Annotated in this window: 101 protein-coding genes (2 of these 101 only partly in view); 32 read left to right on the top strand and 69 right to left on the bottom strand. The window is 66.4% G+C overall.

All coding sequences use genetic code 11. The features are described from left to right. The 3 genes from ACIQF4_RS09675 to ACIQF4_RS09665 form a co-directional block, all read right to left on the bottom strand. A protein-coding gene (locus ACIQF4_RS09675; protein WP_400514847.1) for a thiolase family protein crosses the window boundary here: on the bottom strand, positions 1–493 show its start. 734 nt of this gene lie to the left of the window's left edge; the window shows 493 of its 1,227 coding nt (coding positions 1–493); the start codon lies at positions 491–493; the stop codon falls past the left edge of the window. A 144-nt stretch (positions 494–637) separates the two neighbouring features. Then, positions 638–1,315, bottom strand: a complete 678-nt coding sequence (locus tag ACIQF4_RS09670; RefSeq protein ID WP_400514849.1) for a pentapeptide repeat-containing protein — start codon at positions 1,313–1,315, stop codon at positions 638–640. Beyond that, positions 1,315–1,773, bottom strand: coding sequence for an SRPBCC family protein (locus tag ACIQF4_RS09665; protein ID WP_400514850.1), 459 nt, complete (start codon positions 1,771–1,773; stop codon positions 1,315–1,317). The genes ACIQF4_RS09670 and ACIQF4_RS09665 overlap by 1 nt, the downstream gene beginning before the upstream one ends. Positions 1,774–1,913: 140 nt before the next feature. On the opposite strand from ACIQF4_RS09665, the gene ACIQF4_RS09660 reads away from it, so the two are divergent. Further along, complete coding sequence (locus tag ACIQF4_RS09660) at positions 1,914–2,090, top strand: CsbD family protein (protein WP_350002805.1); 177 nt, start codon at positions 1,914–1,916, stop codon at positions 2,088–2,090. A gap of 173 nt (positions 2,091–2,263) precedes the next feature. On the opposite strand, the gene ACIQF4_RS09655 is transcribed toward ACIQF4_RS09660, so the two are convergent. The 9 genes from ACIQF4_RS09655 to ACIQF4_RS09615 form a co-directional block, all read right to left on the bottom strand. After that, positions 2,264–3,319 (bottom strand): DNA polymerase IV, encoded by a 1,056-nt coding sequence (locus tag ACIQF4_RS09655; protein ID WP_350003052.1) that lies wholly within the window; start codon positions 3,317–3,319, stop codon positions 2,264–2,266. A gap of 219 nt (positions 3,320–3,538) precedes the next feature. Next, positions 3,539–4,999: an amino acid permease gene (locus ACIQF4_RS09650; RefSeq protein WP_400514852.1), complete on the bottom strand. Its 1,461-nt coding sequence runs from the start codon at positions 4,997–4,999 to the stop codon at positions 3,539–3,541. Between the two features lie 175 nt (positions 5,000–5,174). Next, the gene (locus ACIQF4_RS09645) at positions 5,175–5,525 is read right to left on the bottom strand and encodes a Rieske (2Fe-2S) protein (RefSeq protein WP_400514854.1); all 351 of its coding nucleotides are present in this window, start codon (positions 5,523–5,525) and stop codon (positions 5,175–5,177) included. Next, positions 5,522–8,050, bottom strand: a complete 2,529-nt coding sequence (gene nirB, locus ACIQF4_RS09640) for a nitrite reductase large subunit NirB (RefSeq protein ID WP_400514857.1) — start codon at positions 8,048–8,050, stop codon at positions 5,522–5,524. The genes ACIQF4_RS09645 and nirB overlap by 4 nt, the downstream gene beginning before the upstream one ends. Further along, entirely contained in the window at positions 8,050–8,397 is a 348-nt protein-coding gene (locus tag ACIQF4_RS09635) for a molybdopterin oxidoreductase (RefSeq protein WP_350002811.1), read from the bottom strand. The genes nirB and ACIQF4_RS09635 overlap by 1 nt, the downstream gene beginning before the upstream one ends. Before the next feature lie 140 nt (positions 8,398–8,537). After that, a complete protein-coding gene (locus ACIQF4_RS09630; RefSeq protein WP_400514858.1) occupies positions 8,538–10,316 on the bottom strand; it encodes an ABC-F family ATP-binding cassette domain-containing protein in 1,779 nt (592 codons plus the stop codon). A 208-nt stretch (positions 10,317–10,524) separates the two neighbouring features. Continuing rightward, the gene (locus ACIQF4_RS09625; RefSeq protein WP_400514860.1) at positions 10,525–11,394 is read right to left on the bottom strand and encodes a metal ABC transporter permease; all 870 of its coding nucleotides are present in this window, start codon (positions 11,392–11,394) and stop codon (positions 10,525–10,527) included. A gap of 2 nt (positions 11,395–11,396) precedes the next feature. Further along, a complete protein-coding gene (locus ACIQF4_RS09620; protein ID WP_400514862.1) occupies positions 11,397–12,140 on the bottom strand; it encodes a metal ABC transporter ATP-binding protein in 744 nt (247 codons plus the stop codon). After that, positions 12,137–13,111 carry a metal ABC transporter substrate-binding protein gene (locus ACIQF4_RS09615; protein WP_400514865.1) on the bottom strand — a complete coding sequence of 325 codons (975 nt, stop codon included), beginning with the start codon at positions 13,109–13,111 and terminating at the stop codon, positions 12,137–12,139. The genes ACIQF4_RS09620 and ACIQF4_RS09615 overlap by 4 nt, the downstream gene beginning before the upstream one ends. Before the next feature lie 129 nt (positions 13,112–13,240). On the opposite strand from ACIQF4_RS09615, the gene ACIQF4_RS09610 reads away from it, so the two are divergent. After that, positions 13,241–14,002 carry a lysostaphin resistance A-like protein gene (locus ACIQF4_RS09610; protein ID WP_400514867.1) on the top strand — a complete coding sequence of 254 codons (762 nt, stop codon included), beginning with the start codon at positions 13,241–13,243 and terminating at the stop codon, positions 14,000–14,002. On the opposite strand, the gene ACIQF4_RS09605 is transcribed toward ACIQF4_RS09610, so the two are convergent. The 4 genes from ACIQF4_RS09605 to ACIQF4_RS09590 all read right to left on the bottom strand — a co-directional run bounded on the left by ACIQF4_RS09605 (position 13,999) and on the right by ACIQF4_RS09590 (position 19,001). Beyond that, on the bottom strand, positions 13,999–15,759 hold the full coding sequence (locus tag ACIQF4_RS09605; protein ID WP_400514869.1) for a hypothetical protein: 1,761 nt from the start codon (positions 15,757–15,759) through the stop codon (positions 13,999–14,001). The two genes, ACIQF4_RS09610 and ACIQF4_RS09605, sit on opposite strands and share 4 nt — an antisense overlap. 90 nt (positions 15,760–15,849) lie before the next feature. Beyond that, complete coding sequence (locus tag ACIQF4_RS09600) at positions 15,850–16,776, bottom strand: carbohydrate ABC transporter permease (protein WP_400514871.1); 927 nt, start codon at positions 16,774–16,776, stop codon at positions 15,850–15,852. Between the two features lie 2 nt (positions 16,777–16,778). Continuing rightward, positions 16,779–17,723 carry a carbohydrate ABC transporter permease gene (locus ACIQF4_RS09595; RefSeq protein ID WP_231453904.1) on the bottom strand — a complete coding sequence of 315 codons (945 nt, stop codon included), beginning with the start codon at positions 17,721–17,723 and terminating at the stop codon, positions 16,779–16,781. A 3-nt stretch (positions 17,724–17,726) separates the two neighbouring features. Continuing rightward, on the bottom strand, positions 17,727–19,001 hold the full coding sequence (locus tag ACIQF4_RS09590; RefSeq protein WP_400514873.1) for an ABC transporter substrate-binding protein: 1,275 nt from the start codon (positions 18,999–19,001) through the stop codon (positions 17,727–17,729). Positions 19,002–19,209: 208 nt separating this feature from the next. Between ACIQF4_RS09590 and ACIQF4_RS09585 the strand changes: the two genes are divergently transcribed. The 4 genes from ACIQF4_RS09585 to ACIQF4_RS09570 all read left to right on the top strand — a co-directional run bounded on the left by ACIQF4_RS09585 (position 19,210) and on the right by ACIQF4_RS09570 (position 22,774). Continuing rightward, the gene (locus ACIQF4_RS09585) at positions 19,210–19,650 is read left to right on the top strand and encodes a VOC family protein (protein ID WP_400514875.1); all 441 of its coding nucleotides are present in this window, start codon (positions 19,210–19,212) and stop codon (positions 19,648–19,650) included. Between the two features lie 22 nt (positions 19,651–19,672). After that, positions 19,673–20,626 (top strand): 1,4-dihydroxy-2-naphthoyl-CoA synthase, encoded by a 954-nt coding sequence (locus ACIQF4_RS09580; protein WP_231453907.1) that lies wholly within the window; start codon positions 19,673–19,675, stop codon positions 20,624–20,626. 13 nt (positions 20,627–20,639) lie between these two features. Further along, complete coding sequence (locus ACIQF4_RS09575) at positions 20,640–21,827, top strand: AMP-binding protein (RefSeq protein ID WP_400514876.1); 1,188 nt, start codon at positions 20,640–20,642, stop codon at positions 21,825–21,827. A 65-nt stretch (positions 21,828–21,892) separates the two neighbouring features. Further along, complete coding sequence (locus ACIQF4_RS09570) at positions 21,893–22,774, top strand: 1,4-dihydroxy-2-naphthoate polyprenyltransferase (protein ID WP_231453909.1); 882 nt, start codon at positions 21,893–21,895, stop codon at positions 22,772–22,774. A gap of 23 nt (positions 22,775–22,797) precedes the next feature. On the opposite strand, the gene ACIQF4_RS09565 is transcribed toward ACIQF4_RS09570, so the two are convergent. Next, positions 22,798–23,109, bottom strand: a complete 312-nt coding sequence (locus ACIQF4_RS09565) for a DUF4229 domain-containing protein (RefSeq protein WP_231453910.1) — start codon at positions 23,107–23,109, stop codon at positions 22,798–22,800. Positions 23,110–23,171: 62 nt separating this feature from the next. Here ACIQF4_RS09565 and ACIQF4_RS09560 point away from each other — a divergent pair, with 62 nt between their 5' ends. Further along, positions 23,172–23,564 (top strand): PLD nuclease N-terminal domain-containing protein, encoded by a 393-nt coding sequence (locus ACIQF4_RS09560; RefSeq protein ID WP_400514878.1) that lies wholly within the window; start codon positions 23,172–23,174, stop codon positions 23,562–23,564. Between the two features lie 34 nt (positions 23,565–23,598). On the opposite strand, the gene ACIQF4_RS09555 is transcribed toward ACIQF4_RS09560, so the two are convergent. The 10 genes from ACIQF4_RS09555 to ACIQF4_RS09510 all read right to left on the bottom strand — a co-directional run bounded on the left by ACIQF4_RS09555 (position 23,599) and on the right by ACIQF4_RS09510 (position 37,242). Next, a complete protein-coding gene (locus ACIQF4_RS09555) occupies positions 23,599–25,086 on the bottom strand; it encodes a dynamin family protein (RefSeq protein WP_400514880.1) in 1,488 nt (495 codons plus the stop codon). After that, the gene (locus ACIQF4_RS09550) at positions 25,083–26,966 is read right to left on the bottom strand and encodes a dynamin family protein (RefSeq protein WP_400514882.1); all 1,884 of its coding nucleotides are present in this window, start codon (positions 26,964–26,966) and stop codon (positions 25,083–25,085) included. The genes ACIQF4_RS09555 and ACIQF4_RS09550 overlap by 4 nt, the downstream gene beginning before the upstream one ends. Positions 26,967–27,020: 54 nt before the next feature. After that, complete coding sequence (locus tag ACIQF4_RS09545) at positions 27,021–27,782, bottom strand: IniB N-terminal domain-containing protein (RefSeq protein WP_400514884.1); 762 nt, start codon at positions 27,780–27,782, stop codon at positions 27,021–27,023. A gap of 149 nt (positions 27,783–27,931) precedes the next feature. Further along, positions 27,932–30,013 carry a LuxR C-terminal-related transcriptional regulator gene (locus ACIQF4_RS09540; RefSeq protein ID WP_350002838.1) on the bottom strand — a complete coding sequence of 694 codons (2,082 nt, stop codon included), beginning with the start codon at positions 30,011–30,013 and terminating at the stop codon, positions 27,932–27,934. A gap of 1 nt (position 30,014) precedes the next feature. Continuing rightward, entirely contained in the window at positions 30,015–32,123 is a 2,109-nt protein-coding gene (locus ACIQF4_RS09535; protein ID WP_400514886.1) for an Hsp70 family protein, read from the bottom strand. A gap of 152 nt (positions 32,124–32,275) precedes the next feature. Further along, complete coding sequence (gene ccsB, locus ACIQF4_RS09530) at positions 32,276–33,409, bottom strand: c-type cytochrome biogenesis protein CcsB (protein WP_400514887.1); 1,134 nt, start codon at positions 33,407–33,409, stop codon at positions 32,276–32,278. Further along, entirely contained in the window at positions 33,409–35,175 is a 1,767-nt protein-coding gene (locus tag ACIQF4_RS09525) for a cytochrome c biogenesis protein ResB (protein WP_400514889.1), read from the bottom strand. The genes ccsB and ACIQF4_RS09525 overlap by 1 nt, the downstream gene beginning before the upstream one ends. Then, the gene (locus ACIQF4_RS09520) at positions 35,175–35,930 is read right to left on the bottom strand and encodes a cytochrome c biogenesis protein CcdA (RefSeq protein ID WP_190613222.1); all 756 of its coding nucleotides are present in this window, start codon (positions 35,928–35,930) and stop codon (positions 35,175–35,177) included. The genes ACIQF4_RS09525 and ACIQF4_RS09520 overlap by 1 nt, the downstream gene beginning before the upstream one ends. A 14-nt stretch (positions 35,931–35,944) precedes the next feature. Beyond that, positions 35,945–36,559, bottom strand: a complete 615-nt coding sequence (locus tag ACIQF4_RS09515; RefSeq protein ID WP_400514891.1) for a TlpA family protein disulfide reductase — start codon at positions 36,557–36,559, stop codon at positions 35,945–35,947. A gap of 2 nt (positions 36,560–36,561) precedes the next feature. Beyond that, positions 36,562–37,242 (bottom strand): histidine phosphatase family protein, encoded by a 681-nt coding sequence (locus ACIQF4_RS09510; protein WP_400514892.1) that lies wholly within the window; start codon positions 37,240–37,242, stop codon positions 36,562–36,564. 212 nt (positions 37,243–37,454) lie between these two features. Between ACIQF4_RS09510 and ACIQF4_RS09505 the strand changes: the two genes are divergently transcribed. The 3 genes from ACIQF4_RS09505 to ACIQF4_RS09495 all read left to right on the top strand — a co-directional run bounded on the left by ACIQF4_RS09505 (position 37,455) and on the right by ACIQF4_RS09495 (position 39,513). Continuing rightward, positions 37,455–38,003, top strand: a complete 549-nt coding sequence (locus ACIQF4_RS09505; protein WP_350002851.1) for a YceI family protein — start codon at positions 37,455–37,457, stop codon at positions 38,001–38,003. Between the two features lie 141 nt (positions 38,004–38,144). Next, positions 38,145–38,612, top strand: coding sequence for a hypothetical protein (locus tag ACIQF4_RS09500; RefSeq protein WP_400514894.1), 468 nt, complete (start codon positions 38,145–38,147; stop codon positions 38,610–38,612). A gap of 109 nt (positions 38,613–38,721) precedes the next feature. After that, a complete protein-coding gene (locus tag ACIQF4_RS09495) occupies positions 38,722–39,513 on the top strand; it encodes a hypothetical protein (protein WP_400514896.1) in 792 nt (263 codons plus the stop codon). A 55-nt stretch (positions 39,514–39,568) separates the two neighbouring features. Here the strand turns inward: ACIQF4_RS09495 and ACIQF4_RS09490 are convergent, their stop codons facing one another. Both ACIQF4_RS09490 and ACIQF4_RS09485 read right to left on the bottom strand, forming a co-directional pair. After that, positions 39,569–40,273 carry a redox-sensing transcriptional repressor Rex gene (locus ACIQF4_RS09490; protein ID WP_350002856.1) on the bottom strand — a complete coding sequence of 235 codons (705 nt, stop codon included), beginning with the start codon at positions 40,271–40,273 and terminating at the stop codon, positions 39,569–39,571. Between the two features lie 119 nt (positions 40,274–40,392). Next, positions 40,393–40,647, bottom strand: a complete 255-nt coding sequence (locus ACIQF4_RS09485) for a glutaredoxin family protein (protein ID WP_350002858.1) — start codon at positions 40,645–40,647, stop codon at positions 40,393–40,395. A gap of 99 nt (positions 40,648–40,746) precedes the next feature. On the opposite strand from ACIQF4_RS09485, the gene ACIQF4_RS09480 reads away from it, so the two are divergent. Then, on the top strand, positions 40,747–41,565 hold the full coding sequence (locus tag ACIQF4_RS09480; RefSeq protein ID WP_400514898.1) for an HAD family hydrolase: 819 nt from the start codon (positions 40,747–40,749) through the stop codon (positions 41,563–41,565). 74 nt (positions 41,566–41,639) lie between these two features. Here ACIQF4_RS09480 and ACIQF4_RS09475 read toward each other — a convergent pair whose 3' ends face one another. The 10 genes from ACIQF4_RS09475 to ACIQF4_RS09430 all read right to left on the bottom strand — a co-directional run bounded on the left by ACIQF4_RS09475 (position 41,640) and on the right by ACIQF4_RS09430 (position 53,768). Beyond that, positions 41,640–41,738, bottom strand: coding sequence for a 30S ribosomal protein bS22 (locus ACIQF4_RS09475; protein ID WP_003792170.1), 99 nt, complete (start codon positions 41,736–41,738; stop codon positions 41,640–41,642). Positions 41,739–41,887: 149 nt separating this feature from the next. Beyond that, positions 41,888–42,100, bottom strand: coding sequence for a helix-turn-helix domain-containing protein (locus ACIQF4_RS09470; protein WP_066278759.1), 213 nt, complete (start codon positions 42,098–42,100; stop codon positions 41,888–41,890). Between the two features lie 143 nt (positions 42,101–42,243). Continuing rightward, positions 42,244–43,389: a 3-deoxy-7-phosphoheptulonate synthase gene (locus tag ACIQF4_RS09465; RefSeq protein WP_400514901.1), complete on the bottom strand. Its 1,146-nt coding sequence runs from the start codon at positions 43,387–43,389 to the stop codon at positions 42,244–42,246. 216 nt (positions 43,390–43,605) lie between these two features. Beyond that, entirely contained in the window at positions 43,606–44,934 is a 1,329-nt protein-coding gene (locus tag ACIQF4_RS09460) for a glycoside-pentoside-hexuronide (GPH):cation symporter (RefSeq protein ID WP_400514903.1), read from the bottom strand. Between the two features lie 54 nt (positions 44,935–44,988). Continuing rightward, positions 44,989–46,008 carry an acetylxylan esterase gene (locus ACIQF4_RS09455; protein WP_400514904.1) on the bottom strand — a complete coding sequence of 340 codons (1,020 nt, stop codon included), beginning with the start codon at positions 46,006–46,008 and terminating at the stop codon, positions 44,989–44,991. A gap of 3 nt (positions 46,009–46,011) precedes the next feature. Then, on the bottom strand, positions 46,012–48,573 hold the full coding sequence (locus ACIQF4_RS09450) for a glycosyl hydrolase family 95 catalytic domain-containing protein (RefSeq protein ID WP_400514906.1): 2,562 nt from the start codon (positions 48,571–48,573) through the stop codon (positions 46,012–46,014). 62 nt (positions 48,574–48,635) lie between these two features. Continuing rightward, positions 48,636–50,135, bottom strand: a complete 1,500-nt coding sequence (locus ACIQF4_RS09445) for a rhamnulokinase family protein (RefSeq protein WP_400514908.1) — start codon at positions 50,133–50,135, stop codon at positions 48,636–48,638. Next, the gene (locus tag ACIQF4_RS09440) at positions 50,132–52,168 is read right to left on the bottom strand and encodes a bifunctional aldolase/short-chain dehydrogenase (RefSeq protein WP_400514910.1); all 2,037 of its coding nucleotides are present in this window, start codon (positions 52,166–52,168) and stop codon (positions 50,132–50,134) included. Before ACIQF4_RS09440 ends, ACIQF4_RS09445 begins: the two co-directional genes overlap by 4 nt. 6 nt (positions 52,169–52,174) lie before the next feature. Further along, positions 52,175–53,341, bottom strand: a complete 1,167-nt coding sequence (rhaI, locus tag ACIQF4_RS09435; protein ID WP_400514912.1) for an L-rhamnose isomerase — start codon at positions 53,339–53,341, stop codon at positions 52,175–52,177. Positions 53,342–53,420: 79 nt separating this feature from the next. Then, positions 53,421–53,768 (bottom strand): L-rhamnose mutarotase, encoded by a 348-nt coding sequence (locus ACIQF4_RS09430; protein WP_400514915.1) that lies wholly within the window; start codon positions 53,766–53,768, stop codon positions 53,421–53,423. Positions 53,769–53,919: 151 nt separating this feature from the next. Between ACIQF4_RS09430 and ACIQF4_RS09425 the strand changes: the two genes are divergently transcribed. Continuing rightward, positions 53,920–54,933, top strand: a complete 1,014-nt coding sequence (locus ACIQF4_RS09425; RefSeq protein WP_350002875.1) for a LacI family DNA-binding transcriptional regulator — start codon at positions 53,920–53,922, stop codon at positions 54,931–54,933. Here ACIQF4_RS09425 and ACIQF4_RS09420 read toward each other — a convergent pair. Next, positions 54,930–55,304: an STAS/SEC14 domain-containing protein gene (locus tag ACIQF4_RS09420; RefSeq protein ID WP_400514917.1), complete on the bottom strand. Its 375-nt coding sequence runs from the start codon at positions 55,302–55,304 to the stop codon at positions 54,930–54,932. The genes ACIQF4_RS09425 and ACIQF4_RS09420 overlap by 4 nt on opposite strands. Before the next feature lie 184 nt (positions 55,305–55,488). On the opposite strand from ACIQF4_RS09420, the gene ACIQF4_RS09415 reads away from it, so the two are divergent. From ACIQF4_RS09415 to ACIQF4_RS09395, 5 genes are all read left to right on the top strand, one after another. Then, the gene (locus ACIQF4_RS09415) at positions 55,489–55,698 is read left to right on the top strand and encodes a hypothetical protein (RefSeq protein ID WP_400514919.1); all 210 of its coding nucleotides are present in this window, start codon (positions 55,489–55,491) and stop codon (positions 55,696–55,698) included. 3 nt (positions 55,699–55,701) lie between these two features. After that, positions 55,702–56,538, top strand: coding sequence for an aminoglycoside phosphotransferase family protein (locus ACIQF4_RS09410; protein ID WP_350002881.1), 837 nt, complete (start codon positions 55,702–55,704; stop codon positions 56,536–56,538). 22 nt (positions 56,539–56,560) lie between these two features. Then, entirely contained in the window at positions 56,561–57,625 is a 1,065-nt protein-coding gene (locus ACIQF4_RS09405; protein WP_400514922.1) for a spore photoproduct lyase family protein, read from the top strand. Positions 57,626–57,680: 55 nt separating this feature from the next. Beyond that, the gene (locus ACIQF4_RS09400; protein ID WP_400514924.1) at positions 57,681–58,535 is read left to right on the top strand and encodes a hypothetical protein; all 855 of its coding nucleotides are present in this window, start codon (positions 57,681–57,683) and stop codon (positions 58,533–58,535) included. Positions 58,536–58,699: 164 nt separating this feature from the next. After that, positions 58,700–59,722, top strand: coding sequence for a DUF808 domain-containing protein (locus ACIQF4_RS09395; protein ID WP_400514925.1), 1,023 nt, complete (start codon positions 58,700–58,702; stop codon positions 59,720–59,722). 5 nt (positions 59,723–59,727) lie between these two features. Here the strand turns inward: ACIQF4_RS09395 and ACIQF4_RS09390 are convergent, their stop codons facing one another. From ACIQF4_RS09390 to ACIQF4_RS09365, 6 genes are all read right to left on the bottom strand, one after another. Further along, positions 59,728–60,387 (bottom strand): DUF1961 family protein, encoded by a 660-nt coding sequence (locus ACIQF4_RS09390; RefSeq protein WP_400514928.1) that lies wholly within the window; start codon positions 60,385–60,387, stop codon positions 59,728–59,730. Positions 60,388–60,414: 27 nt separating this feature from the next. Further along, positions 60,415–61,119, bottom strand: coding sequence for a rhamnogalacturonan acetylesterase (locus ACIQF4_RS09385; RefSeq protein ID WP_400514930.1), 705 nt, complete (start codon positions 61,117–61,119; stop codon positions 60,415–60,417). A gap of 26 nt (positions 61,120–61,145) precedes the next feature. Further along, on the bottom strand, positions 61,146–62,018 hold the full coding sequence (locus ACIQF4_RS09380; RefSeq protein ID WP_066278800.1) for a carbohydrate ABC transporter permease: 873 nt from the start codon (positions 62,016–62,018) through the stop codon (positions 61,146–61,148). Continuing rightward, complete coding sequence (locus ACIQF4_RS09375) at positions 62,018–63,028, bottom strand: ABC transporter permease (RefSeq protein WP_400514932.1); 1,011 nt, start codon at positions 63,026–63,028, stop codon at positions 62,018–62,020. The genes ACIQF4_RS09380 and ACIQF4_RS09375 overlap by 1 nt, the downstream gene beginning before the upstream one ends. Positions 63,029–63,118: 90 nt before the next feature. Continuing rightward, entirely contained in the window at positions 63,119–64,648 is a 1,530-nt protein-coding gene (locus ACIQF4_RS09370) for an extracellular solute-binding protein (protein ID WP_400514934.1), read from the bottom strand. Positions 64,649–64,807: 159 nt separating this feature from the next. Further along, a complete protein-coding gene (locus ACIQF4_RS09365) occupies positions 64,808–65,491 on the bottom strand; it encodes a YesL family protein (RefSeq protein ID WP_400514936.1) in 684 nt (227 codons plus the stop codon). 243 nt (positions 65,492–65,734) lie between these two features. On the opposite strand from ACIQF4_RS09365, the gene ACIQF4_RS09360 reads away from it, so the two are divergent. Together ACIQF4_RS09360 and ACIQF4_RS09355 are read left to right on the top strand one after the other, a co-directional pair. After that, entirely contained in the window at positions 65,735–66,982 is a 1,248-nt protein-coding gene (locus tag ACIQF4_RS09360) for a Gfo/Idh/MocA family protein (RefSeq protein ID WP_400514938.1), read from the top strand. Then, complete coding sequence (locus tag ACIQF4_RS09355) at positions 66,982–70,416, top strand: family 78 glycoside hydrolase catalytic domain (RefSeq protein ID WP_400515177.1); 3,435 nt, start codon at positions 66,982–66,984, stop codon at positions 70,414–70,416. The genes ACIQF4_RS09360 and ACIQF4_RS09355 overlap by 1 nt, the downstream gene beginning before the upstream one ends. Positions 70,417–70,513: 97 nt before the next feature. Here the strand turns inward: ACIQF4_RS09355 and ACIQF4_RS09350 are convergent, their stop codons facing one another. The 6 genes from ACIQF4_RS09350 to ACIQF4_RS09325 form a co-directional block, all read right to left on the bottom strand. Next, positions 70,514–71,803: an ABC transporter substrate-binding protein gene (locus tag ACIQF4_RS09350; RefSeq protein ID WP_400514939.1), complete on the bottom strand. Its 1,290-nt coding sequence runs from the start codon at positions 71,801–71,803 to the stop codon at positions 70,514–70,516. A gap of 138 nt (positions 71,804–71,941) precedes the next feature. Next, positions 71,942–73,210 (bottom strand): MFS transporter, encoded by a 1,269-nt coding sequence (locus ACIQF4_RS09345; RefSeq protein ID WP_400514941.1) that lies wholly within the window; start codon positions 73,208–73,210, stop codon positions 71,942–71,944. Between the two features lie 49 nt (positions 73,211–73,259). Then, positions 73,260–73,889: a Poxvirus protein I5 gene (locus ACIQF4_RS09340; protein WP_350002902.1), complete on the bottom strand. Its 630-nt coding sequence runs from the start codon at positions 73,887–73,889 to the stop codon at positions 73,260–73,262. A 19-nt stretch (positions 73,890–73,908) separates the two neighbouring features. Further along, positions 73,909–74,826: a carbohydrate ABC transporter permease gene (locus tag ACIQF4_RS09335; protein ID WP_400514943.1), complete on the bottom strand. Its 918-nt coding sequence runs from the start codon at positions 74,824–74,826 to the stop codon at positions 73,909–73,911. After that, positions 74,823–75,776, bottom strand: a complete 954-nt coding sequence (locus ACIQF4_RS09330) for a carbohydrate ABC transporter permease (protein ID WP_400514946.1) — start codon at positions 75,774–75,776, stop codon at positions 74,823–74,825. Before ACIQF4_RS09330 ends, ACIQF4_RS09335 begins: the two co-directional genes overlap by 4 nt. A gap of 45 nt (positions 75,777–75,821) precedes the next feature. Beyond that, positions 75,822–77,114, bottom strand: coding sequence for an ABC transporter substrate-binding protein (locus tag ACIQF4_RS09325; RefSeq protein ID WP_400514947.1), 1,293 nt, complete (start codon positions 77,112–77,114; stop codon positions 75,822–75,824). Positions 77,115–77,288: 174 nt separating this feature from the next. On the opposite strand from ACIQF4_RS09325, the gene ACIQF4_RS09320 reads away from it, so the two are divergent. Next, positions 77,289–79,304, top strand: a complete 2,016-nt coding sequence (locus tag ACIQF4_RS09320; protein WP_400514949.1) for a beta-galactosidase — start codon at positions 77,289–77,291, stop codon at positions 79,302–79,304. A 152-nt stretch (positions 79,305–79,456) separates the two neighbouring features. Here the strand turns inward: ACIQF4_RS09320 and ACIQF4_RS09315 are convergent, their stop codons facing one another. Further along, positions 79,457–79,978, bottom strand: coding sequence for a hypothetical protein (locus ACIQF4_RS09315; RefSeq protein WP_400514951.1), 522 nt, complete (start codon positions 79,976–79,978; stop codon positions 79,457–79,459). Between the two features lie 645 nt (positions 79,979–80,623). Between ACIQF4_RS09315 and ACIQF4_RS09310 the strand changes: the two genes are divergently transcribed. Further along, a complete protein-coding gene (locus ACIQF4_RS09310; RefSeq protein ID WP_400514954.1) occupies positions 80,624–82,117 on the top strand; it encodes a DUF222 domain-containing protein in 1,494 nt (497 codons plus the stop codon). Between the two features lie 158 nt (positions 82,118–82,275). Here ACIQF4_RS09310 and ACIQF4_RS09305 read toward each other — a convergent pair whose 3' ends face one another. The 3 genes from ACIQF4_RS09305 to ACIQF4_RS09295 form a co-directional block, all read right to left on the bottom strand. Continuing rightward, positions 82,276–83,634 carry an ABC transporter substrate-binding protein gene (locus tag ACIQF4_RS09305; RefSeq protein ID WP_400514956.1) on the bottom strand — a complete coding sequence of 453 codons (1,359 nt, stop codon included), beginning with the start codon at positions 83,632–83,634 and terminating at the stop codon, positions 82,276–82,278. A 235-nt stretch (positions 83,635–83,869) separates the two neighbouring features. Further along, a complete protein-coding gene (locus tag ACIQF4_RS09300) occupies positions 83,870–84,811 on the bottom strand; it encodes a carbohydrate ABC transporter permease (protein ID WP_102975962.1) in 942 nt (313 codons plus the stop codon). Then, a complete protein-coding gene (locus ACIQF4_RS09295) occupies positions 84,801–85,745 on the bottom strand; it encodes a carbohydrate ABC transporter permease (protein WP_102975961.1) in 945 nt (314 codons plus the stop codon). Before ACIQF4_RS09295 ends, ACIQF4_RS09300 begins: the two co-directional genes overlap by 11 nt. A gap of 367 nt (positions 85,746–86,112) precedes the next feature. On the opposite strand from ACIQF4_RS09295, the gene ACIQF4_RS09290 reads away from it, so the two are divergent. The 4 genes from ACIQF4_RS09290 to ACIQF4_RS09275 are packed head-to-tail and all read left to right on the top strand — an operon-like array spanning position 86,113 to position 91,777. Beyond that, positions 86,113–87,381 carry an ABC transporter substrate-binding protein gene (locus tag ACIQF4_RS09290; RefSeq protein ID WP_400514958.1) on the top strand — a complete coding sequence of 423 codons (1,269 nt, stop codon included), beginning with the start codon at positions 86,113–86,115 and terminating at the stop codon, positions 87,379–87,381. Positions 87,382–87,433: 52 nt separating this feature from the next. Continuing rightward, positions 87,434–88,591: an acetylxylan esterase gene (locus tag ACIQF4_RS09285; RefSeq protein ID WP_400514960.1), complete on the top strand. Its 1,158-nt coding sequence runs from the start codon at positions 87,434–87,436 to the stop codon at positions 88,589–88,591. A gap of 10 nt (positions 88,592–88,601) precedes the next feature. Next, the gene (locus ACIQF4_RS09280; RefSeq protein ID WP_400514962.1) at positions 88,602–90,662 is read left to right on the top strand and encodes a DUF6807 family protein; all 2,061 of its coding nucleotides are present in this window, start codon (positions 88,602–88,604) and stop codon (positions 90,660–90,662) included. Further along, positions 90,659–91,777, top strand: a complete 1,119-nt coding sequence (locus tag ACIQF4_RS09275) for a M24 family metallopeptidase (protein ID WP_400514964.1) — start codon at positions 90,659–90,661, stop codon at positions 91,775–91,777. The genes ACIQF4_RS09280 and ACIQF4_RS09275 overlap by 4 nt, the downstream gene beginning before the upstream one ends. Before the next feature lie 227 nt (positions 91,778–92,004). Here ACIQF4_RS09275 and ACIQF4_RS09270 read toward each other — a convergent pair whose 3' ends face one another. Genes ACIQF4_RS09270 through ACIQF4_RS09250 form a run of 5 tightly spaced genes read right to left on the bottom strand, consistent with a single transcriptional unit; the run spans position 92,005 to position 97,966 of the window. Beyond that, positions 92,005–93,456 (bottom strand): aldehyde dehydrogenase (NADP(+)), encoded by a 1,452-nt coding sequence (locus ACIQF4_RS09270; protein WP_400514966.1) that lies wholly within the window; start codon positions 93,454–93,456, stop codon positions 92,005–92,007. A 51-nt stretch (positions 93,457–93,507) separates the two neighbouring features. Next, on the bottom strand, positions 93,508–94,611 hold the full coding sequence (locus ACIQF4_RS09265; protein WP_350002922.1) for a mandelate racemase/muconate lactonizing enzyme family protein: 1,104 nt from the start codon (positions 94,609–94,611) through the stop codon (positions 93,508–93,510). Continuing rightward, positions 94,611–95,516: a 5-dehydro-4-deoxyglucarate dehydratase gene (locus ACIQF4_RS09260; protein WP_400514968.1), complete on the bottom strand. Its 906-nt coding sequence runs from the start codon at positions 95,514–95,516 to the stop codon at positions 94,611–94,613. The genes ACIQF4_RS09265 and ACIQF4_RS09260 overlap by 1 nt, the downstream gene beginning before the upstream one ends. After that, a complete protein-coding gene (locus ACIQF4_RS09255) occupies positions 95,513–96,478 on the bottom strand; it encodes an NAD-dependent epimerase/dehydratase family protein (RefSeq protein ID WP_400514970.1) in 966 nt (321 codons plus the stop codon). The genes ACIQF4_RS09260 and ACIQF4_RS09255 overlap by 4 nt, the downstream gene beginning before the upstream one ends. Before the next feature lie 33 nt (positions 96,479–96,511). Next, positions 96,512–97,966, bottom strand: a complete 1,455-nt coding sequence (locus ACIQF4_RS09250; RefSeq protein WP_400514972.1) for a Gfo/Idh/MocA family oxidoreductase — start codon at positions 97,964–97,966, stop codon at positions 96,512–96,514. A 373-nt stretch (positions 97,967–98,339) separates the two neighbouring features. Between ACIQF4_RS09250 and ACIQF4_RS09245 the strand changes: the two genes are divergently transcribed. Then, positions 98,340–99,374 (top strand): LacI family DNA-binding transcriptional regulator, encoded by a 1,035-nt coding sequence (locus ACIQF4_RS09245; RefSeq protein ID WP_350002930.1) that lies wholly within the window; start codon positions 98,340–98,342, stop codon positions 99,372–99,374. Positions 99,375–99,454: 80 nt separating this feature from the next. On the opposite strand, the gene ACIQF4_RS09240 is transcribed toward ACIQF4_RS09245, so the two are convergent. Further along, the gene (locus ACIQF4_RS09240) at positions 99,455–100,165 is read right to left on the bottom strand and encodes a FadR/GntR family transcriptional regulator (protein ID WP_400514974.1); all 711 of its coding nucleotides are present in this window, start codon (positions 100,163–100,165) and stop codon (positions 99,455–99,457) included. A gap of 98 nt (positions 100,166–100,263) precedes the next feature. On the opposite strand from ACIQF4_RS09240, the gene ACIQF4_RS09235 reads away from it, so the two are divergent. Next, on the top strand, positions 100,264–101,598 hold the full coding sequence (locus tag ACIQF4_RS09235) for an alpha-hydroxy-acid oxidizing protein (RefSeq protein ID WP_400514976.1): 1,335 nt from the start codon (positions 100,264–100,266) through the stop codon (positions 101,596–101,598). Between the two features lie 13 nt (positions 101,599–101,611). Here ACIQF4_RS09235 and ACIQF4_RS09230 read toward each other — a convergent pair whose 3' ends face one another. Then, the gene (locus ACIQF4_RS09230; RefSeq protein WP_350002936.1) at positions 101,612–102,217 is read right to left on the bottom strand and encodes a metalloregulator ArsR/SmtB family transcription factor; all 606 of its coding nucleotides are present in this window, start codon (positions 102,215–102,217) and stop codon (positions 101,612–101,614) included. A 152-nt stretch (positions 102,218–102,369) separates the two neighbouring features. Between ACIQF4_RS09230 and ACIQF4_RS09225 the strand changes: the two genes are divergently transcribed. Continuing rightward, positions 102,370–102,873 (top strand): hypothetical protein, encoded by a 504-nt coding sequence (locus ACIQF4_RS09225; protein WP_400514979.1) that lies wholly within the window; start codon positions 102,370–102,372, stop codon positions 102,871–102,873. 11 nt (positions 102,874–102,884) lie between these two features. On the opposite strand, the gene ACIQF4_RS09220 is transcribed toward ACIQF4_RS09225, so the two are convergent. Beyond that, positions 102,885–104,096: an acetoin utilization protein AcuC gene (locus ACIQF4_RS09220; protein ID WP_400514980.1), complete on the bottom strand. Its 1,212-nt coding sequence runs from the start codon at positions 104,094–104,096 to the stop codon at positions 102,885–102,887. A 104-nt stretch (positions 104,097–104,200) separates the two neighbouring features. Here ACIQF4_RS09220 and ACIQF4_RS09215 point away from each other — a divergent pair, with 104 nt between their 5' ends. After that, positions 104,201–105,634, top strand: coding sequence for a TrkH family potassium uptake protein (locus ACIQF4_RS09215; protein ID WP_400514982.1), 1,434 nt, complete (start codon positions 104,201–104,203; stop codon positions 105,632–105,634). Further along, complete coding sequence (locus ACIQF4_RS09210) at positions 105,627–106,313, top strand: TrkA family potassium uptake protein (RefSeq protein ID WP_066278878.1); 687 nt, start codon at positions 105,627–105,629, stop codon at positions 106,311–106,313. Before ACIQF4_RS09215 ends, ACIQF4_RS09210 begins: the two co-directional genes overlap by 8 nt. A 72-nt stretch (positions 106,314–106,385) precedes the next feature. On the opposite strand, the gene proC is transcribed toward ACIQF4_RS09210, so the two are convergent. The 5 genes from proC to ACIQF4_RS09185 form a co-directional block, all read right to left on the bottom strand. Continuing rightward, positions 106,386–107,219, bottom strand: a complete 834-nt coding sequence (proC, locus tag ACIQF4_RS09205) for a pyrroline-5-carboxylate reductase (protein WP_350002943.1) — start codon at positions 107,217–107,219, stop codon at positions 106,386–106,388. Positions 107,220–107,509: 290 nt separating this feature from the next. After that, entirely contained in the window at positions 107,510–108,499 is a 990-nt protein-coding gene (locus tag ACIQF4_RS09200; protein WP_350002945.1) for a Ppx/GppA family phosphatase, read from the bottom strand. Positions 108,500–108,506: 7 nt separating this feature from the next. Beyond that, positions 108,507–108,926: an SseB family protein gene (locus ACIQF4_RS09195; RefSeq protein ID WP_400514984.1), complete on the bottom strand. Its 420-nt coding sequence runs from the start codon at positions 108,924–108,926 to the stop codon at positions 108,507–108,509. Between the two features lie 50 nt (positions 108,927–108,976). Continuing rightward, positions 108,977–111,703, bottom strand: a complete 2,727-nt coding sequence (gene topA, locus ACIQF4_RS09190) for a type I DNA topoisomerase (RefSeq protein WP_400514987.1) — start codon at positions 111,701–111,703, stop codon at positions 108,977–108,979. Positions 111,704–111,826: 123 nt separating this feature from the next. Next, positions 111,827–113,503, bottom strand: a complete 1,677-nt coding sequence (locus ACIQF4_RS09185) for a methyltransferase (RefSeq protein ID WP_400514989.1) — start codon at positions 113,501–113,503, stop codon at positions 111,827–111,829. Positions 113,504–113,567: 64 nt separating this feature from the next. On the opposite strand from ACIQF4_RS09185, the gene ACIQF4_RS09180 reads away from it, so the two are divergent. Together ACIQF4_RS09180 and ACIQF4_RS09175 are read left to right on the top strand one after the other, a co-directional pair. Further along, complete coding sequence (locus tag ACIQF4_RS09180; RefSeq protein ID WP_350002950.1) at positions 113,568–114,017, top strand: hypothetical protein; 450 nt, start codon at positions 113,568–113,570, stop codon at positions 114,015–114,017. A gap of 50 nt (positions 114,018–114,067) precedes the next feature. Further along, on the top strand, positions 114,068–114,309 hold the 5' end (the start) of the coding sequence (locus ACIQF4_RS09175; RefSeq protein ID WP_400514991.1) for a hypothetical protein. The gene runs 343 nt beyond the window's last position; only the first 242 of its 585 coding nucleotides appear in the window; the start codon lies at positions 114,068–114,070; its stop codon lies off the right edge, out of view.

Below are 114,309 nucleotides of genomic sequence, written 5' to 3'. Positions count from 1 at the left end.
GGGAAAGTTCTCCCTTCTGGAACAGCGGGTTGGCGAACCGCCAGCCGATGGATGTGTCGAAGATGGCACCGGGCTTTGCGAAGGCAGTGGCGGGTTTTTCCTGCACCCAGGGCGCGCGGCTCATTGATTCCACGCCGCCGGCTATGACGATGTCCGCGGCGCCCGACTTGATCATCTGGCTGGCCATGATGATGGCGCTCAGTCCGGACGAGCACAGCCTGTTGACGGTGATCCCCGGGATGTGGAGGGGCAGCCCGGCCAGCAGGGTGGCCATGCGGGCCACGTTACGGTTTTCCTCGCCGGCACCGTTGGCGTTGCCCAGGATGACCTCGTCGATGCTGTCCGGGTCCAGGCCCGCCCGGCTGACGGCCTCCCGGAGCACCAGGGCGGCGAGGTCGTCGGGACGAACGGAGGAGAGGCTCCCGCCGTACCTGCCCACCGGCGTTCGTACCCCGCCAACAAGGAAAGCCTGCGGACCTGCGGTTGCAGCCATGGAAACACCCTTCACGCGATAAACAGCACTGTCATCAGCGGCCGGCAGATTACCCACTTACCGACCGTTCGTTCTGTAAATAGTACACGGGAGGGTGTGCCGTGGATACGGGGACCTCCCGGGTACGGGGTCCCCTGGGCGGACTCAGAGGACCTTGAGCCCCAGATGGGCTGCCAGCAGGGGCGCCAGGAGGGCAAGCTGGACGTCGTCGATGACCACGCCGCCGAGACTGCCGAGTCCACTGATCCCCCTCAGTTCCGTGCCGCGAATATCAAAGTCCTGGAGCTTGGCCCCGGTGAAGTCCAGGGATCCGATGGTGCAGTTCTTTAATGCCACCCGCGTTCCAGTGGCCGAGCCGAGGTCCAGTTCGTTGATGATGCAGTCGCTGATCAGGACGTCGGTGAGTTTGGAACCCCGGAGGTTAAGGAAGTCGAGCTTGCCGCCGTCGATGCGGACCGACTGCCATCCGCTCTCATGCAGTTCGGCAGAACCCAGGCGGGCATTGCGGATCTCGACCTCCCGCCATGTGGAACGGGCGGCCAGGAAAACCGGCGCGTACAGTTCCTCCAGGATGCAGTCGCGGAACGTGGAACCGCGCAACTGGGCTTCATTAAAGACCGCTCCCTGAAACTCGCAGTCGATGAAGTCGGCGCCGCCCAGGTCCAGCCCCTCGGCCGCCACGCGGCTGTACCGCGCGCCGTCGTACCGCCCGCCGCGCTGGAAGTCCGGCTCAGCCACGTCCGTCAGGTTCTCGAGCCGGACGGGCGTAAGGCGTGGTGCGGTGACGCCGGAAGCTGCTGTCCGTGGGGCGCGCGGGGCCACTAGATGGATTCCGCCTTGGCCGCTATGTCCGCCAGGTCCCTGCGGAGCGCTTTCCGGGTGGCTGCCATAGCCATCTTGCCGAAAACTGCCATCATGATGCGGGTTGCGGCGCTGGGCTTGTGCATCTCTCCCCCGAACGTCACGCTGAGGTTTGTGCCGCCGTCGCGCGGGGAAAGGCTGAACCGGGTGCTGTAGTCGGCGCCGCCCTGGACGGCCTTCACGGTGGTGCCGTGCGGCGGCTCAGCCTCTGCCACCCACATCTCCACGGTCTCAGACCTTCCCATCATCTTCCGGGTCTCCTTCCAGCGCATTCCTTCCCCGTACGGGCCGTCCGTCAGCAGCTGGACGGACTCCACGCCGGTCAGCGTGGTGGCGGAGCCGGGAATGTCCGTTATGACGGACCATACTTTTTCCGGCGACGCATGGATGTGCTGGCTGAGGCTGATGCTGTGGTCCATGGCTTCGAGCCTAGCCGCGGAGCCGTGCAATCGACAGAACCCCGGTGCCACAGGGCAACTTGTGGGGGACTTGAATTAGTAAGCATGCTTCGTGTTAGTGTGAAAATGTTCGATCACCGGAAACGAAAGGAGCCACCATCATGGGCCTCGGAGACAAGATCAGCAACGCAGCGGAAGACATGGGCGGCAAGGCCAAGGAAGCGGCCGGCAATGCCACGGACAACGACCGGCTGAGGGCAGAAGGCCAGGCCGACCAGGTCAAGGCCGACGCCAAAAAGGTCGGCGAAAGCGTCAAGGACGAATTCAAGCGCGACTAGGTTTTCCTGCGCCATCCGGCTTGGCCGGGTTCCAGTAAGCAGGGCGAACGGCGGCGGATCCCTTTGGATCCGCCGCCGTTCTGCTTGTCCGCTGGCTTCCGCACCATTCTTCATCGATTGCTCCAATACTGCCGTTTTGGGGCAACGGCAGATAGCCAGCAACCGATGGAGCGTCACCATCCGCTGCGGGTGGGTGTGTGCCCCTGCCGGGAATCCTCGGGCATCGTCATTTCGGCGCGCAGCCCCAGGAGCCGGATAGGGCGGCCCGGCTCAATTTTCACCGCAAGGTCCAAGGCACGCGCCAGCACTTCGGCGGGGTCCGAGGTTTCCGGGATCTTCCGGGCGTAGGTCTTGGTCAGGAACGGCGCGTAGCGGACCTTGAGCGTCAGCCCGATCACCGGCCGCCCCTCGGCAGCGACATCTGTGAGGACGTGTGCCGCCAGTTCCCGGACGGCGGCCTCAATCTGGCCGGACCCGGTCAGGTCCTGCTGAAAGGTGGTTTCCCGGCTGTGCCCGCGCGCCACCCATGGAGTGTCATCGACTGTCCGCGAGCCGTCACCCCGCCCCAGCTGCGCATACCAGGGCCCCATCTTCGGACCGAACTCCGGAACCAGGTCATCGGGATTGGCCGCTGCGAGCTGGGCGACGGTCCCGATGCCGAGCTTCGAAAGCCGGGCCGACACCTTCGTCCCCACGCCCCACAGCTCGATCGTCGGCCGGCTCCCCATGACCTCCAGCCAGTTGCCCTCCGTCAGCCGGAAGACCCCGGCCGGCTTGCCAAACGTCGTGGCCACCTTGGCGCGGACCAATGTGTCGCCGATGCCCACGCTGCAGTGAAGCCGGGTTTCCTTCAGGACGTCGCCCTGCAGCCGGCGGGCATAAGCTTCCGGATCTTCGGCCTGGATCCCAACAAACGCTTCGTCCCAGCCGAGCACCTGCACCGTGGCGCCCGGTTGCGAGCGCAGCACCGCCATGACTTGTTCGGACGCCGCGAGGTAGGCCTCCTGGTCGACGGGCAGGATGACGGCGTCCGGCACTTTCCGTGCGGCGATGCGCAGCGGCATTCCCGAGCCGACGCCGAAGGCCCGCGCCTCGTAAGATGCCGTAGACACCACCGCCCGCTCAGTGGGATCCCCGCGCCCGCCGACAATCACCGCCTTGCCCGCGAGCTCCGGCCGCCGGAGCACTTCGACGGCGGCGATGAACTGGTCCAGATCCACATGCAGCACCCACGGTTCGTCCACAGGCCCAGTCTGCCTCCGCCGGCGCGCTCGGCACCACCCGTTGTAGACGCTCCAGCCCGGTTTTGCGCGGTAAAGCCGATGAAAGGGCAGGAGATATGCGGGACCGGCCGGCAAAAGTGGGCTGGCCTGGCCGGGAGACGCCGACGGCGGGACTCCCCTTCCAAGGGGCGTCCCGCCGTCGTCCGTACTGCTTGGGGCGGACCGTCAGCTGTACAGGGAGTTCTTCGGTTCGTTGGCCTTGACCTTCTGCCAGCCCAGCCACAGGAGCAGGGCGAAGAACGGGATGGTGGCCAGGGTCCACAGGCCCAGGTGGAAGACCTCACCGGTCTTGCTGGTCATGGTGTCGAAGCCGATGAGCACCGTGATGGCCAGTAGGGCAACCAGGCCAACCCAGCTGCTGGCAGCGCCGCCCGGCGCGGGCAGGGAGGAGACATTGCCCTTCTTCTTGCGCAGGGCGATCTGGCTGGCAAAGATGGCGCCCCAGGTGAAGATCACGCCGATGGATGCCGAGTTCAGCGCGAGGTCGAAAGCGTGCGAGCCACCCAGCCAGATGTTGAGCATGATGCCCGCCAGGTACACCGCGCCGATGGCCAGGATGGCGGCGTACGGCACGTGGTTCTTGGACATCCTGGTCAGCCATCCCGGTGCATGCCCGTTGTTGGCCATGGTCCGGAAGATGCGGCCGATCGAGTACAGGCCGGAGTTGCAGGAGGACAGCGCGGCGGTAATGACGATCATGTTCATGACATCGCCCATCCAGCCGAGGCCCATCTGCCCGAACACGGTGACGAACGGCGAGGTGCCGGCGACGTACTGGTCCGATGGCAGCAGCATGGCCAGCAGGGTCACGGAGCCGACGTAGAACACCACAATGCGGAACACGACGGCGCGGATGGCCTTGGGCACTTCCTTGGCCGGGTCCTGCATTTCGCCGGCGGTGATGCCCACCAGCTCAATGCCGTTGTAGGCGAAGATCACGGCGTTCAGGACCAGGATCATCACCAGGGCACCCTTGGGGAACATTCCGCCTTCGGCTGCGAAGAGGTTGCTGACCGACGCGTTGCCGTCGCCCACCTGGGCGTTGGTGATGACCATGAAGGTGCCCACGGCCAGGAAGATCACGATGGCACCCACCTTGAGGCAGGAGGCCCAGAACTCGAATTCACCGAACGCCTTGACGCTCATGAGGTTGACACCCACCAGGAGCAGCAGCGCGGCGATGGCGGACAGCTCAACGGGCACGTTGGGGAAGAAGAACTGGAAGTACAGGCCGATCGCGATGAGCTCGGCGATGCCGGTCATGGCCCAGTTGATGAAGTACATCCAGCCTGACAGGTAGGCGCCCTTTTTGCCGAACATTTCGCCGGCGTAGCTCACGAACGAACCGGACGTCTGCCGGTACATGATCAGTTCGCCCAGGGCGCGCATCAGCAGGTAGGCGATGACGCCGGCAATGGCGTAGGAAAAGATCAGGGCCGGGCCGGTGGAGGCGAGGCGTCCGCCGGCACCCATGAAGAGGCCGACGCCGATGGCACCGCCCATGGCGATCATGGTGATCTGGCGCCCGCTCAGGGATTTCTTGTAGCCCTCGGCGCTGAGGGTGGGGTCGACGGCGGTGGATGGTGCCGTGGGGTTGCGGACTTCTGCGGGGGTACTTTGAGGCACAACTGTTCCTTGTGGGTTGGCGGGTTGGCCGCATCCGGGACAGCGATGATTCCGCCCCCAAAATTCGGCGATCTGCCCCTTGGGCATCCGAATGTGAGCGGAATCTCTCGTGGCGCCGAAGCTTCGCGCGGCTCGTCTATCTTACAAGACCCGCCGGAGTGCTACGTGACCGGCGCTACACCTCCCCTTTCTCGAGCACCAGGTTGCGCTCACCATCCACGCTCACACGGTAGGCCCGCAGCGGTTCGGCGCCCGTGGTGGAGCAGCCGCTGGCAAGGTCGAACGCGTGCTGGTGCAGCGGGCAGATCACCTGCTGGCGGTCGATGGTGCCGTCCGCGATTGGCCCACCCCGGTGCGGGCAGACTGCTGCGAGTGCCCGCACGGTTCCGTCCCGGAGCCGGAACACGGCCACCTGCTCACCGCCCACCGCGAAGGCCCTGCCCTCGCCCAGCGGAATCTGGTCCACGGGGCCAACGGTGTGGGACGTCGCGGCTGGTCCGGGGACACTCATGGGGCCGGTGTTCATTGGACCGGCACCTGCGGAAGGACCGTCAGCGGCAGGGAGGTCCTGAACTGGCCGGGCGTCTGCGGATCCGCGCGTTCGCTCCACGGATCCACGTAGCTGTCCACGGACGCCTGCATCGAGGCATCCAGCTGCGCCGCGATTCCGTGGGCGTCATCGACGATCACCGCGCGGAGGTGCGCTATGCCCACCCGGGGCACAAACGCGTAGGTCCGCTCCAGCCAGTTGGCGTGTTCGCGGTAGTACTGCATGAAGCGCCCCGTGAGGACCTTTACCTCTTCGGGATCGTCAACAGTGGCCAGGAGGTCGCCTTTGCGGATGTGGGCACCGGCCGCTCCGCCAACGTAGATTTCCCAGCGGCCTCCTTCCACGGCCACCACGCCCACGTCCTTCACCAGGGATTCAGCGCAGTTGCGGGGGCAGCCGGAGACGGCCAGCTTCAGCTTGGCCGGCGACTCGATGCCCTGGAACCGGGATTCGATCTCGATGCCCAGCTTGGTGGAGTCCCCCGTGCCGTAACGGCAGAAGTCCTTCCCAACACAGGTCTTCACGGTCCGGAAGCTCTTGCCGTAGGCGTACCCGGACGGCATCTCCAGGTCGGCCCAGACCTGCGGCAGGTCTTCCTTGGGGATGCCCAGCAGGTCGATCCGCTGGCCGCCGGTGAGCTTGATCAGCGGAACGTTGTGCTTCTCCGCCACATCCGCGATCCGGCGCAGCTGCTGCACGGAGGTGACGCCGCCCTTCATTTGCGGCACCACGGAGAACGTGCCGTCCCGCTGGATGTTGGCGTGCACCCTGTCATTGATGAAGCGGGCGTCGCGTTCGTCGATGTACTGGTCCGCCAGCATCATCTTGAGCAGGGAGGCCAGGCCCATCTTGGACTTCGCGTCCTCGGCGCCGCCCGGGGCGAGCGCCTGGAACACGGCCGAGACGGACCGGAGCCCGCGTTGCCGGATCGCGCCCATGAGAGCGGCCTTGTCCAGGGGGATGCCCGGAACGTAGTAGGTGGCAGAAGGGTCCTCCTCCACGGCACCGTCCGCCGCCCACTCCACCACCTGCTTCACCAGCAGCTTGCAGGAGCCGCATCCCTTTCCGGCCCGGGTGGCGTCCATGGCCCCGGCCACCGACGTGCAGCCGCCTTTCACGGCCGCGGCCAGGTCCTTCTTGCTGACGCCGTTGCAGTTGCAGACCTGGGCGTCGTCGTCGAGCTCGGCCACGCCCACGTCCTCCCCGGGGGTCCCGAGATCGAACATCAGGCCGATCCGTTCCTCGGGCAAGGGCGTGCCGCGGTCGTAGGCCTGGGTCAGGAAAGCCACCTTGCGGCTGTCACCGAGCAGGGTGGCACCCACCATTTTGTTGTCACGGACCACGATGGATTTGAAGACCCCGCGGCTGGGTTCGGAGAAAACGATGTGCTCGTCGGTGTCCAGCTCCGGTCCCTGCAGGCCCATGGAGGCAACCTCAACCCCCGCCACCTTGAGCTTGGTGGCAGTCCGCGACCCCAGGTACGCGGCGCTGGTGTCCGCACCGGTGACATGGTTTGCGAGCACCACCGCCTGCTCCCACAGCGGTGCCACCAGGCCGTACACCTCACCGCGGTGCTGGACGCACTCCCCCACGGCGTAGATGTGGTCCTCGTCCTGCACGCGCAGCCGGTCATCCACCACGATGGCCCGCTCCACCGGAAGTCCGCTCAGGACGGCCAGGTCCACGTTGGGCCGGATCCCGGCCGCCACCACCACCATGTCGCATGGAATGTCCGGGCGGTCGCGGAGGCTGACGCCGGCCACCCTGTCCCTGCCGAGCACGGCTGTGGTCCGGCAGCCCGTCAGCACCCCGATGCCCAGGGCCTCAACGCTCCGGCGGAGCACCGCACCGCCGTCGGGCCCCATCTGCGCGCTCATCAGGTGGCTGCCCGAATGGACCACGTCCACCCCCAGCCCGAAACTGCGCAGCCCCGCGGCCGCCTCCAGCCCCAGGAGGCCGCCGCCAACCACCACGGCGTGCCGGTGGTGGTCAATGCCGGCGTGCTCGGCCATCTTGCGGGTGTCGTCGATGGTGCGGAAGCCGAAGACGCCCGGCTTGACCGAGCCGCCTGGCGTGTAGAGGCCGTCCATCGGCGGCAGGTGCGGGCGGCTGCCCGTGGCGATGATCAGGGTGTCGTAGGGCGTCACCCGGCCGTCGCTGGAAAACACATGCTTGGCGAACCGGTCGATCCTGTCCGCCCGGACCCCTGCATGCAGTGTGATGCCGTTGTCCTCATACCAGGACAGCGGGTTGAGGAAGATGTCCGCATCGCTTTCCTCGCCCGACAGGACGTGGCTGAGCATGATCCGGTTGTAGTTTCCGTAGGGCTCGTCCCCGAACATGGTGATGGTGAACTGGTCCGCTCCGCCCCTGGCCAGGATTTCCTCCACGGCACGGGCTCCGGCCATTCCGTTTCCGATGACCACCAGGCGCCGGCGGGCGTCGCGGCTGCGTGCCCGGCTGCCGGGCCGGGTTTGTGCCCGTTCGGCCACGCTGGTCATCAGTGCTCTACCATGCCCAGGTCGATGACCACGGTGCCGTTGACGCCCTCCGGCGCGGCCAGGTACAGCTCCACGGCGGAGCCGCCTTCGATGTCCTCCACCACCCGCAGCGGGACATGGACGTCGCTCTTGGCGCCGATGGGAAAGTACCGCATGGGCACGCCGTTGCGCATCAGCACCACGGCGATGAGTTCCCCGCTGGAGTTCCCGCCGCGGAAGTACAGCGCCTGGTTGACGACGCCGTCCGGGACATAGTGCGAGAGCTCGCTGTGCAGGGGCACGGGTTTCTCCATCCCCAAGCCTTGGAAGTGGTAGATGCCCTGCAGGAAAAGGTTCTTGGTGATCACGGGCAGATCCTTTCGGCCGGCGGAACGACGAGCATGGCCCTATCTTCCGCCGCCGATGTTTCCGCCCGCCGGTCCCCCGGTAAAGAGTGCTTATCGCAAACCTCACCGGGTGAAGGGCCTGCATTCCTCCGAACCTGCCGCTAGACCGGCGCGAGCACACCCTTGTCCATGGAATAGCGCGTCCAGCGCCCGACGGCGGTGTTCCCGGCAAGGGTGCCTTCCGCGCCGCCGGCCACACCACGGCTTCGCCGCGTGCAGGCCGCGAACCACTCCCGCAGGGCGCGGTCGTGGCTGACCATCACCAGGGTCCCGGCGAACCCTGCAAGGGCCGCCTCGAGCTGTTCCACCAGCACGGGCGCCAGGTGGTTGGTGGGTTCGTCCACGATCAGGGTGCCGTAGCCGCCCAGCAGCAGCCGGGCCAGGGCCAGCCTGCGCTGTTGACCGGCGGACAGGCTGCCTACGGGCACGTGGAACTCGCTGGTGCGGAAGAGTCCGAGGCGGAGGAGTGCCTCCGCGTGCTCGTCGATATTGCCTCCCAGGCCTGCGGCGAAGGCCGGCAGCAGGCGCAGTGAGGGACGCTGCGGCAGCTCCAGCTCCTGCTGCAGGTAGCCCACGCGTTCGGGCCGCGTGACGGAGCCGGCTGATGGTTCCAGGGTTCCGGCAAGGATGGAGAGCAGCGTGGACTTGCCCGCGCCGTTGGGCCCGGTGATCAGGATCTTCTCACCGGCGCCCGCCTGGAAGTCGGTGGTTTCCAGGCGGCCGGGCACACGCACGCCCCGGACAGCCAGCACCGGTGCACCTGGCCGCGTCCCACCAGGCTCCGGCGCACCAGGCGCACCTCGCTCCGACGCACCTGGCTCCGGCATCCCGGACGGATCCATCCCGGAGGCGGCAGCCCCCGGGTCCACGTCCAGGCTGGCGTTAAGCCGCAAGGGTACCGGCGGCCGGTCCACGGGACTGGCTTCGAGGCGGCGCAGGCGTTCCTGGGCGTTCCGGACCTGGCTGCTGGCGGCCTTCTGCCAGGTTCCGGCCTTGAAGTCGAAGCCCATTTTGTCGCCGTCGCGCTTGCGGCCATACCCCATGGTCCCGGCAACAGTCTCGGCCTGCCGTTTCTCGGACTCCATCGCATCAATCCAGGTGTGGTACTGCTGGACCCAGCGTGCGCGTTCGGTTGCCTTTTCCCGGAGGTAGCCGTCGTAGCCGTTGCCGTAGCGGGTCACGGCGCGGCGCTCGGCATCCACTTCAATGATGGTGCCGGCCACCTTGCGGAGCAGCACCCGGTCATGGGACACCACCACAATGGTGCCGCGGTGGGCTGCCAGCCGGTCCTCCAGCCAGGCCGTTCCGCGCGCGTCCAGGTGATTGGTGGGTTCGTCCAGGAGCAGGATGTCCGCTGGATCGGCCAGGACACACGCCAGGGCCACCCGTTCCTGTTCCCCGCCGGACAGCGACCCCAGGAGCCGGTTCCGGTCCAGGCCGCCCAGGCCCAGCCGGTCCAGCGCTGCCTCCACCCGCGACTCGGCTGCGTAGCCTTCGCGCAGCTGGTACTCCGTCTGGAGCCTGCCGTAGGTTTCCAGCTCGTCGTCGTCGGCGTCGGCGAGCCCTGCCTCCAGCCGGTCAAGCTCCGCTTCGATGGCCCGCAGGGCGGCCAGGGAAGCGTCGATGGCGGAGCCCACTGTGAAGGATTCCGGCAGGCCATGGGCCTGGGCGAGATAACCCACCCGGCCCTGGATCCCAGCCGTGCCTTCGTCGGGGGTCTCGAGGCCGGCCAGGAGCCGCAGCAGGGTGGATTTGCCGGCACCGTTTTCGCCGACGACGGCCACGTGTTCGCCGGGCGTGATGGCCAGGTTGATGCGGTCCAGCAGCAGCCGGTCCCCATAGCCGTGGGAGACGCCGGAAAGGGTCAGGTGTTCAGTCAAAGGAAGTCCTCGCAAAGTTCCGCAGTGTGGCCGCAGGCTGGACCGGGATTTCGGCCCTCGACGGCGGCCCTGGATTCGGGAAAGCAGCCCGGCGTGGCCGGCTGCTGGCTAGGACTTCATCGCTCCAGCCTGCCCGCCCCAGATGGCCGAGTCAAGCGGTGGCCGAGTCAAGCGGCTGCAAGCCAGGCCGGCGGTCAGGCACCGGCAGTCAGGCAGCGGCGAGGGCGGCAGCCTTCCTGCGCCGCGCCTTCGCCAGCCGGGTTCCGATCAGGCCCTGCCGCGGACTGAAGAGGTAGACGACCGCGAAGACCACACCCTGCGTGAGCACCACCATGGCGCCGGAAGCCGTGTCCAGGTAGTAGCTGAGGTAGATGCCGGTGATCGAGCAGAGCGCCGAGACCACCGGCGCGATGACCAGCATCCGGGCGAACCGGTCCGTTAGCAGGTAGGCCGTGGCGCCGGGAATGATCAGCATGGCCACCACCAGCACCACGCCCACAGTCTGCAGCGCCACCACGGAGGTCAGGGCAAGCAGGCCCAGCAGGAGTGCCCCGAGCCTTTGGGGGGAGAGCCCGATCGCGTGGGCATGGGTGGGATCGAAGGCATAAAGCGTGAGGTCCCGCCGCTTGAGGATCAGGATGGCGAAAGCCACCACGCCCAGCACCAGGACCTGGATCAGGTCCGGAATGCTGACGCCCAGAAGGTTGCCGAAGATGATGTGGTTCAGGTCCGTCTGGCTGGGGGTGACGGAAATCAGCACCAGGCCCAGGGCAAACAGGGAGGAGAACACGATGCCGATCGCGGCGTCCTCCTTCACCCTGCTGGTATTGCGGACCACTCCGATCAGGGTCACGGCAATCAGCGCGAACACCAGCGCGCCCAGTGCAAATGGGGCGCCCACGATGTAAGCGAGCACGACGCCGGGCAGGACGGCATGCGAGACGGCGTCGCCCATCAGGGACCAGCCGATCAGGACCAGCCAGCAGCTGAGTACGGCGCAGACGACGGCGGCAAGGGCCGTGGTCACGATGGCACGGATCATGAAGTCATAGCTGAGGGGTTCGAGGAGGAGTTCCATCGTCAGCCCGCTTCCTTCCGGTTGAGCACGTCCAGCCCAAAGGCCATGGCGAGGTTTTCCGGCTGCAGCACCAGTTCGGGCGGGCCGTGCATGAGGACCTTGTGCATCAGCAGCACGGCTTCATCGCAGAGCTGGGGCAGTGCGTGCAGGTCATGGGTGGACACCAGGATGGTGCAGCCGTCCGAGGCGAGCTCGCGCAGCAGGCGGGTGATGGTGGCCTCGGACCGCTTGTCCACGCCCGCGAAGGGCTCGTCCAGCAGCATGATGGTGGCGCCCTGTGCGATGCCGCGGGCCACGAACGCGCGCTTTTTCTGCCCGCCGGACAGCTGACCGATCTGCCTGCCGGCATAATCCCCGAGCTCCACCCGGTCCAGTGCCTCGTCAACGGCGGCGCGGTCGGCCTTGGATGCCCGGCGGGTGAAGCCCTGGTGGCCGTACCGGCCCATCATCACCACGTCGCGCACGGACAGCGGGAACTGCCAGTCCACTTCCTCGCTTTGCGGAACGTAGCCGATCCCCCCTTCCCTGCGTGCCTTGGAAGGTGGCTGGCCTCCAATCCGCACCGTGCCGGCGTCGGGCTTGACCATTCCCATGATCACCTTGAACAGGGTGGATTTCCCGGAGCCGTTCATGCCCACCAGGCCGCAGATCCGTGCCGGGTCCACCGTCAGGGAGGCAGCATCGAGGGCCAGGACTTCCCCGTAATGCACCGTGACGTTCTCGACGGCGATGGCCGGGATACTCATGACCCGGCACCGGCAGTGAGGGCGGTGGTAATGACCCCGGCGTCGTGCCGGATCAGGTCCAGGTAGGTGGGGACCGGTCCGTCCGCTTCCGAGAGGGAGTCCACGTAGAGCGTCCCGCCAAAGCTTGCGCCTGTGGCTTCAACCACCTGCTGCATGGGGGCATCGGACACCGTGGATTCGCAGAACACCGCGGGGACATTGTTCGTTTTGACGTATTCGATGGCCCGGGTGATCTGCTGCGGAGTGGCCTGCTGCTCGGCGTTGACAGCCCAGATGTAGACCTCCTTCAGCCCGGTGTCGCGTGCCAGGTAGGAAAACGCGCCCTCGCACGTGACCAGTGCCCGCTGGTTCTCCGGGACACCCGCCAGGCTGGAAGTCATCTCATCCTGCACGGCCTGGAGTTCGGCCTTGTAGGCATCCCCGTTCGCGGCGAAGGCGGCCGCGTTGCCCGGGTCCAGTTCGCTGAACGCCCGGACCATGTTGTCCACGTAGGCCTGCACGTTCACCGGCGACATCCATGCGTGCGGATTCGGTTTGCCCTGGTATGAGTCCTCGCTGATGGACATCACCTCCACGCCCTCACTGACCACGGCATGCGGCACGTCCAGTCCTTCAACGAACTGCCCGAACCATGCCTCAAGGTTGAGTCCGTTGTCCAGGATGAGGTCGGCTTTTGAGGCCTTCCTGATGTCGCCCGGCGTGGGCTCGTAGCCGTGGATCTCAGCGCCGGCCTTGGTGATGGACTCCACCGTGAGCTTGTCCCCCGCAACGTTCCGGGCGATGTCCGCCAGCACGGTGAAGGTGGTCAGGACCACGGGCTTGCCATCCCTGTTGCCGGCAGCGCCCCCACCGCAGGCGGTCAGCATCATGGAAAGCACGACGGCGGCAGCGGCCGCGGCGCGCAACCGCACCGTCCGCCCGGCGTGGATTCGGGCGGCTACTTTGGCGCACCGAAACAGAAATTTAGGCATACCGAAGATTCTACGGGAAGCACGTTTCCGCCAGCAACGCTCTCCCGGCCCAACCAAGTCGCAGCAGATGTCCTTTTGGCCCTGAACCCGACATCTGCTGCGACCCAGTTGGGAGGCTAGGCTGAAGTTATGGCTACCGCCCACCGCATACCGCCCGCACCGCAGCCCGAGCTGTACCGCTTCAAGCCCCTGGACTTTGCCACCCTCATCACCTACGTGGCCATCGCCGGATTCTTTGCCGTAGCCGGTGAACTGCTGGCCCCCTTCCTGCGCCAGATAGCCCCCAGCCCGGCGGCAGCGTCCTACGCGGTCAACCTGCTCTTCTATGCCTCCGTGGGCATACTCGCATTGCTCGCAGCCAGGAAGGTTGTGGGCCGCGACGTGAAGGTCCTGGCCACCCGGCCGTGGTTCACCCTGCTGATGGTCCCGGCCGCAGTGATTGCCATGATGATCCTCACCGCCGTGGTGGTGGCCCTCAGCGGCGAGGCCCAAACGTCACAGAACCAGGCCGGACTGCAGGAGCTGGCCCAGCAGATCCCGGCCTGGCTGATGGTTCCGCTCCTGGTGGTGGTGGGACCGTTCGTGGAGGAGTACATCTTCCGCCACCTGCTGATCGGCAAGCTGAGCCGGCGGGTGAACATCTGGATCTGCTGTGCCCTGTCCGTGGTGCTGTTCGCGGCCCTTCATATCGTGGGCCAGGAAGCAGTCACCTTCACCGCGTTGCTTCCCTATCTGGTTATGGGCGCCACGCTGGTATTCGTCTACGTATGGACCGGCAAGAATTTGGTGTTCGCCTACTTTGTGCACGCCGCCAAGAACCTGCTGGCCGTGGTGTTCATCTACGCCATTCCGCCGGAAGTCTTCGAACAGCTCCAGCAGGTCCAGCCCTAGGAACTCCTGGGCAGGCCCCGCAAGGTGAAGCCCCGGAACGTGAAACGGTGGCTGCCGCGGGTGCGCCCGGTGATGTACACCTTCACGCCGCCGGACGCGTTGGTCCCGCCCAGGTACCGGTAGCTTTCACCGGGGTTGTAGGCAGCCGGAGTGTCCGGGCTGGCAGGTAAACCGGGCCCGAACTCAATGGCGTCACCGCCCACCCGGTAGCGGCCCATCCCCTCCACCAGCTGGAAGGCGCCGGTCCCACCCAGCGGGATGGCGCCGTCGAGCGTTCCGCCCGGCCGGAACGTCAGCTCAAGGGCGAACGCCGTGTCCGCGCCCTCGAAACTGATGTCCAGCACCGCCTGGCCGCCGTCCGCCTGCACGGCAATGTCCGTGGCAAGCCGGTGGACCACGGTGGGCCGGCTGCTGAAGTCCATGCCCGCGCTGAACCGGCCCTCATGCTCCAAAGCGTAGATGCCGTCCGCCCGCCGCTTCCCTGCCGGCAGCGGCATATAGAAGTTGGCCTCCAGTTCCTCGGACAGGGTCACGGCGGTTCCGTTCGCCACCGTGTGCTGGCTGCGGAAGGGACCAAGGTCAAAGAAGCTGCGGGACAACCTCACGTCCGTGAGCACCACCGCTCCATGCGCAAAGCGCAGGAAGGTGGGATTCGCGGCAAGCCCGGACACCACACCGGGCACCAGGGCGTCGCACCCGCCAAACACGGTGACCACCGATCCGCCGTCCCGGAAGCGGTACACGCCGCAGGTCTCCAGCGCGGCCTCCGCGGGTGCCATGGCGGCATGGAAGGGAAGGCCCGACGGCGGCGGCGCGCCCTCGTCAGGGCGGGTTCCGGGCAGCGTTTCCCGCAGCCAGGGATCCAGCCGGGCCAGCGCCAGCAGCTTGGCCGGCTCATGCAGGGGCAGCCCCTCCAGCCAGGTGGCCGCGGCGGCGAAGTCCTGCCGGCCGTCCTGGTTGGCCATCCGCCGGTACAGGTGGAGGAACGGGGCGGCGTCGAAAGTCATCCACTGGTCCTGGCGGCGCGAGAACACCGACTCCACGCTGCCGTCCGGGTTGAACCACGGCAGGAACGCTGTGAGGTTCCGGCGGACGTGGTCCAGCAGTTCCGGCCGTCCCGAACTGTCCGCGATGGCCAGCAGGGACGGATTGGTGACGGCGGTGGCATACAGCGGACTGCGCTCGGAGTACATCCCGTCCGGCAGCTGGTCGATCCCCTCCGCCAGCCATTCCGAGATCCTCTCCGCAATGCCCGGCCGCGGCTGCAGCCTGTCCATCTGCGCCAGTGCCGCGCACAGCTCCCAACGGTGGTTGGGCGTGTGGACCCCGCCCGCAACCATGGCATCCGTGGCCCGGGAGACGATGCCGCTGAGCCTGGCATCCACCTCCGCAAGCACGGGGTCCGGCGGGGTGTCCAGGGCCCGGATCAGGCCCAGCGCAAGGCACACGTCGTTGAGGGTGAAAGCCGAATCCGGCGGAGAGCACAGGTTGGTGCCGTCGAACAGGCCGGTGGGACCCTGAAGCTGCTCCAGCCGGTCAAGGCACCCGGCCATCGGCCTCCGCAGCCCGCCAGCACCGTCATGGCCAGCGCCGTAAAAGGCGGAGCCGGGCTCGGTGACGACCGTGACCATCGCAAGCAGCCTGCCCATGGCGGGCCGGTGTGCCAGGGCCGCCACGTCGGCGTCGTGCGTTTCCAGCAGCGCCTGCACGGACTGGTCCGCTGCCTCCCCCACACGGTGGAGGAATGCTGCGTCCACGGAAGCTGTCTGCAATGTATTGCCTTTCATGGGTCTGCCCGGGGTCCTGTCCCGGAGCAGGCTGATGGGGTGGCGCTTCGGGGCAGGATGCTAGTCCTTCAGGCCCGCGCTGACGTCGGCGTTGAGCACGTATTTCTGGAACACGAAGAACACCAGGACCAGCGGCAGGATGGAGATCACCGAGGCCCCCAGCAGCACCGGCCAGTCGATGTTTTCCGCACCCACAATGCTGCGCAGGGCAACCTGGAGCGTGTACCACTTGGGATCGTTGAGGACGATCAGCGGCCAGATGTAGTCGTTCCACCGCCACTGGAACGAGAAAATGGCGAGCGTGAACAGGATGGGCCGGGACAGCGGCAGCATGATCCGGAAGAAGATGGCCAGCTCGCTGGCGCCGTCGATCCTGGCCGAATGCAGCAGGTCATCCGGCACCGTGAGGAAGAACTGCCGGAACATGAACACCCCCGTGGCCGTCAGGACGGACGGCACAATGATGCCGGCCAGCGAGTTGTACAGGCCCAGGTCGCGGATCACCGTGAACGTGGGGTTCAGGATCACTTCGGTGGGAAGCATGGTGGTGGCCAGGATGCACACGAAGAACAGCCGGGTGCCCTTGTTGTTGTACTTGGCCAGCGCATAGCCGGTGCAGGCGCTGAAGAACACGGTGAGAACCGTGGTGACAATGGCCACCGTTGCCGTATTCAGGAAGTACTGGGCGAAGTCCACCCGCTCCCACGCGTCAACGAAGCCCTGGAAGGTCCACTCCCTGGGAATCATGGACAGCGGATAGCTGAAAAGCTCGCTGCCCGGCTTGAAGGAGCTGAGGAGGAACCAGAGCAGCGGCAGGGCGTAGATCGCGGCGATGACCCACATGAGCACGGTGAGGGGGACGGACAGCCGGGCCCGGCCTTTACGGTTGCCCCGGGGGCCGCGCCTGCCCCTGCCGGCGTCCGCCTTCTCGGCTCCGAGCGCAGATTCCTCGGCGATGGCGGGAGGGAGGTTGGCTGCTGTTGCCATGGTCAGGCCTTCTTCCGGTTGAAGCGCAGCTGGATAAGGGCGATCGCCAGCAGGACCACCATCAGCACCATGGAGGCGGCACTGGCATACCCCACCTTGGACTGCTCAAAGCCGGTCTTGTAGATGTACTGCACGATCAGGGTGTTCTCCGTTCCGGGGCCGCCGTTGGTCAGGGCCTGGATCATGGCGAATTCCTTCATCGCATGGATGGTGGAGAGCAGGATGACCATGAACGACGTCGGTGCGATGCCTGGGAGGGTGACGTTCAGGAAGCGCTGCCACGCGTTGGCGCCATCCAGCTCCGCTGCCTCCAGCAGGGCCTCCGGGATGTTCTTCAGCGCCGCAATGAAGAGCAGCATGTTGAAGGCCGTGCCGCCCCACGCCGAGGCGAAAATGACTACCGCGAGCGCCAGGTTGCCGTTGCTGGACCACGGGACCGCGCTGCCGCCGGCGCTGGTGATCAGGAAGTTCACGAATCCGAAATCCTGGCCGAACATCCACTTCCATATGACGCCCACCACGATGGGTGAGATCAGCCATGGAAGGAAGATGACGATCTTCGCCGCAGTCCGTCCCCGGACAGCCTTGCTGACCAGGAGCGCGGCGACCCCCAGCGAGCAGACATATATCAGCGGCACGGACAGGACCGTGTACACAAAGGTCCGGCCGAGCGCCGCGTAGAAGGTGCTGTCCGCGAAGAGTTTCTGGAAGTTGGCCAGGCCGATGAAATTCAGCTTGCCCACGCCGCGGTAGTCCGTGAAGGAATACAGCAGTCCCAGCGCTCCGGGCCAGACGAAGAAGACCAGGAAGAGCACCACGTTGACGCCGATGAGGACCAGCGGTGCAATGACGTAGCGGTTCCGGCGCTTCTGCTGGGACTTGCTCCGTACCGCTCCCGGCCCGGGCGCCGGCGGCGCCACCGTGGTGCTCATGGTTGGGTTGGCCACGGGTCAGGCCCCGTTGTAGAGCTTCACGATGTTGTCCACCGTGGTCTTGGCATCCTGGCTGCCGGAGAGCATCTTGACGGTCTCTTCGCGCAGGGGGTCGCCGGAGAACGGGGTTTCCGCGTAGGCCTCGGCCACCACGCGCTTGATGGCATTGTCCCCCTTGGCCTCATTGCCGGCGATCTGCTTCTGGTACAGCTCGAAGGAGGCCTGCTGGAACGGATACTCCACCTGCAGGTCCTTGACCGGCAGGTAGCCGCCCAGCTTGGCGAACTCGGTGTAGTTTGCGTCCTCGTAGAACCAGTCGATGAACTTCTTGGCCTCCTCATCGGCGCCGGTGTCCTTGAACGCGACCATGAAGCCGCCGCCGAGGTTGGTGGCACTGACTTCCTTCTTGGGCAGCGGCACGGAGAGCCACTCGAAGTCCTTGATGTTCTTGTTGAAGTCCGCCACCTGCCAGCTGCCGGAGTAGTACGCGGCAACCTGGCCGCTCTTGAACATTGCGTTGCCGTCCTCGCCGCTGAGCCAGACCGACTTGGGCATGGTCTGGTCATCGTTGATCTTCTGGAAGTATTCGAGGGTTTCCACGGCCTCGTCATCGGCTGCGTACTTGTCGCCTTCCTTGGCGAAGGCGGTGCTGCCGAACTCGTACATCATGGCGCGCAGGCGGTGGCCGGAGCGGTCCATCACAAAGCCGAACTTGGCGCCGGCTTTCTCGCGGACCTCGTTGACCGCGGCCACGAACTCGTCCCAGGTCCACGCCTGCTCAAGGTCGGTGGGGTAGCTGACGCCGGCTTTGTCGAACAGGCTCTTGTTGACGAACAGGCCAACGGCCGTGAGGTCGGAGGGGATGGCGGGGATGATGCCGTCCGGGGATTTCTCGAGGAAGTTCTGGTCGATTCCCCGGGACGCGGCAATGTCCGAGAGGTCCTGGAGCTGGTTGACCCAGAGCGGATCGATGCTGGTAACGCGGGCCAGGGCCGGGAGGTCGTTAGCCGTTGCGGCGTTCTTGAGCTTGGTGGTGATGTCCGCGGTGGGGACATCCACCACCTCAATGGTGATGCCGGTGATTTCCTTGTACTTCTCGGCGGCCGCGGCAAAGGCGCCGCCCTGGTTCGTATCGCCGGAGAGGACCAGCTGCAGGGTCTTGGCGCCACCCTCAGACCCGCCCCCGCCGCTGCTGCCGCAGGCCGTAAGCCCCGCTGCCAGCGCCGAGAGGCCGAACGCCGTGAGGCCGAACTGGCGGCGGCTGATGCTGGAGATTCTTGTCTTCTCTGACAATGGTCTGTCCTGTCTCTCGCTGGGCTCCAGGCCGGCATGGGCGGCCCGGGATGAAAGTGGTGGCGCTGCCCGCCGGTGGAAGCCGGAGGGAAAAGCCTTTCCGCCCTACTGTGACGTATGTCATGACAATGTGTCAAGAGAACTTTCTAACGTTATACAGACCTCGGGGACCCTTCCCCGGCAGCACGTGCCGCCGTACCTTGGTGTGATGGGACTGAACATCCAGATAGTCATCGACAGCGCCGGGCCGCATGAGCTTGCCGACTGGTGGGCTGAAACCCTCGGGTGGTCCGTGGAACCGCAGGACGCCGCCTTCATCCGCTCCATGATCGAGCAGGGCTTCGCCACGGAGGACCAGACCATGACCCACCGGGGCAACCTGGTGTGGCGCGAAGGCTGCGCGATCCGCCCCGTCGAGGAGCTGGAGTCCAAGGCGCCGGCCCGCCGCCTCCTGTTCCAGACGGCGCCGGAGGCCAAGACGGTGAAAAACCGCGTGCACTGGGATATCAACCTGGCAGGCCGGGACAAGGACGAGGTCCGCCGGGAGCTCGAGGCCCGGGGCGCCACGTTCCTGTGGACGGCAAGCCAGGGCCCGCACTCCTGGCACACCATGGCGGACCCCGAGGGCAACGAGTTCTGCATCAGCTGAGGCCGATTATTAGACTTGGACGGTGAGCAAACAGATTCCCGCCCAGGTGTCCGACGTCTTCGACCCCTCCCGCTGGCGCACCGTGTCCGGCTTCGAGGACTTCCAGGACATGACCTACCACCGGCAGGTGGAGCGGGATTCAAGCGGCGAATGGCTGCGTGACCTGCCCACGGTCCGAATTGCGTTCAACCGGCCCGAGGTGCGCAACGCGTTCCGGCCAGGCACCGTGGACGAGCTCTACCGGGCCATGGACCATGCCCGGATGTCCCCGGACGTGGCCACCGTGCTGCTCACCGGCAACGGCCCCTCCCCCAAGGACGGCGGGCACTCCTTCTGCTCAGGTGGGGACCAGCGGATTCGCGGCCGTGACGGCTACAAATATGCAGACGGCGAGACCCAGGAAACCATCGACCCTGCCCGCGCCGGCAGGCTCCACATCCTGGAAGTCCAGCGGCTGATGCGCACCATGCCCAAGGTGGTCATCGCCGTCGTCAACGGCTGGGCGGCCGGCGGCGGACACTCCCTGCACGTAGTTGCGGACCTCACCATCGCATCCCGCCAGCACGGCAAGTTCAAGCAGACCGACGCCACTGTGGGAAGCTTCGACGCCGGATACGGCTCGGCACTGCTCGCACGCCAGATCGGGCAGAAGGCGGCCCGCGAGATCTTCTTCCTTGCCCGCGAATATTCCGCTGAGGACATGGTTCGGATGGGTGCCGTGAACGAGGCCGTGGACCATGACCGCCTCGAGGAGGTTGCCCTGGAGTACGCGGCGGACATCGCCCGCCAGTCACCCCAGGCCATCCGGATGCTCAAGTTCGCCTTCAACCTCGCGGATGACGGCCTTGCCGGGCAGCAGGTGTTCGCGGGCGAGGCCACGCGGCTGGCATACATGACGGACGAGGCGGTGGAGGGCAAGGAAGCCTTCCTGCAAAAACGCGAACCCGACTGGTCCACCTTCCCGCACTATTTCTAGGCAGGAGCGGAACATGAATACTCCAGCGAATGCGGCCGGCCCCATCAACATCGAGCCGGCACTGACGGCCCTGGCGGCAGCCCTCCATGGGGAGGGTCCCGCCGTCGAACTCTTCATTGGCGACGACGGCGCCCTGGTGGTGGGACATCTGGAAACGCCGGGCTGCGACGACGCCGTGGCAGTGGTCCGCACGTCCGGCTCCACCGGCGCCCCCAAGGCCACCGTGCTGACCGTGGAGTCCCTGGCCGCGTCCTCGATGGCAACGGCCCTGGCGCTCAAGGGAGAGGGCCAGTGGCTCCTTGCGCTGCCCGTGCAGTACGTTGCGGGCATCCAGGTCCTGGTCCGCTCCCTGTTCGCGGGCACCCGCCCCTGGGTCATGGACATGTCCCACGGCTTTACCCCCGAGGCCTTCACCGCCGCAGCCGAGGAGCTGACGGACAAGATCCGGTTCACCTCGCTGGTCCCCACCCAGCTTCAGCGGCTCCTCAACGCGCCATCGCCGGAGACCCTGGCCGTGCTACGCCGCTTCAACGCGGTCCTGCTGGGCGGCGCCCCCGCCCCGGCGTCCCTGCTGGCGGCTGCCCGCGAGGCCGGAGTCCGGGTGGTCACCACCTACGGGTCCGCCGAATCCTGCGGCGGGTGCGTCTACGACGGGTTCCCGCTGGAGGGCGTCTCGGTCCGGGTGGAGGAGGACGGCAGGATCCTGCTGGGCGGGGACACCATCGCCGCCGGCTACCTCGAGTCGCCGGAGAGCACGGACACGTTCTTCGAGGAGGACGGTGTGCGCTGGTACCGCACCAGCGACCTCGGCAGCATTGACGACGACGGCCGGCTGACCGTGCTGGGCAGGGCCGACGACGTGATCATCACCGGCGGCGTGAAGGTTTCCGCCGCGCACGTCCAGGAAGAGCTGGAGAAGTCCGACGGCGTCGCAGCGGCTTTCGTGGCAGGCGTACCTTCCGCCGAGTGGGGGCAGGCCGTGGCGGCCTACGTCGCGTTGACGGACCCTGCGCCGGACCCGGTACCGGACGCGGAAGGCGGGGACACCGCCGTCGTCCTTGCACAGCAATGGCAGCGGACACTGGGGGCCCTTGCGCCCAAAACAGTCCTCGCGGCCCCCCGGCTGCTGATGCTGCCCAACGGCAAACCTGACCGCCTGGCCATGACCTCCCAGCTCAAAGCCCGGCACCAGGGAAAGTAAAGTAGACCTGCACCATCCGGCCGGACTCCCCTCCTGCCGCCCCCAACACACGTGAGGTACGTAACGTGGCTACAGCCGCACAATGGATCCAAGGCGCCCGGCTCCGGACGCTGCCCGCCGCGATCGCGCCGGTGCTGATCGGCTCCGCCGCAGCCTACGAGATGGGTTCGTTCCTCCTCTTCAACGCCATCCTCGCGGCGCTGGTGGCCCTCCTGCTCCAGGTGGGGGTTAACTTTGCCAACGACTACTCGGACGGCATCAGGGGGACCGACGATGACCGCGTGGGCCCGCTGCGCCTGGTGGGTTCCGGGGCGGCCAGCCCTGAACACGTAAAACGGGCGGCGTTCGGCGCGTTCGCGGCCGCCATGGTGTTTGGCCTGGTGCTGGTGGTGATCACCCAGAGCTGGTGGCTGATCCTGGTGGGCCTGGGCTGCGTCATGGCCGCCTGGGGCTACACCGGGGGTAAGAACCCTTACGGCTACATGGGCCTGGGCGACGTGTTCGTCTTTGTGTTCTTCGGGCTGGTGGCCACCCTGGGCACCACCTACACCCAGGCCGGGCAGATCAACCTGCCCGCCATTATTGGGGCGATCGGCACCGGGCTGATCGCCACTGCCCTGCTTATGGCCAACAACGTCCGGGACATTCCCACGGACATGCAGGCTGGCAAGAAAACCCTGGCGGTCCGGCTGGGCGACAAGCACGCCCGCGAAAGCTACGTCCTGATGCTGGCCGTAGCCATCCTGCTGGTGGTGATCCTGGCTCCCGGGCGGCCCTGGATGCTGATTGTGCTGCTGCTGATCCCGGCCTGCCTCATGCCCGCCTGGCTGATGATCAACGGGCGCAAGCGCAAGAGCCTCATCCCGGTCCTCAAGCAGACCGGCCTGATCAACCTCGGCTACAGCCTGCTGTTTTCACTCGGACTGGTGCTCAGCCGCGGTTTCTAGCCAGCCAGCCTGGGCGTGAGGGATTACTGACGCTCGCGGCCCTTCGCGTCATTGTTGATGGTGACGCCGGGGTTGGCGTCCAGCAGCGCATCCTCGGCGTGTGCGTCCTGGACTTCGCCGGCGGAGCGCAACGGCTTGGCTTTGCCGGAGAACCGGTGCTGCAGGGCCGCCGCGGCTTCGTCCCGCTGCTTCTGGAAAAACAGGTAGCTCACGGCGAAGGCGATCAGGGCCGCGCAGATAACGGACATGAGGGCACCCAGCCCCAGGAAGCTAAAGAGCACGAACAGGGGTGCGAAGAGAGCCAGGCGGATCAGGGAATATTTCAAAAAGGCCACTATTCAAGTTTAGCCGCCTCCCGCCCGCGGCCCCTGCGCCTCCTGACGATAGACTTAATGGCATGCTCCTCCGTGTGGCTTTGGCCGTCGCAATCCTCGCCATCTTCGTGTATGGCCTCGTCGACGTGATCCGAACCGACGGGCGCCTCACCCGCGGAATTTCCAAACCCGCCTGGATCGTGGTCATGATCGTCCTGCCGGTACTGGGCGCCATCCTCTGGCTCCTGATCGGCCGGCCGCGCGGTACTCCCCCGCAGCGGCAGGACTACCGCCACCCCACCGCCCCGGACGATGATCCGGACTTCCTCCGCAGGCTGGAGGTCCGCCGCCGCCAGGAGGCGGAGGCCGCCCGGCTGAAGAAGCTCAAGGATGAGCTGGATGCGAAGGCAAAGGACGCCGACGGCGGGAAAGACAAGCACGAGACCGACGAACACGACAACGACGGATTAAAATAGTCCCTTCCCGGTAGGGCACTCCCCCGGAGGGCGTTCAGGCCGTTTGGCGCTGGCGGGAGAACGATTCAGCCAGCACGCCCTCGCAGCTGCGGACCACAATCCGGCAGGCGTCCAGTGCCGGTCCGTCCGTCAGCGGGCTCTCCGCCACCGCCCGCCAGCGCAGCAGGTAGCGTCGGGCCTCGTCAGCCATCTCACCGGGCGCCGCATCCGCGTCCAGCCCCAGCCTCACGTGCGGCGCAGCGCCCCGGCCGCCGATCAGCCCCTCTGCTTCCGCCGCGAGTTCAGGGCTGAGCGGCACGCCCGTGGTCCGCAGGGCGGCCAGCAGGCGCAGTTCGCGGAACTCATGGGCGTTGGCCTGCAGCCGCTCAAGGGCGGCAGCCAGGTGCGCGGTTCCCGGCCGGGGCGAGCCGCGCAGCAGCGCCTCCACCGCAACGAGTGCCGTGCGTGCCTTCAGCGCCCCGGCCCGGGCCTGGAACTGGCGGTCCAGCAGGTCCAGCAACGGGTCCAGGCCACTGCGGCGGGCAAGCTCGTGGGCCAGCGGGGTGGGTTCGTTGAATCCGTTGGAGACCAGGACTACAGCCAGCCGGATCCCGAACAGGCCAAACCGTGCCAACAGCGAGGCCCTGGCCTCCGCCGTCAGCCCTTCCGGGATGGTGGACCGGAGGAACCTGTCGGCTGAGAGCAGTGATTTCTCGCGGTCGCCGCGGTCCAGGCTTGCCAGCAGCTGGAGGGCAGCGAATTCCTGCTGGCGCATGGTCCGTGCACCCTGGGCAAGGAGCCCTGCCACCGGAACGACGCCCAGGGCGAGTTTCCGGAGGTTGGGGTCATGGCGGTACCTTTCCGCGATTTCCCCGGCGGACAGCAGCGAATCGATGCGGCCGCCGCCCACCTCGTCTGCCCTTGAAAGCACCGCGATTGCATTGACGGTACCCGAGCGTCCAGCTTCCGTGTCCCGGAAGGATTCGAGGAACCGCACATCCGCTGCGTGCATGTGGCGCATGAGGTAGATGATGGCGTCCGCTTCGGACTCTGTGTCCGCCGGGGCCAGGAAAGCGGCGGAGCGGGCAGATACCCCGCGGGAGAGCGAGGCGATGCCGGGGGTATCGATCAGGGTCATGCTCCGCAGCGCCGGCGACGGCCACTCCACCTCCAGCCGGTCCACGTCCCCCGCGTCCACGTCCCCCAGCACGAACACAAGGCGGCCGTCCACGCGTTTAAGCGGCAAGGTGCGGGGCTCGCCACCGGTGGGGTGGAGGGTAATGCGGGGAGTGTGCCCATGCCGGTACCAGGTGATGATCCGGGTGCACTCCCCCGTGTCGGTGGGCGCTATCTCCTCGCCGATGATCGCGTTTAGGAGCGTGGACTTCCCGGCCTTGACCATGCCCGCTACGGCTACCCGGAGTGGCTCCGCGAGCCTCCGTGCAATTCCTTGGAGGGCGGCCGCACCGGCCGGATCATCCCCATAGGTCTTCAACGCCTCCTGGACCAGGCCCGCGGCTCCGGTAAGCGTGGAATTAGTCATCGCGGTCCGCCCGCAGGCATCATGGTGCCTGCGCCGGCTACTTCGGCGGCAACTGCCTGCGCGGCGCGGTGGAGCGCGTCCACCTTCTTGAGCTGGGCCTTGATGTCCCTGATGCGGGCGTCCTTTTCCAGGGCGTAGGCATTTGCTGCTTCCTGCGCAGCGGATACAGAATCGGCCAGGGAGCGGTGGTGTTCGTCCGCGATTTCCGTGAAGTGGTCGCGGATTGAACGCTGAACCAGCCGCAGCCGGTCCTTCAGTTGCTTGCCCACCTGGAAGGCAACGTCGTCGAGCTGCCGCCTCACGAGGGCCTTGGCCTCCCCCTGCCGGCGCTTGAGCCGCGCATCCTTGTCTTCCCGGTAGGCCTTGCGTCCCAGCAGGAACCCGGCACCCAGGGAGAACGGGTTAATCAGCGCCATGCCGAAGATGCCGGTGATGAGTCCAAACATCAGCACCCCGCCGTAGGAGCCACGCATGCCGATCAGCACCTTCTGCACCGGGTTGACGTGCCCGGCGTCCATCCCCGGCATCTCGTCCACGGGATCCAGCACGTCAGCGGAATGTGAAACCTGCATCACCGGCAACGGAACTTCGTCCGCGACGAAGTTGTCAGCCACCTGTCCGGCCAGCCACTGCGCCCGCTCACTGGTGAGGACGAAGGTGTCCGAGATGGCGGACGCGGTGGATGTCTCCAGCCACTTCGAAAAATCAGCCCAGGCCGGGCCCGGGTCCTCCTGGTCAATGGCGGCTTCAGCTTCCCGCTGGATGTGGCGGAGCCGGTTGCGGAGGTCGTATTCCATGTCGGCGATGAGGTCGCTGATGCCGTCGCTGAGGGTGACCTGCCAGCGTGCAGACCGTTTCCGCAGCTCGTCGGCCTCTGCCCTGGCCGCTTCCAGCTCCGCAAGCATCCGGGGCGTGTCGTCAGGGTTTTCAAGTGCCTCAAGCTCCGATTGCAGGGAGAGGCGGAGGTTCTCGGTGACGGCAAGCAGGTCCTGGCTGACAGCGCGACCCTGGAGCCGCTGGGCGCCTTCCACGATTCCGCTGCGGAGGTGGGCGATCAGGGCGGGGAAGCCGGATTCCTCATTCAGCCCGCTGTCCTGCAGGCGTGCTGCCTCGAGGCGGAGGTCCGAGGAAACGGGAAACAATGGAATATCCGCCGCTACCCTGCCGAGATGGGAGCGGTCCATCTCCTCCACCCGCCGCCATTCCGGGTAGAGGTCGGTCTTGGTCAGGACGCCCACGACGTTCGGGGTGATCCGCATGGCCTGCCGCAGGAAGCGCATCTCCGGTTCGGTGTATTCCTGGGAGGCGTCCGAGACCAGGAGCATCGCATCGGCGGTGGGCAGTGCCGTGAGGGTGGCCAGGGTGTGCGCCGACCCCAGGCCCCCGACGCCGGGCGAATCGATGACAATGAGCCCGCCTGACAGGATCCTGCGGGGCATGCACACCTCGGCAGCCAGGAGTTTCTTGCTGTTCCCGGGATTTCCCTGCTCGGAAACGTAAGCCGCGAGGTCGGTGACGGGGATCGGCTGGCGGTCAAAGGCATCGCCTGCGTCCGCCCCGGAGGTGGGAACCAGGATCGCGGCCGAGGCCGGATCCCCGTACCGGACAAGTGTGGGAACAGACGTGGCGACGTCGTCGTCGACAGGGCAGGCCGGCGCACCCACCAGTGCATTGATGAACTTGCTTTTGCCCTGCTTGAATTCGCCCACCACGATGACCCGGATACTGGGATCCCTGAGCCGCCCCAATGCAAGGTCCAGGCGTTTCCGGAGGTCATCCCGGCCTCCGGCGCCGACGAGCTCCAGTCCGTGCTCCACAAGCTGGGTAAGCTGGCCGGCCGTCACCGGAGTTGCTGGGTTTGCCGGTCCTGCTTCTGCCACAGCCTGTCCTCTGCACTACGCCTCAAAGATCGTTCCGGGACGATGGGCCGGCTGCTAGGCACCAAAGTCCATGGAGTCTGCCGCCTCCCCAGCGCCAGCGTCGTCGATGTCATTGCCGATGTCAATGGTGGCTGCCTCGTCCTCAGCGAACTGGAGCCCGGCCTCGGGGGCAGCGGCCTCTGCATCAACATCTATGTCAACGTATGGTTGGTGCTCATCGGAAAGGGGTGCCCCGATGAGCGTGGCCGGGTGGGCGGCCTGGCCGGCGCCGACGGTCGCGGTGTCGCTGTCAGCGTCAAGGTCGAAGAAGCCGTCGATCCGGATGTCAGCGAAACCCGTCCCGGTTCCCGCACTGATGGCGGGGTCGCCGAATTCCGGCACGGAGTCGTTGTCGAACCACTGCTCAACGTCGCCGTCCGCCCAGATGTTGAGGCCCTGGGATTGATCCGGGAGGGTGCCGTGGTCATCGGGCGTGGAGGAGTAGGAGTAGTTGGCCACCACGTGGGTTAACTGCTCTACCGCCTGTCCGTGGTCGTCGTGCCCCCCGCCGCCGGCAAGGGGGTTCCCGCCGCCCGCGGCGTGCCCGGTACCGGCGCCGGTTCCGGAGTTGAAGTCCCGGTCGGCCGCGGAGGCCGTGACGCTGAGGGGGGCATAGTCCAGGACAACCGGCATGGCCGCATCGACATCGGCGGAGCTGACACCGGCAAGGCCGTGCTTCTCCAGGACGCCTTCGGGATCATCCAGGAAGCCCTGGGCCGCCTGGCGGTCAGCGAAGATGCCCATCAGGAACTGGACCACTTCCTTTGCGACTGTCATGTGCTGGTCCTCAGATCGTGTTCTGTGCGGTATGCGGGTCCTGATGCCTTGGATCAAAGGTATTGTTCCTGCCGGGAACCGGCATCGGGCCGGTCCCCCTTACCCGCGGTGCCCCCGGTGGGGAACCGCCGGCTTTCCCGTTAGGGGTGTTAGGGGGACTGGTCATGCGCCTGGCTTTCCGGGCCCAGCGCAAGACGCAGCTTGGCCATGAGGTCCGACCGGTTTTCCGCGCCGAGCCGTCGCCGCATCCGGGCAATGTGGTGCTCGGCGGTGCGCGGGGAGATGTAGATGGCTTCGCCAATTTCCCGGTAGGTTTTGCCGTCGAGCACCAGCCGGGCCACTTCCTTTTCCCGCTCGCTCAGCCCTGCGCCGTCTGGTTGCATGCCGTTACCTGCCTCGGTGGGGGGAGCATTGCGGGACTCGGGTGACGCCGTCGTTCCCTGGCCCGCCGAATTGGCCTGCGGGTGGAGGTCCCGGGCGCAGGAGAGCAGGCGCACCATATCCTTGCGCTCGTCCGCCCGGGCTGCAGCGTGGCCGGCAAGCCGTGCCCCTTCCCAGGGCATGCCCACCAGCCCCAGGCCCCTGGCCGCCGCCTCGACGTCATCGGGACGGAACCTCTCGGCAAGAACCGTGACCCACGCTTTACCGGCCGCCGCGAGCACGGCCGCCAGGTGGCTTTGCCCTGCTGCCCGCGCGAGCGCCGCTGCGTGCGGTGCCAGGTCCGCGGGGCTTTCATTCAACAGGGCGGCCTGGACTGCTGCCCAGTGCAGCGGCACGGCCCACAGCGGCGGATTGCCCAGGCGCTCCAGCAGGTCCCATGCGTCATCGAGGTACGGGGCTACCCTGCGGCCCTCCCGAAGGCGGGCGGCAGCAATCATGAGTTCGCCCCATGGCAGGAGGCTGTACAGGTCCACGGCGGTGTGGAGCGTCGCTTCGCGCGCCCGTTCCCAGGCTTTGATGAGCTCAGGGAAATCGCCGTTGCGCCGGGCAAGGCCCACTTCGAGGGCCGAGCAGAGGAACTCGTCCCGCGGCACCAGCGGCCAGTGGTTCGCCTTGGAAGCCTCATTGATCGCCAGCCGGGCGTCCTCGAGCCTGTCCTGCATCATCGCTGACCATGCCTGCAGCAGGAAGAGCCGCGGTTTGGCTGTATCTCCTCCCTGGCCGGCGGCCGCCGCAGACCGGCAGATGGTTTCCGCCAGGTTCGGTTCTCCGCTGTGCAGCGCCACCAGTGCCGCCAGTGCCGCCGGAGTCTCCGGCAGGGGAAGCGCCGTACCTGCTGAATTGAGCAGGTCAGAGGCGTGGATCAGGATCTGGAGTCCCTGGTTCGGGTCTCCCGCCAGGGACTTGAGGATGCCTTTCCCGATGTGGGCAAGGGTGGCGGCAAGCAGCGTGGGGGACGCGGGCGGCGCGTCGGCACCGAAGATGTTTTCCGCCCCGGAACGGTCCCCGCATCCGATCAGGGTGACGGCGGCAAGGGGCGCGGAGTGGCCAACACGTGAGGGCCCCAGCCAACTGTAGACCTCGGCTCCGTGGGCCAGCATGCCCCGCTGGGCCCACACCGCCGCCGCCACGTCCGCGGCCCGGCGGACGTCCGGCGGATCGTCCTGCCCCAACAGGGTGTCCACAACGCGGGTGGCCGTATCAAGGTCCCCGTTGGCCGCCGCGGCCTGGGCCCGCCGGGCCGCTGTGGCCTTCTCGCCGGCGCCGGCCAGCAGGGCCTCGTCGTAGAGCTGGTACGCCAGGCCGGGATCGCGTTCAAGCGCCTTGTCCGCCGCCTTCTCCAGCTCAGTTGCAACGCGCGGATCGGCAAGTCCGGTGCGTGCCAGTTCCCGGGCAAGATCGCCCAGCGGCTGGCCGTTGGCCGTGTAGACGCCCACCAGTTCCCGCTGGAGCGCATGCACCTTGGTCGTAGGGGCGACCGAGAGCAGTGCGTGCCGGGCCGGTCCCACCACGGCACCGTCAGGAGTCAACAGGCCCGATGATTCTGCCCTGTGCACCAGGGCGTCAAGGCCCTCCGCCCCGTTTCCATCGATCTTGCGCTGCAGGTCCGAAGGCAGCGGTCCGGGCAGGGCAAAACCAACGGACAACGCCAGCAGCAGTTCCCGTACTGCCGCGTTCTCGCCGTTGAGCTGGCTTGCCATGAGTTCTGCACCCGGCAGCGAGGGCCCTTGATGGTTTGGCTCCGGATGGCGGAAAGCGGTGTTTTGGGTGTGCGGCTGGTAGCTGACCATGTCAGGCCGCCGGGCTGGTGGTGGTGGCGGTGTCCGTCGCCGTCTCCGTGCCGGACAAACCGGAGTCAAGGGACTCCTCCGCTGTGGACGTGAACCCGCTGGTTCCTGTAGGTGACGCCGATACCTGGACCGTCGGCGAAGGCGAAGCCGTGCGGTCCCGCAACTTCGAACCCTTCACCGGTTTGAGCCATCGGCCGGATTCGGTCGGGGTGGCCGTGTCCGTCGGCGTGGGCTCCGCCGTGCTGGAGTGGCGGGTAGGTTCCGGCGCGCTGGTATCCGTTGCAGACGGCGTCGGCGTTTCGGATTCGCCGCCGGATTCCGTGGGGGAAGGGCTTGCCGTGCCGGACTGATCGCCGGTATCCGTGGGGGACGGGCTTGTTGTTTCGCCAGTGGCCGGCGTCCCGGTGGACGTGGCTGTATCAGTCGGCTCACCAGTAGTCGCCGTATCCCCTGGCGCCGTGCTGCCGGTGCCGCCTGCCGCGGCAGCGCTGGTGGAGGGCCCTTCGGAGGCGCCCTTCTCGATGGCCCGGATGGACGCCACCTTCCCGTCCGCCAGAGGGCCGGGTGCCTGGGAGGCAGCGGCCCGCTGCATGCCCGAATCGCCGCCTGCCACCGGGATCTGGACATCTCCCGCGGCGCCTGCCCCGCTGCCGCCGCTGTTGCCGCCTCCTGCGGCCCCGGTGGCGGGGACTGCGGGCCGGTCGTTGGCAGCCCCGGCCGGCGGGACGAACACCGAGGTCAGGCTGTCGAATCCTGCCGGGCTTTGGGCGGCGGTGGCAGTAAGAACGGTCAAGAGGACGGCGGTGGCAGCCACGGCAGTAAGCCGTACCCGCGGTTTAGGGCCGTGTGCTCCGCCCTTGTCCCCCTGGCCCTGGCTGAGGGCTGCTGCCGCCAGGGAGCCCGGGGCAGGTGTGGGGCTCCGGGACCAGCTGGCCAGCCTCAGCGGCACCTGCGCACCGTCCGGGGCCGGGATGGGAACAACGTCACCGGAACCTTCAGCTGGCGTGGCCTCCGCCGCAGCAGCAATGGCCGCCCGTCCCAGCACCGCGGACACCGCGGCGCCCAGGCAGATGGAGGACTTGGGGTCTGCGTCCACGGCGATGGGACGGTCAAGTTGTTCCGAGATCAACTGGGCAACAAGGGGAATCCGGGAGGATCCGCCAATCAGCAGCACGGCAGTGAGCTCCGCCGGCTCCAGCCCGAGCTGTCCCAGCGATTGCTCCAGGGCATCCACGGTGTCCCGGACGGCGTCCTCGATCAGGGACTCAAACTCGGGACGGACCAGGCGTATCTGCTGCTGGATCCCGGGCAGGAGCACGGAGATGTTGGCCTCGCTGTCGCTGGACAGCGCTTCTTTGGCTTCAACGCATTCCCGCCGCAGCCGGGAGAGTGCGGCGAGCACTCCGGGGGCGGCCGGGTCCAGCCCGGCCAGGGCGCCGTCGGTGTGGTCAGCCACATAGCGGAAAAGGGCGGCATCGAAATCGGCGCCGCCCATGTGTTCAAAGCCTTCCGGTTGCCCCAGCAGTTCAAACCGGTTGCTGGCCTCTTTTCGGAGGACAGCGGTATCGAAGGTTCCGCCGCCAAGATCGTAGACGGCAATGATGCTGCCGTCCTCCACCCGCACCTGCGACGCATAATGGAGGGCTGCCGCTTCCGGCTCCGTCAGGAGCGTGACGTTCCCTAGCCCCTTGGCGGCGAGGGCGTCCTTGATGAGGGACGTGCGGTGGAAGCCCCAGGCGGCGGGGTACGTGAGGATGATTTCCGACGGCGGCGCCCCCTGGCGTTCCTCCGCCCGGTCTGCCACCCAGCGGGCCATGGTTGCGAACACGTCCTCGGCGGCGAGGGACAGCGTGCCCACGGAGATCGGCACGGCGTCGCCCACCCGGCGCTTGAACTCCCGCACAACCTGCCCGGGGGAATCCAGGCCGCGGCGTTCGGCGGCTTCCCCCACCAGGACGGGCCCGTCGTCGGGGTAAAAAAGAACAGAGGGTACCGAGGTTCCACGCAGTCCCAGCGGCAGGCACTCGGGAGAAGAAGCTCCCTGGTCAAAACGGGCTATGGCAGCAGCTGTGAAGCTGGTTCCCACATCAACGGCGAGAACGTAGCTCATGGGTACCTCAGGAAAAACTGTTGTTCCGCCAGCAAACTTCATCACGGGCGCACGAAACCAAAGTAGCATTACCGGCTGACCGGGAACAGCCCTGTTGCTACATCGATTTTATAGATGTCCCCGTGCCCGCGGAGACCTTCCGGGTTCCCTGCTCAGAGGCCTGAATACGAGTGCAGCCCGTTGAAGAACTGGTTGACGATGGTGAAGTTGAAAACCACGCAGAGGTAGCCCACGATCGAAAGCCAGGCAGCCCGCGTGCCGGTCCAGCCACGCGTTGCGCGCGCGTGGAGATATCCGGCGTAGACAACCCAAATCACGAAGGTCCACACCTCTTTGGTGTCCCAGCCCCAGAACCGCCCCCAGGCCTTTTCTGCCCAGATGGCCCCGAACATGAGGGTGAACGTCCAGCCGATGAACGCGATGGCGTTGATGCGGTAGGACAGGTTCTCCAGGCTCAGCGCGGACGGCACCAGGCGCATGAAGCCAAGCTTGTCCGCACCGCCGGCGGCGGCCGTCTTCTGGCGGTGGGACTGGACCAGCTGCAGGGCGGACATCGCGAAGGTCAGGGTGAAGAGGGCGGAGGACAGCACTGCGATGGACACATGGATGATCAGCCAGTAGCTCTGGAGGGCGGGAACCAGGTGCCCCACGGGGGTCCAGTAGGCCACGGAGGCGGCCACCAGCATGATGATGGCCAGGCCCACCACGAACGTTCCCAGGAAGCGGAGGTCGCGGCGGACCAGCACCAGCAGGAACACCGCCACCGCCACGAACGCGCCGGTGGTGAGGAACTCGTACATGTTGCCCCAGGGCACCCGGCCGGCACCCAGTGCACGGGTCACCACGCCGGCGGCGTGGATCAGGGCGCCGAGGATGGTCAGGGCCACCGCCACCCGCGCGGGAGCGCGGCGTTCCGAGGAATAGCGCATGTCGGCGTCGGCGGTGATGACTCCCCCGGCACCCGCGCTTGAGGCCTTAATGGTGGACGACGACGGCCGCTCGGCCCTGCCGGCCGGCCCGCCCAGGTGCGTCCCGGCGTCGGCACGGGAGTCTTCAGCTGACGCAGTGCGTTCCCCCACCCCGGCTGCCACCGGAATCCTGGACCCGTCCTGGGCCTGGGCTGCTTCCGAGGCCTGGGCCGCTTTGAGGTCGATCGCGCGGAGCGCCCTGCTGCTCTTGGCCAGGTCCCAGGCAAAAGCGATGAACGCGATGGTGTACGTGCCGGCCGCCAGCAGCATAAACAGCTCGCTGTACTGGCCCATGGTTTCGTTGATTCCGTACGGCATTACTGGTCCTTTTCGGGCCCGGTGGGGCCGGCTGGGGTGGTGACTGGGCCGGTGGTTGCGGCAGTTCCGGTGCTATTGTCCCCCGGGCTGCCGGGAGTTTCCTGTGAGGTCCGGGGCGGGTCCTGGCCGGGATCCAGCTGCCACTCCGTGGTCAGCAGCTTGCGGAGGGCTGCCGCTTCGCCGGCCAGCCGGTGGTCCTCGCCGCGGGCCAGAAGCCCGTACTCAACCATCGTGCGCCCGTCCTCGTGGGTGCCCGTACGGACCCACACGCGGCGGCGGTTGACGTAAAGCGACAGGACCAGGCCGGCCACTGCCAGCAGCGCGAAGATCAGGGCGTAGAGCTGGCCGGGATTGTGGTGGATGTCCACGCCGATGTACCGCTTGACCCCATCGAAGCTGATGGTGCCCTTCCCGTCGGGGAGGGTATAGCTGGTCCCGGGAGAAAGGGTGATGCCGCCGGCGTCCAGGTTGCGGGCGTTCAGCGGGGTCAGGTCCTTGACGTCCAGTTCGAAGACGTTCTGCGGCGCTCCGTCGTCCAGGCCCAGGTCCCCGTAGTACGAGTTAAGGGTCAGCTGCGGATTGAAGAGTTCCGGGTCGCCGCTGAAGGAGACCCCTTCATCGCTGACGAACGCAGTAGGCAGGAAGAACCCGGCGAAACCGAGCTGGTCGGGCGCGGCGTCCGGGACCTTGATGACCACGGAGGAGTAGTAGTTGTCCCCCTGCAGCTTGGCCACCACGGGACCCTGCATGGCCACGTTGCCCGCGCCGTCCCGGATGGTCACCACCGGGGCATAGCCGTTGCCGGTGAGGTAGATGCTGGTGCCGCCCAGGGTGACGGGATCGTTGACCTTGAGGGTTTCCTGCTGCGCCGGGGCGTCCGGGTTTTCCTTGGTGGTCACTGCGGCCGAGAAGTCGATGGGCTGGCCAAACTTGCCCTCTGACTCGCGGTCGAACGTGATGTCGAACTTGTCCAGCTGGATGGAGTAGGGCTGCAGCTGGCTGGACTGGAAATTGGTGCCGGGCGTGAACTGGTCATAGCCCACCAGGGTGTTCACGAAGGTGTCGCCCTCCACCAGGATCCGCTGGCCGCTGTAGCCGAACAGGCCGCCGATGGCCACGGACACCAGTACGCCAATGAGGGACGTGTGGAAGACAAGGTTGCCCACTTCCTTCAGGAAGCCGCGCTCGGCACCCAAAGACGGCCGCGCGCCGTCGTCGTCCCTGACCTCAACGCGGTAGCCGCGCTTCTTCAGCAGCCCGGCGGCGCTGTGGATGGCGTCCGACGCCGGGATCCCGGCGCCGGCGGGAATGACCAGTGTGCCGTACTCAGGAAGGCGGGAAAGCCGCTTGGGGGTGCGCGGCGGCTGGGACCGCATCGCCTTGTAGTGGGCGATGGCGCGGGGTACCACGCAGCCGATCAGGGAAATGAACAGCAGCAGGTAGATGGCGGAGAACCAGGCCGAGGAGTAGACGTCGTACAGCTGCAGGGTGTCCAGCAGCTTGCCGTAGTCCGGGTTGTCCTTGATGTATTGCGTGACCACCGACGGGTTGGCCGGGCGCTGCGGGAACAGCGAGCCGGGAACGGCGGCAACAGCCAGGAGCAGCAGCAGGAAGAGCGCCGTGCGCATGCTGGTCAGCTGGGTCCAGGCCCAGCGCAGCATCTCCTTGGGGCCCAGGGCGGGCAGCGCGGCGTCGGCCTTGGCCTCTGAGACCTTGCCGGCGGCGGGGGTGGAGGGTTTTTTCTCTGCGTTCACGCGCTCGCTCATCAGATCGGCAACTTCACATCGGTTTGGAACCAGTACTGCAGCTCGGTCACCCAGGTGCCCCAGACGCCGCTGGCCATCAGCAGGCCCAGCACCACCAGGATGCCCCCGCCGGTGCGCTGGATGGCCAGCCGGTGCTTGCGGAAGAACGCCATCACGCCCATCCCGCGGCGGACCGCCAATGCGATCAGCAGGAAGGGAATGCCCAGGCCCAGGCTGTAGACGAAGGCCAGGAAGGCGCCCTTGGCAGCGGAGGATCCCCCGGAAAGGCTCAGCAGCTGCACGGCCGAGTAGGTGGGCCCGATGCAGGGGGCCCAGCCCAGCCCGAAGGTCAGGCCCAGCAGCGGCGCTCCCCAGAGCCCGGCCGGCGGCCTGGCCGAGATTTTGGCATCCCGCTGCAGCCAGCTGAAGCCGCCCATGAACACCACGCCCATGACAATGACCAGGATGCCCAGGAGCTGGGTGATCCAGGCGTTCTGGGAACCCGTGATGAGGGTCCCCAACTGGCCAAAAGCTCCGCCCAGGAGGACGAAAATGACCGAGAAGCCGAGGACGAACAGCCCGATCCCCACCAGCATCCGGCCGCGCTTCTGCTTCTGCAGGTCCACGCCGCTGAGTCCCGTGACATAGCCCAGATATCCGGGCACCAGGGGCAGCACGCACGGAGAAAGGAAGGAAACCAGTCCGGCCAGCAGGGCCACCGGGATGGCAAGCAGGAGCGAGCCGTTCAGGATGGCTTCGGCAAAGGGGCTGTTCACGGTCCGGACCACCGCTACTCTGCCACGGCGGCAGCGATGAGGGCCTTCAGGGTGCCTTTTTGGACTTCGCCCAGGACCCGGGAGGCCACCCGGCCCTGCTTATCCAGCACCAGGGTTGTGGGGACCGCGCCCGGCGGGACCAGGCCGGAAACCGCCAGGAGGACACCGCCGTCCTTGTCGTCAAAACTTGGGTAGGTCAGGTTGAAGGTCTTCTCGAAGGCCTCGGCGGTGGCTCTCTCGTCCCGCAGGTTGACGCCGAAGAACTGCACGCCCTGGTCCTTGAACTCCTGGTGCAGCTCTTCGAGGATGGGGGCCTCCACCCGGCACGGGGCGCAGGCGGCGAACCAGAAATTCAGCACCGTCACCCTGCCCTGGAAGTCGGCCGGCGCCACGGCTGTGCCGTTGAACAGCGTGCCGTTGACCTGGATGGCGGACTTTCGGTCCCCTGCGGCGAACTCCGTCACGGACCCATCGCCGGCAACATAGTTCTTGTTGTCCCCCGCCTTGGCCTGCTGCGCCAGGGCGTCCTCCTGGGCACAGCCGGACAGGCCCACGGTCACGGCGGCCAGGGCCAGGCCGCCGGCAGCCAGCAGGCCGCGGCGGGAAGTCACAAAATTACTGTCGGTCACAACTAGGCTCCAGGGGTGCTGGACGCACCCGGAAGAAGGGAAGCGGCCGGTTCGCTGTACTGCACGCGCAGGAGCGTGCCGGCGTCGTCGAACACCAGGGACGTGATGGACGTCAGGGTGCATTCGCGTTTCCGCGGGTCATGCCACAGCGGCTTGCCCTCGGCGCTGAGGCGGGTGGCCCAAATGGGGAGCTGGTGGCTGACCATGATGGCTTCGGGCCCGTCCGTTCCAAAGTCCCCGGCTGCCAGCTCGATGGCGCGCACCCGGGCGTCCTGGACAGCTTCCATGACCCGGGACGCCTGGGTCTTGTAAGGCTCGCCCCAGGAGGGCCGCAGGGGGTTGACCAGCCGCGGCCAGTGCTTCGGACGGCGCAGCTCGGCCTTGGTGACCCTCATGCCCTCAAAGTAGTTCTCTGCCTCGATGATCCGCTCGTCCGTGTGGATCTGCAGCTTCAGGGCGTCCGCCGTCGGCCGGGCAGTTTCCTGCGCACGGTCCAGCGGCGAGGCGGCGAGGTAGGTGATCCGGGCCCCGTCGGCGGCGCGGCGGCTGAAGTGCTCGGCGAGCGTGCGCGCCATCTCCTGCCCCAGTTCGGAGAGGTGGAATTCGGGCAGCCGTCCGTAGAGAACGCCGTCGGGATTGTGGACCTCGCCGTGGCGGAGCAAATGGACAGTGGCTTGGGGCATGTTTACCAGTTTCTCAAAGATGGCGTGCGATCCGAAATCTCCCGGCGAAGCTTCTACAAAGAGTAGAACTGAAGTTTTTGAAGAAATGTTCCGAAGCCGGGAACAAAACATGCAAATGCATGTTTATACTGGATGCAGCAGTTAGTTGATACTTCAACAGATGAAGTTTCAACAGCATCCCCGACAGCACGCCTATCCAAGGAGCAATCACCATGGCACTTCCCGCAGACATCACCACCGGCACCTGGACCCTCGACAACTCACACAGCGAGATCGGCTTCACGGTCCGCCACGCAGGCATCAGCAAGGTCCGCGGACAGTTCACCGAAGCCGCCGCCACCCTGGACCTCCCCGAGGACGTCACCGGCGCCAGGATCAACGCCACCATCAACACCGCCAGCTTCGATTCAGGCGACGCCAACCGCGATGGACACGTCAAGGGCGAGGACTTCTTCGACGTGGAGAAGTTCCCCGAGATTTCCTTCGTCTCCAACGGCCTGGTGGCCAAGGGCAACAGCTACGAACTGACCGGCGACCTCACCATCAAGGGCGTCACCCGCCCCGTGACCCTGGACACCGAGTTCAACGGCGTGGCTGTTGATCCCTTCGGCAACACCCGGGCAGGCGTTTCCGCCGAGACCACCATCAGCCGCAAGGACTTCGGCCTGACCTGGAACGCCATCCTGGAGACCGGCGGCGTCCTGGTCAGCGACAAGGTTGCCATCAACCTCGAGCTCGCCTTCATCGCTCCCGCGGCATAATTCTTTCCCTCATTGGCACCCCGGCCCTGGACTCCCGCAGTCCGGCGCCGGGGTGCCGTCCTTTAAGCGCACCGCTCTTCACCGCCAGCGCGCAGTACCGTCACGCCGCGGGTGTCCAGGGACGGGACTACAGTGAACGCCATGAGCAACTCTCCCAGCGGACCCCGGAACGGTTTCGCCGAGCTGTTTTCCGTTACCGCCCGGCCCACCGAGATTAAGGTCTCGTTCTGGATCTGGTTTGTGGGAGGGGTCCTTGCCCTGCTGGGCGGACTCCTGGGGATGCTGGCGTCCCTGGTGCTCTTTGCCGCAGCGCCCGCGGCCGCTGCAGCCGTCGTCGCACTGATGCTGCTGGGCGCTGCCGTGGGGGCCGCGCAGATGGTTCTAGCGGTCAAGATGAAGGCCGGCCGGCAGTGGGCCAGGGTGGCCCTGACGGTACTGGCTGGGATCACCCTGGTCCTGGCCGCGGTGAATACGGCGGCAGGCATGGGGCAGGGTGCCGGAAACTGGACAGCCTTCCTTGTCAGCCTGGCGGCAACGGTCCTTCTGTGGCTGCCGAATTCCCAGGCATGGTTCGCAGCGGTTTCGGGCCGGAATACCTCTTCCGAATGACCCACAAGGAGCCCGCCCGGGGGTACGGTTGACTTAAGTGATGCTGGGGGTAGGGGACAGGACCGAGCCCGGCGACCTACCTGGAACCCGACACGCAAAAGGACCGCCCATGAGCACTCCCCCCGTCCCGCCTCCCGTTCCGAACGAGCCCGAGTCCGGCGGCGAGGCTCCGCGCTACGGCCAGAACGCACCGCAGTATGGCCAAAACCAGCCCCAGTACGGGCAGCAGTCCGGAACCCCGCAGTATGGACAGAACGCACCGCAGTACGGGCAGAACCCGCCGCAGTACGGCCAGTCCGGCGCTCCCCAGTACGGCCAGAACCCGCCGCAGTACGGGCAGAACCCGCCCGCGGCCCCCGGCTACGGCCAGCAGCCGTATGGCCAGTCCCCCTATGCGCAGTATCCCTCCGAGCAGCCGCAGCCGACCGGCAGCACCGGCGTTCCCCAGATGGTCAACATCTCCTTCTGGTTGCTGATCGCTTCCGCCGCGATCTTTGTCATTTCGATGCTGACCGGCCTGACCACGCTGGACGATCCCATGTTCCGCGACGCCTTTGAGACCCAGATCGAGGGCAGCGGGGCGGGAGTCACGTACGAGGATATGAAGGGCGTCATCGCCGGAACCCTGGTGGTGTTTGCCATCATCGGCCTTGCCCTCTACCTGCTGGTGGCGTTCTTCGTCCGCAAGGGCAAGAACTGGGCACGGATCCCGGGCACGGTCTTCGCGGCACTGTCCATCTTCGGCCTCTTTGGCCCGCCCAGCTTCGCAACCATCGGCACCCTGCTGGGGATTGCGGCCATTGTGTTGCTCTACCTGCCGGCCTCGGCTCCGTATTTCCGCCGCCAGCAGCCGTTCGCCAACCCATACGGCGGCAACATGGGGAACCCGTACGGCCGGTAACCCCAAGCACTCCCACCCTTCGGGCGTGGGCACCGGGACCAGCCGCTGACGGAATCTAGGCGGTCTGCCCCGGGGCCTGCGCCCGTTGTGCGTGATAGGCCAGGATCTGCAGTTCCGTTGCCATGTCCACCTTGCGGAGGTTCACGCCCTCCGGGACCTGGAGCATGATCGGGGCGAAACTCAGGACGCTGCGGACCCCGGCCGCCACCACACGGTCGCACACATCCTGGGCAACCGAGGCGGGAAGGGCAAGGACCACCATATTGGCCCCGGTGCGGTGCAGCACCGTTTCCAGATCCGCCACGTCGCTGACGCGCAGCCAGCCCACCTCGTTGCCCACCACCATCTGGTCCGCATCAAAGATGGCCACGACGTCGAAGCCCCGGGATTCGAAGCCTCCATACCGTGCGAGGGCCTTGCCCAGGTTGCCGGCGCCGACGATGGCCACTTTCCAGTCATGGGTGAGTCCCAAGGCAGCGGCGATGTGCCGGCTCAGGTACTGCACCTCGTAACCGACTCCGCGGGTGCCGTAGGAGCCCACGTGGGAGAGGTCCTTGCGGAGCGTTGCGGAGCTGACGCCTGAGGCTTCGGCAAGGGATTCTGAGGAGACCCGTTCCACTCCCTCTGCCAGGAGTGTATTGAGGGCACGAAGATAGAGGGTCAGCCGGGCCACTGCAGCGGGCGGAATCTGTTTGGCTGCCGTGCCCGCAGGTTCCGGCAGGTCCGGGACAGCCTGGGGGGTTGAATCCAGCGAAGCCACCAGCCCCTCCCTCGCATCGCGTTGTGACTCCACTCTAGGGCCCAACCGGCAATGCCATCAAAGCAGGTGCCACCGATGCAGGGAAGACTCTGGACCGCGCCATACCGGGTGCTGCTCCCCTACTGTGCCATGGCCCGCTGGAGCACGCGTTCCAGCCGGGCTTCGTCGATTTTCCAGAAATCGCGCTGCACCCCGTCCACCAGAACCACCGGGATTTCTTCCGCGTAGCGTTCACGGAGTTCCGGCTGGTTGTCCACCAACTCCTCGGACCACTGAAGTCCCAGCGAGGACGTAACCCGGCTGACGGCGTCGCGCGCGTCTTCGCAAAGGTGGCAGTCTGCCTTGGTGATCAGGACAACGCGGGGTGTGGCCATGCCTTAACCGTAGCCCCGTTCCCACGGCACCCGCGACGCCGGGCCTGTGGGAACAAGGCTAAACCGGGATTGAACAGCGGATTGACTAGACTCGACTGCATGCCCGAGGAGAAGTACGTTGCCGTAGTCACCAAGCCGGTTGCTGCGCCGCAACCGGGCGAGGCGGCGTTCTTCGATGTGGACAACACCCTGATGCGCGGCGCGAGCCTCTTCCACGTTGCCAGGAAGATGCACCAGCGCGGGGCGTTCACCATGGCCCAGGCCGCCGGCTTCGCGTGGAAGCAGTTCAAGTTCGTGGCCCGCGGGGAAAACATGGACGATGTCCATGCCGTCCGTGACTCCGCACTGACGCTGGCCGCAGGGATTACGGTGGATGACATCAAGGCGCTCGGCGAAGAGGTCTACGACGAGATGATCGCCTCCCGCATCTGGCCCGGCGCCAAAGCGCTGGCGGAGCAGCACCTGCGCGTGGGCCGGCGGGTGTGGCTGGTGACGGCCACCCCCATCGAGGTGGCCACGGTGATCTCCACCCGCCTGGGACTGACCGGCGCCCTGGGGACCGTAGGCGAAATTTCCGAAGGCATGTACACCGGGCGGCTGGTGGGTGACATCCTGCACGGCTCGGCCAAGGCGGTTGCCGTCCAGGCCGTGGCCGACGCCGAGGACCTGGACCTCAAGCGCTGCTGGGCGTACAGCGACTCCTACAACGACATTCCGCTGCTGACGCTGGTGGGCCACCCGGTGGCCATCAACCCGGATGCCCGCCTGCGCCGGCACGCCCGGGACAACAACTGGCCGGTCTACGATTTCCGGTCCGGCCGGCGCGCGGCCACCTTCGGGCTCAAAGCCGCAACGGCCGGCGGCGCCGTCTACGGGCTCTGGAAGGGCTTCGCCCGCATGCGCGGCCCGCGCATCTAGGTTGGGGTGCCAGCACAAAGAAATGCCCGCCGCCTCGGAAGGCGACGGGCATTTCCGCGCTGTTCGAAGTATCTCTACTTCTTGTTGCGGCGCTGGTGACGGGTCTTGCGAAGCAGCTTGCGGTGCTTCTTCTTGGCCATACGCTTGCGACGCTTCTTAATAACTGAACCCACGTAAGTTCCTTACAAACTAGATGCAGTACCTGTCTGATGGAAATTGTTCGTGGACAGAGCTACGAACTGAACAACTGACAGATTCTTACAATGACGTAAAACGTTCCTTAACAGGGTACCGCTTCCGGGAGGCGGCTACGGACAGCTGCTCAGGCTGTCTCGGTGTGACCGTCCACTACCGCACCTTTGAGGTACTGTTCGACGGCTTGTTCCGGAACCCGGTAGGAGCGGCCGAAGCGCACTGCCGGCATCTCGCCGGAGTGCACCAGCCGGTACACGGTCATTTTGGAGACGCGCATGACCTGGGCTACTTCAGCCACGGTCAGGAACTTCGCGTTGGAGAAGTTCTGTTCTGCCGACATTTCCCTATATTCCTTTGCTGACGGATGGACAACAGTGACCCCAGGTACGTGCCAATGCGGTGTTCCGATGCTGAGCCATCCACCAACCACCTATCTAGATACTCTAGATGTTCCTGTGGCAGAAGTGAAAGTAGTAGATCCCCCTAATTCGCTTCCCGGCGCTTGCGCGCGGAGGCCGCCAGCTGGTCCAGGACAGATACCGAAACGTCCCAGTCCATGCAGGCATCTGTAACGCTCTGCCCGTAGACGAGCCCAGCCCGGCCGGCCGCGTGCTCTGCAACATCCAGGTTCTGTGCTCCGCCCACCAGGAAGCTTTCGAGCATGACGCCGGCAACCGCCTGGGCGGACGTGCCGCCGTCCTCCAGCTGCGCACCGATCTCCAGGGCCACCTCCGCCTGCCGGTGGTGGCTCTTGCCGCTGTTGGCGTGGCTGGCGTCCACGATCAGGCGCGGGTTCAGCTGCTTGCCGGCCAGCGTGGCAGACGCCGCCCCGACGTCGGCAGCAGAGTAGTTGGGTCCCTTGCGTCCGCCGCGGAGGATCACGTGCGTGTCCGGGTTTCCGGCGGTGGACACCAGTGCCGCCCGGCCGTCACCGTCAATGCCGAGGAACGCCTGGGCCGCCGCCGCTGCACCGCAGGCGTCGATGGCCACTTGGAGGTCGCCGTCGGTTCCGTTCTTGAAGCCGATGGGCATCGACAGTCCGGACGCGAGCTGCCGGTGGATCTGGCTTTCGGTGGTGCGCGCCCCGATGGCGCCCCAGGAGATCAGGTCGGCCATGTATTGCGGGCTGATGGGCTCGAGGAACTCAGTTGCGGTGGGGAGGCCCAGGGCGGTCACCTGCTGCAGGAACTGCCGGGCGGTCCGCAGGCCGGTGACCATGTCGTGGCTGCCGTCCAGCCGGGGATCGTTGATCAGGCCCTTCCAGCCCACAGTGGTACGGGGCTTTTCGAAGTAGGTCCGCATCACGATCAGCAGGTCTTCCCTGTGCTTCTCGGCCTGGCTGACCAGCCGGCGGGCGTACTCCAGCCCGGCTTTGGGATCGTGGATGGAGCAGGGGCCCACGATGACTAGCAGGCGGTCATCCACGCCGTCCATGATGGCGCGGACTTCATCGCGTCCGCGTTCGACGACGTCCGCCACCCGGGCGTCCAGGGGCAGTTCCGCGATGAGTTCGGACGGGGTGGGCAGCGCCGTGAATTCGCTGACACGCAGGTTCGAGGTCGACTTCGCCGCGTCTTCCGTGCGGGAGATGCCGGCGTTGGTGCTTGCGGGGGCTGTTGCGGTGCTCATGGTGGGGTCCTGTTCCAGATGGGAAGCGGGCCCGGATCAGAACCCGCCGGAGAAACGGCGAAGGGCAGAGAATGATCTCTGCCCTGTTGGCTCTGAAGGAAAGTTGGATGCGTGTCAGTTAGACGCAGGCCCCTCCAGAGCCAACGAAAAATACGCATACCAACGGTTTGTCATGCCATGAACCATAACCGCAGGTTCCGCTCATTGCCAAAACGGTTACGTCGCGTCACGGGACAGGCTTGCCACCAGCTCGGCATGCTTCCCGTCCGTGAGGCGGTACCAGTACATGATGCCCACGGCTGCCAGTACCAGGGCGCCGGGAAGCAGCCCCGCGGCTGCCCGGATGGCAAGGGTTGCGGATTCCGGCTGCCCTGCCGCACCCGAGGCGTAGCCGCCCCAGGCCAGGGAAAAGGCCACCACGCCGGCGCCGAAGCCCATGCCCAGCTTCCTGGTGGCGGCCAGGAGCGCGTAATTGATGCCCTGCACCCGGACCCCGGTCTTCCACTCGCCGTATTCCACGGTGTCCGCGATCAGTGCCCAGGTGACGATACTGACCGACGCGGACGCAAGCAGTCCGAGCACCAGGCCTGCCACGCCAAGCAGGGGCACCTCCGCGGGGGCCAGGAAAACCAGCACACCGCCAACGGCACCCAGGCCGGCGCCGGCGCTGTACACGGCACGCTTGCCCCAGCGCGCCACCGGACGCGGAATGAGGACCGCCAGGGTGAGCGTGATGGCCACCTGCGCGGCGGCCATGAGGGGAAAGAGGTCCACCCGGGACAGGACATCGCGGAGGTAGTAGAACTGGGATGCTCCCGTGGCCGATGTTCCGGTGACAAAAAGCACCGAGCTGACGCAGAGGATGACCAGCGGCGAGTTGGCCTTCAGCGCCGCCATGCTCTGGCTGAGGGTGATTTTGGGGACGCTGCCGGGAACTTGCTCGGCACAGGCGGCACCCGTAAAGGCGTAGAGGGCAGAGCCCACCACGGCGAACGTGATGGTCAGCCAGGTGAAGACCTGCTGCATGTCCTGCCCGGCCCCCAGGAGCGGCGCGATGAAGAAGCCCAGCGTGGCTCCAACGGAGAGTCCGCCAAGGGTCCGTGCACCGCCCAGCCGGGCACGCTGCGTGGCGTCCTGCGTCATGGCCCCCACCAGGCAGCCGTAGGGAACATTGACCATGCTGTAGGCGATGCACACCAGGCCGTAGGTGCAGTAGGCGTAGAGCAGCTTCAGGGACGGATCGACATCCGGGACATGGAAGACGGCCACGCTCAGCAGGAGCGGGATGAAGCCGAACATCAGGAACGGCCGGAACTTGCCCCACCGCCTGCTGTGGACGCGGTCCACGATGCGCCCGGCGGCGATGTCCGTGAACGCATTGAAGACCCGCAGGACAAGCAGCAGGGTTCCCGCTGCTGCCGCCCCGATCCCCGCAACATCCGTGTAGTAGACGAGCAGGAACATGTTCCCTGTGCTGATGATCATGCTGTTGGCGGCATCGCCGGCGCCGTAGGCAAAGACGCTGAGCCTGCTGAGTTTCTTCATCACTTCCTGTTTCCGCAGGCTGGGAAACCGTTTTCTCCCACCCGCAGAAGGAACTTACCCCAAAATCTTGCGCAAAAACAGCAGCTGGCGGATCCAGTGGTGTTCCTGGCCGCCCTCGTGGTTGTTGAACCGGTACACCTCGATCTCCTTGTCTGCACCGGTTCCGGAAGAGCCCGCTGTTCCGGCACCGTAGGCGTTGAAGCTCGCAAAGACCGTCGACGGCGGGCAGATGTCGTCCATCTGGGCGGCGGAGTACAGCGCAGGCGCTGTTGCCCAGCGGGCCAGGTTCACGCCGTCGAAATAGCGCAGGACGGCGAGTGCGGCGTCATACCGGTCCCGGTGCCGTGCCAGGAACTGGGCGATTTCCGGGTACGGCCCGCGCGGTGTGATGTCGATGGCCCGGGGAAAGTCCTGGAGGAACGGGACGTCGGGCAGCGCGGCGATGACGCCGTCGAGCCTTCCAGCCGCCAGGCCCGCAGTGGCCACCACGATGCCGCCGCCCTGGCTGACGCCTGCCAGCACCACCCTGGAGGGGTCGACGGCGGGGTGGGACTGGGCGGCTTCCACGGCCCGGAAGGCGTCCACGTACACCCTGCGGTAGTAGTAGTCCTCACGGCTTCCGAGGCCGCGGGTCATGAGTCCGGCGTGGGCGACGTCCCCGGCGGAGGGGTGCGGGTCCGGCGTTTCGCCGAGTGTGCCGCCGTAGCCCTGGCCGCGGGTGTCCATGATGAAGTGCGCGTACCCGGCCTGGGCCCAGCGGGTGTCCTGGTTGACCAGCCCGCGGCCGCCCGAGTAGCCGACGTACTGGACCACTACCGGCAGTGCAGCCCCCGGTTCCCTGTGCGCCGGGAGGTGGAGCCAGCCCCGGACCGGAGCGCCGCCGTACCCGGCGAAGGTGACGTCGAAGGTGTCAATGACGGAGAGGTAGTTTTCCACCGGTTCAAAAGCGGCATCCAGCGGGAAGGCGCGGGCTTCGCTGATGGTGGCATCCCAGAACTGGCGAAGGTCCTCCGGGGGCGTCACGTCCGAGGAGTACGAGCGGAGCTGCGCAAGCGGGAGGTCGAAGAGCGGCATGGGTTATCCAATCCTTTCGGCAGGCGCCCCGCGGCGGGCGCCGTAGGTGAGAACTGCGGGCTTTCCTGGTTCAAGATGGGCTTCCTGGACGGCGGTTCCGTACCGGACCAGGACTTTCACCGGCGTCCGCGCGGCCAGGGTTGCCTGCACCAGCTGCCCGCCTTGCCAGTCCAGGTCCACTTCCACCCCGGGCCGTGCGCGGAGCCGGCCCGCCCTGCCTGCGGCCAGTTCGGCGGGCAGGGCGGGAAGAAGCTCTATCTCGTGCAGCCCGTCCACTATGCGGTGGCTCTGGACGAGGCACTCGGCTATACCGGCCACAAACCCCAGGTTGCCGTCGATCTGGAACGGCGGGTGCGCACCGAAGAGGTTGGGGTACAGGCCTCCGCTCTGACCGCCGCGGGGTGTGTCCATGTCCCGGAAGTAGAGCCGGAGGAGGTCGCTGACTTTTCCGGGCTGGCGGAGCCGGGCGCGCAACAGGATCTTCCACGCCAGGGACCAGCCGGTGGCCTCATCGCCCCGGGCGTCCAGGCTGGCCCGGACGGCCGCTTCAAGCCCGGGGGTAAGTGGAGTGTCCCCGGGAAAGGCGAGGTAGAGGTGGCTGACGTGCCGGTGCCCGGGTTCCCACTCCTCCGGATCATCAAGCCACTCGCGGAGCTTTCCGCCGCGTCCGGGTGCCGGTTGCGGAAGCCGGGGCAGGGCCCTGCGGGCTGCGGAGGCCACGGGGTGGTCCTCCATGCCGAGCTGGCGGGCAAGCGCGTCCAGCATCCTGAAGATATCGCCGATGAGTGTCAGGTCCATGGTGGAGGACCGTGCGGCGGATCCCTGCACCCGGGTGCCGGAGGACGGGCCTGGTGCGGCGAACGTGTTTTCCGGGGAGGTGGAGGGGACCGTTCCCAGCGAGCCGTCGGGGAACTCAACCAGGAGGTCCAGGGCAAATTCCGCGGCACCGCGAATGGCGGGCCAGGCAGTGCCGCGGGCAAAAGTGTCCGGGTCGAAAGTGTCCGCGTCCGCGGAACTGTCGGTGCTGCCAAACTGCAGGTGCTCCCACAGGTGCCGCACCAGCCACAGGCCCGCCAGGGGCCAGTACGCCCACTCCGGCGAATGGGACCCGTGGCCCACCGGTTTCGCGTAGGCCCACAGGTCCGAGTTGTGGTGCACGGCCCAACCGCGGGCGCCGTAGTACTCCCTGGCAACGGCGGCCCCGGTTTCCTGCATGGCCCCGATGAGGGCAAAGAGCGGTTGGGCGCACTCGGCCAGGCCTGTGGGTTCCGAGCCCCAGTAGTTCATCTGGAGGTTGATGTTGGTGGTGTAGTTGGAACTCCAGGGGGCCGGCAGTTCGGCGTTCCAGATGCCCTGGAGGTTGGCCGGCACTCCCTGCCATGCTGTCCCCTGCCGGGAGCCGGCGGGGCCGGACCGCGAACTTGAAATCAGCAGGTACCGGCCGTAGTTGAACAGCAGGGCAGCCAGGCCCGGGTCGGCTGCCAGCGGGCCATGAGGGTGGGCGTTGGCCGCCAGCAGGCGCCGTGCCGTATCCCTGCCCTCCCATACCGGAACATCGAGTTCCAGCCAGGCGGCCCGGTAAAGCCGGGAGTGGCTCTCCTCGTGGCGTTCCTGGAGGGCAGCACGCCCCGACGCGCGGGCTTGGTCCACCACGGCGCGGGCGGCGGCCGCTGCGGTGGCAGCAGTGCCCTGCGGCTGGCGGGCCAGTCCAGCGAAGGTCGTCTCGGTGGTGAGGTAGATGTCGGCGCGACGGACGCCGGTGGCGGCCAGGCCGTCGTCGTGCCCTGTCCCGTCGTCGTGCCCTGCCACGGACCGTCCGTCATGCTCCCAGGTGGCTGCCACTGCCCCCTGCATGCTGAGGGAACCGTCCTCCGAGTACTCCACCACGCCGCCGTCGTGCGCGGGGGCAGCGTCGGAGGGCAGTTTTAGCTGGAGCGACAGGCTTCCGCCTTCGCCTTCGCGGCGGAGGATGCGGAGCGAAGAGTCCAGGCGCACCGCGAGGTCCAGCCCCTGCGGCGCGCCCGTCCGCAGGGAGACCACAAGCACCGAGGGGTGGTGGCTGATGAATGCTTCCACGCGGACGGCGTGGCCGTCCAGGCTGTACGTGTTGGTGCTGAGGGCGCGGGCCAGGTCCAGGCCGCGGTGATAGTCCGACGGTGGCCGTGCGGGAGCGCCGCCATCTCCCCTTTCGCCTGCTGCCGGGTCTGATGCGGTGAGTGACGCCGTGAAGTGGAGGTCGGCGAACGGAAGGTAGGCCTGCGAGTGCCGGTGCTGCAGCCCTTTGAGGGTTTCGGCGGCGCCGGCGAAGTCGCCGGAACCGATCAGGTGCCGGCTTTCGCCTAGGATCCGGTCCGCTTCCTCCCGGCTGAAGACGGGCTCCCGGTCTCGGCTGTGCGGTGATCCGGACCAGGCGGACGAATCGTTGAGCTGGAACCGGTGTTCCACTGCGCCGCCCGCCTGGCTGCCACCGAACACCATGGCCCCCAGCCTGCCGTTTCCCAGGGGAAGGGCTTCCAGCCATTGGGTGGCAGGGGCGTCGTAGGCGAGGAGGTGTTCTGGGGGCATGGGTTCAGATCCTAGGGCCGGCCGGGGAACAAGGGAAGGTCAGGCCACACACTGAACAGCGGCTACAGCCGCGAGAGTTCCGGGACGAACACCTGCAGGTTGTGGCTTTGCACCACCAGTGCACGGAGTTCGCCCAGTCCCCCGGAGGCTGCCCCCGCGGCGCGCGCCTGCACCAGGACGTTGCCCAGCGCAGTTGCTTCCACGGGCCCTGCCACCACTTTCTTCCCGGTGACGTCCGCCGTGAGCTGGCAGAGCAGCCTGTTCTGGGAACCGCCGCCCACCACGTGCACCACGTCCACCGTCCGGTCAGCCAGGCGTTCGGCGTCCCGGATGGTGCGGGCGTAGCCGGCGGCGAGGCTGTCCATGATGCAGCGGGTGATGGCGGCGGGATCGTCAGGCAGTACCTCTCCGGTGCGCCGCACTGCCGCCCGGATGCGTTCGGGCATGTTGTCCGGTGCGATGAAGTAGGAATCGTCCGGGTTGATCTGCGGCCCGCCCGGCGGGAGCGCGGCCGCCGCCGTGAGCAGGGCCGTCAGCTCGGGCCGGAACCCCTCCTGCGCCCAGGTCCGCTGGCATTCGCTGAGGAGCCACAGCCCGCCCATGTTCCGCAGGTAGCGGATGGTGCCGTCCACGCCGCGTTCGTTGGTGAAGTTGGCCTCGCGGCTGGCTTCGGTAAGGACGGGGTGCTTCAGCTCGAGGCCCACCAGGGACCAGGTGCCGGAGGAGATGTACGCGAAGTTTTCCCCGCCGTCGTCTGCTGTCGCAGGCACTGCGGCGACCGCCGAGGCGGTGTCGTGTGAGCCGACAGCCACCACGCGGGTGTCCTGCGGCAGGCCCACCTGCGCGGCGATTTCAGGCAGGAGGGTGCCCACCGTCCCGCCGGGCTGGATCAGCGGCGGGAACAGGTCCTTCTGCAGGCCCAGGGTGGTGAGGAACTCGGTGGCCCACTCCCCTGCCACGGCGTCGAACAGCCCGGTGGTGGAGGCGTTGGTGGCCTCGGTCCGGCGCTGCCCGGTCAGGAGGAACGCGATCAGGTCCGGGATCAGGAGCGCCTGCACCCCGTCCAGGTCCTGCTCGCTGGCCAACTGGTAAATGGTGTTGAACTGCAGGAACTGCAGCCCCGTGGTGCCGTAGAGGCGGGCCGGATCGAGTTTCCGGTGCACGGGTTCGACGGCGGCGCGGCTGCGCTCGTCCCGGTAGCTGAACGGCTGGGCGGTCAGTTCCCCGGCGGCGTTGACCAGGCCGTAGTCCACGGCCCATGTGTCAATGCCAATGCTGGTTACCTGCTCGCCCTGGGCAGCGGCGACGGTTGCTGCTGCCGCCAGGCCCTTCAGCACCTCGGCGAAGAGGGCGTCGAAGTCCCAGCGGAGGCCGCCGTCGATCTCCACTACACCGTTGGGGAAGCGGTGGACCACTTCCAGTTCCACGCGGCGTTCACTGCTGGCCGCCCCGCCGGCCATCCGGCCCAGGATGACCCGGCCGGAGGAGGCGCCGATGTCGACGGCGGCAAACACACCGGGAGCGGAATGCGCGCCGTGGACCGTCGAAATGTCCCCGCTCATCGGAGGAAGGCTGCGGCCACTCCGGCGTCCACGGGGATGTGCAGGCCGGTGGTGTGGGACAGTTCGTTGCTGGTGAGCACGGCGGCGGCGTTGGCCACGTGCTCGGGCAGGACTTCGCGCTTGAGCAGGGTGCGCTGGGCGTAGTACTCGCCCAGTTTCTCCTCGTCCACGCCGTACACGGCTGCGCGCTTGGCGCCCCAGCCGCCGGCGAAGATGCCGGAGCCGCGGACCACGCCGTCGGGGTTGATGCCGTTGACGCGGATCCCGTGCTCACCCAGTTCCGCGGCGAGCAGCCGTACCTGGTGGGCCTGGTCGGCCTTGGTGGCGGAGTAGGCGATGTTGTTGGGGCCGGCGAACACGGAGTTCTTGGAGGAGATGTAGATGATGTCCCCGCCCAGGCCCTGGGCAATCATCACCTTCGCGGCGGCCTTGGCCACCAGGAAGGAGCCCTTGGCCATGACGTTGTGCTGCAGGTCCCAGTCCTTCTCGGTGGTTTCCAGCAGCGGCTTAGAGATGGACAGGCCGGCGTTGTTGACCACCAGGTCCACGCCGCCGAACGCCAGGACAGCGGCGTCGATCGCGGCTGCGACCTGCGCTTCGTCCGTCACGTCTGCCTGCACGCCGATGGCAACGTCCGGACCGCCCAGCTCTTCGGCCACCTTTTCGGCGTTCTCGAGGTTCAGGTCGGCGATGACAACGCAGGCGCCTTCCGCGGCGAGGCGGGTGGCGATGGCCTTGCCGATGCCGGAAGCGGCGCCGGTGACCAGGGCGATTCGGGTGGCGTGGGACTTGGGCTTGGGCATCCGGGCCAGCTTGGCTTCCTCCAGCGCCCAGTATTCGATCCGGAACTTCTCGGATTCCTCGATCGGGGCATAGGTGGAGATGGCCTCGGCGCCGCGCATCACGTTGATGGCGTTGATATAGAACTCGCCGGCCACCCGGGCGGTCTGCTTGTTGGCGCCGAAGGAGAACATGCCCACGCCGGGAACCAGCACAATGGCCGGGTCCGCGCCGCGCAGTGCCGGGCTGTTTTCGTCCGCATGGCGGCTGTAGTAGGCCTGGTAGTCCTCACGGTAGTCCGCGTGCAGCTCGTGCAGCCGTGCGATGGAGTCCTCAACGGAGGCGCCGGCCGGAAGGTCCAGGATCAGAGGCTTGACCTTGGTGCGCAGGAAGTGGTCCGGGCAGGACGTGCCCAGGGCGCCCAACCGCGGGTGCTCGGCAGCTTCCAGGAAGTCCAGGACGACGGCGTCATCGCTGAAGTGCCCCAGCTGCGGCTTGTCCGTGGAGGCCAGGCCGCGGATCACCGGTGCCAGCGCCGCGGCTTTGGCACGGCGCTCGGCTTCCGGCAGGGCTGCGTAGCCGGGCAGCTTGGGCCCAAAGGGCTCCGCCTTGCCGTTATCCCTGATGTACTTCTCGGCCTGTTCGATGATCCAGAGCGAGTTCTGCTCTGCTTCTTCGCTGGTGGCGCCCCAGGCTGTGATGCCGTGGCCGCCCAGGATGGTGCCGATAGCCTGCGGGTTGGCGTCCTTGATCGCGGCGATGTCCAGGCCCAGCTGGAACCCGGGGCGGCGCCAGGGAACCCAGACCACCTTGCTGCCGAAGATCTTGGTGGTCAGCGCTTCGCCGTCCACGGCCGTGGCAATGGCGATGCCGGAGTCGGGGTGCAGGTGGTCCACGTGCGCTGCGTCCACCAGGCCGTGCATGGCGGTGTCGATCGACGGGGCTGCGCCGCCTTTGCCGTGCAGGCAGTAATCGAACGCGGCCACCATCTCGTCTTCACGTTCAACACCCGGGTAGACGTTCTTCAGCGCGTTCAGCCGGTCCAGGCGCAGCACCGCAAGGTTCTCGGCCTTCAGCGTGCCCAGGTCCCCGCCGGAGCCCTTGACCCACAGCAGCTGGACGTCCTCGCCCGTGACTGGGTCCTTCTCGGTGCCCTTCGCGGAGGTGTTGCCGCCGGCAAAGTTGGTGTTCCGCTTGTCCGCGCCCAGGCGGTTGGAACGGGAAATCAGGTCTTCAACAGTCTTGTTGCTCATAACTAATCAGGCGCCCCATCCGGCTTGCTGGCCGCCCACGCGGTCCTCGTTGATCTTTTTCTGGTAGCCGCTGGCCTTGAAGGCGGCCAGCGGGTCCGCTGGCAGCCCGCGGGATTCACGCCACTCGGCCAGGACCGGCCGGACGTCGGTGTAGAACGCGTCGTTGAAAACTGCGTTCGCTGCCAGGACGTCCCCTGCACGCTGTGCTTCGTTCAGGGCTGCGGTGTCCACCAGCAGCGCACGTGCAGTCATTTCCTGGACGTTCAGGACCGAGCGGATCTGGCCCGGGATCTTTTCCTCAAGGTTGTGGCACTGGTCCAGCATGAGGGCTACGCCCGACTCCTTGCCGAAGCCGCCGCCGCGGATCACCTCATGCATGATGCGGAAGAGCTGGAACGGATCCGCGGCACCCACAATGAGGTCGTCGTCGGCGTAGAAGCGCGAGTTGAAGTCGAAGGAACCCAACTTGCCCAGGCGCAGCAGCTGCATCACGATGAACTCGATGTTGGTGCCCGGGGCGTGGTGGCCGGTGTCCAGGCAGACGAAGGCCTTCTCGCCCAGGGCCAGGGTCTGGGCGTAGGACGTGCCCCAGTCCGGAACATCGGTGTGGTAGAAAGCCGGCTCGAAGAACTTGTACTCCAGCACCAGCCGCTGCTCGTCGCCGAGGGCCGCGTAGATTTCCTGGAGCGACTCGGCGAGGCGGTCCTGGCGGCCGCGCATGTCATCCTGGCCCGGGTAGTTGGTGCCGTCGGCCAGCCAGATCTTCAGGTCCTTGGACCCCGTGGCGTGCATGATCTCGATGCAGTCCAGGTGATGGTCGATCGCCCGCCGCCGCACCGCCTCGTTGGACGAGGTCAGCGAGCCGAACTTGTACTCATCATCCTGGAAGGTGTTGGAGTTGATGGTGCCCAAACCAACGCCCAGCCCGGCCGCGTACTCCTTCAGCGCGGCGTAGTCATCCACCTTGTCCCAGGGGATGTGCAGCGCAACGGTGGGGGCCAGCCCGGTCAGCTCGTGGACCTTCGCCGCATCCGCCAGCTTCTCCTGCACGGTCCGCGGCGTGCCGGGAGTGCCGAACACCCTGAACCGCGTCCCCGAATTTCCATAAGCCCACGAAGGGACCTCGATGGCAAGCTCCTCGAGCCTGCCCAGCGCCGTTGCTACGTCATTCATGATGGTTCTTTCCGGTGTTGTCATGCTGTGGTCTGTGGTCGCCCCGCTGCTGGAGCTGGTGCCCGCCAGTTTGGCGGCGTTATGCGGTGGAGGGTTCAGCCGCCGCCAGCTGGCTGTCAAGGTTGAAGACTTCTTCCAGGACTTGGAACCCTTCGTCGGGAGCCTGGTCCGGGTTCTCAAAAAGAGTGGCCATTTCCGCCTGCCAGCGGGCGTTGACGTCCGTCAGTGCCATGCGTGCCCGGGCGGCATCAAAGTCGTCACATTCCAGGTAGCCCACCAAGAGCCCGTCTCCGGAGAGGAACAGCGAGTAGTTGTTCCACCCGGCATCCTTGAGCGCGCGGAGCATCTCCGGCCACACGGCGGCATGCCGGCGGCGGTACTCGTCAATCACGGCCGGCTGGACCGAGGAGCGGAAACACACCCTCATCTTTGGTTCTCCTGAAATCGCTGATCTTTGAATCGTTTCATTGTTACGATTCAAAGTACTCTTGAATTTGAGTAGGTGTCAAGCATTTCTGTCCGCGGCCACGTAACCGGGGCCTCAATGCCTGCCACATGGAGCAGCAGCACGGAGAATCATGAATCGCTCAGCCAGTATCAAGGACGTCGCCAACCATGCCAGCGTGGCGGTGGGCACGGTGTCCAATGTGCTGAATTACCCGGACAGGGTTTCCCAGCGGACCAAGGACCGGGTACTGAAGGCCATCGACGAGCTTGGCTTCGTCCGCAACGACGCCGCCCGCCAGCTGCGCGCGGGGCACAGCCGCACCATCGGCCTGATTGTCCTGGACGTGGGCAACCCGTTCTTCACCTCAGTGGTGCGTGCGGCCGAGGACGCCGCCGCCCTCCACGGCAGCGCCGTCCTGCTGGGGGACAGCGGCCACGACGCCGCGCGCGAGGCAAACTACATCGACCTTTTCCAGGAACAGCGTGTCCAGGGCCTGTTGATCTCGCCAGTAGGCGATGTCACCGAACGGCTGGACCTCCTCCGCGAGCGCGGCGTGCCCACTGTCCTGGTGGACCGGCTGGCTGACGAGGCAAAGTTCAGTTCCGTGGCAGTGGACGACGACGCCGGCGGATACCTGGCAGCGCGACACCTGCTGGACACCGGCCGCCGCCGGCTCGCCTTTGTGGGCGGCCCCACCTCCATCCGGCAGGTGGCCGACCGCCTCCAGGGCGCCCGGCGGGCTGTCAAGGAGGAGGCGGACGCCACGCTGGAGGTGCTTGAGTCCGAGGGGCAGACTGTCCTGGCCGGGCGCAGCGTGGGCAATTCGCTGGTGGAGCGGGGGCGTGAAGGGCTGCCGGACGGCATCTTCTGCGCCAACGACCTCCTGGCCCTGGGCGTGATGCAGTCGCTGACCATGACCCACACGTTCCGCATACCGGAGGATGTGGCGCTGATTGGCTACGACGACATCGACTTTGCCGTTTCCGCCGTGGTTCCGCTGTCCTCCATCCGGCAGCCCACGGAGGCGTTGGGACGCACGGCCATCCAGCTCCTCGCCGAAGAGGTGGAATCCCAGAACCCGACGCACCGCTCGGTGGTCTTCACACCGGAGCTTGTGGTGCGGCAGAGCACGAACGCTGGCTAATTGCCGGCCTGCAGCCACTTCATGGACTCGGTCCGGGAGGTGAAGAAACGCGTGGGACACGGCGGGATATGCACGCCCAGGAAGAAGTTGGCCATGATCCGGTCCACCGGGCTGGCGCCCAGCAGCGCGATGCGGTCCGCGGCGCAGGGGATGGAAAACACGGAGCGTGCCGCCCGGGTGACGTTCTCGGTGGTGGCCATGTCCACAAGCATGGGATAGGACTGCTCCCCCGCGATCCGGTTCACGGCCGCCATGGCAGCCTGCGCATCCTGGAGCTCTATCCGTGCGCTCGGTTCCCAGATCAGGTGGATGACGCCGTCCGAACGCAGCTCCACCGTCCCCTTGCCGCCGTCGAAAGTTAGAGGCTCCAATCCTGCTTCCTTCCTTGAACAATTCCGATGACTTGAACAATCCCGATGACCTGAACAGACCCGCACGACCTATCATGCCGTAGCTGCGGCGGCTCCAGCCCCGGATTCCTTTGCAGGCGTGGTCCTTGCGGCAAAGATGGCACCCGCCCTTGTGGGCGGCCGGTAGCAGAAGCAAGGATTGGTTATGGATGACGTGCGGTGCGCTGCCAGGGACCTGCTGCAGCGGAAGGACCGTGGCCTGATGGACCTTTGGATCCTGTACTGGAACCACGGCGGGCGCTGCCATCCCTTCGAATTTGATGCCTTTGTCCACGAGGTTCTGCCTGTTGACTGGTTCGACGCGGACGCTTTGGCGGTTGCTGTTGAGGAGCTGGCACTGGAAAGAATAGCCTGATGGATGCCCGCTTCAGTTACAGCTGAGCAGAACCGGCTGCTGAGATCCTGGCTTGGCCCCTTCATGGTGGTCAAGGACTATTCCTGGCCCTTGCAGGACACCTCCGTGCTCCATGTTTCCACGCCCGACGGCGGGAGCTTCATCGTCAAGGCGAGCACCACCAGCCATCACATCCGGCGGGAGATCGCCGCCCTGGCACCGGGCTTGCCCGGCCTCCACGGTTCGGCCCCTGTGCTCAGGCAGGCTTCGGTGAAGGCCGGAATCCTGGTCACAGAGTTCCTGCCCGGCACGTCCGTGGAGGGAACCGCAGCCGAGTACCAGCCCGGGACGTACCGCCAGGCCGGAGCGCTCCTGGCCAAGCTGCACCGCCCTGCCGGGACCTCTGCAGATTACGCGAAGAAGCTCGCCTACCAGACGCAGCTGCTCATCCGGTCGGCCGAAGGGCTCGTGGCCGCCGGGGTGTGCGCCCGTGCAGAGCAGGAGCTGGCCGCACTGAAGCCGGGCCCTGTGGAGCTGGTGACCACCCACGGTGACTACCAGCCCAGGAACTGGCTGGTAGACGGGAACAGGATCAAAGTCATCGACTTCGGCCGGGCGGACGCCCGGCCCTGGGTCCATGACCTGGTCCGTCTCACCCATCAGCAGTTCCTTGGGCGGCCCGCCCTGGCGGAGGCTTTCTACAGCGGGTTAGGCAAACAGCCCGGGAGCTCCGACGCCGGGGTGTGGCAGCTGGAGAACCTGAACCAGGCCCTGGGGACAGTGGTGTGGGCCCATAAAATCGGTGATGCCCCCTTCGAGCAGTCCGGAGTGCGCATGCTGGAACGCATAGTGGCGGGCTAGGACATCCTGCGAGGATGGAGCCATGGAATTCAACCGGCTGCTGCAGATCCGGCGCATCTATGCCCAACCCGCTGCACTGGAATTGCCCCGGGGCAAGGACATCGTCCAGCGCTGGCCGGACGCCGGCATCGTGCTGGTTGACAGCCACTGGAACATCCCGGAGCTTCACGGTGAGGAAACCAACGTGCCGCGCTGGTCCCGGATCAAGACGGAGGCGCTTGTCCTGGGCGTCAAAACGGCACTGTCCGTTAAACCAAACGGCCGGTCAGCGGACTTCATTGCCCCCTCAACAGCTAACGGCTGCGCCATGGCGTGTGCCTACTGCTACGTTCCGCGGCACAAGGGCTACAGCAACCCAGTGACCGTGTTCGCGAACATCGACCAGATTTCCAGGGCCCTTGAACGGCACGTGACCCGCCAGGGCATAAAACTGGAGCCCAACCAGTGCGATCCCGAGCTCTGGGTGTACGACATCGGCGAGAACAGCGACTGCTCGGTCGATGCCCTGATCAGCGACAATGTGGAGGATCTGGTAACGCTCTTCCGCGACCTGCCCACCGCCAAGCTGTCCTTTGCCACCAAGTACGTCAACCCGGCGATGCTCGGCTGGGACCACGGCGGGCACACCCGGATCCGGTTCTCGCTCATGCCCGCGGCGCTGGCGAAGTCCGTTGACGTCAGGACCTCCCCCGTGGCTGACCGCATTGCTGCCATCAATGATTTCGTTGATGCCGGGTACGAGGTGCATGTGAACTTCTCCCCCGTCATCATCACTGATACGTGGCTCAGCGACTGGGAGGAGCTGCTGCGCCAGCTGGACCGAACCCTCAGCCCGGCCGCAAAAGCCCAGCTCGCGGCGGAAGTCATCTTCCTGACACATAACGAGCGGCTGCACGAGGTCAACCTCGGCTGGCATCCGCAAGCCGAGGACGTGCTGTGGCGCCCGGACCTCCAGGAGTCCAAGGTCTCCTCCAACGGCTTCACCAACGTCCGCTACCGCTCGGGAACCAAGGCACGCTACGTGAAGCAACTCACCGCGCTGATCGACAGGATCGCGCCGTATTGCCGCATCCGCTACGCGTTCTGAGATTGCCGGCCGGCACCGGCCCGCCGGCATGGCACCGCGCTAGACTGATCCCATCATGACCGGCGCCCGCCCCCGTCTTCTTGCCTGGCTCGTCGCCCTGGCGACCTGCCTCGGAGCCTGCACGCCCGCCGTCGGCATCGACAATCCTCCCACCGGGCAGCCGGTTCCAGCTTCCGCCGCCCCGGCGTCGCCTGCACCGCCCTCCGCAACCGGCCTTGCCCTCGCGCCCCAGGAAGCCGCCGCTCCGGCTCCCGCCGCCACAGCCACACCCACACAGCCGCCGGCCCCCGCACCACCTCCGGTCCCCCAGCCTTACGCGCTCAACCTCTACCAGGAGGGGGACTTCGTGCCGCAGTACACCTTCGACTGGTGCGTCGCGGCGAGCATCCAGATGGCACACAACCTGATTGACGACACCGGCGGCGGCACCTGGGCGGACTCCACCCAGCAGGGCGAACTGTGGGAGATGGCACGGGCCCGGTCCTCCAACTCCTTCAACGGCGCCAACCCCCTGGGCTGGGCGCAGGTGCTGACCGAAGCGGGCATGGGGCCGTACAAAGTTGTCAGCATCGCCGATTACGGGTCTGCCCTCCAGACGGCGGCCCGCGCCATCGCCGACACGGGCCGCCCGGTGGGGCTGGTCATGTGGAGCGGCCGCCACGCATGGGTGATGAGCGGGTTTGAGTCGGTGGGCGATCCCGCCCAGTTCCCGGAGTTCACTGTCACCGGCGTCCGCGTGCAGGACCCGCTCTACCCGCACGGCAGCGAAAAATGGGGCCCGTCGCCCCAGCCCAACAGCCTGCTGGCCCCCGAGCAGCTGGCCACCCAGTTCGTGGTCCGCGAACCGCGGCGCTGGAGCAGCGAACTGCCGGCCGGCTACCTGCTGGTGCTCCCGGTCACCGCGGCCTGACCTGCGGCAATTGCGGCCGGGACCCGAAGGAATACTCGCCGTACACGGCCGGGCAGGGCGGGTAGGGCTGCCCGCCACCGTATAATTTGCAGCATGCCGATCACGCGCCTGCACCCAGGCAGCCACGCCCAGCCGTCCGCACGCGAGCACTATAGGAGCGGTCTGTGAGCGGCGGCCTCGTCGCCCTGCTGGACGACGTCGCAGCCCTGGCCCGGATCGCGGCCGCCTCGGTGGACGACGTCGCAGCCGGAGCCGCCAAGGCCGGGGCCAAGGCCGCCGGCGTGGTCATCGACGACGCCGCAGTCACCCCGCAGTACGTGTCCGGAGCGGACCCGTCCCGCGAACTGCCGATGATCAAGCGGATCTTCTGGGGCTCGCTCCGGAACAAGCTGCTGATCATCCTGCCGGCACTGCTGCTCATCAGCGCCTTCCTACCGTGGGCCATCCCGTTCATCCTCATGCTGGGCGGCACGTACCTGTGCTTCGAAGGCGCCGAGAAGGTCTGGCACAAGCTCCGCCGGGACCACTCGGACGAAAAAGCGCCGGCGGTCGAGCGGGGTCCGGAGGCGGAAGCCAAGGTGGTCAAGGGCGCCATCACCACAGACTTCATCCTGTCCTGCGAGATCATGGTCATCTCCATGAACGAGGTGGCCGCGGAATCCATCTGGGCCCGGGCCGTCATCCTAGTGGTCGTGGCCTTCGCCATCACGGTGCTCGTATACGGGGCGGTTGCACTGATCGTCAAGATGGATGACATCGGCCTGCACCTGGCAGCCAAGGAATCTGCTGCCTCCCAGCGCTTCGGCGAACTGCTGGTCAAGGGCATGCCCGCTGTGCTGGCCGCCATCACGCTGATCGGCACGGTCGCCATGCTGTGGGTTGGCGGCCACATCATGCTGCAGGGAGCCCACGACCTCGGCTGGCACCTGCCGTATGACCTGGTCCACGCCCTTGAGGCACCGGTCGCCGGAATCGCGGGTATCGGCGGCCTCCTGGCCTGGCTCGTGAACACCCTTTGCTCAGCCGTTTTGGGACTGGCCTGGGGCCTCGCCGTGATGGCTGTCCTGCATCCGCTGCTGAAGGCGCTGCCGTTCGGCAAGGAGAAGGGCCAGCACGAGGAAGGCGACGTCCGCGCCGAACTTGCCGGCTACCGGCCGACGAAGCACAAGGCGGATCCCGCCCCCTAACCGGACTAAAGCTCCTCCACCACCAGGTTTCGGTACGCCGCCCGGAGCGGGGCCATCTGCCGGAAGCCCAGGTAGCCGCCGCCCAGCACTGCCGCGGTAGCGGCAGTGGGGGTCGGATCGTGCCACTCAAAAAGCGGCAGCCCGTTGATGGCGAAAGCCACCCGCGGCCCGTCCTTTACAACCTCCATCCGGTAGAAGTCCACAGCGTCCCCAGCCGGGGGCAGCGGATCGGCTCCCTGCGCCACCAGTTCAAACCCGGCGCTCTTGCGCAGGTTGCAGGTCCGGAAGGCCCGCTCGGACTCGTACTTGTGCCGGAAGTAGGACACGTGCAGGGCATCGATGTCCCCGGAATGGTACTGCGGGTAGTACCCCGTCCGCGGTGCCAGGCCACTGGAAAACAGGTCCAGCCCGCCGTGTCCCCGGGCGGAGAAGAAGAGCATGGCCAAGCCGGGTTCCTCCAGCGGCAGGAACTCCCAGCTGATCCTGATGCCGTCCGGGAACTGCACCGGGCACCAGAACGTCCAGTGCGCGTGGTCCCCGAATTCCGCATCGTCCATGGAACCGGACAGCTCCAAGGCCCCCTGATGGGTCCCCTGGCTCAGCGGCCCTTCCGCCACCCAGTCCTCCACGTCCGCCGGGGACGTGAGGGCATTGCTGTACAGCACCTTCGTCTCCAGGCCGGACGTCCCCACTTAGCCTCGTCCCGCCGCCGTGCCTACCAGGCCGCCGGGCACCAGCCCCAGCTCCTGGAGCCGGGCGGCAACGTGCCCCGCAACCAGTGCGGCCCCCTGCTGGGAGAAGTGGGTATTGTCCGCCAGGCCGTCAGGCCAGTGCGCGTGCGAGCCCGGCCCGAAGTGGCAGAAGAGCGACGCCGATTCCTCCCGGCCCAGCTGCAGGTACAGCCCGCGCGTCCACGCGTTCAGGTCAATCACCGGCAGGCCCAGCTCCAGGCCGATCTCCCGCACCACCTCCGGATAGTCCTCCAGGCTCTGCTCCAGGTCTTTGTGCCCGGCAGCAGCGCCCGACGACGGCCGGTCCAGGAAGTGCCTGCGTTCCACCGGGGTGCACAGTACAGGCAGCGCCCCCAGGTTCCGCACCTCCTCCGCCATGGTGCGCAGGTTGGCGGCGTAACCGGTCCGGGCAGCAAGGTGTTGCCTCTTCTGGTCGTTATGGCCGAACTGGATCAGGACCAGGTCACCCTCCCCGGCTTCCGCCAGCAGGCTGGCCCACAGCCCCTCGTCCCGGAAGGACTCCGTGCTGGCCCCGCCCTTGGCGAAGTTGTGCACGGCCGCCCAGGTGTAGGAAAGAGGGGCAAGGTGCGGTCCCCAGCCGCTCATGGGGTACTCGTGCGTGGGGCAGTTGGCCACCGTGGAATCTCCGGCGAGCAGGATTTTCATGCTGTGCTTTCTCTCGTGGTGCAGGCTCAGCCCTTGACGGAACCGATGAGCATGCCCTTGGCGAAGTGCTTCTGCAGGAACGGGTAGAAGATGAGGATGGGCAGGGTTGCCACCACGATCACCGCGAACTTGATCCCCTGTTCGGGCGGGATGTAGTTCGGGTCCACGTTGCCGGTGCCGAGCAGGTCCGAGGACGCCGTGACCTGGCGCAGGTACATCTGCAGGGTCCACTTGGAGTTGTCGGAGAGGTAGAGCAGGGGCGACATGAAGTCGTTCCAGATGCCCACGGCGTAGAACAGGGCGAACGTGGCCAGGACCGGTTTGGACAGGGGCAGCAGGATCCGCCACAGGATGCCGATCTCGGTGGCGCCGTCCATCTTGGCCGATTCCTCCAGCTCCTGCGGGAGTTCCTGGAAAAAGTTCTTGATGATGATCAGGCTGAACGGGTTGATGGCCGCCGGCAGGATCAGGGCCCAGTAGGAATTGAGCAGGCCCAGGTCCTTGACCAGCAGGAAGGTGGGGATCATGCCGCCGGAGAAGACCATGGCGAAGACCACCAGGGACAGGATGACCTGCCGTCCGCGGAGGGTCTTCTTGGCCAGCGGGTAGGCCATGGTCACGGTGAACGCGAGCTGGACCAGGGTTCCCACCGCCGTGACCAGGATGGTGGTCACCAGCGCCCTGGTGAATGCGGGGGTGGAGAAGATGTATTCGTAGGAGCCCAGGGTGAACTGTTCGGGCCAGACGAAGAACGCGCGCCGGGTGATTTCGGCCTCGTTTGCGAAGGATCCGGCGATCACGTAGATGAACGGCAGCAGCGTGATGATGCCGATCAGGGACAGGAAAACGTAGTTGGCGGCGTCGAAGATCCGCCCGCCGGTGGTGTTGTGAATCTTCATTAGAACAGTCCGCTCTGGTTGAAGCGCTTGGCCAGGGCGTTGGTGCCGAAGATCAGCACGATGCCCACCAGGGATTTGAAGAGCCCCACGGCGGTGGAGTAGCTGTAGGCGCCCTGGGTGATGCCCACGAAGTAGACGTAGGTGTCGAATACGTCAGCCACGGACCGGTTCAGGGCGTTGGTCATCAGGTAGATCTGTTCGAAGCCGGTGTTGAGCATCTGCCCGATGGCCAGGATCAGCATCACGATGATGGTGGAGCGGATGCCGGGCAGGGTGATGTGCCAGACCCTCCGGAACCGGCCGGCGCCGTCAATGATGGCGGCCTCGTACTGGTCCTGGTCCACGGTGGCCAGTGCTGCGAGGAAAATGATGGTGCCCCAGCCGGTGTTCTTCCAGATCTCCTGCAGCACGATCAGTGGCCGGAACCAGTTCGGATCGGACAGGAAGTCGATGTTGGTGCCCATCACGTTGTTCAGGAACAGGAACAGCGGGCCAAAGTCGAGGGCGAACAGCAGGAAGCTCAGCGACGCCACGATGGTCCAGGACAGGAAGTGCGGAATGTAGACAAGCGTCTGGACGGTGCGCTTGAGGATGGAAAGCCGGACTTCGTTCAGCAGCAGCGCCAGGACGATGGTCAGCGGAAAGGCGATGCCCAGGTTCAGGAACGCCAGGATCAGGGTGTTGCCGAGCAGCCGCGGGAAGTCCGGGTTGGAGAAGAAGTCCTGAAAGTGCTGGGTTCCCACCCACGGGCTGCCGTTCACGCCCAGGAACGGGACGTAGTCCTTGAACGCGATGGACACGCCATACATCGGGGCGTAGCGGAACACCGCGAAGTACACCACTCCCGGCACCAGCAGCAGGTAGAGCCACTTGTAGTGCGCGAAATGGACGGAGAATTTACCCCGCGGGACCTTTGGCGGCTTGCGCGGCCTGGTGCTCTTGCCCGCGTCCGTCCCGGGGCCTTGGCCGTGGCCGATATTCGAGGCCAGTGCGTCTGTCAGCTGTGACATTCAGGGCCTCCTTTCTGGAAGTGGTGAGTGGGTCCTGCGGCGGCGGGCTCCGCAGCGAACGTGCGGAGCCCGCCGGTGCGGGCGGGACTGTTACTTGTTGTCCTGCCAGAGCTGGTTGATCTCTTCCTTCACCTTGTCGCCGCCGCTGGTGTTCCACAGCTTGATGGCGTCCTTCAGCCCCTGCTCATCGATCTGGCCGGCAAGGTACTTGATCCGGGCATCGGCCACGATGTTGTCCAGCTGCGCACCCTTGGCGACGTAGGTGGCGGACACGTACGGGGCTGCCGGGTTGTAGACGGCACTCTTGAGGTCCGAGGCCATCACTTCCGTGCGCTTGTCGAAGACCTGCTGCTCGTACTCCGTGGGCTGCTTGACGGGGTAGAAGGTGTTGCCCCCAACGTTCATGCCGAGCTGCGCGTAGCTCTTGATGTCCGTGCTGACAGCCTTGGATTCTTCGGTTTCGGGCTTGATGCTGGCAGCCTTGCCGTCCTCAACGGTGAAGTTGACGCCCTCGATGCCGTTGTTCAGCAGGATGGCCACCTCCTTGCCGTTCATGGTGTTGAGGACTTCGAGCACCTTGTCCAGCTCAGCTTCGGTGCGGACGCTCGATTTGGGCACTGCGAGGAAGCCGGAGTAGCCGTCGGTGGGGTGGGCGTGCAGTTCGCCGTCGGGGCCTTCGAGGTTGCCCACGAAGCCCACCTTGTTCTCATAGTTGTTGGGGTCCGCCTGCTTGAACAGGTTGACCAGGACGCTGACGCGGGAGTCGACGTCCACGATGATGCCGCCCTTGCCGTTGAAGAACGGTTCGTTCCACTTGGTGCCGTCAAAGGTGGCGAAGTCGGGGTTGATGAGCTTTTCGTCCACCATCTTCTTGACGAACCGGTTGGCCTCGAGGAACTCCTCCGTTTCGAAGCTGGGGATCAGCTTCCCGTCCTTCTCGGTCCAGCGGTTCCCGGTGCCGTACCATTCCTCGATGATGTCGTAGGGGCTGTTGGTGCCCAGCGCGCCCCACTTGGGGATGGTGATGCCCCAGGTGTCGTCCTGGCCGTTGCCGTCCGGGTCCTGTTCGGTGAAGGCCTTGGCCACCTGGTACAGGTCCTCGGTGGTCTTGGGCGCCTCGAGGCCCAGGTTGTCCAGCCAGTCCTGGCGGAACATCACGGCGGCGCGCATCGGGGCGCGGCCACGGAACACGCCGTACACCTTGCCGTTGATGCTGGCGTTCTGCTGAATGTCCGGGAAGGTGGTCTTCAGGTTCGGGTAGTCATCGAGTTTGTCCGTGAGGTCCCAGAATGCCCCGGCTTCGGCGTTCTTGACGAACCCCGGGGTCTTGCCCTGGATCACCATGATGTGCGGGATCTCGGAGGAGGCAAGGGTGATGTTGGTCTTGTCCTCGTAGGACGCGTTGGGGGTCCACGTGATGTTGATGTCCTTGCCGGTGAGCTCCTCCAGCTTCTTCTGGACGGCGCCGTCGGCACTGGGCGGCTGGGCCTCGAGGAACGGCGCCATGATGGACACGGTGCTGAGGTCCGCTGCCGGGGCCTCCCCTCCACTGCAGGCTGTGAGGGACATGGCCGTTGCCGTGACAACGGCGGCGGCCAGGGAGAGTTTTCTGCGGATCATGGTTTTCCTTTTCCACTTCTTCGGGGTTCTGTTGGGCAAAACGGTTGATAAGGATTTTGTTGATACGTTTCAAGCTAGGGAGGCAAAAGGCAGGGGATGCACGCGCAGGGAAGGCCGACGGCGCCTTCCGGACTTGGGCGGGCCGAGCCCTTCCAGGCGTCAGGCCACGGAGGCCGCCGGCAGGGAGCCCTTCGCTCCAGGGTTGTCCGGCCCTGCCACCGAGGTTCCTGCCACCGATTCATCGTTTGCGGTGAAGAACCGGTCACACAGCCAGCCGGTGGCAAACAGCCAGGCGCCGATACTGAAGAACGGAACCAGGCCCGGGACCGTGGTGCTGGCATAGAGCGCCGCAGCGGAGATGAACAGGAGGATGACCGTTCCGGCGAGGTGGCGGAAGGCAAAGCGCGAAGACATCAGCAGGTACTGCGCGGGGGGCAGTTCATACCGCGCATACATCGGGAAGAGGTAGCAGGCTGCGCCGGCCAGGAGGATGGCCGCCACAAAAATGCCCGCCGCCACCAGCTGCGAGAACAGGTCCCCTGATGCGGAGAAGTAGTTCCAGTTCATGGACAGCGCCACTGCCACTCCCATTACCGGCAACGCGAGCGCGTTGGCCCGGACGAAGTTCCGGAAGTAGTCCGAGGCGAAGCTGCGGAATAACGGCGCCGCGTCACCCCGGGCACGCTTCCGCACGGCGATCTGGGCGGCCGCCGTTGCTGGACCTGCGCCGAGGACTCCCAGGCCCAGCAGCGCAAAGACGATCCAGAGCAGGTTCAGGCAGGCAATCCAGAGGAGGGTGTCAAAGAACGAGTAGGCCCGGGCACTGAAGGTTCCAGATAGCATGGCGCAGCTCCCTTCATTTCTCCATCGTTGCAGAGGCGAAGGCGGTAGTGTCCCGCATCACGCCGGTAATCGGTTTCTCGAAAATCTAGACGCACACCGCCAGCAAGGTCAAGGCAAATTTTGAATCGTTACATAACTGGACTCTGGGGAGCTTCATGGCCCAGACTGAGACTTGGAAAGCGCTTGCTGGAGTTCGCACGCGCCCTATGCAACTGTGCCCAGCGGGGGCGGAAACGGAGAACCATGGCAACGCCAACCGGCACCCACAGCCCGGATGCCCCTGCCGGATCAGCAGCAGGAAAAGCTGTCGCCGGTACCGCCGTCGGCACGTCAGCCCCGGCTGCCCGTGTTGCCCTGGTCGGTGTGCATGGCTTCGGCACCCACCACCTCCGCAACCTTGACCGCCTCCAGGCGGCAGGCGCCGTCGAACTCGTTGCGGTGGCCGACCCCCAGCCGCCGGCACCGGGCTCAGTCCCGGAGTCCGCAAAGGTCTTCCCGGGACTGGACGAACTGCTGTCCGCAACACAGGGCCTTGACCTGGTGATTGTGGCGACGCCCATCCAGACGCACGCCCCGCTGGCGCTGGCCGCTTTGGGCACCGGCGCGGACCTGTACCTGGAGAAGCCCCCGGTGGCGTCCCTGGCCGATTTCGACCGGCTCTGCGATGCCGCCGCAGCGTCCGGCAGGAGTGTGCAGATCGGTTTCCAGAGCCTGGGCTCGCACGCCCTGCAGGCCATCGAAAACCTGGTGGCGGACGGCACCCTCGGTACGCTTCAGGGCATTTCGGCAACCGGCCGCTGGGTCCGGGACCGGGCCTACTACAAACGCTCGCGGTGGGCCGGGAAGCGCAGGATCAACGGCGTGGACGTGGTTGACGGCGTGGCCACCAACCCCCTGGCGCACGCCGTGGCAACGGCGCTGAGGATCGCCGGGGCCCGGACCACCGCCGATGTGGCGTCCGTGGAGACCGAGCTGTACCGCGCCAACGATATCGAGTCGGACGACACCTCCGTGATCCGCATCCGCACCGCCTCGGGCCTGCCCATCACCTGCGCCCTGACCATCTGCGCGTCCGAATCCGTGGAGCCCTACATCACGCTGCAGGGCTCGGCGGGAACAGCCGTGTTCCACTACACCGAGGACCGCCTCACCGTCACCACGGCGTCCGGCACCACTGAGCAGACGTACGGCCGCGAGGACCTCACCGACAACCTGCTGGCCCACCGCAGCTCCGGATCCCCGCTGATCAGTCCCCTCCTGGACAGCGGTGCTTTCATGCTGGTGCTGGAAGCGGTCCGGACCGCCCCACTGCCCGCGCTCATCGGCGATGCCCACATCCGGTGGGAGGGATCCGGGGAAGCAGCCCACGCCGTCGTGATTGACATAGAAGCAGCGCTGGAGCGCGCGGGGCGGGAGCACGCAACGTTCAGCGAGCTGGGCCTGCCGTGGGCAACATCAGCCCCCTGCACCTTCAGCGTGCCGGCTTCCTGATGCATCAGCAGGCCACAGGGACCGCGGCACGCGCCACTACAATCCCCGAAGCGCAGGGCCAGCTGCACGCGGTCAACCTGCTGACGGAGGGCCTCGCCGAGTGCCTTACGGCACCGGCGCGGCCAACTTTCAGCTGGCAGCTGGCCCAGCCGGACGGCGCTGAGCCGGCGCGGGCCCTGCAGACCGGCTACGAGGTCACGGTGGAGGACTCGCGGGGGCTCAAGTTCTGGAGCTCCGGGCCGGTCCCCTCCCCCGTGCAGCGCGGCGTCCCGTATGGCGGGCCCGCGCTCGACGACGACACGGACTACGCGTGGCGGGTGCGGGTCCGCGACGCCGCAGGGATCCCCGGGCAATGGTCTACTCCGAAGAGGTTCAGCACCGGGCTTTCGGACGCTTCCTGGCAGGCCGACTGGATCCGGCGCGCGCCCGGCGGCCGCGCACCCCTGGAAATCCTTGGCGGCGCCCTCCGCGTGGCAGGCTCGCCCTTCCTGCCGGTTCCCTGCCCGCCTGCCCGCACCTTCCGCCTCGAAGCCCGCGTCCGGCCGGTGATGGGGTGGGCCGGGCTCATCCTTCGCAGCAGCGGTCCCGGCACCGGCCTGCTGCTGGAGCTCAACACGGCCGGGGAGGTGGTCCTCCGCCGCGCTCCGGTGTGGGAGATTCCCGCCGCGGCCGTCCCGGAAACCACCGTGCTGGCCAAGGCCCGGGCAAAGCGTAGCCTGGACGTCCGCCAGGCCCGGTTGCCCGGCAAGGACCTGGTGCCCGGTTCCTGGCAGGACCTGCTGGTCACCGACGACGGCCACACCATCACTGTGTCCCTGGATGGCGTGCAGCTGCTGGCGGTGCAGGAGCCCGCAGCTTCCGGAGCTGCCGGGAAGCTTGCCCTGCACCAGGGGCCCAGGAGCCAGGCGGAGTACGCGTCGCTGCACATAAGCAGCGCCTGCCAGGACAGTGCCAGCCAGGACAGTGCCGACGCCGTCCTGCTGGACCACCGCTTCGACGCCGGCGCGGACCAGGCACGGGCCTGCCTGGCGCACTGGGCCGGCACCACGGCGCACCGCCAGCCGGATGAGTGGACGCTGTTCCGGACCACCCTGCAGCTCACCGGCACGGTGCGCCGGGCGCGGCTGTTCGTGGCGGCGAACCACCACGCGCAGATCTCCCTGGCCGGCACCTCCTGCCTGGCAACAACCTCCTTCGGCTACCCGGGCGAGGGCTATTACGACGCCGCAGACGTCACTGGCCTGCTCGCCGCCCAGCCTCCAGGCACAGCCGTTCCCCTGACGGCCCTGCTGCACTGGTACGGCCCGGGCCAGGGCCGCGCCGCCGGGCTTCCCGGCCTCCTGGTCCGCATCAGCGTCCAGTACACGGACGGCCGCCGTGACTCCTTCTGTTCCGGGCCGGAGTGGTCAGCCGGCGAGGCGCCGTACCGGCAGTCCGGCTACCGCAATGACGAGGGCGATCCCGTGGAACACCTGGACGGGCAGGCCGCCGGTGCTTTGGCCGCCGCGCCGGCCTCCTCCCCTGCCTCCTCCCCTGCCTCCTCCTCTGCTGCCTCTTCTTCATCCGGGGACCTGCCGCCCGCCATCAGCTGCGGCCGCCACCCGGCACCGGAGTTCCCCTCGCTGCACCCGCGCCGGACCTTCCTGGCCGGCGGGTTTGTTGCTCCCAAGGCCTTCCTGACGGCCGGCGACGGCACCATGGTGGCTGACTTCGGCCAGGTCCTTCCCGGGCGTCCGGAGGTGGACTTCAGGGACGGGGTTCCCGGCCGCACCGTGATGATGCGGGCGGGGTACTCCCTCCGGCCGGACGGCCGGGTGGATGCCGGAAAGACCGCAAGCCAGAACACGGACATGTCCTTCCCCTACACCCAGGCGGCCGGCCCCCAGCAGTACAGTGCCACGGTGCACCTGGGCTTCCGCTACCTCGAGCTTCCCGGCGTGGAGGCCGCCGAGGTTTCCAGGGTTGGGGCCGTGCTGGTCCATGGCCGCCATCCGGCTGAAGGAAGTTTCACTTCCTCGGACGAGGCGCTGAATGCCGTCTTCACGTTGCTGCGCGATTCAGCCCTCTACGGCGTCCAAGAGCAGTTCGTGGACACACCCACCCGGGAGAAGGGCCAGTTCCTGGCGGATGCGGTGAACATCTCCTACGCAACGATGGCCCTTTTCGGCGAGCATGCCTATACGGCCCAGGCGCTGCGGGAGTTCGCCTGGTCCGCCGTCCGCTACTGGTCCGAGGGGCAGGACCGCGGCCGCTACAACGCCGTGTACCCCAATGGCGACGGCAAGCGCGACATCCCGGACTTCTCCCTCATGGTTCCTGAATGGGCCGAGGAGTACCACCTGCGCACCGGCGATCTTGGCCTGGTCCGGGAACTGCTGCCGCACCTTCGCAACACCGCGGACTACGCGCTGCGGTACGTTCCGGCAGAAGGGCCGACGGCGGGACTGGTCACCCGGCTGGGCGGCGGTTCCGGCCCCTACCTGCACGGCATCGTGGACTGGCCGGAACCTGGCCGGTTCGGCTACGACATGGAGTGCGCCGCGAAGACCACCGTCAACGCCCAGGCCTATTCGGCGCTGGTGTCCACGGCCGGGCTCTGCGGCCTTGCCGGCGAGCCCGATGCAGCCATCCGGTATGCCTCTTCAGCCCGTCGGCTGGCCGAGGCAATCCGCACCCGCCTGCGCGTGGACGGGGTGATGGTGGACGGCCTGCATGCGGACGGCACCCCCAGCTCCCACGCCTCCCAGCACGCCACGTCCTTCCCGCTCTCCCTTGGCATCACCGCTCCGGAGTTCGCCGCCGCTGATGCACTGCGGATCGCCTCCTTGGGGATGAAGCAGGGGCCGCTGACCGTCCACCGGCTGGTGCGGGCGCTGCTTTCCCAGGGACTGACGGACGCCGTGCTGGACCTCCTGACAAACAAGGACCAGCCCGGCTGGGCCCGCCTGCTGGAACGCGGCGCCACCTTCACCTGGGAGGCCTGGGACCTGGTGGAGGGAACGGACTACAGCCAGTCCCACGCCTGGTCCGCATCCGTGGTCAAGGAGATCCTGGACCACCTGCTCGGGGTCCGGTTCAGCTCCCCCGGAGGCTCGGAGCTGCTGATCGAGCCTCCGCTGTGCCGGCTTAACCATGCCCGCGGCACGGTGCCGGTCAGCAACGGCTGCGTGGAAGCCAGCTGGGTCCGGGAGGGCAGCCAGGTGCGGCTTGAGTGCACGGTCCCTCCGGGCACCACGGCTGTTGTCCGGCTGCCCGCCGGCAAGTACTCGGTTGCCTCCGGGCGTGAAGGAACGACGACGGAGGCCGCCGTCGTGCCCTTCGCTGAGGATGCCGCGACCGCACGGACGAATCCCGACGGCGCCGCGGCTGACAGCGCGGCCAAGCTTGACTTCCGCATCCACCCCGGCACGTGGATATTCACGCCGCAGGCGTAGCCGCCTGTAGGCCCAGGAGACGCGAGATGGCATTCCGCGGCAATGTTTGCGGGGAAGATTGCCGTGAAATGCCATCTCGCGGGGTCACGCCCGTGGGTCAGAGAATGGCGCTCCTGGCCTCTTCCAAGGCCTTCTTCGCAGCCTCCTGCGGGGAGAGCCTGTCGAAGTGGACTTCCAGGGAGTAGCGGGTGAGGGCTTCAACGGCTGCGCTGCCGCCCGCCGGCGGAACCGGAGCGGCGTCGCCCAGTTCGCTGGAGATCTCGTCAATGAACCTGGCGGTCTTGGCATCGGCCGGGGTCAGCTTGGAGACCACAGCCGCACGGATGTCGGAGTTGGCGGGGATGCCGCGGTCGGCCAGTCCGATCTCGCCGGCCGTGGCGTTGTTGGTCACGAAGTCAATGAACTTCTGCGCCTCCACGGGGTGCTTGGTCCGGGAGCTGGCGGACCAGAACATGGAGGACTTGTAGAACTGCTGGGCTTCGGAGGCCTTGCCCTCCACGCTCGGCGGGCGGCGGATCTCCAGGTCCTGGCCGGAGGCCTTGCTCAGGGCGCCCAGCTGGTTGGACCAGTACATGTTCATGGCGAACTTTCCCGTGGACAGGCCCTGCTGGTCGATCGAGGCGGTCGCGTCTTCAGTGATGACTGAGGCCGGCGGCACTGCCTTGGAGTCGCGCATCTTCGCCTGGTACTCGTACCACTCGGCCAGGTCCGATTCCTCGAACCCCAGCTTGCCGTCGCTGGTAAACAATGACTTGCCGTGCTGCCGGAACCACAGGTTGGCCGCGGCGTCGGAATTGACCTGGCCACTGCCGTACACCTTCTCGCCACTGGCTTTGGTGATAGCCGCGGCCGTGCTGTCCAGGTCGTCCCAGGTCCAGGTCTTGTCATCGGGAAGGGCCACGCCGCTGGCCGACACCAAGGCCGGGTTGGCCATCACCACCATGGCGTTCACGCCGCTGGTCACGGCGTACTGCTTGCCGTCCACTTTCCCGGAGTCCGCCACGGGCTGGTCGAACTTTGACAGGTCAACATCCTTCAGCTCGAGCAGGGCGCCGCGCTCGGAATACTCACCCAGATAAGCCGCGTCCATCTGGATGATGTCCGGGGCATCCTGCGAGGCCACCTGCGTGGCGAGTTTGTCCCAGTAGCCGGACCAGTCGCCGTACTCACCCTCAATATTGATGTTGGGGTTCTCCGCCTCGAAGCCTTCAATCAGCTTCTCGGTCATCTTGTGCCGCACGTCAGAGCCCCACCAGCTGAACCGCAGGGTCACCGGGCCGTCCGAGGCGGCTTCCGGCGAACTGCCGCAGCCGGTGAGGACCAGTGAGAGTGCGGCCGCTGCGGCGGCAGCTTTGGGCAGCAGGGACTTTTGGGCGCGAAACATCATTGTTTGTCCTTTGGCGCGAAGTTGCTGGGACCTGAAAGAAACCGGTTTCCCACAGCCTAGGTGTGAGCCAGCGAACGCGTCAAGGTCTCCGGAGGGCCGCCTGTCCGTGAATCCGCACCTTGCAGGGGAAGCCGGCAGTCAGGCCTGGCTGTTACGCGTCCTGCGCCCATGCCGCCACAGCAAAAGCCCTATGACAAGTGCTGAGAGCATGCCCAGCCCGCCGGTGGCCACCAGCCCGGTACGCACTCCGAACTGTTCCGTGAGCCAGCCGGCCAGGAGGCCTCCCAGCGCGTGCCCGCCCAGCAGGAGGGGAAGGTAGAGGGCCATCACGCGGCCGCGGATCTCCGGCCCGGCCTCCAGCTGGACTGCGGTTGCCGCGCTGGTCAGGAACAGGAGGGTCATGAGACCTACCACCACCAGCATCACGGTGAACAGGACAAGGGTGGGCATCAGGGCCGCCACCAACTGGGACAGGCCAAAGAGCCCCGCAGCGGCCACTATGCCTTTGCGTCCCAGGCTGCGCAGCCGGGCGGCCAGCAGCGCACCGGCCAGCGCCCCGATGGCGCTGACGGTATTGAACAGCCCGAAGCCTTCCACGCCGTTGTGCCACACCCGTTCGGCAAAGGCGGCCAGCACCACGGGGCCGTTCATGCCGAACATTCCCAGGAGTCCGGCCAGGGCGATGACCAGCAGCAGCGACGGCCGTTCCCGGACGTAGCGGAACCCGGCCAGGAGCTGGCCGCGTCCGCGGGCCGCCCGGGCGCTGGGATGCAGTTCGGCAGGGCGGATGGCGGCGATCAGCACGAGCACCAGCAGGCACAACGCGGAGTTGGCAGCGAACGCTGCGGCCGATCCCGCCTGGGCAATGACCACGCCGCCCACGGCAGGGCCTGCCATCGCTCCAAGCTGGCCGATGGCGTTGTTGAGGCCTATGGCCGGCCGGAGGTGCGCGTCGCCCACCACTTCATTGACGAAGACCTGGCTGGCCGGCTGGTTGATGGCCGATGTGACGCCCAGCGCCACACAGCTGGCATAGACGGCCCAGACGGTGATGGTTCCGCTTGCGGCCCATGCGGCCAGGCCCAGGGCAAGGACGGCGATGACGGCCTGGCAGCACAGCATGATCCGGCGTTTGGGAAACATGTCCACCAGCAGGCCGCTCAGGGGTCCCACCACCAGCATCGGGAGGAACTGCAGGGCGACGGCCACTCCTACGGCGGCGGGACTGCCGGTCAGCTGCAGCACAAGCCAGTCCTGCGCGAGCCGCTGCATCCACACCCCCACGCTGCCGATGAACACCAGCGCCAGGAAGAGCCGGTAGTTCCGTTGCGTCAGGGGCTGGTACCAGGCCGGCGGGTCTTTGGGAGTGCGGAAGGACTGCTCTGAACGCTGGCGCTCGGAAGACACGGCGGACTCAACTCAATAGCGGGCGGATGTAAAGGACTGCTGGTGTGCCTCAGGCGCGGCGGGCGCGCAGTTTGACGGCGGCAGCGGCCAGGATCAGGGTGCCGGGAACCACCACGAAGAGGGCAGCCAGCATCCAGACGAACACCACCGCTCCGAAGAGCGCGGCTGCCAGCAGCAGGGACCCGCTCCAGTCCTTGAGGGACAGGGACTGTCCGGTCTCGAGCGCCAAGCGCCAGGCGGTGCGGGCATCCCTAGGGGCAACGGCGAAATCGGACCACGCTGCGGCACTGCGCAGGAGCACAATCGCGGCGCCGGCGGCAAGGATCAAGGTGGCTGGCAGCACCACGTCCCGGCCCGGCAGCTGCCCCACCCATGCGAGCAGAAGGTTAAGGACAATCACGACGGCGGCTGCCGCCGTCGTGATTCCAAGCTTCCAGCTGCCTGGCAGGGCAGCCTTGAAGGTGCCCCAGAGGCCGCGGACGGAATCGTCCCGGCCTGAGAGGTGGCGCTCAAGATGGGCGATCCCCGCCGCATACGCGGCGGGGATCGTCACCAGCGGAAGGGACAGCACCAGCACCAGCACCCCTGCCAGCAGCGTCTCGGAGAACAGCGCGAAGCGGTTCACCGGAACGGGTTCGTGGTGGTTGGGGGCGGGTGTGGTGCTGTCCATGACGCTCATTTTCTGTCTCGTTTGTCCGTCAGCCCTTGAGGCCCTGGGTGGAGACGCCTTCAACAATGTACCGCTGGAACACCAGGAAGAAGATCAGCACCGGCAGCAGGGCCAGTACGGACATGGCGATCATGGCGCCGTAGTCCGAGGACTGGGTCTGGTCCACAAAGAGGCGCAGGGCCAGCGGCAGCGGGTACTTGTCCGGGGTGTTCAGGTAGAGCAGCGGGCCCAGGAAGTCGTTCCAGCTCCAGATGAAGGAGAAGATCGAGGTGGAGATCAGGGCCGGTTTCATCAGCGGAAGCATGATGGAGGTGAAGATCCGGACGTGGCCGGCGCCGTCGATCCTTGCCGCTTCATCCAGTTCTGCCGGAAGGTTGCGCATGAACTGGACCATGAGGAACACGAAGAACGCGTCGGCGGCGAGGAACTTTCCGATCAGCAGCGGTACGTACGTATCCACCAGGCCGAGCTGCTGGAACACGATGTACTGCGGGATGATCACCACGTGGAAGGGCAGGAGCAGGGTGGCGATCATCATGCCGAAGAAGATGCTGCGGCCGGGGAACTTGATCCTGGCGAACGCGTACGCTGACACGGATGCGGAGAGGATGGTTCCCACCACGGCGCCGATGGCCAGGATGAGCGAGTTGGTGAAGAACTGCAGGGTGGACACGCCGCCGATGCCGTCCATGGCCGTGACGAAGTTGTCGAAGCTGAAGTTGTTGGACCACAGCGAGGTGTTGGAGCCACCGATTTCGGAGTTGGGCTTGAACGCCGAGGCAATCATCCACAGGCCGGGGTACAGGACCACGGCCGTGAGGGCGAGGGCCACCAGGTGGAAGACGGTGCTCTTGACGCGCTTGGTCCCGGCCGATTCGGACTTGGGGTTGTAGTGCGCCAGCTCTGCGTCCGGGAGGGACTGGGTGGGGATTGCCGTGCTTGTCATTTTGCATCACCGCTGTAGTGGACCCAGGACTTGGACGTGCGGAAGAAGATCAGGGTGATGATGCCGACGACGATCACCAGGAGCCAGGCCATGGCCGAGGCATAGCCCATCCGGAAGTCGCTGAAGCCCCGCAGGTACAGGTAGAGGGTGTAGAAGAGGGTGGATCCGGCAGGGCCGCCTTCACCGTTGGAGATGATGTACGCCGAGGCGAAGATCTGGAACGCGTGGATGGTTTCCATCAGCAGGTTGAAGAAGATCACCGGGGAGAGCATGGGCCAGGTGATGTTGAAGAACTTCCGCACCGGGCCGGCACCGTCCATGGACGCGGCCTCGTAGAGCTCGCCCGGGATCTGCTTGAGGCCGGCGAGGAAGATCACCATGGGGGCGCCGAACTGCCACACGGTCAGCAGGATGAACATGGGCATGGTCATGGCCGGGTTGCCCACCCAGCCGCCCAGGTTGATCCCGAAGAAGGACAGGCCCTGGTCCACCGGGCCGGCGTCGCCGAACATGGCCTTCCAGACGATCGCGATGGAGACGGACGCGCCGATCAGGGACGGGGCGTAGAAGGCCGAGCGGTAGAACCCCTGGCCGCGGCGCTTGCTGTTCAGCAGCATGGCCACTGCCAGTGCGGCCGCGAGCTTGAGCGGCGTACCGAAGACCACGTAGCTGACGGTCACGCCCACCGACTGCAGGAACCGTTCGTCCTGGAAGAGGGTGGTGTAGTTGTCCAGGCCGATCCACTTGGGAGGCTCGAACAGGTTGTAGTTGGTGAAAGAGAGGTAGAGCGAGGAAATCATGGGCCCAACAGTGAGGGCAATGAATCCCAGCAGCCAGGGCAGCAGGAAGGTGTAGCCGGCGCGGGCATCCGCCCCGCGCTGCCGCGATTTGCGCGGCTGCGAGGGGGCGGACGACGACGAGCGCCTGCTCAGTGTTGGGCTTTGAGTCACGAGTTCATTCCGTCAGTCATGAAAGCTTGGGCAGGCAACGCCTGATCAGGCGTTCTGCTTGATGAGGTCTTCGGCTTCCTTGAACCATGCGTCGGCGGCGCCGTCGATGGTGAGCTTGCCGTAGTTGAGGTCGGAGCTGACGCGCTTGAAGGATGCCTCGAGGGTGCCGAAGCCGACGATCGGGGGCTCCGGCGCATCCTTGAGGTACTGCTCGATGGACTTCTCGTAATCCACCACGAGCTTGTCCGTACCTTCGAAGGTGGTCCCGTCACGCTGGGTCTTGGACGCCGGGACACCGCGGGAGGTCTTGAAGATCTGGCCTACCTCGGGGTCGTTGACCATGAAGTCGATGAAACGGGCCGCAGCATCCTTGAACTTGGTCTTGGCGCTGGCCACCATCAGCATGGAGGGCTTTAGGAAGAGGCCCAGGTTGTCCGGGTCATCCGACGGGACCGGAGCAAGCTTGAGTTCCGTGGCGCCGCTGTCCGCGAGGTAGCCGGCCATGAAGTTGTCCCAGGTGACCTCGGTGGCAGTGACGTTGGAGCCGAACGGGGACTTTGGGGCGAGCTGGGTGACGCGCTCTTCGGAGACGATGGCCGGGGTGCCGCGCAGGGCAGCAGTCTGGTTCCACCACTTCTTCATATCGTCCTTGGTGAAGCCGAGCTTGCCGTCCTCGGTAAAGGCCTCGATGTTGTTCTGGCGCAGCCAGATGTTGAACATCCACCAGACGCCGGTGTAGTCCGTGCCGCCGAAGATCTCGCCGTTGCTCTTGGCGCCAACCTCTGCCAGGAAGTCGTTGAACTCCTTGTAGGTCCACGTTCCGTCCGGCTCCGCGATGCCCAGCGACGCCAGCTTGGCCGGGTCGTAGTAGACGGCGAACGCGTTGGTGCTGGTGGGAATGCCGTAGGTCTTGCCCTTGATCTGGCCCGAGGGCAGGAGGGACTTCTCGAACGCGTCCGTGTTGATGTTCACGGTGCCCAGGTCAAGAAGCTGGTTCCGCTGGCCGTAATCGCGCAGGTAGGAAAGGTCCCACTGCATCACATCCGGCAGGCCGCCGCCGGCAGCCTCCGTGGCACGCTTCTGCCAGTACCCGGCGAAGTCGGTGAAGTTGCCGTTGACCTTGATGTCCGGGTTCTTCTCCTCGAACAGGGCAATGGCCTTGCGGGTACGCTCGGCCCGGTCATCGTTGCCCCACCAGGTGTAGTTGATGGTGACGGGGTTCTCCGCGGAGCCCGTCTCTCCAGCGCTGGTGCCGGATCCCGTGCCGCACGCGGCCAACGCTGCGGCAGATGCGGTGCCGACAGCCACGGTGGTGAGGAAATGCCTTCTGTTGATCATGGGAGCCTCCTTGCTCAGTGTGTGCAACCCCCGATCTCACCTACAACGAAAGTAGTGAGCTGGCTTACACGGCTTCTGAAACGATACAATATCCCCATTCCCGGAAATGGGCAAGCGTTTTCCAAGCGGCTGGTTTGCACCGCCCGTTTATCCACCCACAGACAAAGGAGTCCCATGACCAACCAGGCAAACCCGGCCCCTGCCAGCGTTTGGAGCAACATCGAAGGCATTGCTTTCGGTGGCGACTACAACCCGGAGCAGTGGCCGGTCAGCGTGAGGCTGGAGGACCTGGAGCTGATGCAGGAAGCCGGCGTGAGCTTCCTCAGCGTCGGCATCTTTTCCTGGGCGCTGCTGGAACCTGCGGAGGGCCAGTACGACTTTGGCTGGCTGGACGAGGTGATGGACAACCTGCATGGCATTGGCGTCAAGGTTGCACTGGCCACCGCCACCGCCGCTCCCCCGGCATGGCTGGTACGCAAGCATCCGGAAATTTTGCCGGTCACGGCTGACGGAACCACGCTGGGACCGGGGTCACGGCGGCACTACACGCCGTCGTCGGCCGCTTACCGCCAGTACGCCGCCGGCATCACGCGCGTGCTGGCAGAGCGGTACAAGGACCACCCCGCCCTGGCCCTGTGGCACGTGGACAACGAACTGGGCTGCCACATTTCGGAGTTCTACGGTGAGGAGGACGCCGCCGCGTTCCGCCTGTGGCTCGAACGTCGGTACGGCACCATCGGTGAGCTCAATGCCGCGTGGGGCACAGCGTTCTGGTCGCAGCACTACGGCTCGTTCGAGGAGATCCTTCCTCCCGGCGTCGCACCCTCCACGCTGAACCCCGGCCAGCAACTGGACTTCCAGCGGTTCAACTCCTGGGCGCTGATGGATTACTACCGCAGCCTGGTGGCAGTCCTTCGGGAAGTCACCCCCGCAGTGCCCTGCACCACCAACCTGATGGCCTCCAGCGCCACCAAGTCCATGGACTACTTTGACTGGGCCAAGGACCTGGACGTCATCGCCAATGACCACTACCTGGTGGCGGCAGATCCTGAACGGCACATCGAACTCGCGTTCAGCGCGGACCTCACCCGCGGCATTGCGGGAGGTGACCCGTGGATCCTGATGGAACATTCGACGTCGTCCGTCAACTGGCAGCCGCGCAACCAGCCCAAGATGCCCGGCGAAATGCTGAGGAACTCGCTGGCGCACGTGTCACGCGGCGCGGATGCGGTGATGTTCTTCCAGTGGCGGCAGAGCTTTGCGGGCTCGGAGAAGTTCCACTCGGCCATGGTCCCGCACGGCGGCCGCGACACCCGGGTGTGGCGCGAGGTGGTTGACCTGGGAGCTGCACTCCAGCTGCTGGCGCCGGTCCGCGGCTCGCGGGTGGAGTCGCGCGCGGCCATCGTGTTCGACTACGAAGCCTGGTGGGCCAGCGAAATTGACTCCAAGCCGAGCGTCGACGTGCGGTACCTGGACCTGCTGCGGGCTTTCCACCGCTCACTGTTCCTGCGGGGCGTCTCCGTGGACCTGGTGCATCCGTCGGCACCGCTGGAGGGCTACGACCTGGTCCTCGTGTGCACGCTGTACTCGGTGGTTGATGAGGCTGCTGCCAACATTGCGGCTGCCGCTGCCGGCGGCGCAACAGTCCTCATCAGCTACTTCAGCGGAATTACTGATGAGAAGGACCACGTGCGGCTGGGCGGCTACCCGGGTGCATTCCGCGAACTGTTGGGCGTCCGCGTTGAGGAGTTCCACCCGCTGCTGGCCGGATCGCAGCTGAAGCTGAGCGACGGCACGGTGTCTTCGATCTGGAGCGAGCATGTGCACCTTGACGGGGCGGAGGCTGTCCAGACGTTCACCGGGTACCCACTGGAGGGCGTTCCATCCCTGACCCGGCGGGCCGTGGGCAGCGGTGCCGCCTGGTACCTGGCCACCTTCCCCGACCGTGACGGCATCGAGTCGCTGGTGGACCGGCTGCTGGCGGAGTCTGGCGTCTCCCCGGTCGCTGACGCCGATCCCGGAGTGGAACTGACGCGCCGGCGCTCGGCCGACGGCGGCAGCTTCCTGTTCGCCATCAACCACACCCGGACTGCGGCAACCGTGCGGGCATCCGGCACGGACATGCTCGCCGGTGAACGGTTCAGCGGCACCGTTGAAGCCGGCAGCGTTGCGGTGATCGCGGAGGACTGAGTCTCCGGTTCATGGGGCGTCGCCGGGTCCAGACCCCGGTCATGGATGGCCCCGGGAGACCACAAACTGGGTCCCCGGGGTCGTGTAGTCCGCTGGCTGGAGGATGCTGCGGACCCTCACGGGAGTCCTGCTCTACCGCATGAGTGCATAGGCTAACCAGTGATCTCGATTGCCGGCTCGGTGAACCCTGCGAAGGTCAACGTGTAGACGTAGGTGAGCACGTTGCTGGTCACCTCAGGCCGCCAGTTGGGGTTGGGGCAGCTGAAGGTTGCCAGGAAGCCCGCGGTGCTCGTTCCCTCTGTAGTCTGCGCCGGCACGATCAGCCTGCCGTTCCTCGTGGAGGTGAGATCGGAGGAGCTCGTCTCTGTTACCGACTCCGAGAACGGCTCAACGATCCTGTCATTGCCCGGGTTGTGGCAGACGCCGCTGATTGTGCTGGTGACTGCCAGTACTACAGTCGCATTCGTGTTTCCGACACCTTCAATTCGCGTCTCAGTACACGTTACGGTCGTGCCGGTGATGGTACAGACGGGCTCGCCGAAGCCCTTTGCGAAGTGCGCTCCGGAAGGGGCATTACTAAAGTCGACGACCGCCTGCGCCGCTGTCATGCCCGTTGCGAAGGCGATCAGTAGTGCCGCGAACAGAGCCAGGACGCGGCGGAGTGATAGCTTCATTTTTCAGACTTTCTGCAGATGCCTTTGGCCTCAATGCCGAAGGCAGCAATTAAAGGAATTGGCGGGCCGGCTCTCGCCGGTCCTCTGTGCTTTGGAGGCCTCTCAAGTCCCCAAAGCCACCCGGCCGCAGCACAGGATTGGGCCGCGCCTTTCACATCGGGCGAGCGACCGGCAGCGCCATTGGGTGTGCTGTCCCCGCCGCTCAGGAGAAGATGGCCGTTAGACGGCTAATTTTTCTGGCTGATATGGGATTCTTCCAGTGCAAACGCTGCAATTATGAATCCGCCGGTTCCCAGTTAATGGCGGTGTGCATACCATCGCTGGCAGGCGACACGGAGGCCAGTTCACACCTCCCAGCGGGATAATTTTACGTCTGGCAGGGGCGCCGCAGAATGCGGCAGCGCCAAATAGGGGAGGAACAGTTGCTGGAGAGGGGCATTAGGTAGGCTGACAGAATTTTCCACATAGCGTTCTTGGCGGCCGGTCATTGTCAGTGGTCTTTGGCAGAGTTGGGTTATGGCAACGGCTGGGATTTCGGGAGCAGGGCAGGCAGAATATCGCGGCGCGTCTTCTGCAAGCCCAACGTCGGTTGCTGACATCTCGCGCTCCCTGGCGTCGGTGACGGTCGCGTCTGATGGTCCGGGGATGATTGATCAGTTGCGGGAGCTTGAGGATCTGAAGTCGCTGACCGCTGCTAAACAGGCCCGGATTACCGTGGCTTTTGATCTCTCCCAGCGGCGGGAGCAGGCCGCCGCCGGTGTCCCGGCCAAGGAACAAGGCGCCGGCGTGGCCGCGCAGGTTGCGCTGGCGCGCCGGGAGTCCCCGGCCCGCGGCAGCCGGCTCCTGGGCCTTGCCAAAGCCCTCGGCACCGAAATGCCCCACGCCCTGGCCGCCCTGGAGTCCGGGCAGTTGAACGAATGGCGCGCCACCCTCATCGTGAAGGAAACCGCGTGCCTGTCCGCCGAAGACCGGTGCGCCGTCGACGACGAACTCGCCGCCGACACCGGAACACTTTCAGGCCGCGGGGACCGGGCCATCATCGCCGCCGTGCGCGCGGCCGCGTACCGGCGTGACCCACACTCGGTGACACGACGCGCGGCCCACGCGGTGAGCGACCGGACCGTGAGTCTTCGTCCGGCGCCGGACACCATGGCCCGGCTGACCGCACTGCTCCCGGTCGCCCAGGGCGTGGCCGCCTACGCCGCCCTGGCCCGCCACGCGGACACTGTCCGATCACACGGTGATGACCGGTCCAGGGGTGCGATCATGGCCGACCAGCTCGTTGAAAACATCACGGGTACCCCGGGAGGAGTCAGCAGCATCGAAGTCCAGCTCGTCATGACCGACCGGACCCTTTTCCAGGGCGACAGCGAACCCGCCCGCCTCGCAGGCTACGGCATCGTTCCCACCGAATGGGCACGCCAGACAGTCCTCGGCCAGCCGGAACGCCCCGGCACAGGACCAGCGGATAGCGCCTTGACAGTAGCGGCAGCAGGGGCCGGCGTCAGTGACAGCGGCGACATCGATGTCTGGCTGCGCCGGCTCTACACAGCCCCCGGCACCGGAGAACTCCTCGCCATGGACTCCAAAGCCCGGCTCTTCCCGCCCGGGCTCCGCCGCTTCCTCCAAATCCGGGACGACACCTGCCGCACCCCCTACTGCGACGCACCCATCCGCCACCACGACCACATCACCCCCTGGCACCAGGACGGCCCAACCACCAGCACCAACGGCCAAGGCCTCTGCGAAGCCTGCAACCACACCAAAGAAAAACCCGGATTCTCAGCCACACCAATCCCCGGCCCCAGGCACACGGTCGAGCTCCAAACCCCCACCGGCCATACCTACCACTCCACAGCACCACCCCCGCCCGGCACCGCTTTTGATGCATGCGGATCGGGCGCATTAGCCGGTACTGCTGCTGCCGTCGCTACGGGTGCGCCGCTTTATGTAGCCTCCCCCGCCAGTGCGGGCCCGTCCTGCGGCGATCCCGACCCAACAATGCGGGGAACAGCAGAATGTCCCAGGCCGAAGAAACACGGCATCCAGGTCCTCGGCCGCGTTGTTGCTCACCCGCCCGTTGTACCGCACCGGCCCCTGGTAGTCCGGCCCCTGGCCGCAGCGGCTGCACCGCCGTAGTCCTACCGGTGCAGCTTTAACCTTCGCAGCCTTAAACAGCTCCGTCCCGGAAGGAACCAATGGTTCCCGCCGGGACGGAGCTGCCACCCGCCGTCGGATGCTCGGAGTGGAGGAGGCGTCCACCCAAACTGCCCGGAGCCGTGTTGGCGGTGTGAGGACTAACTGCTGATTGCCGACTTCATTTCGTCGTGGGCCTTCTTGCCTGCCTCGTCAGTGGAGAGCCGCTCGAAGAGAACCTCGGAGGTGTACCGCTTGATGATTTCCTGGATCGCGCCAGCGCCCTTCGGCGGCGGTGCGGGTGCCTCGCCGAGCTCGTCCTTGATCTGGTCGATGAACTTGACCACCTTGACGTCAGCAGGGGTCAGCTTGGACTCGATGGCTACGCGGACTTCCGAGTTCGGGTATACACCGCGGTCTGCAAGGAGGGCCTCGCCTGCCTTGACGTTATTGGCCAGGAAGTCAATGAACTTGGCGGTTTCCTCAGGGTGCTTGGTGCGGGACGAAGCTGACCAGAACTGCGAGGCCTTGTACCAAAGTCCGGCATCCTCGGCTGAACCGGTCTTGGTGGGGAACCGCATGATCTTCAGGTCGCCGCCGGAGGCCTTTTCCAGGGCAGGTGCCTGGTTGGACCACCAGAAGGCCATGGCGTTCTTGCCCGTTGCCAGCCCGCTCTGGTCCAGCGGCGCGGCCTCTGCCTCAATAACCTCGGATGCGGATGGGACTGCCTTCTTTGCGCTGAGCTCCTTGAGGAACGCCCACCATTCGGAGATGTCCTTCGGCTCGAAGCCGAGCTTGCCGTCCGAGGTGTAGAGCGACTTGCCGTTCTGCCGGAGCCAGACGCCCAGGGAAGCTTCGTCCGTACCGTACGCTGCGGCGCCGTAAGTGCCATCCGGGGACTTCTCGGTGACCTCTGCAGCGATGCGGCCGAAGTCCTCCCAGGTCCACGTTGAATCGTCCGGTATCTCAACACCCGCGGCCTCAAACACCGCCGGGTTCGCCAGGATGGTGGCTGCATTAATGCCAGCCGCAATACCGGTCAGGCCGTCCTCGCTCTTGCCTGCGTTCAGTGCGGCCTCATCGAGCTTGGAGGTGTCGATCTCATACTTGGACAGGTCCAGCAGGGCACCCCGGCTGGAGTATTCAGTGATGTACTTTTCGTCCATCTGGATGATGTCCGGAGCGTCGTTGGCGGCAACCTGGGTGGCCAGCTTGTCCCAGTAACCGCTCCAGTCGCCGAACTCCGGCTTGATCTTGATGTTCGGGTTCTCAGCCTCGAACTGCTTGATGGCTTCCTGGGTCAGCTGGGCGCGCTTGTCGCCGCCCCACCAGGAGAACCGCAATTCAACAGGGCCATCGGCGTTCTGCGGTGATGATCCACCGCCGCATGCGCTAAGGGCCATAACGACGGCGGCCGCGGCCGCAACGACGCCCGTCTTGCGGATGCGGCGTGCTGCGCCGGGGGAAGGCGACTGTGCCGGTTGCCGGGCAGCAGACGCAGGGCGGGAAAAGAGCTGCACTGGTAACTCCGATCTTCTTTGATCTAGGTGCTGGGGACTGATGCACTGAAGGGATGAAACGCGAAAGCGCTTTCTAGATGTAATAGTACAAGTGCGTGACTTGTATTACAAGATGTTTAGCCGGGGCAATCTCACACAGCTGCTTCCGGACAGCCAAACGGCCCGCCACAGGGACGGGCCGTTCGGTTGGTACTGCCGGTACTGGCCGGCAGCGGAAAAGCCCAGGGAAGTGGACCTACTTAATGCCGGTGGTCGCGATCCCCTTGATGAGGAAGCGCTGGCCAAAGAGGAACACCAGGAAGACCGGCAGGAGCGAGACGATGGACATCGCGAACAGCGACCCCCAGCTCGTGGCCGACTGCGAATCAACGAAGGCCCTTAGTGCCACCGGAACGGTAAACATGTCCGGGTCCGTCAGGTAGATCAGGGCGCCGAAGAAGTCGTTCCAGGTCCAGATGAAGGTGAAGATGGTGGTGGTGGCCAGGGCCGGAACCATGAGCGGCAGGATGACCCGCAGGAAGATGCGGGGGTGGCCTGCGCCGTCGATCCTCGCAGCCTCGTCAAGCTCCCGGGGAATGCCGCGGATGAACTGCACCATCAGGAAGACAAAGAACGCTTCGGTAGCCAGCAGCTTGGGCACGATCAGCGGCCAGAAGGTATTCACCCAGCCGATCTGCGAGAACAGGATGTACTGCGGAACGATCACCACGTGGAACGGCAGCATGATGGTCAGCAGCATGATGCCGAACAGCAGCTTCTTGGCGGTGAACTGCAGCCGGGCGAATGCGTAGGCCGCCATGGAGCAGGAGATCAGGTTGCCCAGGATGGAGCCGATAACCACAATCGCCGAGTTGATCATGTAGTGGCCGAAGGGGTGGGTCAGGGCCGACCAGCCGGAGGTGTAGTTGCTCATCTCCAGGCTGTTGAGCCAGAGCCCGGGTTCCCGGAAGATCAGCTCGTTGGGGCGAAGCGAGGAAACAACCATCCAGAGCAGCGGGTAGATCATCAGGCCGCCGGCAAGGATCAGGATGCCGTGCTTCATCAGGGACTTTCCGCGCTGGGCCCGGCTGAACGCCAGGGTTCCACGGGACTCGCGGGGCTTGCGGTGGTTCGTAGGCTTGCCGGCGCCTCCGGACTTCTTGTCCGGGGTGGGCAGCGTCTCCAGCTTAGTCGTCATAGAAAACCCAATACTTAGAAGCGATGAAGTTGATGGCGGTGAATACGCCGATGATCACCAGCAGGACCCACGCCATGGCTGACGCGTAGCCCATGTCGAACTGGCCGAAGCCCTTCTGGTAGAGGTACAGCGTGAAGAACATCGTGGAGTCCGAGGGGCCGCCGTTGCCGCCCGAGACGATGAACGCCTGGGTAAACGACTGGAAGGATCCGATGATCTGCAGCACCAGGTTGAAGAAGATGATCGGGCTCAGCATCGGCAGGGTGATCCGCCAGAACTGCTGGAGGGTGGTGGCGCCGTCAACCCTCGCCGCCTCGTAATACATGTGCGGGATCTGCCGGAGGCCGGCCAGGAAGATGATCATGGGAGCGCCGAAGGTCCAGACGTGGAGCAGGATGATGGAACCAAGCGCCGTGCTCGGGTCCGAGATCCATCCCGGACCCTGGATGCCGAACATTGCCAGGACCTGGTTCACCAGGCCCGTAGTACCGAAGATCTGCTTCCAAAGGATGGCTACTGCCACCGAACCGCCCAGGAGGGACGGCAGGTAGAACACCGAGCGGTAGAACGGCAATCCGCGCAGGCCCTTGTCCAGGACCAGGGCGATCAGGAGCGCCACGGCGAGCTGGAGCGGAACACCAACAAAAACGTACGTGAAGGTCACGCCCAGGGAGTTGTGCAGGCGTGCGTCGCTGAGCATCCGGGTGAAGTTGTCCAGCCCCACCCATTCCGGCGGCTGGAGCAGGTTGTAGTCCGTGAAGGACAGGTAGAGGGACATGATCATGGGGCCGATGGTGATGGCCACGAGGCCCACCAGCCACGGCAACAGGAAGATATACGCTGCCTTGTTGTCCCGGCCGTTGGCCTTCTTCTCAGCGGCGGTGGCTTTGCCCTTGCGCCGGGTTATGGAGCTGAGTTCGCTGATGGCGCTCACTGTTGCCGTCCCATTCGTGTCATCAGGCCCGCTGCTGCCGGCATTCCAGCCGGGCGCAACGCCCTGGGTATGTGCTTAGCGGCCATGTGGTCTCCTTTGGTCATCGTGGCCTCCACGTTCTTGGTATCGCCGGGGCGATAGGTGCGCTCCCGCTACTGGAGGGCTGTCCGCCGGAGTTTCGGCGGTTCCCACCCTGCGGGAGGTGCGGATTGAAAAAGCGGCTCCGTACCAAAGTAAACGGTTTCTTGACTCCTGTATAGCCCTTTGTTAGTTTTTGAGAAAACGCTTTCTGTTAGACACGTCACTAGGAATACAACCACACCACTTAAGGGGCAGGACAATGCGGTTACGTCTCAGGAAATCAGTCATGGGGGTTGCGGGCGCAACAGCTGCCCTGGCCATGATACTTACGGGTTGCGGCAGCAACGCCGAGGCCGGGAAAGTGGGGACGGTTGAAGATCCAGTGACCATCCGTTTCGCCTGGTGGGGCAACGATTCCCGCGCCAAAACGACGCTGGAAGTGATCAAGGACTTCGAGGCTGCGAACCCCACTATCAAGGTGGAGGGCGAGAATACCGAGTTCAGTTCCTACTGGGACAAGATGGCCACCCAGATCGCCGGCGGCACCACTCCGGACGTGTTCGCCATGAGCGGCGCCTACCCCAGCGAGTACGCAAGCCGGGGTGTGCTGCTCGACCTGGATGAGGTCAAGGACCAGCTGGATACCTCCAAGTTCGCCGAAGGCACGGTGGATCTGGGCAAGATCGACGGCAAGCAGTACACCATCACCGCAGGCGTGAACTCCATGTCCATGGTGATCGATCCCAAGGTTTTTGAGGCAGCCGGAGTTGAGCTGCCGGACGACGAAACGTGGACCTGGGACGATTACGCCCGGATAGCCGCGGACATCACCAAGAACTCCCCGGCCGGAACCTTCGGCACCACCCCCATGTCCAACGACTCCTTCCTGGCAGTGTGGGCACGCCAGAGCGGCGAGGAGCTCTACACCGATGACGGCACGAAGCTGGGCATCAGCGAGGACACCGCCACCGAGTGGTTCGAGCTCAACAAGAAGCTCATGGAAACCGGCGGCGCGCCGTCCGCCTCGCAGACAGTGGAGGATGGCTCTGCCCAGCCTGAAATGACGCTGATGGGCCAGGGCAAACAGGGCATGAAGATCTCCTGGAGCAACCAGATGAACTCCTACTCCGGTTCGCCGCTGGTCATGATGAAGATGCCGGGCGAAAGCAAGACGCCCGGCGCGTGGCTGCGCTCCTCCATGGAGTACGCCATTTCCTCCAAGTCCGCGCACCCCAAGGAAGCGGCCCTCTTCATCAACTACCTGGTGAACAACGTGGACGCTGCCACCAAGATCAAGAGTGACCGAGGCATGCCCGCCAACACCGAGCTCAAGGCTGCCATCACTCCGCTCCTGAAGGAATCCCAGCAGAAGGAAGCGGAGTACCTGGACCGCATCGCAGAGATGGACATCGAGCCGCCGCTGCCGTTCCCTGCAGGCTCCTCGGCCACCATGGAGGTCCTGAACCGGTTCAACACGGATGTCCTGTTCGGCAAGATCTCGCCGCGGGACGCTGCCAAGGGCTTCATCCAGGAAGTCAACTCGAACCTGGGCTGACCCAACGGCCGGTTCAGCCATCACAACAACATTTCGAACAGGAGGCAGGCCAGTGACCGAAAGCAGCGGGCCCGTCAGGCCCAGCGCCATCGCCGGCTACGAGGACTGGCCTGCCTACGTCCAGCACCATCCCCGCTACCAGGCAGCCACGCCGGCGGCGCAGGAACTCGCGGACGCCCTGGGCGTCCCGGGAGCACAGCAGGAGCTTGAAGTGGCGGTCCAGTGGGAGGAAACGCACGACGGCGTCACCACCTCCCAGCTCAGCTGGCAGTTGGGCTTCGGCCCCCGGACCACCGGCTGGCTGATCCGTCCGGCCGACAGTTCCGGACCGCTTCCCGGCGTCCTGGCACTCCACTGCCACGGCGGAAACAAGTTTGGCGGGGCGGACCGGCTGGTGGAACTTCCGGAGCAGCACCCGTCGGCGGAGGCTGCCAAAGCCGGCCACTACGACGGCCGCGCCCTTGCCACGGACATCGCACGGCGGGGTTTCGCCGTCCTGGCCCATGATTCGTTCGCCTGGGGCAGCCGCCGCTTCGATCTCTCCGTCCCGCCATGGCGGACGGCCTCGGCGCTGGAGGCGAGGCAGGCGCAGTGGCGGGAGGACGGCGTCGTGCCTTCCGCCGCAGATGTCTACAACGCCGCCGCAGGCTTCCATGAAGAGACCGTGGCCAAGACCGCCGGCCTGCTGGGCACGAGCCTCGCCGGCATGGTGGCCCACGACGACCTGGCCGCACTCGAGATCCTCGCCGGGCTGCCGGACGTGGACCAGGACAGGCTGGGCTGCATCGGGTTCTCGGGCGGCGGGGGCCGTTCCCTGGCCCTCGCTGCGCTGAGTCCCCGCATCAAAAGCTATGTGGTGACCTGCATGATGATCACCTTCCAGTCGCTGCTGCCCTCCTACCTGGACGCGCACTCGTGGCTGCTGCAGACCCCCGGTCTCTGGAAGCTGGGTGAATGGCCGGAGCTGACAGCCAGGTCCGGCGCAGGCAGGCTGCTGGTGCAGTATGCCCTGGCGGACCAGCTCTTCCCCGAAGCCGGGATGCGTGACGCCCACCGGGTACTGGAGTCGCTCCACAACCCCGGGACCTACACCGGAAGCTTCTGGCCCGGCGGCCACGTTTTCTCCGCTGACATGCAGCACGAAGCACTCGGCTTCCTGTCCGCCTCGCTCGGCGCCCATGATCCCAAAACCCTCCCCTCAGCTACCTAGGACCCTCCTGATGATTGATCAATCCGCCACCGCGGAACGCGTAAGCCACTCCGGGGGAAGCGCCGTCCCGGCAGCCCTGCCGCGCATCGCCCTGGTGGGCGTGCACGGCTTCGGTGAACGGCACCTCGCCAACCTCGCCAGGCTGGAAGCAGCCGGTGCCCTTGAACTCGCTGCCGTGGCGGATCCCAATCCTCCGGCTCCGGGACGCCTGCCGGAATCGGTAGCCGTGTTCGGCGATCTGGCCCAACTGCTGGCAGCGGACCCGGGCGTCGACGTCGTTATCCTCGCGACGCCTATCCAGACGCACGCTCCGCTGGCCCTCGCGGCGCTGGCAGCGGGCAAGGACGTCTACGTGGAGAAGCCGCCGGTGGCCTCGCTCGGCCAGTTCCGGGAGGTCCTCGCCGCCGCGGAAGCCGCAGGCCGGCTGGTCCAAGTGGGATTCCAAAGCCTGGGCTCGCACGCGCTGCCGGCTATCCGGGAGCTTGTGGAATCCGGCGGCATCGGCGATGTCCTGGGCCTGAGCGCCACCGGGCAGTGGGTGCGGAACCGGGCCTACTTCAAGCGCTCGCGCTGGGCGGGCAAGCGCAGCCTCGATGGCACCGACGTGGTGGACGGCGTGGCAACCAACGCCCTTGCTCATGCAGTGGCCACGGGCCTCCACTTGTCCGGCGCCCACACCATGGCCGACGTCGCATCAGTGGAGACGGACCTTTACCGGGCCCACGACACCGAAAGTGATGACACCTCCATCATCCGCATCCGCACCACCAGTGGCTCAACGCTGCTGTGCGGGCTGACGCTGTGCGCGCCGGAGCAGCAGCGGCCTTCGGTCACGGTGCACGGCACCCGCGGTGAGGTCACGCTCTTCTACACCGAGGACGAGGTGGTCATCAGCACCCCCGACGGCGAGCGCCGCGAGACGTTCGGCCGGACCGACCTGTTGGAGAACCTGCTGGACGCCCGCTCCACGGGGGCGCCGCTGCTGTGCGCCCTGCCGGACACCGGCGCCTTCACCACTGTGCTGGAGGCTATCCGGACGGCGCCCGCGCCCCACCCCATCGACCCCGGCAACATCACGTGGCAGGGCGAGGGCGACGACGCCCATCCGGTGGTCCACAACATCGCGGCCGTGATCGCAAGGGCAATCAAAGCCCAGGCCACCTTCGCTGAATTGGGAGTCCCGTGGGCCCGGAAACTGCGGCCGGCCGGCACCCTCACCTTAGACGGCAAGGCGGTTGCCGAGTACCAGGACGGCAGCCGGATCCGGGCGGTCTCCTCGCCGCGGCCCTACCTGCACCCCGTCCGGACCCTCGCAGGCACAGTGGTAACAGACCACCAGCCGCTGGACCACGTGTGGCACCTCGGCGCCGGCGTGGCCCTGCAGGACGTAGACGGCATCAACTTCTGGGGCGGACGGACCTACACGCGCGAAGCCGGCCAGTATGTGTGGCGCCCGGACCACGGCAGCATCGCAGCCACAGACACCCGGATTGAAGAGACGGCTGTGCAGGCGGGGGGCGCGGCAGGCAGGCTGCACGAAACCTTGAGCTGGAACGGGCCCGACGGCGGCCCGGTCCTCCGCGAGGACCGCACCTGGGCATGGTCCGGGGTCAGCTCCTCCGCCTGGCGGCTGTCCCTGGACTTCGCCCTCTCCCCCGCCGGCCACCGGCAGGTCAGCCTGGGCAGCCCCGGTTCCAACGGGCGGTTTGAAGGCGGCTACGGCGGGTTTTTCTGGCGCCTGCCCGCCTGTGCGGACGCCACCGTATGGACGCCGTCCGGCGCGGGCGAGCCGGAAGTGCACGGATCAGTTACGCCGTGGCTGGCCTGGGCAGGAACGTTCGACGGCGGCAGCGCCACCCTTGTGTTCGTAGCCGCGGAGGGGTCCACGGACCCCTGGTTCGTTCGGGTGGACGGCTACCCGGGAGTGGGCCAGTCCCTGACCTGGGACGCCCCGGTCATCGCCGAACCGGGAGCCCCCGTCCAGCGCAGCATCACCGTTTTTGTGGCCGACGGCATCCTGGGCACAACCGACATCGAAGCACTCATCAACCAGCAGGGGAACCGTTCATGACCCAGACAACAGCCGACGCTTCCTTGCTTTCGGGCAGGGCGGCCCCCGCCTCCGTGGAGGACCGCGCCGTCAAACGCCAGAGGGTGCTGGACATCCTCGACGCAAAGGGCCAGGAGTCCCTGCTGCTGACCACCCACGCCGCGCTGACCTGGTACCTGGACGGCAGCCGGGTGCACATCAGCCTGGCCGGTGACCCCATTGCCGCCGTCCTGGTGGACCGCGGGGGCGACCACCTGGTCACGTTCAACAACGAAGCCGGGCGCATCGAGGCCGAGGAGCTGCCGTCCGGCGTCACCCTGCACTCCGTGCCCTGGTACGGCAACCTGCATGAGGCCGCCGCCGCCGTCGGCCTTCCCGGGACGAACGCCGGGCCGCTGGCCGAAGCGGACGTCGCCGCCGAGCTGCGCGCGGCCCGCCAGCAGCTGCTCCCCAACGAGAGCGCCCGGTACGCCAGCCTCAGCGCCGAGGTTGCAGGGCTGATGACGGACGTGCTGTCCACCGCCCGCCCGGAAACCACCGAGTTTGAGCTGGTGTCCGCCCTGGCGGCGCGGGTGGTTGCAGCGGGTGCGGAGCCGCTGGTCCTGCTGTGCAACGGCAGCAGCCGGAGCGCGTTCCGGCACCCGCTGGCCACCCACTCGCCCCTGGGACGCCGCGCCATGGCAGTGGTGTGCGCCCGCAGGGACGGCATGGTTGCCAACATCACCCGCTGGGTAAGGTTCGACGCCGGCACTGCAGAAGAGCGCGACGCCGAGGCGCGCATCGCCGCGGTGGAGGCGGACATCTTCGACGCCACGGTCCCCGGCGCCCGGCTGGACCGGATCTTTGCCGAGATCCAGGCCGCCTACACCCGCCATGGCTTCGGCGCAGACCAGTGGGAGCAGCACCACCAGGGCGGGCCGGCCGGCTACGCGGGCCGCGACCCCCGTGTTACTGCCGCCGCCACAGACACCGTGGTCCTGGGCCAGGCCTTCACCTGGAACCCGTCCGGTCCCGGCGTCAAGATCGAGGACACCGTCCAGCTCACCGCGTCCGGCCTGCAGATCCTCACCGTCGATCCCCGCTGGCCTTCCACCACTGTGAACGGCCTCCAGCGCCCGGACACGCTCCAGCTTTAGGTCAAACGCTCTATCAGCTGAGGAACGACGGCGTCACGCCAGGCAGCCTTTTGGCCCGCCGCAGGTGCCGCTCCCCCGCCAAACCAGGCCGGCGCCGTCGTTCGCTTCTCAAAGGCGTGCACTGCGTGACGCCCGCGAACGCGAAAACGCTCCCCCGGTTCCGGCCGAAATATCGGCAGGAACCGAGGGAGCGTTTCGATTTAAGCGACTTTAAGTGAGAGAGCGTTTCAGGGAAGCTGCAGTTCCCCGTCCACCCGGCGCGGGATGCCCAGGGGGTTGCTTTCGTGCAGGGCCGGGTGCAGCACCGTCTCCGGCGCATCCTGGTAGGCAACCGGACGCTGGAAGCGGCGGACCGCCGTCGCGCCCACGGAGGTGAACAGCGACGTGGTGGCCGGGTACGGGCCACCGTGCTGCTGGGCCCAGTTGACGGCAACTCCGGTGGGCCAGCCGTCAAAGAGGACACGGCCGGCAAGCTCTGACAACTGCTCCACCAAGGCAGAGATGTCCTCGCCCGGCTGGGCATGCACTGTGGCGGTGAGGCTGCCAGGCACCCTGGCCAGGACCTCTGCCAGCTCTTCCTGGTCCGAGTACTCGATGAGCATGGTGGTGGGGCCGAAGCACTCCTCCAGCAGCTCCTCAGGGCGTTCCAGGGCCTTGGCAGCCGAGGTGGAGAAGACCACCGGCGCGGCGCCGTCCGACACCGCGTCCTGGTCCACCGTGCCGCTGACCACGTCCACGCCGTCCACCGACGCGAAGCTGCGCAGGCCGTCCGGGTAGGCCTCGGCAATGCGGCTGGTGAGCATGCCCAGGGCAGGCTTGTCCTTGCTGGCCGCCGCCACTTTCGCGGCGAAGTCGGTTCCGGCCGGGATAAACACGAGTCCGGGCTTGGTGCAGAACTGTCCGGCGCCCAGGGTGAAGGACCCTGCCAGGCCTTCCGCAAGCTGCCCGGAACGCTCTGCCAGCGCGGCCCCGGTAACCACCACCGGGTTCAGGCTGCCCAGCTCCCCGTAGAACGGAATGGGATCCGGACGGGATGTCGCCAGGTCAAAGAGGGCGCGGCCGCCGGGGATGGAGCCGGTGAAGCCCACCGCTTTGATGGCGGGGTCCTGGACCAGTGCCGTTCCCACCTCGCGGCCGCTCACCAGCGCGAACAGGCCTTCCGGAGCACCCGCTGCGCGCAGGGCTTCGGCAACGATTTCCGCCGTCCGCTCGGAGAGGCGGAGGTGGCCCGAGTGGGCTTTGACAATGACGGAGCAACCCACGGCCAGGGCCGAGGCCGTATCGCCGCCGGCAACGGAGAAGGCGAACGGGAAGTTGGACGCGGAGAACACCGCCACGGGGCCGATGGGCCGGAGGATGCGCCGCAGGTCCGGCTTGGGCGGGGTGGAGGCGGGGTCTGCGTGGTCGATCACGGCCTCCAGGTAGGACCCCTCGGTGATGACGCGCGCAAACAGGCGCAGCTGGCCGGTTGTCCGGGCTACCTCGCCGGTCAGGCGGGCTGCGCCAAGACTCGTCTCGGAATCGGCGATCTCCACCAGCTCGGCGGCGTTCGCGTCAAGTGCGTCTGCCACGGCCGTGAGCCAGGCGGCCCGCTGAGCATCGGAAGCTGCCGCGGAAATCTTGGCTGCCTCCGTTGCGGCGGCCGTGAGCTCGGACAGGGAAAGGGTTGCAGTTCTCACGTGGATTACCTGTTCTGTGGGTATGGATTCATCGTGTCTGGATAGCTCTGCTTAGCGTGCGTCGGTGAAGCGGAAGCCAAGTCCGGGCTGGTTGGTGAGCGTCACCCGGCTGTTGCTGAACCGGACCGGCGAAGGCCCTGCCAGGATCCCCAGCTGCTCAAAGGATGCCTCCTCCACGTCCTCCACCAGGGTGGGCTCCGCGAGGGTCAGCGCCAGCTGGCCGGACAGTTCCGGCAGCAGGTGCGGCATGACCTTGATGCTGTTGGTCCGGGCAAGTTCCACGATGCGCCGGAAGGGGGTAATGCCGCCCACCCGGATGATGTTCGGCTGGATGATGTCCACTGCTTCCGCTTCTATGAAATCCCGGAAGCGGTAGATGGTGTGCAGGTTTTCACCGAGGGCGATCGGCACCGGTGAGTGCTTGCGGAGCCTGCGGTAGGCCCACAGGTCGTCCGCGCGGATGGGTTCTTCCAGCCACTCCAGCCCGTAGCCGGACAGCACGTCCAAAGCTTTGAGGGTGGTGGGCAGGTCCCAGCGCTGGTTGGCATCGATCATCAGCTTCCGGTCCGGCCCCAGGACGGAGCGGACAGCGGCCACACGTTCGGCGTCCTCGCGGATGTCCGGCTTGCCCACCTTGATCTTGACCGCGTGGTGCCCGGCCGCAACCCAGCGCTCGGTCTGCGCTACAAGCTCCTCAAGGGTGTAGTGCAGGTTCACACCGGAGCCGTAGACTTCGGCGGATTCCTGGCGCTGCCCCAGGAGTCCGGCGACGGAGGTCTGGGCGCGCGATGCCCGGAGGTCCCACAGGGCCAGGTCCACGCCGGCCATGGCGATGGTGGTCAGTCCCCCGCCACCCGCCTCATGAAGCCGTTTCCACACGGCGTCCCAGACCGTCTCCGGGTTGGCGGGCAGTCCGGAGATAAAAGGGGCGATGTCGTAATCCAGCAGGGCCTTAACCGCCTGCGGACCAATGGTGGGGGTCCAGGAAAAACCGTGCCCCGCGCCGCCGTCGTCCGTGTGGATCTCCGTGGTGATCACATGGTTTTCCGGTGCCTCCACGCCCCAGCTGCGCCGCAGCGGAACCGTGATGAGCCGGGTGCTAAGGCCGGTGATGCGCGGTTCCGTGCGGACGGCAACAGCCGCGGGGGCGCTCATCAGCGGCCAGCCAGCTCGTAGCCCTTGGCGAGGATAGCCTTCAGCTGCACCAGCTGCTCCTCGGTGGGGTCCACCAGCGGCGGGCGCACGGAACCGACCGGAAGTCCGCCCATCCGCAGTCCGGCTTTGATCAGCGAAACGCCGAAACCGGGAGTCTGGTCGCGGAGGCGGACCAGCGGTGCGTAGAAGCCTTCCAGCAGGGCGTTGCGGCGGTCCTCGTCGCCTGCCTCGTAGGCGTCGTAGTAGGCCTTGGCGATTTCGGGAGCCATGGCGAACGCCGCCGACGAGTACAACGGGATCCCCAGTCCGCGGTAGGCGCCCTGGGTCAGCTCTGCGGTCAACAGGCCGTTGAAGAAGGCGAAGTCCTCCCGCCCGGTGGCACGCACCGCGGAGACGATTTCCTGGGCCAGGCCAACATCTCCCAGCCCGTCCTTGAAGCCGATGACCTTCGGGTTGGCAGCCAGCGTGGCCATCGAGGCGGCTGTGAACTTTGCGTTACCGCGGTGGTAGACGATCACCGGCAGACTGCTGGCATTGGCCACGGCCTCGACGTAGGCAACAAGGCCGTCGGTGGGGCCGGTCACCAGGTACGGCGGGAGGACCAGGAGGGCGTCGGCCCCAGCTTCCTCTGCGGCGCGGGCCGCGGCAATCGCGTGGCCCAGCGGCCCCCCGGCGCCGGCGACTACCGGGACTTTTCCGGCAACGGCCTCGACGGCGGCCGCGACCACCGTGCGGACCTCCTCGATGCTGAGAGCGTGGAATTCGCCGGTGCCGCAGGCGGGAAAGACACCGCCCGGACCGAACGGAAGCCGGGAGCTGATGTGTTCCTTCAGCAGGGCTACGTCAACAGTGCCTTCGGCCGTGAACGGAGTGACGGGGAAGAACAGTACGCCGTCAAATTTCATGGTGTCTCCTTGGCTCCGCTGCCGGCAGTGACCAGCGCGGAGTTCTCGTCGTTGAGGGGTGTGGTGGACTTGAGCTCGGTGCGCCAGCTTCGCGTGGGCTGCCAGCCCAGGAGTTCCTGGGCCTTGGCGATGGAGAAGGCCGGGCTGGTTCCGGTGAGTCCGGCGCTGAGGGCTTCGCTTCCGGGGAGGAATCCCGGCATGAGCTCCGCCAGGGGTGCGGTGGCCAGTGCGTCTGCGGCTCCCACAAAGAAGGTTTCCCCGTTGGGGATGGACGGCATCTTCTCCAGGAGCAGGTCCAGGAAGTCCGCCACGTCCCGGGCATCAACGTAGTTGAACAGGGCAGGCGCGGACAGGGCGGGATCAGCCAGACGTTCGGCCAGGGTGTGGCCCTGCTGCGTTGGGGCACCTTCCCATTCCTCCGGAGAGATGACGAAGCAGGGCCGGAACGCCGCGTAGCGGATCTTCTCGCCCTGGGCGGCAGCGAACGTCTGCACTGTCTGCTCTGCGATGAGTTTGGACAGCGCGTAGGCGTTCCACGGCCGCGGCGGCGTCCGCTCATCCAGCGGGAACGACGGCGGCAGCCACCCCGCCGGCGAACCGTAGCCCAGCACGGTGGGGCTGCTGGCCGTGACGATCTTCGGCACTCCTACTTCAGTTGCCGCGCTGATCACCGCGAAGGCGAGCCGCGTGTTCGTGGCGAAGATGACGTCCTCAGGGGCACTGAACGGTACCGCTATCGCCGCAAGGTGGATGACGGCGTCGGGCGTTGTGGCCCGGAGGAGGCGCAATGCCTCGCCCGGAGCCAGGAGGTCAGCTGTTTCCTGCACGACGCCGGCGGGCAGCTGGTCCGCCGGAACGGCGTCGCGGTCCACGGAGATGACGTGGTGGCCCTTTTCGGCGAGCCCCGCCACAACGCTGCGGCCCAGGCGGCCGGAGCCGCCCGTGACAAAGATCCTGCTCATGGTTATTCCTTCGGTTGGTTTCCCGGGCAGGAGTCAGTTGCCGCGGCGGAGGTCGACGCCGAGGTCCAGGTCCTCGATGCGTACGGGCAGGGAGGACTCAAGGGAGCGGTTGCCGGCGATGCCCACCGAGACGGAGCGCAGCCCGTCCAGGTAGCCCGAGGGCCGGCCCAGCGGGTCCTCGCCCGGGCCGTTGAAGAGGTCGGAGAGCAGGAGTTCGTCGCCGCCACCGTGGCCTCCTTCGCCGTTGACGATCGGCACTTCGTAGGCAGCTTCCCAGTGGCGCTGGACCACCAGGCGTTCGCCGTTGCGCCGGATTGCGTCGTCTTCCTCGATGGGGGTGGCGCTGGGGTCCACGACCGTCTTCTTGTCCGTGCTGGACGTGACGGCGGCGCGTTCCACCACTTCGAGCTCGGCGCGGCCTTCGGTGCCGTTGACCGCTACCCGGTAGCCCTCCCAGGGGCTGTGGGCGTTGAGGGAGTAGCTCAGGCGGGGCCCGCCCTGGTACTCCACCACGAGTGCGAGATTGTCCTCGATGGTGATGCCGCCGGTGAAGACGTCCTGATCGCGGCGGTAGCCGTCGTAGTGCTCGTTGTCCAGGAAAAGGGCCTTGAGGCGCTCGTCCTCCCGAAGGTCAAGGGTGAACGGATCTTTTTCAGCGGTGGCGGGCGCATCGGCGTCCGGCGTCCCGCGCTCGGGGCGGGGACCCAGGCCGCGCTCGGCGGCGTTCTTGTCTCCGTAGAACTTCAGGCCGCCGGAGGCGAAGGCGCGCTCCGGGACGTCGTCAATCCACCAGTTGACCAGGTCGAAGTGGTGCGAGGCCTTGTGGATCAGCAGGCCGCCGGAGTTTTTCTTCTCACGGTGCCAGCGGCGGAAGTAGTCGGCGCCATGGACGGTGTCCAGGACCCAGCTGAAGTCAATCGAGGTGACCTTGCCGATCACGCCGCTCTGGATGATTTCCTTGAGAGCGCTGTTGCGCGGCGAGTAGCGGTAATTGAAGGTAACCACCACGTTGCGGCCGGTCTCGTGCACGGCCTTGGTGATGCGGCGGCAGCCTTCGGCATCGATGGTCAGGGGCTTTTCGACGACGACGTCGGCGCCTGCGCGCAGTGCCTCCACGATGTAGTCGGCGTGGGTGTAGTCAGGCGTGGTCACCACGACGCGGTCGATGGTGTTGGACTGGATGAAGGCGGTGAGGTCAGCAGGGTCAAAGGCTGCGACCGGTCCTGGCGCACCCAGTTCCTGGATGAGCTTCTGGTAGAAGTCCACACGGCCGGGGTTCACGTCCGAGAATGCCACCAGCTCGGCGGTATCCGCGTGCTTGCCGAAAATGGCGCGGATGTACATCTCGGAACGCCCGCCGGTGCCGATCAGGGCAATCCGGGCTTTGCCGCCCTGGCGGGCGGGCGCACCTGCGGCGGCAGCCTCGGTGCTGTGCGCGGCCTCGGACCGGGCCTCTGGGGCGGAAGTCGACTCGGCTGTGTTGACCATGAGGGGTCCCTTTCGAAGACTCAAAACCGGCCGGTAGGGGCCGCTGTTCGGTGAAGATCTGGTGCTTTTTGTACCTCGCCTCAGAAAGCGTTTTCTCAGGCTGCTATATGAGTTGTATCAACCTCATCACTCATCCGTCAAGCATTGGCAGCGCAGGAAGAAAGCGTTTTCTGTTACGGGCGGGCTCCCGAATGGGAAAGAACGGGAAAATTGGCCGGGAAAAGTGGGAAAAGAAGAGAAATCGCTTTCCCGTCCCGTTATATGCTTTCAGTCACTACATGCTTTGACGAGTACGCCGCCAGTCGGTTCGGATCCTGCCCTGCAACGGAACGGCGCCACACCTGCAGCAGCGGCGCGAAGGAAGGGACCACGCATGGTCAGGAAATCGGCATCGGGCAGGATCGGCATCGCGGATGTTGCCGTGAAGGCGGGCGTCTCCCACGCAACGGTCTCGCGCGTTATGAACGGCAACTTCACGGTTGACCCGGAGATTGCAGCCCGGGTCAGGGCTGCCGCGGTGGAGCTGAAGTACCAGCCCAACCCCGTGGGCCGGAGCCTGGCGCTGGGCAAGACGGACACCATCGGCATTGTTGTTCCGGACCTCGCCAACCCCACCTTCCAGGCCATTCTCCGCGGCTTGAGCCGGGCTGCCGCCCAGGACGGGTACCGCGTGCTCATCGCCGATTCCTTCGAGGTCTCCAGCGAGGAAACCATCCTGGCGGGCGAGGCACGCCGGCGGTGCGACGGCCTGGTCCTCTGCGCGCCCCGCATGAGCGACGCCGAACTGGAGGAGATTGCGCCGTCCCTCCGGCCGCTTGTCCTCATCAACCGCACCACGGCAGCCGCAGGGGTCCCCAGCCTGGTGGTCGACTATGGCCAGGGCGTGCAGGATATCGCCGAACACCTGGTGGAACTGGGCCATACCCGGCTCGCCTTCCTGGCAGGCCCTCCCCGCAGCGCCTCCAACAACCTGCGCCTGCAGGGACTGCAGGCCTTCAAGGCGGCCCATCCGCAGGTGGAAGTCACCATGCTTGAGGGCGGCTCCGACTTCGATACCGGCCACGGCGCGGTGGACGCGGTACTGGAGAGCGGCGCCACGGGAATCCTTGCCTTCAACGACCTGGTGGCGATGGGACTGATGAGCGGACTGCATGAACGGGGCCTGGACGTCCCCGGCGACATCTCCGTCACCGGGTTCGACGACATCCCTTTCGCCAGGTACACGACGCCGGCGCTCACCACGGCAGCCGTTCCCATCACCGAGCTGGGCGAGCAGGCCTGGCACCAGCTGCGGGCCCTTATCCGCAACGAGGAAAGCGACGCCCCCGGAAGCCGCTACCAGCCGAAGCTCGAGGTGCGGGCCAGCACCGGTCCCGCCAAGGCTGCCCGCACGGCAGTCCACGGCTGACCACCCCCTCCTGCCAGCGGAGTTTTTGGTCACGTATGACGACTTGAAGGGGCTCCAAGTCCTCATATCTGCCCAAAAACTCAGGGACGGATTGGTACAGTTCCTCCGGAAGCCAGCCCCGCCTCCCGGTAGTACCCCTCAATGTGCGCTGCCACCAGCTGTGCCGCGCGGTCGCCGTCGTCATTCCTGATGGCGGCAAGGATCTCGCGGTGCTCGGCCTTCAGGCGCGAGGCTGTTGCCTCCCAGTCCGGAAGGTTGGACGTCAGCTGCGCGGCGTACCGTTGGATGGACTCGCGCAGGGACCCCATCATCGCGCTGACCACGGCATTCCCCGCGGCATCAGCCAGCGCCAGGTGGAACCGGACATCCAGGGCCAGGAATTCGTCAACCTCCAGTCCCGCGGCGGCCATCTCCTCCAGCAGGCTGCCGGCTGCCTCCAGCTCCGGCGCCTGCGGACTTGCCTTCGATGCCGCCCAGGACTCCAGGAGGACCCGGGTTTCCACGATGTCCGCCACCGGAAGGTGCTGCGTGGCAACGTGCAGGCGCAGCGCGGAGCCAAGTGCCGCCGTCGGATCCGAAATGACCACCGTCCCTGCATCCGGTCCCGACCCCACCCCGGCCCGGACCACGCCCATGGCTTCAAGGATCCGGATGGCTTCACGGACTGATGTGCGTGAGACCTTCAGCTGCTCGGCCAGGGTGCGTTCAGCCGGCAGCCTGCCGCCCACGGACAGCCGGCCCTCGGAAAGTTCGGCCTCGATCCAGGACAAAACAAGCTGGTGTGTACGCATAAGGCCATGGTACTTGATGTGGTCCAACCACATGCCCTACAGTGTGGTTAGACCACAGGAGGTCCCGGACGCGGACCTGCCGCCCAATGGAGGACGCCATGACCCACACCATCCAGCCCAATAATCCGGAGACAACGCCTGCACCGGATGCCACCGATATCCCGGCAGCCGCACCCGCTTCCCCTTCGGCCGCTTCCGCAGTGCCGGCAGCCCTGAAGCGCCGGATCCCCAAGTACTCAGACCTGGCGCCGCTGATGCAGTTCAAGAAGCCCGAGTTCAGTAAGGAAGCCCGGCTCAAGCGGGCCAGCACCATCTGGGAACTCCGCGACATCGCCAAGCGCCGCACCCCGCAGGCACCCTTTGATTACACCGACGGCGCTGCCGAAGGGGAGATCACCCTCCGCCGCGCAAGGGAGGCGTTCCTGGACATCGAGTTCCGGCCCGGCATCCTGCGCAACGTCTCCAAAATCGATCTGAGCACCGAAATCCTGGGCAAGCCCTCCCGGCTGCCCGTGGGCATCGCCCCCACTGGCTTCACCCGGATGATGCAGTCCGAAGGTGAATACGCCGGTTCCCAGGCCGCTGAAGCCGCCGGAATCCCCTACACCCTTTCCACCATGGGCACCGCGTCCATCGAGGATGTGGCGGCTGCGGCACCGAACGGCCGCAACTGGTTCCAGCTGTACCTCTGGACGGACCGCGACCGCTCGCTTGAGCTGATTGAGCGGGCCGCCAAGGCCGGCAACGACACCCTCATGGTCACCGTGGACACCGCCGTGGCCGGCGCCCGCCTCCGCGATGTCCGCAACGGCATGACCATCCCGCCGGCGCTGACCGTCAAAACCGTCCTGGATGCCTCCTACCGCCCCGCCTGGTGGTTCAACTTCCTCACCCACGAGCCGCTCACGTTCGCGTCGCTGTCCCGCTACACCGGGACCGTGGCCGACCTCATCAACTCCATGTTCGATCCCACGCTGACCTTCGAGGACCTGGACTGGCTACGCGAAACCTGGAAGGGCAAGCTGGTGGTCAAGGGCATCCAGACCGTGGAGGATGCCCGCCGCGTCGTCGACCATGGCGCCGACGGCGTGGTCCTCTCCAACCACGGCGGCCGGCAGCTGGACCGTGCGCCCATCCCGTTCCACCTCCTCCCCGAGGTCAAGCAGGCCTTCACCGCGGACAACAGCGATGCCGCGATCATGCTGGACACCGGCATCATGAGCGGCGCGGACATCGTGGCTGCCCTTGCCCTCGGTGCCGACTTCACGCTGATCGGCCGCGCCTACCTGTACGGCCTGATGGCCGGGGGCCGGGCAGGCGTTGACCGCACACTGCAGATCCTGGAGAAGGACATGGCCCGCACCATGGCCCTGCTGGGCGTCAGCAGGATCTCCGAGCTGACCCCGGACCACGTGCGCCTGCTCAACAAATAATCGCCCGGGGCCCCTACTTTTTGCGGCCGAACTTCGGAAGCGTGGGGAGGTTCGCGAGGAGGTCGGCGGCCTTGGTGGCTGCCCGGCCCACCGTCCTGCCGATCTGCTGGGGAACGGTGTCGTCGCTCAGGGGCGCCGTGGTTCCGCCGGGAATGACGACGGCGGGACTCAGCTCGGCGCCGTCGCGCGCCAAGACGCCGGCGGACACAGCTTCCGCTGCCACTGCTCCGGCGGGCGCGGCTTCCTGGTCCGCCGGAGCCGCCTTGCCGGCGGTGCGGGAAGCCTGTTCCTGGCTGCTGCCGGCGGCAGCAGCGGGAACAGATGCCGCAGCAGTGGTTTCCACCGCCGGGGCTGCTGCTCCCACATCCAGGGTTTCAAGCCAGGTGGCAATGCCCTCGAGCGGCTTGCGGTTGAGCGCGTAGTAGCGCTTCTGGCCCTGGGCCCTCATGCTCACAAGCTGGGCTTCGCGAAGGACTTTGAGGTGCTTGGAAATGGTGGGCTGGCTCGCCGCCAGTTCCTCCACCAGTTCGCCCACGGCCTTGTCTCCTGAGCGGAGGGAAACCAAAATGTCACGCCGGGTCGATTCCGCTATGACGGCAAATACGTCGTCTGTCACCATGCCTCCCACCCTAGCGACATATACGCCGAAAGGCATCAATTATTTCGGCCGTGCCGGACGCCATTGCCCGGGCTCCTCAGCAGTGCTAGAACGGTTCCAGGGATGCCCCGGGTTCCCGGGAAGCGGCCGGCGTGACCTGAGGAGTGGGTGGTATGGATTTCCTCCGCCAGCAGCTGTTCAACATCATCGCGTTCGTTTTCCTGGGCCTCTTCGTGGCCGTGTGGGGCTCCGTGCTGCTGCGTGTGGGGTTCTGGGTGCCTGACGGCAGGACACTGGCGCCGCCCCTCAATGGAGCCCTGGTCACGGCGGCCGGCGTCCTGGCCACCTCATTGAGTTCCCTGACGGCGTCGGCGCTGGGATTTACCATCGCAGAGGTCCGCCGTGACGAGTCGGAGCAGGACGCCCGCCGGCCATCAGGTCCCTCTGGGCAGGGAAGCCCCACGGTCATCAACCCGTCCGACGTCACCGCCAGGCTGTCGGCGCGGATCATCGCCGCCATCATTGTCTACCTCGCAGTGGGCCTGGCCGTGCTGCTGCTCTGGCTCGCCAAGGGAACCGCGTCCACGGACCTGATCGGGGCCTTCGCCCTGTCGCTGCTGGGTTGGCTGATCGGCGCAGCGGGAGTGGTCTTCCAGACGGAGAAGCGGAGTACCTGACAGGCACGGCGTCAGTCGAACCAGGGGTCCAGTCCGTGCAGCGGGAAGACGGACTTTCGGGTTGCCATCACCGTACGGTCCACGGCGTCGTTGGGGTCGAAACCGACCTCCCACGACCGCCACCACAGTTCCACGTCGTCACTCATCAGCGCCGGCGCCGAGGAGCCGAACTTCTCCTCGACGTAGTCGCGCCAGTCCTGCGGGACCGGCGTACGCAGCGGTACGGGCCGTCCGGCTGCAATGGCAATAAGGTGGCTCCAGGACCGCGGCACCACCTGGAGGACGTTGTAGCCGCCGCCTCCCGTGGCTATCCAGCGGTTGTCGCAGTGGCGGGCTGCAAGGTTCCCGACGGCGGAAGCGGCCTCCCGCTGCCCGTCAACGCTGAGGTTGAGGTGGGTGAGGGGATCCAGACGGTGGGAGTCGCACCCGTGCTGGCTGACAATCACATCCGGCTGGAAGGCGGCCACTAATTGCGGGACCACCGCGTAGAAGGCGCGCAGCCAGCCGGCGTCCCCTGTTCCCGAGGGCAGCGCAACGTTCACCGCGGTCCCTTCGGCCTGCGGGCCGCCGATCTCGTTCGCGAATCCGGTGCCCGGGAACAGCGTCAGGCCGCTCTCGTGCAGCGAGACCGTGAGCACGCGGGGGTCGTCCCAGAAAATGCTTTCCGTTCCGTCACCGTGGTGCGCATCGACGTCGATATACGCCACCCTGCGGATGCCGCCGTCGAGCAGCTTCTGCACGGCAACTGCAGCGTCGTTATAAATGCAGAATCCGCTGGCCCGCTCGCGGGAGGCGTGGTGCATGCCGCCGCCGAAGTTGATGGCGCGCAGGGCTGAACCGTCCAGAATCCGGGAAGCGGACAGCAGCGAGGCTCCGGCCAGGCGGGCCGCCGCCTCATGCATGCCTGCAAAAGCGGGGTCGTCCTCGGTACCCAGCCCCCGGGACTCATCAGGCTGGCCGGGATCGGCGCTGACCTTTTTGACTGCGGCAACAAACTCGGGCGAATGCACGGACTCAAGGGCGGCGTCGTCCGCGACGTCCGGGGCTTCCACCGCAACATGGTCCAGGCCGAACAGTCCCAGGCTGGATGCCAACCGGGCTGTGAGGTCCATCCGCTCCGGCGCCATGGGATGGCCTGGACCGAAGTTGTAGGCGGTCATGTCAGAACTCCACGCCACCACCGTTGGGGGCGCGGGCAAGCTGAGGCCCGGCAGGTATGTCATCAATCACAGGCTACCTGAGCGCGGCGCCCCTCCTGCCCGGTCATGACGCATCCATTAGTGGTTTACTACTGAGGGAAACAGTTTCTACCGAGGAAAAGCCACACATGACGCAAAGCCAGTCGAGGCCCCGTACTCCGGCCAACTGGCATCCCGCAGCGCAGGAGCGGGAAGGCCTCTGGATCCTTACGCGGCTGCGGGACTTCGTCGACGACATTGCGAACACTTCGCCGGCCCGGCTTGCCCTGACAGTGTTCGCCGCGGTGTGCCTGCTGTTTGCCCTCCTGCTGTCCCTTCCCGTTTCCTCCGCCGACGGCACCGTCACCCCGATCCACCAGGCTCTGTTCACCGCGGTCTCAGCCGTGTGCGTCACCGGACTGACGGTAGTTTCCACGGCAGTCCACTGGTCCTTCTTCGGCCAGCTGGTGATCCTGATTGGTATCTTCATCGGCGGACTCGGCACCCTGACCCTGGCCTCGCTGCTGGCGCTGATGGTGGGCAAGAGGCTGGGAGTGCGCGGCAAGATCATTGCTGCCGAGTCCATGAACAACGCAGGGCGCCTGGGTGAGGTCGGTACCCTGCTGCGGATCGTTATTACCACGTCAGTAGTAATTGAAAGCATCCTTGCACTGGCCCTGATCCCCCGGTTCCTGACCTTGGGTGAGCCGTTCTGGCAGGCTGTCTGGCACGGAATTTTCTACGCCATCTCCTCCTTCAACAATGCGGGCTTCACGCCGCACTCGGACGGCATCGTGCCCTACGAAACAGACCTCTGGATCCTGGTTCCCCTGATGCTCGGCGTCTTCCTGGGCAGCCTGGGATTTCCCGTGGTAATGGTCCTCCAGCAAAACGGGTTGAACTGGAAAAAGTGGAACCTGCACACCAAACTCACCATCCAGGTCTCCTTCATCCTCCTGGTGGCGGGCACCCTCCTGTGGGCTTTGATGGAGTGGGACAACCTGCGGACCATAGGAAGCATGGACCTGGGCGACAAGGTCACCCATTCCCTGTTCGCGTCCGTCATGATGCGGTCCGGCGGGTTCAACCTGGTGGACCAAAACCAGATGGAATCCACCACCATGCTGCTGACGGATGCATTGATGTTCGCCGGCGGCGGTTCCGCCTCCACCGCAGGCGGCATCAAGGTCACCACCATCGCCGTCATGTTCCTGGCTATCGTGGCCGAGGGCCGCGGCGACTCCGACGTCAAGGTATACGGCAGGACCATCCCCGAAGGCACCATGCGGGTGGCTATCTCGGTGATTGTTGCCGGAGCCACCCTCGTTTCCGTATCCGCGTTCCTCCTGCTCCACATCAGCGGCGCCTCGCTTGACCGGGTGCTGTTCGAAACGATCTCCGCGTTTGCCACCTGCGGCCTCAGCACCAACCTCAGCGCTGAAGTGCCGCCGTCGGGCGTTTACGTTCTCACGGGCCTGATGTTCGCCGGCCGCGTGGGCACGGTAACCCTCGCCGCTGCGCTGGCGCTCCGCCAGCGCAGCCAGCTGTACCACTACCCTGAAGAGAGGCCCATCATTGGCTAGTTCACCCGACGCCCCGCGGCGGCCCGCCCACAACGCGCCAGTCCTGGTGATCGGCCTGGGACGCTTTGGCTCCTCCACGGCAGAGCAGCTGGTCAAGCAGGGCCGCGAAGTCCTTGCCATCGAGCGGGACCGTACCCTGGTGCAGAAGTGGGCGCCGCTGCTGACGCACGTGGTGGAGGCCGACGCCACCAATATCGACGCCCTTCGCCAATTGGGAGCGCAGGAGTTCAGCTCCGCCGTTGTGGGCGTGGGCACGTCGATTGAGTCCTCGGTGCTGATCACCGTCAACCTGGTAGACCTTGGCATCGAGCACCTCTGGGTCAAGGCGATCACGCCCTCCCACGGCAAGATCCTCACCCGGATCGGCGCCAACCACGTGATTTATCCTGAGGCCGACGCCGGAGTCCGCGCAGCGCACCTGGTCTCCGGGCGCATGCTGGACTTCATCGAGTTCGACGACGACTTCGCCATCGTGAAAATGTATCCCCCGCGTGAAACGGTGGGATTCACGCTTGACGAGTCCAAAGTCCGCTCCAAGTACGGCGTCACGATCGTCGGGGTTAAGTCCCCCGGCGAGGACTTCACTTACGCCCGGCCGGAAACCAAAGTGTCCTCCCGGGACATGCTGATCGTCTCCGGCCACGTGGACCTGCTGGAACGCTTCGCCGCCAGGCCGTAGTTCCCGAGTTTTTGTCCAGATATGCAGGCTTGAAGGGTGGTCAAGCCCCCATATCTGGACAAAACTCCCACGCTATCCGAGCTGCTTGGTGATTTCGGCTGCCCGCTCCGCAGCCGCGCGGGCTCCGGCAGCGATGATGGCGGGCATCCCGCGCTCGTCGAACGTGGCGATGGCCCTCTCGGTGGTGCCGTTCGGGCTGGTCACGGCCTTGCGCAGGGCGGTGGGATCGGCGCCGGGCTCGGCCAGCATGAAGCCGGCTCCCGCCACTGTTTCCCGGGCCAGGAGCAGGGACAGTTCTGCGTCCAGGCCCAGTTCCCGGCCTGCTGCGGCCATCGCTTCGGCCAGGTAGAACGCGTAGGCCGGTCCGGAACCGCTGATCGCCGAGAGCGCGTCCACCTGTTCCTCGGGGACCTCCACCACCGTTCCTGCGCCGTGCAGGACGTCCTTGACCCTCTGGAGCTGCTCCGGGGTGCAGTTGGTGCCCGGCGAAACGGACACCACGCCGCGGCCCAGCTTGGCAGGAGTATTGGGCATGGACCGGATGACCGGCTGGCCTGCCGGCAGTGCTGCCTCAAGCTGGGCAATGGACACCGCCGCGGCCACGCTCACCACCACCGTGGTGGGCGAGAGGGAGCTGCTGATTTCCCGCGCAAGTTCGGTAATACCAACGGGCTTGACGCCCAGGATCACGACGCCTGACCCCTTGGTTGCCTGCTTGTTGTTGTCCGGTTCCTCTTCCCCGGCGATTGCGGTCACCCCATGGTGCCGCTCGGCCAGTTCGGCGGCGCGTTCGGCCCGCCGGACGGTTGCGACGACGTCCGCCGGATCCGTTCCGGCTTCCAGCAGCCCACTCAGAATTGCTTCGTTCATGGATCCACAGCCAAGGAATGCGATTCGGTTGCTCATGGCTCCATCATTACAGTTCGGGCTGGCCGGCGCCGAAATACATGACTTGGGGCGGAAAAGAAAAGGCGGGAACTCCCTGAAACCCATTCACAGCTGGCTCACATGTTGGGTGCAGGTCCCTCACAAGTTGCAGCCCTAACGTAGTTAGTACCTCATTGAGGGTGCGAGTGATGCGGCAGGGATGGGGATTCCTGCCAGGGTACCGGCGTCCGGCAACAGGTTTTCCCCCATTTTCCTGTTGCCGGCGCCGGTATCTCCCTTTAAGGCGGTCTAAGCGGCTTTAAGGCGTTCTAGACGGCGGCTTCGACAGCCTGCGGCGGTGCCAGGTGGGGTGCCAGCTCCAGTGGCCCGGAAAACACCAGCTGGTCCAGCCTCCGGAGGATCAGGCCTTCGCGCAGAGCCCAGGGGCAGATCCTCAGCTTCTTGAATTTGAAGAGTTCCAGCGCGGCCTCCGCCACGAGCGCCCCGGCCAGCAGCTGGTGGGCGCGGGCTTCGGAGACGCCCGGCAGGTGCAGCCGGTCCTCGGCTTTCATGGCCGAGATGCGCTGTGCCCACACCCCCAGGTCCGAAGCGTGCAGCTCGCGTTTGACGTAGGGGCCTGCCGCACTGGGAGCGGCCCCGGCGATCCGTGCCAGGGAACGGAAGGTCTTGGACGTTCCTGCCACCACGTTGGCCCGGCCCAGCCCGTCGAACTCCCGGACCGCCGGCTTGAGGGTGGCCCGGATGTATCGGCGGAGCTCCTTGACGCTTTTGGCAGACGGCGGGTCTTCTGACAGCCAATCACGCGTCAGCCGGCTGGCACCCAGCGGTACGGAGGTGGCCACTTCAGGAAGCTCATCCTGGCCGAAGGCCATCTCGAAGGATCCGCCGCCGATGTCCAGGTTCAGGATGGGTCCGGCGCCCCAGCCATGCCAGCGCCTGACGGCGAAGAAGGTCATGGATGCTTCTTCGCTGCCCGTGAGTTCCTGGAGCGTGACGGTTGTTTCGTGCTTGACGCGGGCCAGGACCTCGGGGCCGTTGGTGGCCTCCCGGATCGCCGACGTACAGAAGGCCAGGAGGTCCTCGGCCTTGTGCCTGGCCGCAAATTCCCAGGCCTCAAGGACGAACTCGGTGAGCTCGTGCTGGCCGGCGTCGTTGATGCTGCCGTCCGGCTCCAGGTACTGCACCAGGGACAACGGCCGCTTGTGCGAGGCGAAGGGCACCGGGCGCGCGCCGGGGTGGGCATCCACCAGGAGGAGATGGACAGTATTGGACCCGATATCGAGGACGCCTAGACGCATGGTGCCATTATTCCTCGTCAGCCCGCTTGAAGTCGCGCTTGATGTTGGCCACGCCTTCCGGGTTGATCTCGAAACCGTAGGCTGCGCCGGGGTTGATGACCATTCCCAGCTCTTCGCCGATGTTGGCGATGATGGCCGCACCCTGGGTTCCCAGCACGTTGGGCGCAGCTTCAAGGTACTGCTGGTCCACCCGGCTGGGGTGCGAGAAGACGGCCAGGACGGGGTCGCCGTCGGCATTGCCGAGGACCAGGGGCTCCACCTGGGAGTCCTCGCCCTCGATGCCGTCCGAACTGATGATGTAGACCTCGCTGTTCAGGAAGGACAGGATGACGTCTACCGGGCTGGCATCGGGCTGGCCGCCCTTGGCGAGCTTCTCCTCGAGGTCGTTAAGCGGAGTGGTGTCGTCAATTGCGGGCTGTTCAGTCATCCCCCTACCCGATCACGATCCAGTGCCCCATGCAAACCCCGCAGGCACCGCTACTTCTTGGCGGTGGCCTTCTTCTTGGCCGGAGCCTTGCGGGTGGCGGTGCGCTTGACGGGACCCTTGGCGCGTTTCTCGGCCAGGAGCTCAACGGCCTGTTCGCGGGTCAGCTCCTCCAGGGAGGTGGCCCGCGGAACGGTGATGTTGGTGATCCCGTCCGTGATGTAGGGGCCGAACCGGCCTTCCTTCACCACGATGTTCTTCTCCGACACCGGGTCCGGACCGAACTCCGCCAGCGGCGGGACGGCGGCCCGGGCACCGCGCTGCTTCGGCTGGGAATAGATCTCCAGCGCCTGCTCCAGCGTGATGGTGAAGATCTCCTCTTCCGAGCCGATGGACCGGGAGTCCGTCCCCTTCTTCAGGTACGGGCCGAACCGGCCGTTCTGCACCGTGATGAGGTTGCCCTCGGCGTCCTCACCCAGTGCGCGAGGCAGGCTCATGAGCTGCAGTGCCTCGTCCAGGGTGACCGACTCAACGGTCATGGACTTGAACAGCGATCCGGTGCGGGGCTTGGCCTTCACCGGTTTTTTCGGCGGCTTGGGCTTGCCGTTCTTGTAGTACTCCACGGGCTGGGCAGCGATCTGTTCCTCGGTCATCTCGGGGATGACCTCGGTAACGTACGCGCCATAGCGGCCGTTCTTGGCAACCACCGTGTGCCCGGTGTGCGGGTCGGTGCCCAGCACCCGCTCCTCCGGAGCGGCCGTTTCCATCAGCTCAATGGCCTTGGCGGCGGTCAGCTCGTCAGGTGCCAGGTCCTCGGGCACGTTGGCGCGCGCTGACTCCACGATCTCCCCGGTCTTCGGGTCAACAGTGGCGGCCGAGCTTTCCAGGTACGGGCCGAACTTGCCCACCCGGAGCGTGATCTCATCGGTGATGGGGATGGAGTTGATCTCGCGGGCGTCGATCTCGCCCAGGTTGTTCACGATGCTCAGCAGGCCGGGATCGGACTCTTCGCCGAAGTAGAAGTGCCGCAGCCAGGAAGCGCCCACGGCCTGGCCGTTGGCAATCTTGTCCAGGTCGCCTTCCATATCGGCCGTGAACTCGTAGTCCACGTAGTCGCTGAAGTGCTGCTCCAGCAGGCGGATCACCGAGAAGGCAATCCAGCTGGGAACCAGGGCTGAACCCTGTTTACGGACATACCCGCGGTCCTGGATGGTGGAAATGGTGGAGGCGTACGTTGACGGACGGCCGATGCCCCTCTTCTCCAGCTCGGCCGTCAGGGACGCTTCGGTGTAGCGCGGCGGCGGCGAGGTCTCGTGGCCCACTGCGAGGATCTCGGACGCCTTGAGCGCGTCCCCCTTGGCCACGTTCGGCAGCCGGCGGGCTTCGTCGGATTCGTCGTCCCCGCGGGTCTCGTCCTTGCCTTCCTCGTACGCGGCGAGGAAGCCGGGGAAAGTGATGACCGTGCCGGAGGCCGAGAACTCGGCATCCCGGCCGTCCGCAGCGACGGCACCCAGCCGGATGGTCGCCGTCGAGCCTTTAGCATCGGCCATCTGGGAGGCGACGGTGCGCTTCCAGATCAGCTCGTACAGGCGGAACTCGTCGCCGGAGAGCTGTTTGGCCACCTGCGCCGGGGTGCGGAACGAGTCACCGGCGGGACGGATGGCCTCGTGTGCCTCCTGCGCGTTGGCTGCCTTGCCGGTGTACACCCGCGGTGACTGGGGAATGTACTCGGGGCCGTACAGCTCGGACGCCTGGCGCCGCGCGGCGGTGAGGGCTTCGTCGCTCAGCGCCGAGGAGTCCGTACGCATGTAGGTGATGTAGCCGTTTTCGTACAGCCGCTGGGCCACCTGCATGGTGCTCTTGGAAGAGAAGCGCAGCTTGCGGCCCGCCTCCTGCTGCAGCGTGGAGGTGGTGAACGGCGCAGCCGGACGGCGCGTGTACGGCTTGGTATCCACGGACCGGACAGTGAACGAAGCGTCCTGCAGCCCGGCCGCCAGGGACGTGGCCAGCTCTTCGTTCAGGTGGGCGACGTTCTTCGAGGTGAGGACGCCGTCGTCGTTGAAGTCACGGCCGCTGGCCACCTTGGCGCCGTCCACGGCGGCGAGCTTGGCTTTGAAGGAGCCGGCGTCGGCGCCGAACTGGCCGGTGAGGTCCCAGTACGAGGCGGCCTTGAACGCCATCCGTTCGCGTTCGCGGTCCACCACCATGCGGGTCACCACGGACTGCACGCGGCCGGCGGACAGGCCGCGGGCCACCTTGCGCCACAGCACCGGGGAGATCTCGTAGCCGTACAGGCGGTCCAGGACGCGGCGGGTCTCCTGGGCGTCCACCAAGGCTGTGTCCACATCGCGCAGGTTTCCCATGGCGCGCTGGATGGCTTCCTTGGTGATTTCGCCGAACGTCATCCGGTAGACGGGGACCTTGGGCTTGAGCACTTCCAGCAGGTGCCACGCGATGGCCTCGCCCTCGCGGTCCCCATCGGTTGCGAGATAGAGTTCGTCGGCGTCCTTGAGCGCTGCCTTGAGCTCAGTCACCTTTTTCTTCTTGTCCGCGGACACCACGTAGTACGGCTTGAAGTCGTGATCGATGTCCACGGCGAACTTGCCCACCGACGTTTTCTTCAGCTCGGCAGGCAGTTCGGACGGCTGCGGCAGGTCGCGGATGTGACCAATGGAGGCCTCTACGATGAAGCCCTCGCCGAGGTACTTGGCGATGGTCTTGCTCTTGGCCGGAGACTCCACAATCACGAGTTTCTTGCCGGTTTTGGCCTTGCTTGGCACGGTGCTCCTACAGAAAAAGGTTGCTCGGGCAGATGCGCCCATACTGGCCTAGTTCACCATATTTTGCAGAAATGTGCGCATCCATGTGGAAAAGAAGGGGGTTCTGGAGGCGCCGTCCCCTCCTCAGTCCCGGCCTGGTTCCACGGCGGGGATCAGGAAGCCGTCCCGCACCAGGTTGGCCACCTCGGTGAGCAGGCCGCCCCGGAAAGAACCGGCGTCGAACCCGTCATCCTGCCCGCTTCCGGCAGAGGCCAAACCGCCGCCAAGCAGCGCCTCCAGCGCACCGGCAATTTGCCCTGCCGTCAAGTCACCGTCGCAGGCCGACACGAAGCCTGCCAGTTCGGTGCTCAGCAGGTTGGTACGGCGCAGGCCCGCCCCCTGCCGGAGCAGGATCACGCCGGGGTGCTCCGCACCCGGCCGCTGGTGGCGCTCCTCCGTGACGTCCTCCGCCACCAGCAGGTGCGCGTCCTCCACGCTGTGCGTGGCCAGCCAATCGATGCGTTCGACGGCGGCGCCCAGGTGGGGGCCGATGGGCTGCTCGATGGGATAGGTGATTTCCTCGAACCGGGTGAACGCTGCCTGCCCGGGTGCCGCCGGCCGCCGGAGCCAGACCATGCCGAAGCCGATTCCCTCCACGTTCCTCGATTCGAAGTCCGTCAGGTAGGCGGCATAGGCGTCCCGGTAGTGCTGCCGGTCCCGGCCTTCGGAGGCGTCCTGCAGCCATGTTTCCGCGTACTGCTCCGGACCCACCTGCTCCCGCTGGATGAACCACGCGTCAATGTCCGAACCGGCCCAGCTTTGAGGCCGTTCCTGCCATGACATTCCCGCCATGACTTCCCAGTTGCCTAAAAGCTGGGCTGTTCCGGCAGGAGCCAGGACGGACGGCAACGCGCTGACAAGGGAAGAGACAATCTCATCGCCCGGAAGTCCGCCGTCGCGGTAGGTGAACTGGTCCGCGGCGTTCTCGCCAGCGCTCCGCGGCGTGATCACGAACGGCGGATTGGACACCACCAGCCCGAACTCCTCACCGGCCACGGGCTCCAGCAGCGACCCCAGGCGCAAGCTGACACGGTCCTCGAGCCGGTCAGGGTCAACGGAGAGGGCCCCGGCATTGAGCAGGATGTTGAACCGGGTAAAGGCAAGCGCCCGCTCGGAGATGTCCGTTGCGGTGACGTGCTCGCAATGGTGGAGCAGGTGGAAGGTCTGGATGCCGCAGCCCGTGCCGAGGTCCAGGGCGCGTTCGGTGTGGCGGCGGATGGTGGTCTGCACCAGGGTGGTGGACGCCTGCCCGATGCCGAGCACATGGTCGTGACGCAGCACCCCTGCCTGCTGGTGTGCGGCGAGGTCGCTGGCCACCCACAGTTCGGCACCCCCGCTGCCGTCCTCATTGGGTTCCCACCCGTAGGGCCGCAGATCCGCTTTCGCCGTCAATAGCCCCGAGCCGGGAACGGGTTCCACTAGCCCCAGCTCAACGAGCCCGTCGGCGCGGACGTCCGGAAGGGCGGCGTCGAGCGTTTCCTTGGGCTGGGGCTCGGCCAGGAGCCAAAGGCGGACGACGGCGGCGAGCGCCGCGTTCCCTTCGTCCTGCCGCACAGCCCGGTCCACTGCCAGCAGGGCCGGAATGATCTGGTCCCGGTTCAAGGCCGCGGAGGCGGCAGCGCCCAGGAGGCGGGCGACGCCATCGGGCGTATAGTCCAGGCGCGTCAGGTCAGCGGCGAGGGCTGTGAGCAGCTCCGGAAGGTCGCTGCGGGGTGCGTCCGGGGTGTTGCCGGCGGTGAACTCGTATGGGGATTTAGGCACTGGCCAAGTTTAGTCCGGGCCGGTGCCGGAGCCCGGGGCCGGCTGCAACGGGTAGCGTGGAGGCATGCCTTCGCGTTCTTCCGTCCTTCTGCGCGCCCGCCTGCTGCCGTGGTCCGCTGCAGTCGCGGGCACGGCCCTTGCCCTGGCCGGTTGCTCCCCCGTTGTATCCATCGAGAACGCGGACGTCCCGCAGTGGCAGGCCACGGCGCTGCCCCCGGCTCCGGGTGCAGTGCTTGAGGACGCCGGCAAAATCCTCAACCGGGACCGCATCATCAGGGAAGCCGCTGACGTTCCGGCGGGCCGCTATATCCTCACCGCCACGTGCGAGGGCGGCGGAAAGGCGTTCTTCGCCGTATCCCTGGACGGGAAGATGCTGGCGGACGCCGGGGCAGCGTGCAACGGCAGCCGGGAAACCACAAAAATCATCCTCCCGGATGCCGGCACGCTGGACATCAGCACGTACAGCGTGGACGCCCCCCTCATTTACGCCTACCGGCTGGCGCCCGGGGAATAGCCGCCCTCCGTGGTCTGGCCCGCCGGCGCCGGCGGGCATACAGTCTGACTATGCCCAGTGTGCGGATAGCCTCCGCGCCATCCTCCGCCCGTACGGACCCCCGGCAGGAAGCCCGGGTGCCGCCGGCGCGGAAGCCGGGCGCCGCCGTCGTCATCGCTGCGGTGGCCGCCGCGATGCTGCTGGGCGGGTGTGAATATACGTACGACGACGGGCGGAACCTGCCCGGGCCCGTCGAGGCGGAAGGGACGCGCCTCCCAGGGCCGGTGTTCACCCGCGATCCCTTGCAGAACGA

Source organism: Pseudarthrobacter sp. NPDC092202, assembly GCF_044755505.1.
In the GTDB taxonomy this organism is placed as follows: Bacteria; Actinomycetota; Actinomycetes; order Actinomycetales; family Micrococcaceae; genus Arthrobacter.
Note: the sequence above shows the minus strand (reverse complement) of the source record. Positions and strands in the feature narration are given on the sequence as shown.

Bases quoted from the DNA above. Each gene is read 5' to 3' on its own strand.
- ACIQF4_RS09265 (WP_350002922.1), bottom strand. From the start codon at position 94,611: ATGAGCGCCCCCGCGGCTGTTGCCGTCCGCACGGAACCGCGCATCACC.
- ACIQF4_RS09470 (WP_066278759.1), bottom strand. From the start codon at position 42,100: ATGTCGGCAGAACAGAACTTCTCCAACGCGAAGTTCCTGACCGTGGCT.
- ACIQF4_RS09360 (WP_400514938.1), top strand. From the start codon at position 65,735: ATGGCAACGCCAACCGGCACCCACAGCCCGGATGCCCCTGCCGGATCA.
- ACIQF4_RS09660 (WP_350002805.1), top strand. From the start codon at position 1,914: ATGGGCCTCGGAGACAAGATCAGCAACGCAGCGGAAGACATGGGCGGC.
- ACIQF4_RS09405 (WP_400514922.1), top strand. From the start codon at position 56,561: ATGGAATTCAACCGGCTGCTGCAGATCCGGCGCATCTATGCCCAACCC.
- ACIQF4_RS09465 (WP_400514901.1), bottom strand. From the start codon at position 43,389: ATGAGCACCGCAACAGCCCCCGCAAGCACCAACGCCGGCATCTCCCGC.
- ACIQF4_RS09245 (WP_350002930.1), top strand. From the start codon at position 98,340: ATGGTCAGGAAATCGGCATCGGGCAGGATCGGCATCGCGGATGTTGCC.
- ACIQF4_RS09525 (WP_400514889.1), bottom strand. From the start codon at position 35,175: ATGAGCGAGCGCGTGAACGCAGAGAAAAAACCCTCCACCCCCGCCGCC.
- ACIQF4_RS09645 (WP_400514854.1), bottom strand. From the start codon at position 5,525: ATGAACACCGGCCCCATGAGTGTCCCCGGACCAGCCGCGACGTCCCAC.
- ACIQF4_RS09545 (WP_400514884.1), bottom strand. From the start codon at position 27,782: ATGACAGTCGCAAAGGAAGTGGTCCAGTTCCTGATGGGCATCTTCGCT.
- ACIQF4_RS09200 (WP_350002945.1), bottom strand. From the start codon at position 108,499: ATGCGTCTAGGCGTCCTCGATATCGGGTCCAATACTGTCCATCTCCTC.
- ACIQF4_RS09625 (WP_400514860.1), bottom strand. From the start codon at position 11,394: ATGGAACTCCTCCTCGAACCCCTCAGCTATGACTTCATGATCCGTGCC.
- ACIQF4_RS09370 (WP_400514934.1), bottom strand. From the start codon at position 64,648: ATGATCCGCAGAAAACTCTCCCTGGCCGCCGCCGTTGTCACGGCAACG.
- ACIQF4_RS09485 (WP_350002858.1), bottom strand. From the start codon at position 40,647: ATGGCCACACCCCGCGTTGTCCTGATCACCAAGGCAGACTGCCACCTT.
- ACIQF4_RS09320 (WP_400514949.1), top strand. From the start codon at position 77,289: ATGACCAACCAGGCAAACCCGGCCCCTGCCAGCGTTTGGAGCAACATC.
- ACIQF4_RS09575 (WP_400514876.1), top strand. From the start codon at position 20,640: ATGAATACTCCAGCGAATGCGGCCGGCCCCATCAACATCGAGCCGGCA.
- ACIQF4_RS09600 (WP_400514871.1), bottom strand. From the start codon at position 16,776: ATGGCAACAGCAGCCAACCTCCCTCCCGCCATCGCCGAGGAATCTGCG.
- ACIQF4_RS09235 (WP_400514976.1), top strand. From the start codon at position 100,264: ATGACCCACACCATCCAGCCCAATAATCCGGAGACAACGCCTGCACCG.
- ACIQF4_RS09400 (WP_400514924.1), top strand. From the start codon at position 57,681: ATGACCGGCGCCCGCCCCCGTCTTCTTGCCTGGCTCGTCGCCCTGGCG.
- ACIQF4_RS09325 (WP_400514947.1), bottom strand. From the start codon at position 77,114: ATGATCAACAGAAGGCATTTCCTCACCACCGTGGCTGTCGGCACCGCA.
- ACIQF4_RS09450 (WP_400514906.1), bottom strand. From the start codon at position 48,573: ATGCCCCCAGAACACCTCCTCGCCTACGACGCCCCTGCCACCCAATGG.
- ACIQF4_RS09335 (WP_400514943.1), bottom strand. From the start codon at position 74,826: ATGACAAGCACGGCAATCCCCACCCAGTCCCTCCCGGACGCAGAGCTG.
- ACIQF4_RS09505 (WP_350002851.1), top strand. From the start codon at position 37,455: ATGGCACTTCCCGCAGACATCACCACCGGCACCTGGACCCTCGACAAC.
- ACIQF4_RS09665 (WP_400514850.1), bottom strand. From the start codon at position 1,773: ATGGACCACAGCATCAGCCTCAGCCAGCACATCCATGCGTCGCCGGAA.
- ACIQF4_RS09460 (WP_400514903.1), bottom strand. From the start codon at position 44,934: ATGAAGAAACTCAGCAGGCTCAGCGTCTTTGCCTACGGCGCCGGCGAT.
- rhaI (WP_400514912.1), bottom strand. From the start codon at position 53,341: ATGAATGACGTAGCAACGGCGCTGGGCAGGCTCGAGGAGCTTGCCATC.
- ACIQF4_RS09260 (WP_400514968.1), bottom strand. From the start codon at position 95,516: ATGAAATTTGACGGCGTACTGTTCTTCCCCGTCACTCCGTTCACGGCC.
- nirB (WP_400514857.1), bottom strand. From the start codon at position 8,050: ATGACCAGCGTGGCCGAACGGGCACAAACCCGGCCCGGCAGCCGGGCA.
- ACIQF4_RS09555 (WP_400514880.1), bottom strand. From the start codon at position 25,086: ATGACTAATTCCACGCTTACCGGAGCCGCGGGCCTGGTCCAGGAGGCG.
- ACIQF4_RS09275 (WP_400514964.1), top strand. From the start codon at position 90,659: ATGACCCAGACAACAGCCGACGCTTCCTTGCTTTCGGGCAGGGCGGCC.
- ACIQF4_RS09355 (WP_400515177.1), top strand. From the start codon at position 66,982: ATGCATCAGCAGGCCACAGGGACCGCGGCACGCGCCACTACAATCCCC.
- ACIQF4_RS09385 (WP_400514930.1), bottom strand. From the start codon at position 61,119: ATGAAAATCCTGCTCGCCGGAGATTCCACGGTGGCCAACTGCCCCACG.
- ACIQF4_RS09365 (WP_400514936.1), bottom strand. From the start codon at position 65,491: ATGCTATCTGGAACCTTCAGTGCCCGGGCCTACTCGTTCTTTGACACC.
- ACIQF4_RS09310 (WP_400514954.1), top strand. From the start codon at position 80,624: ATGATTGATCAGTTGCGGGAGCTTGAGGATCTGAAGTCGCTGACCGCT.
- ACIQF4_RS09455 (WP_400514904.1), bottom strand. From the start codon at position 46,008: ATGCCGCTCTTCGACCTCCCGCTTGCGCAGCTCCGCTCGTACTCCTCG.
- ACIQF4_RS09415 (WP_400514919.1), top strand. From the start codon at position 55,489: ATGGATGACGTGCGGTGCGCTGCCAGGGACCTGCTGCAGCGGAAGGAC.
- ACIQF4_RS09620 (WP_400514862.1), bottom strand. From the start codon at position 12,140: ATGAGTATCCCGGCCATCGCCGTCGAGAACGTCACGGTGCATTACGGG.
- ACIQF4_RS09495 (WP_400514896.1), top strand. From the start codon at position 38,722: ATGAGCACTCCCCCCGTCCCGCCTCCCGTTCCGAACGAGCCCGAGTCC.
- ACIQF4_RS09250 (WP_400514972.1), bottom strand. From the start codon at position 97,966: ATGGTCAACACAGCCGAGTCGACTTCCGCCCCAGAGGCCCGGTCCGAG.
- ccsB (WP_400514887.1), bottom strand. From the start codon at position 33,409: ATGCCGTACGGAATCAACGAAACCATGGGCCAGTACAGCGAGCTGTTT.
- ACIQF4_RS09290 (WP_400514958.1), top strand. From the start codon at position 86,113: ATGGGGGTTGCGGGCGCAACAGCTGCCCTGGCCATGATACTTACGGGT.
- ACIQF4_RS09195 (WP_400514984.1), bottom strand. From the start codon at position 108,926: ATGACTGAACAGCCCGCAATTGACGACACCACTCCGCTTAACGACCTC.
- ACIQF4_RS09280 (WP_400514962.1), top strand. From the start codon at position 88,602: ATGATTGATCAATCCGCCACCGCGGAACGCGTAAGCCACTCCGGGGGA.
- ACIQF4_RS09610 (WP_400514867.1), top strand. From the start codon at position 13,241: ATGGCTACCGCCCACCGCATACCGCCCGCACCGCAGCCCGAGCTGTAC.
- ACIQF4_RS09585 (WP_400514875.1), top strand. From the start codon at position 19,210: ATGGGACTGAACATCCAGATAGTCATCGACAGCGCCGGGCCGCATGAG.
- ACIQF4_RS09560 (WP_400514878.1), top strand. From the start codon at position 23,172: ATGCTCCTCCGTGTGGCTTTGGCCGTCGCAATCCTCGCCATCTTCGTG.
- ACIQF4_RS09215 (WP_400514982.1), top strand. From the start codon at position 104,201: ATGACGCAAAGCCAGTCGAGGCCCCGTACTCCGGCCAACTGGCATCCC.
- ACIQF4_RS09615 (WP_400514865.1), bottom strand. From the start codon at position 13,111: ATGCCTAAATTTCTGTTTCGGTGCGCCAAAGTAGCCGCCCGAATCCAC.
- ACIQF4_RS09535 (WP_400514886.1), bottom strand. From the start codon at position 32,123: ATGAGCTACGTTCTCGCCGTTGATGTGGGAACCAGCTTCACAGCTGCT.
- ACIQF4_RS09230 (WP_350002936.1), bottom strand. From the start codon at position 102,217: ATGGTGACAGACGACGTATTTGCCGTCATAGCGGAATCGACCCGGCGT.
- ACIQF4_RS09540 (WP_350002838.1), bottom strand. From the start codon at position 30,013: ATGGTCAGCTACCAGCCGCACACCCAAAACACCGCTTTCCGCCATCCG.
- ACIQF4_RS09240 (WP_400514974.1), bottom strand. From the start codon at position 100,165: ATGCGTACACACCAGCTTGTTTTGTCCTGGATCGAGGCCGAACTTTCC.
- ACIQF4_RS09480 (WP_400514898.1), top strand. From the start codon at position 40,747: ATGCCCGAGGAGAAGTACGTTGCCGTAGTCACCAAGCCGGTTGCTGCG.
- ACIQF4_RS09440 (WP_400514910.1), bottom strand. From the start codon at position 52,168: ATGAGCAACAAGACTGTTGAAGACCTGATTTCCCGTTCCAACCGCCTG.
- ACIQF4_RS09410 (WP_350002881.1), top strand. From the start codon at position 55,702: ATGCCCGCTTCAGTTACAGCTGAGCAGAACCGGCTGCTGAGATCCTGG.
- ACIQF4_RS09375 (WP_400514932.1), bottom strand. From the start codon at position 63,028: ATGTCACAGCTGACAGACGCACTGGCCTCGAATATCGGCCACGGCCAA.
- ACIQF4_RS09220 (WP_400514980.1), bottom strand. From the start codon at position 104,096: ATGACATACCTGCCGGGCCTCAGCTTGCCCGCGCCCCCAACGGTGGTG.
- ACIQF4_RS09340 (WP_350002902.1), bottom strand. From the start codon at position 73,889: ATGAGCGTCATGGACAGCACCACACCCGCCCCCAACCACCACGAACCC.
- ACIQF4_RS09300 (WP_102975962.1), bottom strand. From the start codon at position 84,811: ATGACGACTAAGCTGGAGACGCTGCCCACCCCGGACAAGAAGTCCGGA.
- ACIQF4_RS09255 (WP_400514970.1), bottom strand. From the start codon at position 96,478: ATGAGCAGGATCTTTGTCACGGGCGGCTCCGGCCGCCTGGGCCGCAGC.
- ACIQF4_RS09445 (WP_400514908.1), bottom strand. From the start codon at position 50,135: ATGAGCGGGGACATTTCGACGGTCCACGGCGCGCATTCCGCTCCCGGT.
- ACIQF4_RS09315 (WP_400514951.1), bottom strand. From the start codon at position 79,978: ATGAAGCTATCACTCCGCCGCGTCCTGGCTCTGTTCGCGGCACTACTG.
- ACIQF4_RS09430 (WP_400514915.1), bottom strand. From the start codon at position 53,768: ATGAGGGTGTGTTTCCGCTCCTCGGTCCAGCCGGCCGTGATTGACGAG.
- ACIQF4_RS09500 (WP_400514894.1), top strand. From the start codon at position 38,145: ATGAGCAACTCTCCCAGCGGACCCCGGAACGGTTTCGCCGAGCTGTTT.
- ACIQF4_RS09225 (WP_400514979.1), top strand. From the start codon at position 102,370: ATGGATTTCCTCCGCCAGCAGCTGTTCAACATCATCGCGTTCGTTTTC.
- ACIQF4_RS09510 (WP_400514892.1), bottom strand. From the start codon at position 37,242: ATGCCCCAAGCCACTGTCCATTTGCTCCGCCACGGCGAGGTCCACAAT.
- ACIQF4_RS09425 (WP_350002875.1), top strand. From the start codon at position 53,920: ATGAATCGCTCAGCCAGTATCAAGGACGTCGCCAACCATGCCAGCGTG.
- proC (WP_350002943.1), bottom strand. From the start codon at position 107,219: ATGAGCAACCGAATCGCATTCCTTGGCTGTGGATCCATGAACGAAGCA.
- ACIQF4_RS09350 (WP_400514939.1), bottom strand. From the start codon at position 71,803: ATGATGTTTCGCGCCCAAAAGTCCCTGCTGCCCAAAGCTGCCGCCGCA.
- ACIQF4_RS09380 (WP_066278800.1), bottom strand. From the start codon at position 62,018: ATGAAGATTCACAACACCACCGGCGGGCGGATCTTCGACGCCGCCAAC.
- ACIQF4_RS09180 (WP_350002950.1), top strand. From the start codon at position 113,568: ATGCCTTCGCGTTCTTCCGTCCTTCTGCGCGCCCGCCTGCTGCCGTGG.